The sequence below is a fragment of the Marinomonas arctica genome (assembly GCF_003259225.1).
In the GTDB taxonomy this organism is placed as follows: domain Bacteria; phylum Pseudomonadota; class Gammaproteobacteria; order Pseudomonadales; family Marinomonadaceae; genus Marinomonas; species Marinomonas arctica.
In genome coordinates this window covers 1-101,055 of sequence record NZ_QHJF01000029.1, presented here as the reverse complement: position 1 = coordinate 101,055, position 101,055 = coordinate 1, and the positions used below count along the sequence as shown (strand labels likewise).

The 101,055-nt window shown below is 44.7% G+C and carries 96 protein-coding genes; 63 read left to right on the top strand and 33 right to left on the bottom strand.

Translation table 11 applies throughout. The features are described 5' to 3' along the window. Nucleotides 1-151: 151 nt before the first annotated feature. From DK187_RS16675 to DK187_RS16650, 6 genes are all read right to left on the bottom strand, one after another. Nucleotides 152-1,273 (bottom strand): DNA alkylation repair protein, encoded by a 1,122-nt coding sequence (locus DK187_RS16675; RefSeq protein WP_111608464.1) that lies wholly within the window; start codon nucleotides 1,271-1,273, stop codon nucleotides 152-154. 141 nt (nucleotides 1,274-1,414) lie between these two features. Beyond that, a complete protein-coding gene (locus tag DK187_RS16670; protein ID WP_111608463.1) occupies nucleotides 1,415-2,050 on the bottom strand; it encodes a tetratricopeptide repeat protein in 636 nt (211 codons plus the stop codon). Next, nucleotides 2,047-2,886, bottom strand: a complete 840-nt coding sequence (locus DK187_RS16665; protein ID WP_204355644.1) for an SDR family oxidoreductase — start codon at nucleotides 2,884-2,886, stop codon at nucleotides 2,047-2,049. Before DK187_RS16665 ends, DK187_RS16670 begins: the two co-directional genes overlap by 4 nt. A gap of 7 nt (nucleotides 2,887-2,893) precedes the next feature. Further along, nucleotides 2,894-3,565 carry an iron-containing redox enzyme family protein gene (locus tag DK187_RS16660; RefSeq protein WP_111608461.1) on the bottom strand — a complete coding sequence of 224 codons (672 nt, stop codon included), beginning with the start codon at nucleotides 3,563-3,565 and terminating at the stop codon, nucleotides 2,894-2,896. Then, on the bottom strand, nucleotides 3,562-5,040 hold the full coding sequence (locus DK187_RS16655; RefSeq protein WP_111608460.1) for an AMP-binding protein: 1,479 nt from the start codon (nucleotides 5,038-5,040) through the stop codon (nucleotides 3,562-3,564). The genes DK187_RS16660 and DK187_RS16655 overlap by 4 nt, the downstream gene beginning before the upstream one ends. After that, a complete protein-coding gene (locus tag DK187_RS16650; RefSeq protein WP_111608459.1) occupies nucleotides 5,040-5,723 on the bottom strand; it encodes a thermostable hemolysin in 684 nt (227 codons plus the stop codon). Before DK187_RS16650 ends, DK187_RS16655 begins: the two co-directional genes overlap by 1 nt. A 432-nt stretch (nucleotides 5,724-6,155) precedes the next feature. On the opposite strand from DK187_RS16650, the gene DK187_RS16645 reads away from it, so the two are divergent. Together DK187_RS16645 and DK187_RS16640 are read left to right on the top strand one after the other, a co-directional pair. Then, nucleotides 6,156-7,643 carry an amidase gene (locus DK187_RS16645; protein WP_111608458.1) on the top strand — a complete coding sequence of 496 codons (1,488 nt, stop codon included), beginning with the start codon at nucleotides 6,156-6,158 and terminating at the stop codon, nucleotides 7,641-7,643. Between the two features lie 47 nt (nucleotides 7,644-7,690). After that, on the top strand, nucleotides 7,691-9,013 hold the full coding sequence (locus DK187_RS16640; RefSeq protein ID WP_111608457.1) for a D-serine ammonia-lyase: 1,323 nt from the start codon (nucleotides 7,691-7,693) through the stop codon (nucleotides 9,011-9,013). Nucleotides 9,014-9,067: 54 nt separating this feature from the next. Here DK187_RS16640 and DK187_RS16635 read toward each other — a convergent pair whose 3' ends face one another. Further along, nucleotides 9,068-10,012 carry a LysR family transcriptional regulator gene (locus tag DK187_RS16635; RefSeq protein WP_111608456.1) on the bottom strand — a complete coding sequence of 315 codons (945 nt, stop codon included), beginning with the start codon at nucleotides 10,010-10,012 and terminating at the stop codon, nucleotides 9,068-9,070. Between the two features lie 198 nt (nucleotides 10,013-10,210). On the opposite strand from DK187_RS16635, the gene DK187_RS16630 reads away from it, so the two are divergent. The 9 genes from DK187_RS16630 to DK187_RS16590 all read left to right on the top strand — a co-directional run bounded on the left by DK187_RS16630 (nucleotide 10,211) and on the right by DK187_RS16590 (nucleotide 20,168). Beyond that, nucleotides 10,211-11,785: an ABC transporter substrate-binding protein gene (locus DK187_RS16630; protein WP_204355643.1), complete on the top strand. Its 1,575-nt coding sequence runs from the start codon at nucleotides 10,211-10,213 to the stop codon at nucleotides 11,783-11,785. A gap of 85 nt (nucleotides 11,786-11,870) precedes the next feature. Beyond that, nucleotides 11,871-12,788: an ABC transporter permease gene (locus DK187_RS16625; protein WP_111608455.1), complete on the top strand. Its 918-nt coding sequence runs from the start codon at nucleotides 11,871-11,873 to the stop codon at nucleotides 12,786-12,788. Nucleotides 12,789-12,798: 10 nt separating this feature from the next. Then, complete coding sequence (locus tag DK187_RS16620) at nucleotides 12,799-13,716, top strand: ABC transporter permease (RefSeq protein WP_111608454.1); 918 nt, start codon at nucleotides 12,799-12,801, stop codon at nucleotides 13,714-13,716. A gap of 16 nt (nucleotides 13,717-13,732) precedes the next feature. Continuing rightward, complete coding sequence (locus tag DK187_RS16615) at nucleotides 13,733-14,728, top strand: ABC transporter ATP-binding protein (protein WP_111608453.1); 996 nt, start codon at nucleotides 13,733-13,735, stop codon at nucleotides 14,726-14,728. Further along, entirely contained in the window at nucleotides 14,728-15,561 is an 834-nt protein-coding gene (locus DK187_RS16610; protein ID WP_111608452.1) for an ATP-binding cassette domain-containing protein, read from the top strand. Before DK187_RS16615 ends, DK187_RS16610 begins: the two co-directional genes overlap by 1 nt. A gap of 21 nt (nucleotides 15,562-15,582) precedes the next feature. Next, nucleotides 15,583-16,998 carry a M20 family metallopeptidase gene (locus DK187_RS16605; RefSeq protein ID WP_111608451.1) on the top strand — a complete coding sequence of 472 codons (1,416 nt, stop codon included), beginning with the start codon at nucleotides 15,583-15,585 and terminating at the stop codon, nucleotides 16,996-16,998. Nucleotides 16,999-17,008: 10 nt separating this feature from the next. Then, entirely contained in the window at nucleotides 17,009-18,226 is a 1,218-nt protein-coding gene (locus tag DK187_RS16600; protein WP_111608450.1) for a M20 family metallopeptidase, read from the top strand. 28 nt (nucleotides 18,227-18,254) lie between these two features. Beyond that, nucleotides 18,255-18,662, top strand: coding sequence for a Rid family detoxifying hydrolase (locus DK187_RS16595; RefSeq protein WP_111608449.1), 408 nt, complete (start codon nucleotides 18,255-18,257; stop codon nucleotides 18,660-18,662). A gap of 492 nt (nucleotides 18,663-19,154) precedes the next feature. Continuing rightward, nucleotides 19,155-20,168 (top strand): 1-aminocyclopropane-1-carboxylate deaminase, encoded by a 1,014-nt coding sequence (locus tag DK187_RS16590; RefSeq protein WP_111608448.1) that lies wholly within the window; start codon nucleotides 19,155-19,157, stop codon nucleotides 20,166-20,168. Between the two features lie 118 nt (nucleotides 20,169-20,286). Here the strand turns inward: DK187_RS16590 and DK187_RS16585 are convergent, their stop codons facing one another. Both DK187_RS16585 and DK187_RS16580 read right to left on the bottom strand, forming a co-directional pair. Further along, nucleotides 20,287-21,876, bottom strand: a complete 1,590-nt coding sequence (locus tag DK187_RS16585; protein WP_111608447.1) for a methyl-accepting chemotaxis protein — start codon at nucleotides 21,874-21,876, stop codon at nucleotides 20,287-20,289. Between the two features lie 161 nt (nucleotides 21,877-22,037). After that, nucleotides 22,038-22,490: an Lrp/AsnC family transcriptional regulator gene (locus tag DK187_RS16580; RefSeq protein WP_111608446.1), complete on the bottom strand. Its 453-nt coding sequence runs from the start codon at nucleotides 22,488-22,490 to the stop codon at nucleotides 22,038-22,040. Between the two features lie 689 nt (nucleotides 22,491-23,179). Here DK187_RS16580 and cynS point away from each other — a divergent pair. The 11 genes from cynS to lodB all read left to right on the top strand — a co-directional run bounded on the left by cynS (nucleotide 23,180) and on the right by lodB (nucleotide 37,342). After that, entirely contained in the window at nucleotides 23,180-23,620 is a 441-nt protein-coding gene (cynS, locus tag DK187_RS16570; protein ID WP_111608444.1) for a cyanase, read from the top strand. Between the two features lie 56 nt (nucleotides 23,621-23,676). Next, a complete protein-coding gene (locus tag DK187_RS16565) occupies nucleotides 23,677-24,489 on the top strand; it encodes a formate/nitrite transporter family protein (protein WP_111608443.1) in 813 nt (270 codons plus the stop codon). 64 nt (nucleotides 24,490-24,553) lie between these two features. Beyond that, entirely contained in the window at nucleotides 24,554-26,284 is a 1,731-nt protein-coding gene (locus tag DK187_RS16560; RefSeq protein ID WP_111608442.1) for a bifunctional protein-serine/threonine kinase/phosphatase, read from the top strand. A gap of 92 nt (nucleotides 26,285-26,376) precedes the next feature. Next, nucleotides 26,377-28,857 carry a glycogen/starch/alpha-glucan phosphorylase gene (locus DK187_RS16555; RefSeq protein WP_111608441.1) on the top strand — a complete coding sequence of 827 codons (2,481 nt, stop codon included), beginning with the start codon at nucleotides 26,377-26,379 and terminating at the stop codon, nucleotides 28,855-28,857. 432 nt (nucleotides 28,858-29,289) lie between these two features. Further along, nucleotides 29,290-29,943 (top strand): hypothetical protein, encoded by a 654-nt coding sequence (locus DK187_RS16550; RefSeq protein ID WP_111608440.1) that lies wholly within the window; start codon nucleotides 29,290-29,292, stop codon nucleotides 29,941-29,943. A 267-nt stretch (nucleotides 29,944-30,210) separates the two neighbouring features. Then, on the top strand, nucleotides 30,211-30,642 hold the full coding sequence (locus tag DK187_RS16545) for a VOC family protein (protein ID WP_111608470.1): 432 nt from the start codon (nucleotides 30,211-30,213) through the stop codon (nucleotides 30,640-30,642). A gap of 228 nt (nucleotides 30,643-30,870) precedes the next feature. Further along, complete coding sequence (locus tag DK187_RS16540; RefSeq protein WP_111608439.1) at nucleotides 30,871-31,191, top strand: antibiotic biosynthesis monooxygenase family protein; 321 nt, start codon at nucleotides 30,871-30,873, stop codon at nucleotides 31,189-31,191. A gap of 60 nt (nucleotides 31,192-31,251) precedes the next feature. Further along, complete coding sequence (locus tag DK187_RS16535; RefSeq protein ID WP_111608438.1) at nucleotides 31,252-32,652, top strand: putative bifunctional diguanylate cyclase/phosphodiesterase; 1,401 nt, start codon at nucleotides 31,252-31,254, stop codon at nucleotides 32,650-32,652. A 16-nt stretch (nucleotides 32,653-32,668) separates the two neighbouring features. After that, the gene (locus DK187_RS16530) at nucleotides 32,669-33,898 is read left to right on the top strand and encodes a winged helix-turn-helix domain-containing protein (RefSeq protein WP_111608437.1); all 1,230 of its coding nucleotides are present in this window, start codon (nucleotides 32,669-32,671) and stop codon (nucleotides 33,896-33,898) included. A gap of 139 nt (nucleotides 33,899-34,037) precedes the next feature. Then, nucleotides 34,038-36,221 carry a CTQ-dependent lysine 6-oxidase LodA gene (lodA, locus tag DK187_RS16525; RefSeq protein ID WP_111608436.1) on the top strand — a complete coding sequence of 728 codons (2,184 nt, stop codon included), beginning with the start codon at nucleotides 34,038-34,040 and terminating at the stop codon, nucleotides 36,219-36,221. 2 nt (nucleotides 36,222-36,223) lie between these two features. Beyond that, entirely contained in the window at nucleotides 36,224-37,342 is a 1,119-nt protein-coding gene (gene lodB / locus DK187_RS16520) for a lysine-epsilon-oxidase maturase LodB (RefSeq protein ID WP_111608435.1), read from the top strand. Nucleotides 37,343-37,352: 10 nt separating this feature from the next. On the opposite strand, the gene DK187_RS16515 is transcribed toward lodB, so the two are convergent. From DK187_RS16515 to DK187_RS16485, 7 genes are all read right to left on the bottom strand, one after another. After that, complete coding sequence (locus DK187_RS16515; RefSeq protein WP_111608434.1) at nucleotides 37,353-37,673, bottom strand: helix-turn-helix domain-containing protein; 321 nt, start codon at nucleotides 37,671-37,673, stop codon at nucleotides 37,353-37,355. A gap of 359 nt (nucleotides 37,674-38,032) precedes the next feature. Beyond that, nucleotides 38,033-39,331 (bottom strand): TRAP transporter large permease, encoded by a 1,299-nt coding sequence (locus tag DK187_RS16510; RefSeq protein WP_111608433.1) that lies wholly within the window; start codon nucleotides 39,329-39,331, stop codon nucleotides 38,033-38,035. Nucleotides 39,332-39,333: 2 nt separating this feature from the next. Continuing rightward, a complete protein-coding gene (locus DK187_RS16505; RefSeq protein WP_111608432.1) occupies nucleotides 39,334-39,852 on the bottom strand; it encodes a TRAP transporter small permease in 519 nt (172 codons plus the stop codon). Further along, complete coding sequence (locus tag DK187_RS16500) at nucleotides 39,852-40,838, bottom strand: TRAP transporter substrate-binding protein (protein ID WP_111608431.1); 987 nt, start codon at nucleotides 40,836-40,838, stop codon at nucleotides 39,852-39,854. The genes DK187_RS16505 and DK187_RS16500 overlap by 1 nt, the downstream gene beginning before the upstream one ends. Nucleotides 40,839-40,906: 68 nt before the next feature. Next, nucleotides 40,907-42,025: a beta-galactosidase BglB gene (bglB, locus tag DK187_RS16495; protein WP_111608430.1), complete on the bottom strand. Its 1,119-nt coding sequence runs from the start codon at nucleotides 42,023-42,025 to the stop codon at nucleotides 40,907-40,909. A gap of 202 nt (nucleotides 42,026-42,227) precedes the next feature. Beyond that, complete coding sequence (gene rhaI / locus DK187_RS16490; protein ID WP_111608429.1) at nucleotides 42,228-43,520, bottom strand: L-rhamnose catabolism isomerase; 1,293 nt, start codon at nucleotides 43,518-43,520, stop codon at nucleotides 42,228-42,230. Nucleotides 43,521-43,607: 87 nt separating this feature from the next. Then, nucleotides 43,608-45,698, bottom strand: a complete 2,091-nt coding sequence (locus DK187_RS16485; RefSeq protein WP_111608428.1) for a bifunctional rhamnulose-1-phosphate aldolase/short-chain dehydrogenase — start codon at nucleotides 45,696-45,698, stop codon at nucleotides 43,608-43,610. Between the two features lie 234 nt (nucleotides 45,699-45,932). Here DK187_RS16485 and DK187_RS16480 point away from each other — a divergent pair, with 234 nt between their 5' ends. The 8 genes from DK187_RS16480 (at nucleotide 45,933) to DK187_RS16445 (ending at nucleotide 54,588) form a co-directional block, all read left to right on the top strand. After that, nucleotides 45,933-46,715 (top strand): DeoR/GlpR family DNA-binding transcription regulator, encoded by a 783-nt coding sequence (locus tag DK187_RS16480; RefSeq protein WP_111608427.1) that lies wholly within the window; start codon nucleotides 45,933-45,935, stop codon nucleotides 46,713-46,715. 62 nt (nucleotides 46,716-46,777) lie between these two features. Beyond that, nucleotides 46,778-47,773, top strand: a complete 996-nt coding sequence (gene rhaS / locus DK187_RS16475) for a rhamnose ABC transporter substrate-binding protein (protein ID WP_111608426.1) — start codon at nucleotides 46,778-46,780, stop codon at nucleotides 47,771-47,773. A gap of 154 nt (nucleotides 47,774-47,927) precedes the next feature. Then, complete coding sequence (locus tag DK187_RS16470; protein ID WP_111608425.1) at nucleotides 47,928-49,442, top strand: sugar ABC transporter ATP-binding protein; 1,515 nt, start codon at nucleotides 47,928-47,930, stop codon at nucleotides 49,440-49,442. Further along, nucleotides 49,436-50,443 carry an ABC transporter permease gene (locus tag DK187_RS16465; protein ID WP_111608424.1) on the top strand — a complete coding sequence of 336 codons (1,008 nt, stop codon included), beginning with the start codon at nucleotides 49,436-49,438 and terminating at the stop codon, nucleotides 50,441-50,443. The genes DK187_RS16470 and DK187_RS16465 overlap by 7 nt, the downstream gene beginning before the upstream one ends. A 16-nt stretch (nucleotides 50,444-50,459) precedes the next feature. Further along, nucleotides 50,460-51,473 (top strand): ABC transporter permease, encoded by a 1,014-nt coding sequence (locus DK187_RS16460; RefSeq protein WP_111608423.1) that lies wholly within the window; start codon nucleotides 50,460-50,462, stop codon nucleotides 51,471-51,473. Then, entirely contained in the window at nucleotides 51,470-53,179 is a 1,710-nt protein-coding gene (locus tag DK187_RS16455) for an L-rhamnose mutarotase (RefSeq protein ID WP_111608422.1), read from the top strand. Before DK187_RS16460 ends, DK187_RS16455 begins: the two co-directional genes overlap by 4 nt. A 501-nt stretch (nucleotides 53,180-53,680) precedes the next feature. After that, nucleotides 53,681-54,127 carry an antitoxin Xre/MbcA/ParS toxin-binding domain-containing protein gene (locus DK187_RS16450; RefSeq protein WP_111608421.1) on the top strand — a complete coding sequence of 149 codons (447 nt, stop codon included), beginning with the start codon at nucleotides 53,681-53,683 and terminating at the stop codon, nucleotides 54,125-54,127. After that, entirely contained in the window at nucleotides 54,127-54,588 is a 462-nt protein-coding gene (locus DK187_RS16445) for an RES family NAD+ phosphorylase (protein WP_111608420.1), read from the top strand. The genes DK187_RS16450 and DK187_RS16445 overlap by 1 nt, the downstream gene beginning before the upstream one ends. A 134-nt stretch (nucleotides 54,589-54,722) precedes the next feature. Here DK187_RS16445 and DK187_RS16440 read toward each other — a convergent pair whose 3' ends face one another. Next, nucleotides 54,723-55,745: a LacI family DNA-binding transcriptional regulator gene (locus DK187_RS16440; RefSeq protein WP_111608419.1), complete on the bottom strand. Its 1,023-nt coding sequence runs from the start codon at nucleotides 55,743-55,745 to the stop codon at nucleotides 54,723-54,725. Nucleotides 55,746-55,890: 145 nt separating this feature from the next. Here DK187_RS16440 and DK187_RS16435 point away from each other — a divergent pair, with 145 nt between their 5' ends. The 5 genes from DK187_RS16435 to DK187_RS16415 all read left to right on the top strand — a co-directional run bounded on the left by DK187_RS16435 (nucleotide 55,891) and on the right by DK187_RS16415 (nucleotide 62,264). After that, nucleotides 55,891-58,203, top strand: coding sequence for an alpha-L-rhamnosidase (locus tag DK187_RS16435; protein WP_204355642.1), 2,313 nt, complete (start codon nucleotides 55,891-55,893; stop codon nucleotides 58,201-58,203). 57 nt (nucleotides 58,204-58,260) lie between these two features. Further along, nucleotides 58,261-59,538: an ABC transporter substrate-binding protein gene (locus DK187_RS16430; RefSeq protein WP_111608418.1), complete on the top strand. Its 1,278-nt coding sequence runs from the start codon at nucleotides 58,261-58,263 to the stop codon at nucleotides 59,536-59,538. A gap of 62 nt (nucleotides 59,539-59,600) precedes the next feature. Continuing rightward, nucleotides 59,601-60,461 carry a carbohydrate ABC transporter permease gene (locus DK187_RS16425; RefSeq protein WP_111608417.1) on the top strand — a complete coding sequence of 287 codons (861 nt, stop codon included), beginning with the start codon at nucleotides 59,601-59,603 and terminating at the stop codon, nucleotides 60,459-60,461. Next, nucleotides 60,458-61,282: a carbohydrate ABC transporter permease gene (locus DK187_RS16420; protein WP_111608416.1), complete on the top strand. Its 825-nt coding sequence runs from the start codon at nucleotides 60,458-60,460 to the stop codon at nucleotides 61,280-61,282. Before DK187_RS16425 ends, DK187_RS16420 begins: the two co-directional genes overlap by 4 nt. Before the next feature lie 4 nt (nucleotides 61,283-61,286). Then, nucleotides 61,287-62,264, top strand: coding sequence for an ABC transporter ATP-binding protein (locus DK187_RS16415; protein ID WP_111608415.1), 978 nt, complete (start codon nucleotides 61,287-61,289; stop codon nucleotides 62,262-62,264). A 75-nt stretch (nucleotides 62,265-62,339) separates the two neighbouring features. Here the strand turns inward: DK187_RS16415 and DK187_RS16410 are convergent, their stop codons facing one another. Continuing rightward, nucleotides 62,340-63,488 carry an alpha-hydroxy acid oxidase gene (locus DK187_RS16410; RefSeq protein WP_111608414.1) on the bottom strand — a complete coding sequence of 383 codons (1,149 nt, stop codon included), beginning with the start codon at nucleotides 63,486-63,488 and terminating at the stop codon, nucleotides 62,340-62,342. A 119-nt stretch (nucleotides 63,489-63,607) separates the two neighbouring features. On the opposite strand from DK187_RS16410, the gene DK187_RS16405 reads away from it, so the two are divergent. The 3 genes from DK187_RS16405 to DK187_RS16395 all read left to right on the top strand — a co-directional run bounded on the left by DK187_RS16405 (nucleotide 63,608) and on the right by DK187_RS16395 (nucleotide 65,273). After that, a complete protein-coding gene (locus tag DK187_RS16405) occupies nucleotides 63,608-64,507 on the top strand; it encodes a LysR family transcriptional regulator (protein ID WP_111608413.1) in 900 nt (299 codons plus the stop codon). Nucleotides 64,508-64,511: 4 nt separating this feature from the next. Beyond that, nucleotides 64,512-64,853 (top strand): ribbon-helix-helix domain-containing protein, encoded by a 342-nt coding sequence (locus DK187_RS16400; protein WP_204355641.1) that lies wholly within the window; start codon nucleotides 64,512-64,514, stop codon nucleotides 64,851-64,853. A 177-nt stretch (nucleotides 64,854-65,030) separates the two neighbouring features. Beyond that, complete coding sequence (locus tag DK187_RS16395) at nucleotides 65,031-65,273, top strand: hypothetical protein (RefSeq protein ID WP_111608412.1); 243 nt, start codon at nucleotides 65,031-65,033, stop codon at nucleotides 65,271-65,273. Nucleotides 65,274-65,356: 83 nt separating this feature from the next. Here DK187_RS16395 and DK187_RS16390 read toward each other — a convergent pair whose 3' ends face one another. After that, on the bottom strand, nucleotides 65,357-65,932 hold the full coding sequence (locus DK187_RS16390; protein WP_111608411.1) for a DoxX family protein: 576 nt from the start codon (nucleotides 65,930-65,932) through the stop codon (nucleotides 65,357-65,359). A 230-nt stretch (nucleotides 65,933-66,162) separates the two neighbouring features. Between DK187_RS16390 and DK187_RS16385 the strand changes: the two genes are divergently transcribed. Continuing rightward, nucleotides 66,163-66,579 (top strand): GNAT family acetyltransferase, encoded by a 417-nt coding sequence (locus tag DK187_RS16385; RefSeq protein WP_111608410.1) that lies wholly within the window; start codon nucleotides 66,163-66,165, stop codon nucleotides 66,577-66,579. Between the two features lie 17 nt (nucleotides 66,580-66,596). On the opposite strand, the gene DK187_RS16380 is transcribed toward DK187_RS16385, so the two are convergent. The 3 genes from DK187_RS16380 to DK187_RS16370 all read right to left on the bottom strand — a co-directional run bounded on the left by DK187_RS16380 (nucleotide 66,597) and on the right by DK187_RS16370 (nucleotide 69,724). Beyond that, nucleotides 66,597-67,574, bottom strand: a complete 978-nt coding sequence (locus tag DK187_RS16380) for a 2-hydroxyacid dehydrogenase (RefSeq protein WP_111608409.1) — start codon at nucleotides 67,572-67,574, stop codon at nucleotides 66,597-66,599. Nucleotide 67,575: 1 nt separating this feature from the next. Further along, nucleotides 67,576-68,535, bottom strand: a complete 960-nt coding sequence (locus tag DK187_RS16375) for a sugar kinase (protein ID WP_111608408.1) — start codon at nucleotides 68,533-68,535, stop codon at nucleotides 67,576-67,578. A gap of 172 nt (nucleotides 68,536-68,707) precedes the next feature. Beyond that, on the bottom strand, nucleotides 68,708-69,724 hold the full coding sequence (locus tag DK187_RS16370; protein WP_111608407.1) for a LacI family DNA-binding transcriptional regulator: 1,017 nt from the start codon (nucleotides 69,722-69,724) through the stop codon (nucleotides 68,708-68,710). A gap of 114 nt (nucleotides 69,725-69,838) precedes the next feature. On the opposite strand from DK187_RS16370, the gene DK187_RS16365 reads away from it, so the two are divergent. The 3 genes from DK187_RS16365 to DK187_RS16355 all read left to right on the top strand — a co-directional run bounded on the left by DK187_RS16365 (nucleotide 69,839) and on the right by DK187_RS16355 (nucleotide 72,350). After that, nucleotides 69,839-70,912, top strand: a complete 1,074-nt coding sequence (locus DK187_RS16365; RefSeq protein ID WP_111608406.1) for a zinc-binding metallopeptidase family protein — start codon at nucleotides 69,839-69,841, stop codon at nucleotides 70,910-70,912. Nucleotides 70,913-71,030: 118 nt separating this feature from the next. Beyond that, nucleotides 71,031-71,375: a DUF6172 family protein gene (locus tag DK187_RS16360; RefSeq protein WP_111608405.1), complete on the top strand. Its 345-nt coding sequence runs from the start codon at nucleotides 71,031-71,033 to the stop codon at nucleotides 71,373-71,375. 249 nt (nucleotides 71,376-71,624) lie between these two features. Next, the gene (locus DK187_RS16355; protein ID WP_111608404.1) at nucleotides 71,625-72,350 is read left to right on the top strand and encodes a DUF2076 domain-containing protein; all 726 of its coding nucleotides are present in this window, start codon (nucleotides 71,625-71,627) and stop codon (nucleotides 72,348-72,350) included. Nucleotides 72,351-72,413: 63 nt separating this feature from the next. On the opposite strand, the gene DK187_RS21265 is transcribed toward DK187_RS16355, so the two are convergent. Genes DK187_RS21265 through DK187_RS16345 form a run of 3 tightly spaced genes read right to left on the bottom strand, consistent with a single transcriptional unit; the run spans nucleotide 72,414 to nucleotide 74,671 of the window. Next, a complete protein-coding gene (locus DK187_RS21265) occupies nucleotides 72,414-73,208 on the bottom strand; it encodes a multicopper oxidase family protein (RefSeq protein ID WP_204355640.1) in 795 nt (264 codons plus the stop codon). A gap of 12 nt (nucleotides 73,209-73,220) precedes the next feature. Continuing rightward, complete coding sequence (locus DK187_RS21260; RefSeq protein WP_204355639.1) at nucleotides 73,221-73,769, bottom strand: multicopper oxidase domain-containing protein; 549 nt, start codon at nucleotides 73,767-73,769, stop codon at nucleotides 73,221-73,223. A gap of 29 nt (nucleotides 73,770-73,798) precedes the next feature. Beyond that, on the bottom strand, nucleotides 73,799-74,671 hold the full coding sequence (locus tag DK187_RS16345; protein WP_204355638.1) for a LysR family transcriptional regulator: 873 nt from the start codon (nucleotides 74,669-74,671) through the stop codon (nucleotides 73,799-73,801). A gap of 108 nt (nucleotides 74,672-74,779) precedes the next feature. Here DK187_RS16345 and DK187_RS16340 point away from each other — a divergent pair, with 108 nt between their 5' ends. Continuing rightward, nucleotides 74,780-75,646, top strand: coding sequence for a DMT family transporter (locus tag DK187_RS16340; RefSeq protein ID WP_111608402.1), 867 nt, complete (start codon nucleotides 74,780-74,782; stop codon nucleotides 75,644-75,646). Between the two features lie 3 nt (nucleotides 75,647-75,649). On the opposite strand, the gene DK187_RS16335 is transcribed toward DK187_RS16340, so the two are convergent. Then, nucleotides 75,650-77,485 carry an ABC transporter ATP-binding protein gene (locus tag DK187_RS16335; protein ID WP_111608401.1) on the bottom strand — a complete coding sequence of 612 codons (1,836 nt, stop codon included), beginning with the start codon at nucleotides 77,483-77,485 and terminating at the stop codon, nucleotides 75,650-75,652. A 192-nt stretch (nucleotides 77,486-77,677) separates the two neighbouring features. On the opposite strand from DK187_RS16335, the gene DK187_RS16330 reads away from it, so the two are divergent. From DK187_RS16330 to DK187_RS16310, 5 genes are all read left to right on the top strand, one after another. Then, nucleotides 77,678-78,928, top strand: coding sequence for a cystathionine gamma-synthase family protein (locus DK187_RS16330; RefSeq protein WP_111608400.1), 1,251 nt, complete (start codon nucleotides 77,678-77,680; stop codon nucleotides 78,926-78,928). 140 nt (nucleotides 78,929-79,068) lie between these two features. Then, nucleotides 79,069-79,875, top strand: coding sequence for a transporter substrate-binding domain-containing protein (locus DK187_RS16325; RefSeq protein ID WP_111608399.1), 807 nt, complete (start codon nucleotides 79,069-79,071; stop codon nucleotides 79,873-79,875). A gap of 145 nt (nucleotides 79,876-80,020) precedes the next feature. After that, nucleotides 80,021-80,965, top strand: coding sequence for an amino acid ABC transporter permease (locus DK187_RS16320; protein ID WP_111608398.1), 945 nt, complete (start codon nucleotides 80,021-80,023; stop codon nucleotides 80,963-80,965). Beyond that, nucleotides 80,958-81,704: an amino acid ABC transporter ATP-binding protein gene (locus tag DK187_RS16315; RefSeq protein WP_111608397.1), complete on the top strand. Its 747-nt coding sequence runs from the start codon at nucleotides 80,958-80,960 to the stop codon at nucleotides 81,702-81,704. Before DK187_RS16320 ends, DK187_RS16315 begins: the two co-directional genes overlap by 8 nt. 63 nt (nucleotides 81,705-81,767) lie before the next feature. Then, complete coding sequence (locus DK187_RS16310; RefSeq protein ID WP_111608396.1) at nucleotides 81,768-82,655, top strand: LysR substrate-binding domain-containing protein; 888 nt, start codon at nucleotides 81,768-81,770, stop codon at nucleotides 82,653-82,655. 23 nt (nucleotides 82,656-82,678) lie between these two features. Here DK187_RS16310 and DK187_RS16305 read toward each other — a convergent pair whose 3' ends face one another. Next, entirely contained in the window at nucleotides 82,679-83,104 is a 426-nt protein-coding gene (locus tag DK187_RS16305; protein WP_111608395.1) for a YebG family protein, read from the bottom strand. Between the two features lie 126 nt (nucleotides 83,105-83,230). On the opposite strand from DK187_RS16305, the gene DK187_RS16300 reads away from it, so the two are divergent. The 5 genes from DK187_RS16300 to DK187_RS16280 all read left to right on the top strand — a co-directional run bounded on the left by DK187_RS16300 (nucleotide 83,231) and on the right by DK187_RS16280 (nucleotide 87,275). Then, nucleotides 83,231-84,106, top strand: a complete 876-nt coding sequence (locus DK187_RS16300) for a mechanosensitive ion channel family protein (RefSeq protein WP_111608394.1) — start codon at nucleotides 83,231-83,233, stop codon at nucleotides 84,104-84,106. Then, nucleotides 84,103-84,690, top strand: coding sequence for a DUF1439 domain-containing protein (locus tag DK187_RS16295; protein WP_111608393.1), 588 nt, complete (start codon nucleotides 84,103-84,105; stop codon nucleotides 84,688-84,690). The genes DK187_RS16300 and DK187_RS16295 overlap by 4 nt, the downstream gene beginning before the upstream one ends. 96 nt (nucleotides 84,691-84,786) lie before the next feature. Next, nucleotides 84,787-85,266, top strand: a complete 480-nt coding sequence (locus DK187_RS16290; RefSeq protein ID WP_111608392.1) for an FKBP-type peptidyl-prolyl cis-trans isomerase — start codon at nucleotides 84,787-84,789, stop codon at nucleotides 85,264-85,266. Nucleotides 85,267-85,526: 260 nt separating this feature from the next. After that, nucleotides 85,527-85,895, top strand: coding sequence for a hypothetical protein (locus DK187_RS16285; protein ID WP_111608391.1), 369 nt, complete (start codon nucleotides 85,527-85,529; stop codon nucleotides 85,893-85,895). Nucleotides 85,896-85,898: 3 nt separating this feature from the next. Continuing rightward, a complete protein-coding gene (locus tag DK187_RS16280; protein ID WP_111608390.1) occupies nucleotides 85,899-87,275 on the top strand; it encodes a class II fumarate hydratase in 1,377 nt (458 codons plus the stop codon). 85 nt (nucleotides 87,276-87,360) lie between these two features. On the opposite strand, the gene DK187_RS16275 is transcribed toward DK187_RS16280, so the two are convergent. Beyond that, nucleotides 87,361-88,062, bottom strand: a complete 702-nt coding sequence (locus DK187_RS16275; RefSeq protein WP_111608389.1) for an aspartate/glutamate racemase family protein — start codon at nucleotides 88,060-88,062, stop codon at nucleotides 87,361-87,363. 109 nt (nucleotides 88,063-88,171) lie between these two features. Then, nucleotides 88,172-88,627 carry a GNAT family N-acetyltransferase gene (locus tag DK187_RS16270; RefSeq protein WP_111608388.1) on the bottom strand — a complete coding sequence of 152 codons (456 nt, stop codon included), beginning with the start codon at nucleotides 88,625-88,627 and terminating at the stop codon, nucleotides 88,172-88,174. A gap of 131 nt (nucleotides 88,628-88,758) precedes the next feature. Between DK187_RS16270 and DK187_RS16265 the strand changes: the two genes are divergently transcribed. Continuing rightward, nucleotides 88,759-89,220, top strand: a complete 462-nt coding sequence (locus tag DK187_RS16265; RefSeq protein WP_111608467.1) for a GNAT family N-acetyltransferase — start codon at nucleotides 88,759-88,761, stop codon at nucleotides 89,218-89,220. Here DK187_RS16265 and DK187_RS16260 read toward each other — a convergent pair. Both DK187_RS16260 and DK187_RS16255 read right to left on the bottom strand, forming a co-directional pair. After that, a complete protein-coding gene (locus DK187_RS16260) occupies nucleotides 89,217-89,480 on the bottom strand; it encodes a DUF3820 family protein (protein WP_111608387.1) in 264 nt (87 codons plus the stop codon). The two genes, DK187_RS16265 and DK187_RS16260, sit on opposite strands and share 4 nt — an antisense overlap. Before the next feature lie 80 nt (nucleotides 89,481-89,560). Further along, nucleotides 89,561-90,451 carry a LysR family transcriptional regulator gene (locus DK187_RS16255; protein ID WP_111608386.1) on the bottom strand — a complete coding sequence of 297 codons (891 nt, stop codon included), beginning with the start codon at nucleotides 90,449-90,451 and terminating at the stop codon, nucleotides 89,561-89,563. A 185-nt stretch (nucleotides 90,452-90,636) separates the two neighbouring features. Here DK187_RS16255 and DK187_RS16250 point away from each other — a divergent pair, with 185 nt between their 5' ends. Together DK187_RS16250 and fghA are read left to right on the top strand one after the other, a co-directional pair. After that, nucleotides 90,637-91,752, top strand: a complete 1,116-nt coding sequence (locus DK187_RS16250; protein ID WP_111608466.1) for an S-(hydroxymethyl)glutathione dehydrogenase/class III alcohol dehydrogenase — start codon at nucleotides 90,637-90,639, stop codon at nucleotides 91,750-91,752. A 65-nt stretch (nucleotides 91,753-91,817) separates the two neighbouring features. Then, on the top strand, nucleotides 91,818-92,660 hold the full coding sequence (gene fghA / locus DK187_RS16245; RefSeq protein ID WP_111608385.1) for an S-formylglutathione hydrolase: 843 nt from the start codon (nucleotides 91,818-91,820) through the stop codon (nucleotides 92,658-92,660). Nucleotides 92,661-92,790: 130 nt separating this feature from the next. Here the strand turns inward: fghA and DK187_RS16240 are convergent, their stop codons facing one another. Then, complete coding sequence (locus DK187_RS16240) at nucleotides 92,791-93,669, bottom strand: hypothetical protein (protein ID WP_111608384.1); 879 nt, start codon at nucleotides 93,667-93,669, stop codon at nucleotides 92,791-92,793. Nucleotides 93,670-93,894: 225 nt separating this feature from the next. On the opposite strand from DK187_RS16240, the gene lptM reads away from it, so the two are divergent. From lptM to trxA, 6 genes are all read left to right on the top strand, one after another. Further along, on the top strand, nucleotides 93,895-94,011 hold the full coding sequence (lptM, locus tag DK187_RS21590) for an LPS translocon maturation chaperone LptM (RefSeq protein WP_111608383.1): 117 nt from the start codon (nucleotides 93,895-93,897) through the stop codon (nucleotides 94,009-94,011). A 14-nt stretch (nucleotides 94,012-94,025) separates the two neighbouring features. Next, entirely contained in the window at nucleotides 94,026-95,279 is a 1,254-nt protein-coding gene (gene lysA / locus DK187_RS16230; protein ID WP_111608382.1) for a diaminopimelate decarboxylase, read from the top strand. Between the two features lie 10 nt (nucleotides 95,280-95,289). After that, nucleotides 95,290-96,120: a diaminopimelate epimerase gene (gene dapF, locus DK187_RS16225; protein ID WP_111608381.1), complete on the top strand. Its 831-nt coding sequence runs from the start codon at nucleotides 95,290-95,292 to the stop codon at nucleotides 96,118-96,120. An 8-nt stretch (nucleotides 96,121-96,128) separates the two neighbouring features. Next, nucleotides 96,129-96,794, top strand: a complete 666-nt coding sequence (locus DK187_RS16220; protein ID WP_111608380.1) for a DUF484 family protein — start codon at nucleotides 96,129-96,131, stop codon at nucleotides 96,792-96,794. Beyond that, entirely contained in the window at nucleotides 96,791-97,504 is a 714-nt protein-coding gene (locus tag DK187_RS16215) for an HAD family hydrolase (protein WP_111608379.1), read from the top strand. Before DK187_RS16220 ends, DK187_RS16215 begins: the two co-directional genes overlap by 4 nt. A gap of 104 nt (nucleotides 97,505-97,608) precedes the next feature. Further along, nucleotides 97,609-97,935, top strand: a complete 327-nt coding sequence (gene trxA, locus DK187_RS16210; protein ID WP_111608378.1) for a thioredoxin TrxA — start codon at nucleotides 97,609-97,611, stop codon at nucleotides 97,933-97,935. A 65-nt stretch (nucleotides 97,936-98,000) separates the two neighbouring features. On the opposite strand, the gene DK187_RS16205 is transcribed toward trxA, so the two are convergent. Continuing rightward, nucleotides 98,001-99,488: a peptidoglycan DD-metalloendopeptidase family protein gene (locus tag DK187_RS16205; protein WP_111608465.1), complete on the bottom strand. Its 1,488-nt coding sequence runs from the start codon at nucleotides 99,486-99,488 to the stop codon at nucleotides 98,001-98,003. A 107-nt stretch (nucleotides 99,489-99,595) separates the two neighbouring features. On the opposite strand from DK187_RS16205, the gene tyrS reads away from it, so the two are divergent. Then, complete coding sequence (gene tyrS / locus DK187_RS16200; protein ID WP_111608377.1) at nucleotides 99,596-100,900, top strand: tyrosine--tRNA ligase; 1,305 nt, start codon at nucleotides 99,596-99,598, stop codon at nucleotides 100,898-100,900. The last annotated feature ends 155 nt before the right edge of the window (nucleotides 100,901-101,055 follow it).

The following is a 101,055-nucleotide window of genomic DNA, read 5'->3' as shown; positions in this document are numbered from 1 at the left end:
CCACTTTGAAAATAGACCACATTCCGCATTTTACCATTAGTAGTGGTGTGACCGATTACCAAGACTTCGACGATCAACACCAAATAGTCAAGCGCGCTGATGTGTTGCTCTACGAAGCCAAGGGGGCGGGACGTAATTGTGTGATGGTGGGTTAATCCGTGGATAAAAAGAAATGCTTTTTGGCCATCGGTTGACCATTAATAAGCATGTCTATTGCGTGCTCCCCTTCATAATAGACTCGCGTGGTGATGATCTTAAAGGGGTGCTTTTTGCTCATCGAAAGTGTTTTCTTTGCGGGTAACGTGATTTTTTTCCATTTAAATACCTTGGGTGATGTGGTGCCGTTTTTCTTTTGGTGGTGAATCACGTAGTCGATCATCAAGGTTTGATCTTGGTCGCTGATGGATTGTATTTTGAGTGAAAATTCAAGATTCTCATTTAGCGCAATCTGTTCTTGCTGTATTTCCAGTTCAATCTTGCCTAGCTCTGGTTTTTCATAACCAAACACTTCGAGCACCTTGGGGTGGCCTTGTTTTAATAAGGTACGACAAGCATGACGAATTAACTTTTGCCGATTTGTGTTAGCGCCTTGCATCCATTGTTTGGCGATGTCTGCCACAAGGTCGGGGTGGTCTTTGGCAATGTCATTAAGATTGTTGGCCACCGAGCGACGCACGTAGTCTTCTGGGTCGTCCTTGAGGGCTTCAAGTAACGCAATAACAGGCGCTGGATTTTGTATAAATTGCGGCAATTGCATGGCCCAAGGCAAGCGTGGGCGAGTGCCTTCCGAGATCAAACGACGCACATGTTTGTTGTCGTCTTTGAGCCAGCTTTTGAGGGTATCGAGGGTTTTGTCTTGGGAGGCCAGTAAGAAAAACCGAATGCTAAATTCAGAGGTAAAGCGACGTGTCATGGCATTGAGTAGGGTCATCGAAAGGTCATGATGTGCTAGGCCATGGATGCCCACATAATCGCCCATTGGCATGACGGCCCATCCCGAAATGCCGTCCTGCTCATTTTCCCCTTCTTGTGGTAACTCTGGCGCGAGGCTAGCGAGTAATATTTGTCCAGCGTGGTCAAAATCCTTAGGCAGATACGCTTCCATGGCGCTGGTGATTTGCTGTGAGCGAGCTTTCAGTTCCAGTGCGTCAAGCTGATGCGATGCGGCATCGATAAAACCTTGTTTGTTGAAGTCTTTCCAATGGCGCCAAAAGTGGTCTGCCATGTTGTGGATCACTTTGCTATTGAAGAGGTTCTTAAAGGGTTCTGACATGAGCTGAGTTTCCTAGATGATGGATCGTAGAATAACGCGATCTGTGCTGCTTGTCAGTTCTTGTCAGGATAAAACCTATGTTCATAAAAAAAGGCCGACCATTTTGATCATTGGACGGCCATGACAAGTTGATATCTTTTGCTATAGCTCTTTATTCACCTTTGCCATTAAAGCCTCTATTTCTTTGTGGCGGCCCATATCGGCAATTGGGCGGTCTGGTCTTGGGGCGGCTTTTTTTGCGATGTCTAGATGCTGTTTGGCGCCCTGATAATCACCATCGTCGTATAAAAATTCCGCTAGGAAATAATTGCTATCTATGCCTGTTGGGTTCAGTTTATAGGATTGCACTAGGAGTTCTTTAGCTTTTTTGTCATCACCAAACCCAATCGGCCAACCAGGTACTTTATGGTACAGCACGCCTAAGCTGGTCATGGCAGAACCCGATAACGCTTTGGGGTTGATACTCATGGCGGATTCGAATGATTTTTTTGCGGCTTCTGCTAGGGATAACGCCCCTAATCCGCCTTTTGCGCCTGCGGTGCTGGATTGAATAATGCCAAGCCAAATCAGCTTGTCTGGGTTGTTCGGTTCGGCATTTACTTGTTCTTGCGCCCTGGTCGCCAAGTCGTTAAACGCGGCTTCTTTGGCACTGTCTTGCAGTTGATAATTAATGAACGCCCAACGTTGTTGAATCGTTAACAGGCTCGCGGTATCCGCCGCCCAAGTGGATGAAACTAAGCCGAGAGTGAGTAGGCCAGCGGTGATGAATGATTTCATGATAATACCTCTTGTGTGGTGTGCTCGACGTCTTTTTTAGGACGTAAAAAGCGTTTAATAATAGGCAGTTTTTTAAGCAGTGCTTTGTCTGCGATGTGTGGAAAAGCGCCGTTGATTTTGACAAAGAGCGTTTCAGGAAAGCCGACAAACTGTCTGGCATGACCTTTTTCAAGTTGTTGAATTAAGGCTTGAGCAACGTCTTCTGGTGAATCGACGTGATTGCCCAGTGCATTGTTCATGGCCATGGCCTGATCGCTATTAATGCTTGTGGCGGTGGCCCGTGGCGCAAAGTAGCTCACATGAACATTGGTATCTGCTAATTCACGGTACAAGGCTTCAGTAAAACCGCGTAGACCAAATTTGCTGGCGCAGTAAATCGATTGTCCGGCGAAACCAATGCTGCCAAAGGCTGAGCCAATGTTGACCAAGTACGATGGTATGACTTGTCGTTGATTGGTTTTTTGCAACACAGGCAGTAATGCCTGAGTGAGTAATATCGGTGCCAATAAGTTGGCTTCTAAGGTGTCTACAATGACGGTTTCTTCTGTGTCTTCCAACAAGGAGAATTGCCCAACTCCTGCATTGTTAATCAGCATACTGATGGCGTTCAATTCAGCCATACTGCAGATCTTTTCACGGCCTTGGATTGTGGTGATGTCCGCCACCAGTATCTTATGTTCACCAGGCAGCGACCGACTAAGTGCTTGTAAGCGCGATTCACTTCGACCTTGCAGAATCAAACGCACCCCTTTGTTGGCTAAGGCTTGCGCGATGGCTTGGCCTATGCCGCCCGTCGCGCCCGTTAATAAACAGGTTTGTTGTTGCCACTGCATCATGCTTCTCCTATGCCGCATCGGCTTGCGCCGCCGCATTGTCTAGCTCACGGAAAATATTGGCGTACAATTTGAAAAACATTTTTGCGCTGTGAATGATCTGATCTTGCTCGTGTTTATCGGTGATTTTATTCATCAGATTTTCAAAGAAGACGATGTGTTCTTGATCCAACGAGCCGTGTGAACGCAAGTAACCAAAAGCATTCGCCGGTAGGTCGAGTTTTTTTTTGATCTGTCCTGCGGCGTTGTCCGCCAAAGCAATACTGGTGCCTTCTAGCACGAATACCATACCGAAAAAACGCAATGGATTAATACGATTGACCGCATCATAGGCGTACGCCACCATCAATTCCGTTGCCGACGCCGGTTGGCTTTTGCGAACCGCTTCTTTATCCGCACCGCAGGCAGCGATGTCGTTTAGGATCCATTCTTGATGACCCATTTCTTCTTCAATGTATTCACCAACGGCTTCTCGTAACCATTCTTTTTCTTCCGGTAAACGGCTACCCACAGCCATCAATAATGGCACGGTGTGTTTGACGTGATGATAGGCTTGAGTCAAAAAGTCGACATAGTTTTCTAAAGTGATTTGGCCATGGAAACAGCGCTGAATAATAGGCGAGGTCACCAAGTATTGTCTTTCAGCTAGGGTTTCTTGTTGTAGGCGTTGGTAAAGAGTCATAGTGTTGCTCCTGATGCAGTGCTTAATGGTGAAAAAGTGTCTGTGTAGAGAGATTCAATTTGGTCAGAAAAATGTGCCAAGATTTTGTCTCGAATCGGTTTTCCTGTGGCGGTGACCATGCCCGGAATGCTCCTCAATGGTTGAGCTAACGCAAGCCAAGTGCCAATAGTGGCGTAGTCTGGCAAGTGTTGATTCACCATGGAAATTACCTGTTGAATTTGTTCTTCGGTGATATTCGCAACGGCTGGGCTGAGTAAGGCGCCGCAATGAGGTTTGGCTTCGCCAAACACCAAGGTTTCGCGGAAATACCCCGTTGCCATGATTTCGGCTTCGACCCATTCTGGTGATAAGTTACGACCAAACGAGTTAATGATGATGTTCTTCTGGCGCCCATCAATGCTTAAGAAGCCATTGTTTAAGCTGACTAAATCGCCGGTACGTACTTCTTGTGGATAAAAGCTTTCTGGTTGATTGAGGTAACCAAGGAAAAGGTTGCCAGTGATGACCAATTCGTCTTGTTCAATGTGCAGTTGATTGTGGGGCAAGACGGCACCAGCGGAGGCTTGGTCCTGTTGCGCAGGTGTATTTAATGACACCACAGACGCGCATTCAGACAAGCCGTAACCTTGATAAACTGGTAAACCAAGAGCGTGTGCTTTTTGCACCAAACCTGCTGCGACTTTACCGCCACCAACGGCGATAAATCGCAAAGAGGTCGGCGGTTTCCAGCCTTGCAAGCAAGCGCCCACAAACAGCGAAAGTAACTCTGGAACCAAAATTAAACTGGTCGGTTGCTGCTGGCTGATCAATGTCAGTAACTGCTGTGGCTGAGCCAAACGACTGCCACTAAAACCACGCTCTTCTTGGCTGGCTAGAATGATGGTTCCGCCTACCAAGAGTGGCGAATACACTCCAGCGATGTTCTCAAGCAAGGTCGCCAAAGGCAATAGACATAAATGACGAACCTCTTCTAACGCCACGGTGTCTGCAATCGAGCGGGTGACATTGAGCTGTGCTTCGTTGCTCAAACAAACACCTTTTGGTTGCCCTGTGGTGCCTGAAGTGAAGGTGATTTTATGAGTGCCAATTGGAATCTCTGGCTCGTTTTGTACGACTAAACGAGTGATGAAAACGCCATCAAATGGGCTGTCTGTTGCGTCATGGTTAGCTGGACTGTTGTTGTCTTGTGTCAGCATCAATTCGATGCCGCTTTCATTGAGCAAATGAGCGGTTTGTTGCTGGCTGAAAAAGCTGGGGACTGGCACGCAGCATAGTTCTGCAGCTTGGCAGGCCAAATCAAACAACACCCACTCAATGGTGTTATCCATGGCGATCGCCACACGAGACACTTGCTGTGCTAATAGCCAGTTTTTACGAGCAGATACGGCATTGGCTAGCTCTTGATAGGTTAGCTGTTTGTCCTGTTGTATTAGGGCGATTTTATTGGCCCATTCGGGTGAAGAGAAATACCACATTATGCGTTCCTTAGCTGTAGCAATAAATGTTGAAAGTTGGCTTGGACCAGATCCATTAAGGCTTCCAGTTCTGGCTGTTGCAGGGCAAGGGCGACGGCTTTTTTTACGTCCAAAAACATGACCTTGGGATTGTTGTCGTAATAGCTGCCCCATTGCGTTCCGTCATCTTGTAGTAAGGCTGGGTTGGCATCCGCTAAAAAAGTCAGTGGTAATTTCAGCTTACCAAGCAGTTGACGTACCTTATCTGTGCCAGCAAAGACCAAATAATTTACCTCAGACAGATACAGCCCCATGACCACCGTCATTAACAATGGCAAGGTAAAACGTTGGTTTTGGCTGTACAGATTGCCCAATTCCGCTACATTTGTTCGTTCTGTCCAAATGCCGTGTTTTTGCAGGCTCTCGGTAATCGACATGGGCAAATACTGTTCGACAAACAATGGCTGATTACCACGGCGAACCCCCATAACGGCTCTTAGCCCTTGTGCCCTGATGCCAAGCAGAATGGGCATAAACGTGTTGATATCTGCTTGATATTTTTTCGCAAAACCGTCTTTTACGAAGTTCTCTAAATCACGCCGAGTACCACCGTCCATGCTGGCGGCAACAAATTCATAGGGCATGGTCGGTGTCGCGACTTTGTTCCGCTGAAGGTTGGTATGTACTGAATCTGAAGGCTGCATAATGGGATACCCCTTAATTTATATAGCTTCAGATTAGAGGATTAGCATTAAGGGAACCTTATGACTGATTATTTTTTATGAATTTTCATAAAAAATAATCAGTCTGATTTTAAAAGATAAAAGTCTATTTAAATCATGTGGTTATGTTTTATTTTTTGAGAGTAAGTAAGCTTATTTTGATGTTCAAAAAGCGCGTTTTCTTAAGGTTCCTTAAGAAAACGGCTGCGCTGTTATGGTGGGATTCACTATTTTTTTAATTATTTGGCTCATTGGGTGGAAAAGGCTGGGATACTTTACTTATTTCCATGGCGTGAGCAGCCTTGCCTAAAAGGCATGGATACCTTCGAATTATTCCGCTTTTTCGATGTTTTTTTGAGGCTTAACATCGTTTTATTTTAATGATGATGTGAATAACTCACTAAGAAGGTATGGATGGAAGCGTGTGATTTAAATGCCGCTGAGGCGCGTCGCTTGATGGCACAAAAGTCGTTGTCTGTGATGGAGCTAGCACAAAGCTGTATTACACGAATGAATGCAGTGAATCATGCCGTGAACGCGATCGTTGCTTGTGATCCAGACGATTTAATGGCCCAAGCAAAGCAAGCTCAAAAAGCCATCGAGAAAGGCAAGTCGCTGGGGGCGTTACATGGTTTGCCACTGGGCGTAAAAGACATGGTTGACCTTAAGGGGTTCCCAACAACGTTCGGTAGTACAATTTACAAAGATAACATGGCCACATCGGATGACCCAATGGTCGCACAGTTACGTCAGGCAGGTGCCTTGCCATTAGGCAAAACCAATAATCCAGAATGGAGCGCAGGTGGTAATACGCGCAATGCCGTGTATGGTGCCACCGCGAATCCCTTTGATGTAACACGTTCAGCGGCGGGATCGTCTGGTGGTTCGGCGGTGGCCTTGGCGTGTGGCATGATATCACTCGCCACCGGATCCGATACAGGTGGCAGCTTGCGTAACCCAGCGGCTTTTTGTGGTGTGGTGGGTTTTCGTCCGTCACCGGGCGTGGTGCCGGGACACAGTCGGCCAATTGGCTTAATTCCTATATCAACCAATGGACCAATGGCGCGTTCTGTTGAAGATGTTGGTTTGATGCTATCGCAGATGATTCGACCTGATCGTCGCGATCCTTGGGTGTCAGTGGTGGAAGGTGTTGGGCAACATAACGCCGATGCTTATCGTCATTTGCCAGACTGCGATTTGAGCAGCGCGAAAGTGGCGTTTACTAATGACTTTGGCTTTGCCATGACGGAAAAGCTGATTAAAGAATCTTTCCAAGAAAAGATCGACAAGTTTGGTGCTGTATTCGCCCAATGTGACAATGCTCACCCCAGCTGTGACCATGCCGATCATATTTTTGCTGTGCTAAGAGCGCTTAATTTTTCGGGTCATCACCGTGATTTATCTCACCAATACCCAGATCAAATGGGGCCGAATATTCTGATGAACATTGCAGAGGGGGAGTCTTATAGTGCCTTAGATGTGGTGAGTGCACTGAACAAACAAACCGTCATGTATCGTGCGTGGCAGATGTTTTTCGAAGAATATGACTTTATCCTTGCGCCAACCACCACCATTAGCCCGCGAAATTGGCATGAACTTTACCCTGAGAAGATTGATGGTAAGTCGACACAAAGCTATTATCACTGGCTTTCTATGGCGTATGCCTCGACTTTAACCGGGCATCCGTCTGTGACTTTGCCAGTTGGCCGAGACAAAAATAATATGCCGTTTGGTCTACAGATCATTGGCCGACGTGGTGATGATTTATCCACCTTGGCGTTTGCCAAATCGCTAGAAGCCTTGTTAGACAAAACGCCTGATTTAGCGCGTCCAAGAGTCGATATTGCTCTGTTGTCTCGTTTGCCCGCGTTAAAGCATGCTGAAGGTTTTATGGGGTTTTAACGATTTATTTTTTAGTAAGTTCCAGAGATCTTTAATGGAGTAGGTAAGTGACTGACTATATTTCTAATTCTGTTGTGCAGTCGCTTATTGCGTTGCAGGAAATCACTTGGTTTAATCCGAGAAAAGTGCGCTTTGAGCAGGCGCAATCTAAGCTGTCCCTACAAATGTCAGACATGCTTGATGCGTCGGATCGACTGACTCGTTTTGCGCCTTATCTTGCGCAAGTCTTTCCCGAAACGGCGGTCACTAACGGCATCATTGAATCGGAATTAAAAGCGATTCCTGCTATGCAGATTGCGTTGTCGGATTCGATGAATCTAGAAATCCCCGGCCGTTTAATGATGAAGTGCGACAATCAATTGCCGATTGCGGGCTCTATCAAAGCGCGCGGTGGCATATATGAGGTTTTGTTGCATGCGGAACGTTTGGCACTAGCCAATGGCTTATTAAAAACCAGTGATGATTATCGAACATTTGATTCAGACTTGTTTCGAGGCTTGTTTTCACAACACCAGATTGTAGTTGGCTCAACTGGAAATCTTGGTTTAAGCATCGGCATTATGAGTGCCAAACTGGGCTTTGATGTCACGGTTCATATGTCGTCAGATGCCCGTGAATGGAAAAAAGCCTTGCTGAGACGTAAAGGTGTCAATGTCGTGGAACATACGGCGGATTATGGTGTTGCTGTAGAGCAAGGACGACAAGAAGCCATGCAAAAAGACACCGCGTATTTTATCGATGATGAAGATTCGAAGTCGTTATTTCTAGGTTACAGCGTGGCGGCGTTACGTTTGCAAAAACAGCTAGTCGAGCAGGGTGTCAAAGTTGGTAAAGACCATCCTTTGTTTGTCTATTTGCCTTGCGGTGTTGGTGGTGCGCCAGGTGGCATAACCTTTGGTTTGAAGCAAGTGTTTGGTGATTATGTGCATTGTTTTTTTGCCGAACCGACGCATTCACCTTGCATGGTTTTAGGTATGGAAACAGGTTTGCATAATGGTATTTCGGTACAAGAGCTGGGCATAGATAACCAAACTTGTGCCGATGGGTTGGCGGTTGGTCGGCCCTCCGCTTTCGTTGGTCCAATGATGGATTCTCTGCTCAGTGGGGTTTATACGGTTTCTGATGATAATATGTATCGTCATTTGGCCATGCTGGTGGATGCAGAAGGCATTCCTGTGGAACCGTCTGGCGCCGCAGGTGTAAGCGGTATGCTGCGAGTGTTAACAGAAAGACATGATTACCTAATAGCCCACCAACTGGACGATAAAATGTCGCAAGCCACGCATATTATGTGGGCAACAGGTGGTGACATGGTGCCGGAAGAAGAAAGACAAGCCTATTATCAAAAGGGCCAAGCCTTGCTTTCTTAAAGCGCATTTGTTTTCTTTGGCTGTTCTTTTATTTTAATAGGGGCAGCGGCGCTTTTAAGAAAGCGCTGAATGCCTGTCTTCAATGTTTTCTTCATGCTGCATTTTTTCAATCATGTAATTTAAAAATACTCTTACGGCAGCGGGTAAGGTTCTGCCTGAAAGGGTTTGCACCTCAATGTTGCGTATGTCCATGCCTCTATCCCGAATGGGGATCGCAACCAGTTCGTTAGCAGCCAGTTGATGGCGCATAGAGATTTCCCCCGCAAGATGCACGCCGCCTTCATAAGTCGTAAAGCGATTTAATGTCGCCATGTTGTTGGAGACTAAAACTGGATCGAATAATAGATTCAAACGACTGCAACAGATATCAAACAGTTGTCTTACGGTTGTGTTTTCTTCTGGCAAGGCAATCGGATAGGGCTGCAATTGTGCAAGGGTGACGGTTTTTTTGTTAGCCAGTGGGTGGTTTGGGTGGACAACAGCAACGACGGGTGAGGGTTGTCGATAGGCGACTTGGATGTCTTTGGCGGGAGACAAATTTAAAGTAACACCTATGTCAGCATCGCCATGACTAACACGCCGCGATACTTCCGCAGGTGAGCTGACATTGATGTGAAAATGAATACCTTCGTGTTTTTTTCGAAAATTTGCAATGTTACGTGGTAAGAACTCCATCGCAAAACCTTCCGAACAGGAGATATTTACATGGCCTCTGTTCAATCCCTCCAATGCCGCTATTTCCGACACCACTCTGTCCGATTCTAGTGCGTTCTTACGTGCATACACGGCTAACATTTCACCAGCCGCACTCAATTCCATGCCGCGAGGACGGCGTTCAAACAGGGTTGTGCCAAGAATATCTTCTAGGCTATTTATCTGCCTACTTATTGCGCTGGCTGCCACATTTAGGTGCAAAGATGCTTCACTAATAGAGCCATACCTGGCAACTTCTAAAAAATAGCGTAGAGCGGTGTCTTGTAAGCGTAATGCGGCTTTCATCGTGCTTTTCCTGCATTTTATCGACTATTAGTAGCTTTTGTTGGATTTTATGATTTTTGTTATTTCGCCATAGTCATGCTTTTTTGGCAATGATTCTTTGCATTTTTTTTAATTGTGGCAAGGGTTGTTTTTACATAGTGTGAATGAAAGTTGCATTGCGTGAATATCAAATCAAAAGGGCTTAAAAGGAACGAAACGATGAAAAAATTCAGTCAGAATAAGTTTGCTCTATTACCCGTATTAAACTGCGCTCCACATAAAACTCTGGTCAGTACGCTGGTAGCGTGTTCTTTGCTTGGCTTGGCTGCACCAGCGTTGGCGAATAAAGCGAATGATACCTTGGTGTACGCGGTGGGACTTGAACCAGAAAATGTCAGTCCCTATCACAACAATGTGCGAGAAGGGATCATTTTGTCTCATCTGGCATGGGATACGTTAATTTACCGTGACACTCAGACGGGTGAATACAAGCCATTATTGGCAACCAGTTGGAAATGGGAGGACCCTACACATTTGTTGTTCACGTTACGTCAAGGCGTGACCTTCCAAAATGGCGATGCGTTTAGTGCCGATGACGTGGCTTTCACCTTTAATTATGTGATATCACCTGAGTCTAAAATCGTCACACGTCAAAATGTCGACTGGATTGAGCGCGCTGAAAAGGTCGATGATTTTACAGTACGCTTGGTGTTGAAACAGCCTTTCCCAGCGGCGCTGGAATACTTGTCTGGCCCGACACCGATTTACCCTGAAAAATATTTTAACTCTGTTGGTATTGAAGGCTATGCCAAAGCACCAATTGGTACAGGTCCTTATAAAATTACCGAAGTATTGAGTGGTGAAGGGGCGAATCTAGAGCGTTATGAAGGCTACTTTGAAGGTGGTCCAATTAGCAAACCAGCCATCAGTAAAATTCAATTTAGAGTCATTCCCGATCCTGATGCGCGTCTTGCCCAGTTGATGACGGGTGCGGTGGATTGGACGTGGCGTGTGCCGTCTGACCAAGCGGATGAAATGAAGATGATGCCTAATTTGCAAGTGGTGAGTTCAGAAACCATGCGAGTCGGTTATTTGGCAATGGATACCAGCAGCGAAGCGTTAAAGGATTCGCCATTCAGAAATAAGCTGGTTCGAGAAGCCGTGAATCATGCTATTAACCGTGATGATCTGGCGAACGAGTTGGTACGAGGCGGAAGTCGAGCCATTTATACGCCTTGTTTTCCTTCACAATTTGGTTGCGACGTGTCGGCCGCAAAAAAGTTTGACTATGACCCAGCTAAGGCCAAAGCCTTATTGGCAGAAGCGGGCTATCCAAATGGTTTTGAAACCGATTTTTATGCCTATCGAGACATGGATTTGGCCGAAGCGGTGTTAGGCAATCTTCGCGCCGTCGGTATTACGTCTAAGATGCACATGTTGACCTATGCAGCATTACGTAAAGAGCAGCGTTCAGGAAATGTTCCGTTGGCATTTCAAACATGGGGCTCTTATTCGGTGAACGATGCCTCTGCCATGACCAGTGTGTATTTTAATGGTGGTGCGGATGACATGAATCGTGACGAAGAGGTAATGGCCTTAGTCGACGCAGCAGACACCAATGTGGACCCTGAAGTCCGTAAGAAAAATTACAGCGAAGCGATTAAGAAAATTACCGAAGCGGCTTATTGGGCGCCCATGTTCTCTTATTCAAGTAACTATGCCTTTAGTAAAGAACTGAACTTCACACCTTATCCTGATGAATTACCGCGCTTTGTCGAATCAAGCTGGAAGTAATGCGTAAGACGCTTACTGCACAAGTGCGGTAAGTGTCGCTGGCTTCTTTAGCAACAAAGATTCAAAGACGGTTGTGGAGTTTTTTATGTTGGTATTTATATTTCGTCGGTTGCTGGTGGCATTCAGTGTGGCGATCACCGTTTCGGTTGTGAGCTTTATGTTGTTGCATTTATCAGGTGATTTGGCGATTTCGATTGCTGGCCCTGAGTCAACAGCTGAGCAAGTAGAACAAATTCGCATCGATTTTGGTTTGGATAAGCCCATGGTCTATCAATACTTTGATTGGCTTTGGGGGGCCGTGCAATTGGATTTCGGACGCTCCTATTATTTCCAAGATACCGTAATGTCACTGATCAGTGAACGCTTACCCGTGACGCTAACCTTAGGCGCTTTGGCTTTGGGCTTAGCCACGGTGATTGCAATTCCGTTGGGTGTCATTGCTGCGATCAAACAAGATACTTGGATTGACCGCTTGGCATTAACCATTGCGGTGATTGGTCAAGCCATGCCAAGTTTTTGGTTTGCGCTTACGCTCATTGTGATCTTCGCTGTGAATCTGCAATGGTTGCCTGCTGGCGGTAATGAATCTTGGCAACACTTTGTTTTGCCTGCCATTGCACTGGGTTATTACGCCATGCCTGCCATGATGCGTTTAACGCGTACTGGCATGTTAGAAGTATTGAATTCCGATTACATCCGCACGGCTCGATCCAAAGGTTTGAATGAATCCACTGTGATTTTCAAACACGCATTGCGCAATGCGGTGATCCCTGTGGTGGCTTTAGCGGCGGTTGAATTGGGTTTTATGCTTGGTGGGTCGGTGGTCATCGAATCGGTATTTTCTTTAAAAGGTTTGGGCCAGCTCGCATGGGATGCGATTACCCGTAATGACTATCCTGTGGTGCAAGCCGTGGTGTTGATTATTGCGGTGTTTTATATCCTGTTAACTTTTCTAGCGGATGTGATCAACGCCATGCTTGATCCACGTTTGCGTGTCCGCTGAGGTGTCTACTATGTCTGACGCGACTTCTACTGTTTCAACGGTTTCGAACGCCAATACGTTTTTGCCAGTGGTGCCTGAATGGCGCCGCACGTTGAATCGTTTCCTCGGCCATCGTGGTTTGTTAATGGGGTCGATTATTCTGGGACTGATCGTGGTACTGGCGATTTTAGCGCCTTGGCTGGTGCCCCATGATCCATACTTACAAAATATTTCACAGCGCATGATTCCACCTGTTTGGCACGAAAAAGGCTCGTGGGAGCATGTTTTTGGCACCGATAAATTGGGGCGAGATTATCTCAGTCGCTTGCTTTACGGAGCACGAATCTCTTTGACGATTGGTTTGTCAGCGGCGCTTATTTCTGGGCTGATTGGCACGACATTGGGTGTGCTGGCAGGCTATTTCGGTGGCCGAGTCGATGCGGTGATTAGTTACATTATTACCACGCGTTTGGCCATGCCGGTTGTTCTTGTGGCGTTGGCTATGTCGGCTTTAGTCGGCGGTTCCTTACAAATGGTGATCATCTTATTGGGCTTGTTGTTGTGGGATCGATTCGCAGTGGTGGCGCGCTCCACGACTCAGCAATTGCGGGATGCTGAATTCATAGCTTCGGCAAAAGTATTAGGTGCCTCAACAACTTATATTTTAGTGCGTGAATTATTACCCAATATATTAAGTGCGTTAATTGTGGTGATGACCTTGGAAATGGCCCACGCCATCTTGCTAGAAGCGACCTTGTCCTTTTTAGGCTTAGGCGTTCAACCGCCCATGCCATCTTGGGGACTAATGATCTCCGAAGGTAAAGCCTATATGTTTTTTAAACCCTGGGTGATTGCGATTCCCGGTATTGCGCTGATGGTGTTGGTATTGGCGATTAACTTAGTAGGCGACGGTTTGCGTGATATGAACGCACCAGAAGGCCGGAATTGAGGCCAGAGGAGACATCATGAAACGAATACTCGAGGTAAAAAATTTACAAGTCAGCCTGCCAACCCCGAATGGTGATTTACGAGCAGTACGTGGCATTGATTTGCACGTAAACAAAGGTGAAATGCTCTGCATCGTAGGGGAATCTGGGTGCGGTAAATCCATGACGTCCATGGCGTTGATGGGTTTGTTGCCGAAGCGAGCTGAAGTGATCGCTGAGGCAATGTATTTTGACGGCATGGATTTATTATCTTTATCGAAAAAAGAACGCAATCAAGTGCGCGGCATGCGCATGTCGATGATTTTTCAAGAGCCAATGACTTCGCTGAATCCTTCTTATACCTTGGGTAATCAGCTTTGCGAAGGCATTATCAAACATAAAAAAGTCAGTAAAGACGAAGCCAAAAAGCGCGCAGTGTATTTATTAGAGCGCGCTGGCGTGCCGTATCCCGAGAAGCGTTTAGATCAATATCCGCACCAATTATCAGGCGGTTTACGTCAACGGGTGATGATTGCCATGGCGCTAATGTGCGAGCCAGATTTGATCATCGCCGATGAGCCAACCACAGCACTAGATGTAACGATTCAAGCACAGATATTGCGTTTGATTCGTGAGTTGCAACAGGAATTTGGCACCGCCGTTATCTTTATCACCCATGACCTTGGTGTGGTGGCGCGTATCGCCGATCGTGTGGCGGTGATGTACGCCGGACAAGTGGTGGAAACCGCTTCCGCGAAAGACTTGTTTGCCGATCCTCAGCATCCTTATACCAAGGGCTTGCTTAACTGCATTCCGATCCCAGGTAAAACCTTACCGGGCAGCCATCTAGAGTCTATTCCAGGTGTGGTGCCAAGTTTGATTGGCGAGCTAAAAGGCTGTGCGTTTGAAAACCGTTGCAGCGTCTCGATTGGCGAGTGTTGTTATCGCTCGCCTCGTTTAGAGAACCATCTAGGCTCAGAGGCTCATCAAGTACGTTGTCCTATTGCGACGGCGTCATTTCAGGAGGCGGTGTAATGGCTGAATACGCTTTGGAACTAACGAATCTGTCGCGTCATTTTTATCTCAAAAATGGCGCCTTTAAAGAACCTACATTACTGAAAGCTGTCGACGGCATTTCATTGCGAATTCGCCCCGGTGAAACCTTGGGTTTGGTTGGCGAATCTGGCTGCGGGAAAAGCACCTTGGCGAAAATGATTCTAGGTTTATTAGAACCGACTGATGGTGATGTGTTGATTAATGACAAGATGCGAGGGGCAAGCTCTCGTTTGTCTATGTCTCGTCAGCTACAACCGATCTTTCAGGATCCTTATTCATCTTTGAATCCACGTAAAACCATTGAGCAAATTATCCGCTTGCCACTGCAATTACACAAAATGGGTGACGCTAACAGTCAGCAAAAAGCCGTGAAAGACATCAGTGACTTAGTCGGTTTGCCTGAGCGCTTGTTAACAAATTATCCGGGGCAATTGTCTGGTGGTCAGCGTCAACGGGTTGCTATTGCGCGTGCCTTGATTCTTAAACCCAATATCTTGGTGTGTGATGAGCCAACGTCGGCGCTGGATGTGTCCGTGCAGGCGCAAATTCTTAACCTATTGATGGACCTGAAAAAAGAGCTAGGACTGACGTATTTATTTATCAGTCATAACCTTGGCGTAGTGGAGCATTTGGTGGATCGCGTGGCGGTAATGTATCGCGGCAAAATTGTCGAGCAGGGCACCCGAGAAGACATCTTCCAAAATGCGCAACATCCTTATACCCAAGCCTTGTTGTCTTCTGTTTTAACGCCGGAGCCGGCTTTGGGGTTGCCTGAGGTGTTGGATTCAAGCGCGTGGAATCAAGCTTCGTAAACGTTATTTAAGGAACAAAAAATGAGTCGCCAATCTACTATTCAAGGTGCGGAGTTTTACTTTGACTCCGGTGCTTTTCTTTCGGCGTTAGAACAGCGTGTTAGCGTTCACAGTGAGAGCCAAAATCATGACGCTTTTGATCAGTTACACGCCTATTTGCAAGACATTATTATGCCCGAGCTTGCTTCTTTGGGTTTTCATTCACGCATTGTTGCCAATCCAGCGACCGAAGCAAATCAACCGGGTTCTTGGCCATTTTTGATCGCGGAGCGAATCGAAGATCCCACTCAGCTGACGCTGCTGACTTATGGTCATGGCGATGTGGTGCGCGGTTATGATGATCAATGGAAAGCTGGATTGTCACCATGGAAAGTCGTGGTGGATGGCGACCGTTGGTATGGCCGAGGAACAGCGGACAACAAAGGTCAGCACACCATTAATTTTGCGGCTTTGAAACAGGTTATTGATGCGAAAAAAGGCAAGCTGGGCTTCAACGTTAAAGTGATTTTAGAAATGGGCGAAGAAGCAGGTTCTCCAGGGTTAGCGGAGCTTTGTGAACTGCATAAAGAGGAACTGGCGGCCGATTTGTTTATTGCCTCTGATGGGCCACGATTAAGTGCCGCGCATCCTACGATTTTCCTCGGGTCGCGTGGCGGATTTAATTTCGATATGAAAGTGCTATTGCGTGACGGTGCTCATCATTCTGGTAACTGGGGTGGATTATTGAGCAACGCCGGTACGCGCTTGGCCCATGCTTGGGCGTCTATGGTGGACGCTAAAGGCAAGATTCTTGTCAAAGGTTTGTTGCCTGCGCGCTTGCCCGAATCGGTTCGCCAAGCACTTAAAGATATTCCTGTGGGTGAGGGCGCGAATAGCCCAGCCATTGATCCTAATTGGGGCGAGCCCGATTTAACCCCAGCCGAGCGGGTTTTTGCTTGGAACACCTTGGAGATGTTGGCCTGTAAAACAGGTAACCCTGATATGCCTGTCAACGCAATTCCCGGTTACGCTAGCGCTCATTGTCAGCTGCGTTTTGTGGTCGAAAGCGACAGCCAACACTTTTTAAAACATATCCGTGATCATCTCGATCATCATGGTTTCTCTGATGTGGAAGTCACCGATAGTGGTCATACGATGGAAGCGACACGCCTTGATCCTGAAGATCCTTGGGTTGATTGGGCCTTGGGTTCTCTTACGCAAACAACGGGCAAGAAGCCAGTGCTATTGCCTAATTTAGGCGGCTCGCTGCCCAATGATGTATTTGCCAATATTCTGAATTTACCCACCGTTTGGGTGCCACATTCTTACCCTGCATGCAGCCAACATGCACCAAATGAACATGTTTTAGCGCCAGTATGTCGTGAAGCCTTGCAGATTATGACGGGGCTTTTTTGGGATTTATCCGAACAAGGTCCATCGATTCAGGCAAAACGTTAAGGAGAACGACATGACAATAACGACAGCAAAAAAGCTAAGCAACAGCGTACTTGCGACTTATGCGGATTTACTCTGTGACTGGCTCGCCACTCAAGAAGACGAGATGATTCAGTGTCTACAGGAATTGGTCGATACCGACTCGAACAGCTATGACAAAGAAGGGGTTGATGCGGCAGGACGGCTAATGGCGTCTTGGTTAGAAGCCGATGGTATCGAATGTCGCTGGCATAAATCGGCAAGCTCTGGCGATGTGTTGGAAGCACGTATTGGTTCTGGATTTGATAAAAAAGATTCTCAGCCAGCCATCTTTCTGATGGGACACAGGGACACAGTTTTCCCCAAAGGCACCGTTACAACACGGGGTTTTACGCGTGACGGCATGACGGCCTTTGGACCGGGTGTGGCGGATATGAAATCTGGTTTGGTGCTGAATTGTTTCGTGTTAAGAGGCTTGCAGTATTTATTGAATCACTCTGATATCGATGCATTGCCTCACCCTGTTGTTGGCTTGTTTACTGGCGATGAAGAAATAGGCTCGCCAGAAGGTCGTCATGTTATTCAACACATGGTGAAGGGGGCAAAAGCGGTTTTCAATGCCGAACCCGGTCGCATCAGTGGCAATGTGGTATCGGCTCGAAAAGGCGGTGCGAGCTTTGAGATTATTGTCAAAGGTAAAGCGGCTCACTCAGGGGTAAATCATGCCGATGGTGCCAGCGCTATTGGCGGCTTGGCTTTAATCATTACTGAGCTGCATGCACTGACCGATTATGAAACGGGAGTGACAACCAATGTCGGTTTAATCAATGGTGGTATGTCTTCCAATACGGTTGCGGCTGAGGCCAAAGCGAAATTGGATTTACGCTACATCACGAAAGAACAAATGGTCGATGCGATGGACGCGATTCAGGCCATTGTTGATATGCCTAGGCTGCAAGGTGTAACCGCTTCGGTACGTTTAATATCGGCGTTTCATCCATTTGAATTAAACATGAGTTCTGAGTTATTGGCACATTATCAAGTACAAGCTGAGTCATTGGGGTTTTCCGTTGAAGGCGAATTTACGGGTGGTTGTTCGGATGCGGGTTTTACCTCGTCGATGGGTGTTCCGACCTTATGTGGAACGGGCCCAGTGGGCGCAAAAATGCATACCGAAGGCGAGCTTTGTTTGTTAGATACCTTCGTGCCTCGCACTCAAGCGGTTGCCAAGAGTATTTTGCTTTTGCCGTAAGGATCGAACCTTTTAAAGGAGATAAATCATGCTTCATTCAATTGAAACTGAGTTAGCACCATCCGAATCTGATGTTTGTTCACAAGCGATAAAGTCTGGACATTGGGCGTTTCTGTCTGGGCAAATTCCTCTCATTGCCAAATCTAACACCTTACTGCAAGGTTCGATAGCGGAGCAAACTGCTCAGGTTTTTCATAACTTGAGTGCCGTGGCAATCGCATCTGGTGGATCACTTGAGCATGTGGTGAAGTTAACCATTTATCTTAAAGACATGGCGAGCCTGGTGGAATTCAATGAAGAAATGCTTAAGCACTTTCGCTCGCTACTTCCTGCCAGAGCAGTTGTATCGGTAAACGGTTTGCCAATGGATGCCGAGATGCAAGTGGATGCCATTATGATGATTCCAGATCCTGTTTGGTCGCTTGCTGTTACTTAAAACGCCAACCTGTTGACCTGAGCCACAACCCCGTAGGTCAGATTAGCCGAGGCTCGAGGCGTGATCTGACATCCTTCTTTTGATTCACCTAAAAGACCAGTTAGTTTTGTAGGCCTGATGAGGGAGGCACGACCGTAATCAGGCGTGCCGCTATTCTTTTACAGGTAAGTATCTTCGTTCCTTGATTCAGTCGGCCTACATATTGGGTATGATCGGGCTTTAACGACAGTCTCCTTCGCGGGAATGACGTCTGTACATAACGTAGTGTGAATCCAATAAAACACCGATACCCCGCCCCTTGGATTGGGGTGGTTTATTCGTGAGAAAATATTTCATAATGTTTAATAAAATGAAAAATATTAAAATATTTATCGTTTAAAATTGGTTTTTATTTATCAAAAACAGACGATATTAGAAAGCACCTTTCATTATTATTTCGCTAATCTGGTGGTCGTTAAAACGATACATTTTCATTGAAAAGGAACGACCACTATGAACTTGAAAAAATTTGAACGTTACCCACTTACCTTTGGCCCAACACCAATCGAGAAATTACAACGCCTGTCTGATCACTTAGGCAATATTGAGGTCTATGCGAAACGCGAAGACTGTAACTCTGGTCTTGCTCTTGGCGGTAATAAGCTTCGTAAATTGGAATACATAGTGCCTGATGCTCTTGCCTCTGGTGCGGATACCTTGGTAAGTATTGGTGGTGTGCAATCCAACCACACTCGTTTGGTCACCGCGACAGCCGCCAAGATCGGTATGAAATGTCGTCTGGTACAAGAGAGCTGGGTGCCGTTTGAAGACGCTGTATATGACCGCGTAGGGAATATTTTGATGAGCCGCGTGATGGGGGCAGAAATCGATCTTGTGAACGATGGTTTTGACATTGGTATCCGTGAAAGCTGGAAAAACGCTATTGAAGACGTAAAGGCTAAAGGCGGCATTCCTTATCCTATTCCGGCTGGTGCGTCCGTGCATAAATTTGGTGGCTTAGGTTATGTAGGCTTTGCTGAAGAAGTTCGTGAACAGGAAAAAGAGCTAGGTTTTAAATTTGATTACATTGTAGTTTGTACCGTAACGGGTTCTACTCATGCCGGTATGGCGGTTGGTTTTGCTGCGGATGGTCGCTCACAAAATGTGATTGGGATTGATGCATCAGGAACGCCTCAACAAACACGAGATCAGGTATTAGCGATTGCCAAAAATACTGCTGAGTTGGTTGAGTTAGGGCGTGAAATGACCGCCGACGACATTGTCATTAATGAAGATTACGCCTACCCAGCCTATGGCGTGCCATCGAACGAAACCAATGAGGCGATTCGATTGGTTGCGCGTTTAGAAGGCATGATGACAGACCCTGTTTATGAAGGGAAATCCATGCAAGGCTTGATTGATTTAGCGAAAAAAGGCTTTTTTCCAGAAGGCTCAAAAGTGCTTTACGCCCATCTTGGCGGTGTACCAGCGATTAATGGTTATAGTTATATTTATCGTAATGGCTAGTCGTTAATGAGCTATTAAGTTATCGAAAGTGTTGTGTTTTATCGGTAAAAAAGGCTTCCACTGGGAAGCCTTTTTGTTTATCGCTGTTAGTGTTTTTTGTAGGGCATTTAAAATAAATTTAGATTCGGAAGCTATCGACTAATTTGCTTAACTGCTGAACGTCGCTGCTTAGGCGATTTTTAATATCGATGGCTTTTTGTGTGTATTCCACATTGGATGAAGCCGTATTAGTCACATCATTTACTTGCTCTGCTATCTCGTTTGCCTGTTGGTTTTGTTCTTGAATGGACGTCGATATCTGCTGGTTGGTATGACTTAAGGTGCTGATAGATTCGATAATGGTGGTAAACATTTCAATGGTTTCTTGTGCTTGTGTGGCGACGTTCTCTGTAAGTGTCTGTGACGTTCGCATGACCTGTGCTGCATCGGCAGAGCCTTTTTGAATGCGTTCCACGGCGGTTTCTATTTCGAGTGTGGATTCATGCGTTCTATTGGCTAGGTTACGCACTTCATCGGCAACGACAGCAAAGCCTCGACCGGTTTCTCCTGCACGAGCTGCTTCAATGGCTGCGTTAAGGGCCAATAAGTTGGTTTGTTCCGCTATACCACGAATCACATCCAGTATATTGCCGATGTTTTGTCCATCTGTTTCTAGGGTAGACACTACGGAAGACGCTTTATCCATTTCGTCGACAACGTTGTGTAAGGATTTAAGGGTTTGTGACAGGTTATTTTGCCCCTTGGTGGAGTTAGTATTGGCTTCTATGGCCATGTCACCACACTTATTTGCATCAGCAGACACTTGGCTCAACGAATTGGTCATGACATTCACCGCGTTGGCAATGTCTTTTGTGCCTCGCTGTTGATGTTTGGACATTTTGTCGACTTGTTGCAAAGCATTGTCTATCTGTGTTGCAAAACCTTGGGTTGATGAGACGGTGTTGGCAACTTGCTTAATCACTGAATGCACCAGTTCAATGAACCCATTCAGGTTTCTAGCAACTTCAGCCATTTCGTCTTTGCCAGAAGCATCAAGACGAGTGGTTAAGTTGCCGTCAGCACGATTGAGGTTTTCTAAAACCGTTATCATTTGACGTAAAGGTTGAATAATCAGACGGTTCGCAGCGAAAGCGATAAAAACAGATAGAATCAATACAATGGCTAAGCCGATTGTATTATTGAGCTTTACTGTATTAATAACATTCTCTAAGTTAGCGGCTCTGATTTCGACTTGGCTATCGCCTTCTTCTTCGAGCTTTTCAACGAAGGTTAGTAGCTTTTCGACGTGTTGATCAAATTCTGCAACGGCGCCGGTAGAGATCTCTGTATTATCGGACAGTATTCTGCCTTTCAGGGTTTCTAACGTTGCTAAATAATTGTCCAGAGTGGTTAAGGCTTGTGTTCCCATTAAGCCTGAGTTTTTCATTCTGCCCAGCGCTTCTGCAGTGAAGGCATTTTCTTCTGTGATTTTCTTTTTTGCGTCCTCGAGTGATATCTCATTACTGATGTAGGCATCAAGGGTAATGATTTGGGCTTGTATACCAATCGTTCCCTCCATTGCACCATCGGCGGCATCCCAAGCATTACCGGTAATGTAGCTAATTTCGGAATTGAGTTTATTAATCGATAGTATGCTTAGAACAGCGTTGCTTAAAACTAATGCCACGAATAGGCATATACCAAGATAAATTTTAATCTTTATCGTCATTAATTTTCTCCGAAATAAAAGAGTGATGATTTTTAATTCTAGTAGGAAAAAATTATTTGTTCAGTGTTTTTTTTGTACGGCTTTCGTGAAAGGCATAAGGTGTAGTCGTTTACTTAGTCTAATATCATTTTTATAGTGATAACCTTATCGTGATTAAAAGGCTAAAACGCCAATGGGGCATTGTCTTTGACTTCTTTCATCACAAAAAAAGTGCGTAATTGCCGAACACTTGGCAACGCCAATAATTGATCACTATGTAGTTTATTAAAGTCGGCCATGTCTTTGACTCGCACCTTTAGGAAGTAATCAAAATCTCCCGCGACTAGGTGGCAATCCAAAATGAAAGGCAGCTTAGAAATAGCGTTTTCAAATGTCGCAAAGCTCTCTTGTGTCGACCTATCTAGCACTACTCCTACCAATACTAAGGCACTTCGCTCGACTTTTTCTGGTGCTATGACCGCTCGAACTTCGCTGATGTAACCGTCTTTAAAAAGCTGATGAGTACGGCGATGACAGGTCGCTGGGCTCACGTTGACCTGTTCGGCTAAATCGGCATTGGTTAGACGGCCATCTTGTTGTAATAAGCGTAGAATTTTTTTATCAATTTTGTCCATATACCATGCCTTACTGTTTTAACTGAGTAAACGAAAGATTCTTTCTGAAATTAGCAAAATGTTGAAATAGAAGAAATAGGTAATTGGGTTTTGTGGTAAATCTATCAATAGGTTTGTTTTTTTGTCTTTTAGATCAGTGCTCGGATCTTGCTCCTAATTCAATCAGGATGCTTTTTTCTGGTGCGAGCAACTTTGTCTTAGTCGTGTTTTTTATTTTAAAAAAACGGATTTCGTTGTGGCTGAAAATATTTTTAATAGGTAAATCAATCGTATTATGCGTATTTAGGTAGGTATCACTGGTGCCTTTATTTATTTGGCACCATACTTGCTATTATCTAAGTGTCTCTATGTCGATTTTGTTGATGTAGATAACAAGTTGGTCAACGTCGATCAGTTTGCTTAATGGCATCGTCGCCAGCTGCTGTTGTTTCAGTAGCACTCGGTCATGCTCCTTTAGAAAGGAGATAGCTGATGAGGGTGGCGCGTGCGCTTTTCTTCTCTCTTTTCTTTTTCTTTCTAAAAAAGCCATTCGGTTATCCGTCATTGGCCTTGTCGTAAGCAAAATAACGTTCGAAAAATATTGGTATGTCTTGCTCTATCTGTTGAGTCTGGGCGCACCAAATGACCTGTATTTTGAATAACTCTGTTGTGAAGAGCTCTATTTGAGGGGCTTTATTTGAGGAAAAGAGATGAAAAAAATTGATGTCACAGAAGCCATTTTTGCCATTAAGAAAGAGAAAAATCTGAGCTGGGAGTCTATCGCGAAAGCCACTGGCATGACCGATGTTTGGATCACCTCAGCCTGTTTAGGCATGAACAGTTGTTCAGAAGACGTGGCGGATAAGCTGGTGTCTTTTTTAGGTTTACCCGCCGAAGCCAAATCCGTGCTGATGGAATACCCAACCAAAACTTGGGATCAAGCGATTCCGCAAGATCCCTTAATTTATCGATTGTATGAAGTGGTGGGCGTTTATGGACCCACGCTTAAAGAGGTTATCCAGGAAAAATTTGGCGACGGCATCATGAGTGCGATTGATTTTTCTATGACGGTCGACAAAGAAGAAAACCCTAAGGGTGATCGGGTTATTTTGACGTTAAATGGGAAGTTTTTGCCATATAAATCTTGGTAATTATTTCTTTTCAAAAGTGAATCTTAGGTAATTTTAAAGAATAAGAGGGCGTAAAAATGGCGTACATAGAACCAAGTGAATTTGTCACCAAAATGGTCGACGCAGGTGAGCAAAAGGTCTACATGTCGACGAAGGATACCATCATTCGTGCGTTTATGGCGGGGGCGATTCTTGGCCTAGCGGCGGTGTTTGCCATTACCGTCGCCACACAAACTGGCAGCCCATTGTTGGGCGCTGTGCTGTTTCCTGTGGGCTTTATCATGCTCTATTTGATGAAGTTTGATCTGCTCACTGGGGTGTTTACGCTTGTCCCTTTGGCGTTGTTTGATAAACGTCCAGGCGTGACGCCCGCACAAGTTCTGCGCAACTGGGGCTTGGTGTTTATTGGTAACTTTGCGGGGGCTTTAACCACGGCGTTTTTTATGTCATTTATTTTGACTTACGGTTATGCCACGGATGGCGGCGCGTTGGCCGCGAAAGTAAGCTCCATTGGTGAGTCGCGTACTTTGGGCTATCAGTCACATGGTGTGGGCGGTTGGTTTACCATTTTTATTCGTGGCATGTTGTGTAACTGGATGGTGTCAATGGGTGTGGTGGGTGCGATGATCTCTACCTCTGCTGGTGCCAAAATGGCGGCCATGTGGATGCCGGTGATGTTGTTCTTTTACATGGGCTTTGAGCATTCCATTGTGAATATGTTTTTGTTCCCATTTTCTATGATCATGGGCGGAGAATTTACCGTATCGGATTATTTGATTTGGAACGAGATTCCAACGGTGTTGGGCAATCTTGCCGGAGGTCTTTTATTGGTCGGGCTACCTCTTTATCTGACGCATGTGAGAACGTCTGCGTCGCGTAAATTGGCATAAGACGATGTATTGGAAAACTCTGTGAGTCTGGATGCTTGCAGAGTTTTTGTATTTAGGGGTCTTAATGAAAGCACTGAGCATCAGTATTGGCCGCGCCACCAATAAGGGTAAAAAAGACATCAATCAAGATTTTCTGGGGTGTCGAATACCAACAGAGCCGCTATTATCGACCAGAGGTGTAGTGCTTGCCATCGCCGATGGCATCAGTTCAAGCCCTGTTAGTCAAGTCGCTAGTGAGTTCGCTATTACGCGATTTCTAGAGGATTTTTACCATACCCCGGACGCGTGGTCGGTGAAGATATCTGGCGAAAAAGTGATCAAGTCTATCAATGCCGCTCTCTATTCTCAAACCCAAAATGGCCTAAGCCGATTCGATAAAGACAAAGGTTATGTCTGCACGTTTACCGCCATTGTGATGCGTGCCAATTCGGTGCATATTTTTCATTTGGGCGACAGCCGTGTTTATCGTTTGCTTGGTGGTCGTTTGGTTGATGGTAAAGTCGAGCAACTCACAAAAGATCATCGTCGTATTGTATCGATTAATGAGAGCTATTTAACGCGTGCCTTGGGCATAGAGCCGATTCTAGAATTGGATTATCAAACCGTCCCGATGAGTAAAGACGACATATTTGTGATGGCGACGGATGGTGTGTATGAATTCGTCACCGCTGAGCAAATAGTGACCTGTATTGCCGAGTCAGAGAACTTGGACCAAGCCGCAGAACACATTATTTTACAGGCATTAGAAAATGGCAGTGACGACAACTTGAGCATTCAAATCGCCCGAGTGGATGACGTACCAAGTTATCAGCTGGTAGAGGTGCAACAGCGCATCAGTCAATTGCCTGTGCCACCGCCATTAACAGAAAGAATGTTGTTTGAAGGCTACGAAATCGTGCGCTCTATTTATGTGAGCAGCCGCAGTCATGTGTTTTTAGCCCGTGATATAGACAGCGATGAGCTTGTGGTGATTAAAACACCGTCGGCAGAATTGAGTGATGATGCGGCGTATTTGGAAAGCTTCATGTTAGAAGACTGGATTGCTAAGCGGGTTCAGAACCCTCATGTGGTTAAAGCCATCGAACCACCACGACAACGGCAATGTCTGTATTTGGTAACCGAATACATCGAAGGTCAGTCCCTTGCTCAATGGATGAGAGATAACCCCAAACCAACGCTGGAGAAAACCCGAGACATCATTTCACAAATCGCCAATGGACTGCAGGCTTTCCATCGTAAAAGTATGATTCATCAAGACATTCGTCCGGCCAACATCATGATCGACAAACACGGTACTGTGAAAATCATTGATTTTGGCTCTACTCACATCGCAGGTGTGAGCAACACCAAAGATGAAGACGCCTTACGAGGCACTATGCGTTATTCGGCACCAGAATACTTTCTTGGTCATGCTGGTACTGAGCGCTCCGATATTTATGCTCTCGGCGTCATTGCCTACCAAATGTTATCTGGCAACCAATTCCCTTATAGCCCGAAAATTGCTCAAGCAAAAAGCATCGCCGCTCAACGTCGCCTAACCTACCGTAGTGTGATGACGGAAGACTCTGAATTGCCCGTTTGGATTGACGATGCATTGCATAAAGCCTTAAACATAAATCCGTTAAAACGTTATGAAGAAGTCTCTGAATTTATCTACGACTTACATCATCCGAATCAAACTTTCCTCGACCGCACTCGGCCACCTTTGATACAGCGTAACCCAGTCATGTTCTGGCAAGGCGTGTCTTTCTTCTTGTTTTTGGTGATTGGTTTTTTATTGCTGGTAAAGTTTTAGTTTTTCACATGACGCTTTTTTAAAAGAAAACATTTATTGTCTCAATTCAGGCGCTACACTGATGGTCTAACGTAAATATGAGGTGACAGGCTATGTCTTTAACGACGGATTTAATCCCCGATGGTGCTTTTCATGGTGTTGCTTCGCGTCAAAGTATGAAAGAGAGTATTTTGCACCATTTACGCTATACCTTGGTGCATTTACCTCAGCAGGCTACTCCTAGGGATTGGTGGTTGGCCTTATCCTTAGCCATTCGTGACCGCATTACCGATGACATGTCGATGACGCAAATCGCTCATAATAGCGACAATGTACGCCGTGTTTATTACTTATCGATGGAATATCTGATGGGGCGTATGTTGATCAATAACGCCCATAATATCGGTGTATATGACGCCGCGAAACAAGCCATTGAAGAGCTGGGTTTAGACTGGGAACAGATCTGTGACGAAGAAATGGACATGGGCTTGGGCAACGGCGGACTTGGCCGATTGGCGGCTTGCTTTTTAGACTCGTTAGCGACCCTCGATTTGCCCGCAATTGGTTATGGTATTTATTACGAATTTGGTTTGTTCAAACAAGAATTCTTGCAGGGCAGGCAAGTAGAACACCCAGATACTTGGATTAAATACGGGACGCCATGGGACATTATTCGCCCTGAATATTCCCAGACGATTCAATATTATGGCCGTGTAGAAACGGTGTATGACAGCGCGGGTAACAGTCGTCCTGTATGGGTCGACACCCGTAGTGTGATGGGCGTGCCATTTGATATCCCCGTTGCCGGTTATGATACCAAAACCGTGAATTTCTTACGTTTATGGTCTTCTCATTCCACGGAAGATTTTGATTTAGAAGAATTTAACAAAGGCGATTATGTTGAAGCGGTTCGTTCTAAAGCCATGGGCGAGACGATTTCTAAAGTATTGTATCCCAACGATCAAAATGCTAACGGTAAAGAGCTGCGTTTGGTGCAACAGTACTTTTTTGTGGCGTGTTCTTTGGCCGATATTTTACGCCGCTTTGAAAAAATGAACTCGGATTGGACTAAGTTGCCTGACAAAGCGGTGATTCAATTGAACGATACGCACCCCGCCATCGCCATAGTAGAATTGACTCGAGTACTGTTGGATGACAAACACCTTAGTTGGGACAGCACCTGGGATATTGTCACCCGTACCTTTGCGTATACCAATCACACCTTATTGCCTGAGGCGCTCGAAAAATGGAGCGTTGGGCTATTTGAAAAAGTGCTACCGCGACATCTGCAGCTTATCTATGAGATTAATCATCGTTTTATGGGTGAAGTGGCTCAGCGCTGGCCGGGCCGCGATGATATATGCCGTGCCTTGTCTATCATTGAAGAAGGCGAGCATAAAATGATCCGTATGGCGCATTTAGCGGTGATTGCCAGCCATAAGGTCAATGGTGTGGCGGCGCTGCATTCTCAACTGCTGAAGAGTGAACTTTTCCCGCATTTTGACCAGCTTTATCCGGGAAAATTTACCAACAAAACCAATGGCATCACACCCCGTCGTTGGTTATTAGGTTGCAATCCCGGGTTGGTACAACTTTTCGAACGATATGGCATTGATAGAGATTGGCCAAAGAATTTAGAACACTTGCGTACATTAGAAAGCTTCTTGGATGATAACGCCTTTTTAGACGACTTCATGGCGGTCAAGCATCAAAATAAAGTACATCTTGCGAAGATCATTAAAAAAGAATGCGACATCGATGTGGACCCATTTGCCTTGTTTGATGTGCAGATCAAACGCTTGCATGAATACAAGCGCCAGCATCTAACCCTATTAAATATTCTGACCTTATACCATCGTTTATTAAATCATCCAGAAAGTAACACGGTGCCAAGAGTGTTTATTTTTGGCGCGAAAGCAGCACCGGGTTATGCGTTGGCAAAAGATATTATTTACGCCATTAATAGTGTGGCAAAAGTGATTAATAATGACCCTCGTATTAAGGGGAAATTGAAAGTCGCCTTTTTGTCTAATTACCGTGTTTCCTTGGCGTCACACATTATTCCGGCGGCGGATTTGTCTGAGCAAATATCCACCGCAGGCAAAGAAGCGTCTGGTACTGGCAACATGAAGTTGGCATTAAATGGTGCGATTACCATAGGGACCATGGACGGCGCTAATGTGGAAATACTTGAGGAAGTCGGCCCCGACAATATTTTTATATTTGGTTTAAACGTCGACCAAGTGCGGGCGTTAGATCATAAAGGCTATAACCCTTACCGGTATTATCAGCAAGATGAAGAGCTAAAAGGGGCATTAGACTGGCTCTGCTCGGGCCATTTTTCGCCAAACGACCCTCATGCTTTTGACAGTATTCGAAACAGCCTACTTCAAGGGGGCGATCCTTATAAAGTCATGGCCGATTATCGTGCTTATATGGACTGCCAACAGCAAGTATCAGACGCTTACCAAGATAAACCTCGTTGGGCTCGCATGGCCGTGTTAAACACCGCGCGCATGGGGAAATTCTCATCGGATCGCACCATACAAGAATACGCCGACGAGATTTGGACACTGCCCGCGTACCCAGTGTAAACAGAAATAAGTTGCGCTTTCTGCGACGGTCTTCATCCCTTGTAGGGCTGTATGAGGGAGGAACGACCGTAATCTGCCATTGAAAGCGCCGCTTTCACCTGTAGGTGGCTGCTTTAGCCCAACAACAAATATGCCACACAACCAGCATCACCCTGTGGTTAATCCAAAAATTGTATGGATGCATTGTTGATTTTTACAAGTATCGATTTCTGGAACGGATTGTCTAAAAAATAATTACTATCTAGCGGGATTGTGTTGGCAGTAAGCCAGAAAGTCTTTTAGTATTAATGGATAAAAGACAAAACAGGCATGCTCGATTTTCAGGTATTGGTCTTGTAAATAGATCAATAAAATACTTATTTTTCAATTGGTTGAAAAATATTGAGAGGTTTTTAAAAATCTCTAAACACGTATGCATACCATTAAAGCGTTATGAAAAGGTGGCAAATTATTAAAGAAGAAGATTTCAAAGAACTCGTTAAAGGTATAGATGTAGATCTACCTAGTTGTATCAACAATATTAGATCTATGAGTAAAACAATCGATATTTATGAATATCACAAATCAGAAGCCTATCGACTGATTAAAAAAAATGAGCCTAAATCTAGTCGAGAAGCAATGGAGCTTGTATTTCAACCCTCTGAGGAAATCTACTTCGATAAGCTGTCAATTCAAGCACATATACAATCAGCAATATATAATTCAAGAGCTTTGTATGACATATTTTCTCATCTAATTAATAAGATTTTTTTGAATGGTAAAATACGAGTTAATGACTGTTCAATTGGCAAGGTGAAAGAAAAATTAAAAGATGGTCGCTTTAAGTCGGCTTTATCTTCAATTATTGAAACTGAATCATATTTATATATAAATGCATTTGTAAATACTATAAAACATAGAGATCTGGTCGAGTTAACAGCGAGTATAGATTTCGTAAATAGTAGGTCAGGCATCAAGTTTAATGAATTTCAGTATAATCAAAAAACCTTTGAATCTTTATGGGCTGTAGAAGTTTTGACTCATTCACTAAATGCTAAAAATGACATGATTGATCTTTTTAACGTTTTTAAAAATAACCTAGTATAAGGTTTTGTATAACAAATGTATCAAAGTGACTGCCAACGCGTGGTGATCTCAGTTCAAATCGGCATTTGTGATAATGGCTGTTATTTTGGGTTAAGTGGTTTTGCGTTGCCGCTCTACCTGTAGTGTTTTACACCTGATACGGCATAGGTTGATCTTTGTTGGCAACCGAGCTGGTAAATGAGCGTTAGCCCTTCCTCGCAGCTTACTTTTAGCAATCCAACCGCTATAGTACTCGTTATTACTATTATTGAAACGAGAATGGAAAGCATGAAACAAGACATTGTGCATATTGCTTTAGTGGTTCGAGACTACGATGAAGCCATTGATTTTTATGTTAATAAACTCAAATTTGAGTTGCTTGAAGATACCTATCAGCCTGAGCAAGACAAGCGTTGGGTCGTCGTGTCTCCACCAGGTTCAAAGGGCGTGACCTTATTACTAGCGAAAGCATCTAAACCTGAGCAGTTTGATTTTATCGGTAATCAAACAGGTGGTCGTGTCTTTTTGTTTTTAAACACGGATGATTTCTGGCGAGACTATGAGTGCATGCTTGCTGAAGGCATTCATTTTGTTCGACCACCTACTGAGCAGGAATACGGTACAGTGGCGGTATTTGAAGATCTATACGGTAACTTGTGGGATTTGCTGCAGCTCAATGACAATCATCCAATTTCTAGTCGGTTGAAAGCGTTGCTTTGAGTGACACATCTTTAGTGGCGTGTTAAAGCATACGACACAATCAAATCAGGGTTTAGAGTGAGCACTAAAGTAACCGTCGCGTTGAATAGTTTAAGGTAATTTTAGGCTTACATCATGTCCGAGCTAGGCGAATCTATAATGTAACAATTCGTTAAGATTTGTTATGATTTATAAAGCTACTTTTAAGCATAAACGTTATAGCGATTGTCAGCAATCAGGGAGAAAAGGATGTTTATTGCCGTTTATGAATTTGAAATCAAAGAAGGTACGGAAGCGTCTTTTCGTAACGCATGGCTTGACGTCACAAAAGCAATTTATAAAAGCTGCGGTAGTTTTGGTTCAAGACTTCATACGTCAGATAAACCCAATATTTTGGTGGGTTATGCCCAATGGCCAAGTCGACAGCAATGGGAAAAAATTAGCGATCTTAACGATGAATCCTACCAACGTGCACGTAATGAAATGCGTAACTGCCTAGTTCAATCAAAAACAGTTTATGAGCTTGAAGTCAGTGATGACTATCTGCAAACTTCTCTGGCATTGGATTGATATACGAGGGCTTATAAATAGTAAGTTTTCAATGGTTATTTAATCTAAAAGGATCTTTGTTTGAGAAGTCGATGCAGTAAGCTCTTTCGTCTCGCGAAAGATGACATTTCTAGATGGACGCCTATTGGCCGCCATAATAAAAGAGTGAAGAATCTCACTCTGTTTGGTGGTTTTGCGACAGTCATTTGTAGTATCGTTTGGGGCTTATACTATCTGAATAGAGGGGATTTACCACATTTCTCTATTAACCTTATTTTGGTGATGATCGGTTCCATAATACTCATATTAGCTGTTCTTAATTATCTGCGTTGCGCTGCAATTATTATGTGTCATGCTCTTTTTTTTATGGTAGCCCTTGCCTCTTTAGGCGATATACCTGTGCGTGATATTCCTCGTTCTGTTCATATGAATTTTCTACCAGTTATTGCAGCCAGTTTTCTTGTGTTTCATCGAGAAGGGATTTATCTACGTTTTATATTGCCGTCTATTGGTTTGGTTCTATTTCTCGCTGTCGCTCTTAACGTTATGCCAATTGCCTCATCTGATTTGGCTGCTCCCATTGAGGGACGTTTGGTTGGCGTCTGGGTAAATCATATTACCGGAGTAGTCGGTGCTAGTATTGTTATCGTCATGATGCAGTCGGATATGAAAGCACGTAGTACCTTGGAAAGTGATATGCGTTTGGCAATTGCGCGCGGGGAGTATTATTTTCATTATCAGCCTCAGGTTGATATCACTGGTCGTCTATCCGGTGTAGAGGCCTTGATTCGTTGGCAGCATCCAGTAAAGGGTAGCGTTTCACCATTAGAGTTTATTCCGCTTGCCGAAGAGACAGGACTTATCATTCCTATTGGAGCGTGGGGGTTGCGTACGGCTTGTGCACAGTTGGCGGAATGGGAGCGATCTGAGTTAACAAGTCATTTGACTGTCTCGGTCAATGTTAGTGCCACACAATTCCGTCAGCCAGACTTTGTTCAAGAGGTTAAGACGATTCTATTATTAAGCGGCGCTACGCCATCCAAACTCAAGCTGGAACTGACTGAAACGGCATTGGCTGATGATATGGATGTTGTGATTAAAAAAATGAATGCCTTGAAAAACATTGGCGTGACATGGTCATTAGACGACTTTGGAACGGGTTTTTCTTCGCTAAATTTACTCAAACGTTTGCCTTTAGATCAACTCAAAATTGATAAATCTTTTGTCAGTGACTTGATGTCTGATCAACGCAGTTTGTCTATTGCTAATACGATTATTAGTCTGGGTCGAGATCTAAACTTGGCGGTCATTGCAGAGGGCGTTGAAAACGAAAAGCAGCTAGCGGCGCTGCGTTCGATCGGTTGTCAGTCCTATCAGGGGTTTTTATTCAGTCATCCATTGCCGATCTCTGAGCTTAATGACCTAATTGAAGGCCGAGTGGCGACAGGCTACATTCGTCTACATCCAGATGCATTGATGTAAAGAAGATTTATTAATCATGATCAAACTTAAATCCCCCAAAGATCTAGCTCGTCTTCGTCGCCTTGCTTTGACGTCCCAAGGTTTGTTGCAGGCGAGTCCGTTTGGCAGTGGTTTGGCTGGTGCGCGTAAGGCGGTGAGTCATTTAGGTTACGTGCAGATCGATACTATTTCTGTGGTGGAGCGGGCGCATCATCATGTGCTGCATTCTAGAGTACCCAAGTTTGAACCAGCGATGACCAATCAAATGTTTCTGGATGGGGATATTTTTGAGTATTGGTCACATGCGGCGGCGTTTTTGCCTATAGACGATTTTCGTTTTTCTTTGCCTTACAAACATGCGATTAAAAGCGGCCAAACCCATTGGTACAAAGATCCAGATGAAAAACTAATGGCAGAGCTGTTGGCTCGTGTTACTTCTAACGGACCGTTACGTTCCCGAGATATCGAAACCAAATCCAGTAATAAGGGAGCAGGCTGGTGGGACTGGAAACCTGCGAAAAAGGCCCTTGAGCAGCTTTATATGCAAGGGGATCTCATGGTCTGTAATCGTGAAGGCTTTCAGAAAAGCTATGATCTAACCGAGCGAGTATTGCCTTCTCATATCAATTCAACAGCCCCCACTATGGATGAATTTGCAGCGCATTTGGTTGATCAACAATTGCGTTGTCATGGTCTTGCTTCGCTAAAAGGGCTGACCTATTTGCGCCGTAATACCGGATTACGTCAAGCGGTGAAAAGCCTAGTCGATGAACGCTTGGCGCAAGGCTTGTTAGAGCAAGTCGTGCTAAACAATGGTGAGATATACTTTATTGAACCCGGTGCATTAGAAGCTCGCTTGCCGGGTCTCAACAAGCGTTTATTGATTCTTTCACCTTTTGATAACAGCGTTATCCAGCGTGATCGACTCAAAAGCCTGTTTCACTATGATTATCAGATCGAATGTTATGTACCAGAGCCAAAACGTCAGTATGGTTATTTCTGCCTACCGCTATTGTTTCGTGGAGAGTTCATCGGTCGCATGGATTGCAAAGCCCATCGCAAAGAACGCCGCCTAGAAATCAAATCTCTGTACCTAGAGACACAGATGGAAACACAGCATTTTGATGAAGATCTAGTCATTAACGCCTTTGTGGACGCCATCAAGTCATTTAGCCAATTTCAGCAATGCGACTCTGTTACGCTAACGTCGGTCGAACCTAAGCATTTAAGCCAAGCTTTACAGGATAGAGTAGAGGGTTCCGCTTAATATCTGGTTTTATTCTTTTATCACCTTTGAATCACAACTGACACCAAAGTGACACTGTGGAAAGCATTTTTGCCTGTTTAACTGAAATGGTCTCAACTAAGACATTGACGGATTTCAGTATCAAAACAGGAGTATCAATATGTCACTTTCGATTCACCCTTCGGTTGGTGTTGCTCGCTTAGGCAATGCGGATGGCAATGACTTTGTTTTAAACCCCATTAAAATCGGCGGCTTGCCGTTTGAACATGATGATAATTTGCAGCCAACAACGGACGTTATTCATTTTAAAGATGAAGCAGGGCGTGTTCGTCGTCAGGGCCAAGTGTTTAAAGTGCTCGATGAAGAGGGTAATGAATTAACCTTGGATTCAGGTAATGTCAAAAGCATTGAATGGAGCGTGCATTTAGCCAATAAAAAAGCCGCATGGTATGCGTTTAGTGAGCTAAATGGCAACTTGCTTTACGGCGAAGAAAATAGCTACAAAAACCGCGGAGTTGAGTGGCGAAATGCCACGGTGACAAGTGAATCTGAAAGACAAAAGCTGATTATTGATCTGGGGCCACGCACGGTGGCTGGTTGTTTAGACAGTGCTGAGTTTGATAAAGACAGCATTCCTAGCAACTATACGAAAGCGTCTTACCCAGGCCCTGTACTGCAAGGAGAGAATTTTAAAAGCCTAGGAACATTGCGTACTGATAATAAAGGTCGATTAGTTGTGCTGGGTGGTTATGGCCGTGCCGGTGGTAATACCGATCTTGAAGGTTATGGTGGTGGTGACGAATGGTTTGATGATATTTCAGATGGCCCTGTTACTTGTGTTGTGACCTATAAAGATGGTTCGGCAGCGAAAACCATAAAAGCTTGGGTGGTGGTGGGCTCGCCTGATTTTGCGCCTGAAATTGTGAATATTTCTACGCTTAATGACACGTTTTTTGATGTAGGTGTTCGTCATTTTGATCTAGTTCCAAAAATGTATACCCATGGGGAATTCAACGATGATTTTGTCGCCAATTTTGAACGTGATATTCAACCTATTATTCATCGTATTAGCCAGTATCAATGGGTTGCGAATGTCCAATCGATGAGTGGCTTCTTTTCTTATCAGTTTGATTATCGTGACAACAGTGATGCGAATAAATCGAATAGAATGAAGTACTACCATTACTTCCGTCAGTTAGATAATAAAACCATTGGTGATTACGATCAGCCACAACAGACTCTTATGAGTTCTTCAGAAGAGGGCAAAATACTACCAATGATGCCGATGAATTCAGGCAGCAATTCCGTTAAAAGTGCCAATGCCTATGATCTGACAAACAATGTGGTTGAGAAGTTTCTTGCTTTAGATGCCACACAAATGTTTTTGTTGAAGCAATGGGCAGAAGGTAAATTTGCCCTTGGCACCGCTGACACTTTATATGTGAATGAAATGGATGCGGCAAGTATTGGTAATTGTGTTGGTTTGCCAATGTGTCCTGGGATTGAAGTGACTTGGAGCTTACAAAATTCCAAATTGTATGAAATGGCGTATCAGGTCAAACATCATAAGGCAGACTATTCTCAACAAGGTTTATCGCCCAGCCGAGACGAATGTGAAGGCGGTGGTTGTGAACCAGGGGATTTAACAAAACGTATGGCGTGTCCTTGGCAAGCTGACTTTTTCAATTGCACGGTACAAGTGGTTAATTTCAGCGAGCCTAAGGTGAATAAGGCGACTCAGGTAGACACCACTTTGTCGCTAACAAACTATGTTTGGAAGGATTTGCCAGATGGCGTGAAAGTACCTGAACAATACCAAGTATTAGCGACACAAGATGTTGAAGAGAAAACCCCTCTTCCGCCAGCGTATTACAGCTACTGGTGGCCGCCTCAAAGCCCTTGGGATGTATTAACAGGGGAATTGGATGTCACAGGCCAACTGAATAGTCACCTTCCTGCTGGTCAACAGATCAATTACGCTCGGGGTATTAATAGTTATGGGCAAATGGTTGAACACTGGTCTGCTTTGGCGTTTATTCGCGATCGTAATGCTAAAAGCGAAGGCTTCCCTTACTTTACAGAATCGGAAAGAAACCATGAGTTGTTTGATTTTAAGGAAGTGGGTGTCGGGCAAATTAGTGGTAACTCAGAAGATAACGATACCACCATCCCCGTGTTTTTTATCAATACGACTAAAGTATCGCTGGATAAGCTAAAAGGTGAAACGGATAAGAAAGAAACGAAAAAAGGCAAATTAATGGCACAGTATTTTGAGGAACGAGCGTTTAAACCTGTTCGTACTAAAAATACTCTTCATCGCTCAGGCACTAGGATGAGAGGGTAGTTATGGATAAATACGATGTCATTGTGATAGGAGGTGGCCCCGCTGGGGCCACTTGTGCGCTCTCCCTTATGTTACATCACCATAAAACAGTGTTGTTGCTAGAACGTGGCGATTTCACTCAGCAGAGAATTGGTGAGCAGGTATCTCATAGTGTTTTCGATTTCTTGGAGTACCTTGACCTTTCTCGTGATGAGTTCGGAGAAGGCTGTTTTGTGCCGAATTACGGTAAAATCAGTTATTGGGGAAGCGATATTGCCAGTCACCATCACAGTCTGTTTACGGCGCAGGGGCAAACTTACCAATTAGACCGTGCCATGTTTGACGAAACCTTGTTGATGACCATGGTGGCGCGTGGAGGCACTATTATTCCCCGTTGTAAACAAATTAAGGTGGCGCAGCAAGGTAGTGTTTGGCAGGTGCAATTGTCTCACCCGGAACAAGGCGAGTTACATTATCAAAGTGACTATTTGATCGATGCATCTGGCAGACAAAGCAAAATTGGGGATGCGTTAGGGATTGAGCGCACAGTGACCGATCAATTGGTTGGTGTTGGTGCCTTTATCCATCATCCTAAGCGGGTGTTTGAGCAACAACAAAGAATCGAGAGCTGTGAATATGGCTGGTGGTATATGGCTGGGCTGTCTAAAGATCTTGCGGTAGTGACTTGTTTTACTGATGTGGATCTAATGAAAGAGAGGAAGCTTAACCGCCCTGCAATATGGAACAGCCATCTTGCCAAGACAAAAGCCATTGCACCCTATCTACAAGGCAGTCATGCAACACAAGCTAGACTTTGGGTGAAACAGGCCAATAGTCAGTTTTATTCTTCCGCTTTTCCGGATAAATTTGTGGCCGTTGGTGACGCTGTGGCGTCTTTTGATCCTGTATCTTCTATGGGTATTGGATTTGCTATGAGCAGCGCTTGTCATGGTGTTCAAGCGTTAATGAATCCAGAAACAAAGGCTATTCAGTACTATCACCGTGATATCAAGCGGATTTTTGATGAATACACGGCAACTCAAAGTCGTATTTACCAAAAAGAACAACGCTGGATGAACAACTCTTTTTGGCAGCGACGTGGTTTTCTTGTTAGTCAGGGAAAACCTATGATGAATGCGTAATAAAAATATTTTATGAGTTTAGAGTTGTATTTCCGTCATTCACACTCTTGCTTATTGTTGGGGAGTGCTCGTCAGAGTGGTTTGAAGAGTCATTTTTAGTGTCATCGATTAAGAGTGCCTCAACTGGGATATCGTAAAATTTAGCAATGTGTGCTGCCGTTCGATAAAGTACATTCATGCCCAATTCCGCACGCTTAATCGAAGACATAGAAACCAACAGCCCTTGTTTCAGGCATTGTTCTGCAAATTTTTCTTGGCTTAAGCCGCAGCGTTTTCTTTGTTCTTTGAGTATTGTGGCATTCAATGGAATTCGCCCATCCTTGTTGCTCATATGTCGTCCTTGTTGCTGATAATAGTTTTTTTAAAGGCGTTAAAAGAAGTGACCGTGGTAGAAGTTAAAATATAGTCACCTATTGCTAGGTTGATAATATGCTCTTTAGGTTAAAAAATGACAAGCTGTCTACTCATGTCTGATGGAGGACGCTGAAAGATTAAAATTGAATCTACAGGGTTTGTAGACCGGAAATGTTCAGAAAGGTACTCAATGATGATCAAGAAAATTGGCAATATTTAGTTAGTAAGCTGAGCTAATTTACAGCTATCAAAAAAAACAGCATAAAAGTTTAAGCACTTCTATGCCGTTTTTTTTTGACTAACAATATCTAGATTTCAAAACCTTAAGCTATCCATTCAAAGCCCAAATAATGATGGCAGGTACAAGGTGATGATTGGCACGTAGGAAATAACGGCAAGCAAGCTGAAGAGCACGAGATAGAAGGGCGCGAGGGCGACGATGACTTTTTCCACTTTCACTTTGGCTACGGTAGCGCCGACGAATAAGCCGGTCCCGACAGGTGGTGTAATAGTGCCGATGGCGAGGTTGAAGATCATAACGACGCCAAAGTGCACAGGATCGTAGCCCACTTTCATGGCAATCGGTAATAAGATTGGGGTAAAGATCAGGATCGCCGGTCCAATGTCCATAAAGCAGCCAACAACCAACAATAAAATATTGATGATCAACATGACCATGATAGGGTCATTGGATATACCCAGAATCAAGGCAGAAATGGCGGCTGGAATACCAGTAAAGGCCATGGCGAAAGACAAGGTGGCTGATGCCGCCAACAGTAGCATGATGGTGCCGGTAATGTGCGATGTTTCGATTAGGAACTTAGGCAGCGCGCGAAGTGGTGTGGTTTTATGGATAAAGAACGCCAATATCATGGTGTAAATCACCGCAATCCCAGAGGCTTCCACCGGTGTTACCACGCCCATAACAATGCCGCCAATAATAAAGACAATTAAGAACAAGCTAGGAATGGCATCCAGCGTGATTTTAACTGCATCTTTAAATGCTACTCGATTCGACAAAGGGTATTTGCGTTTTTTGGCAATAATAACGGTGACCAGTACCAAGCCTAATGCCCAAATAATACCCGCGACGGCACCCCCTAAAAACAAAGCCGCTACTGATGTACCACCAGACACCAAGGAGTAAATGATAAAGGCCGTCGTCGGTGGCACCAACATGCCCGTTGGTGCAGAGGCAATGTTAACCGCTGCAGCAAAAGCTCGGTCGTAACCTTCTTTGGCTTGAATCGGCACCATCACACTACCAATGGAGGTCGATGCAGCAATCGCAGAACCCGAAATACAACCAAACAACACATTACCGGCGATGTTGGTTTGCGCTAAGGAACCAGGAATGCGTCCTGCCAGTAGCTTAGCGAAATTCACCAAACGAATAGCGATACCACCGGAGTTCATAATCACTCCAGAGAGAATAAAAAATGGTACGGCTAATAAGGAAAAACTGTCCAAGCTGGCGACCATTTTTTGTGCTGATGTGAAGAGCGCCATATCGACGGGCACCATCATGGTAACAGCGGCTAAAGACGATGCCACCAGTGCAATCGCTAAAGGCAATCCTAAAAGAGACAGGATCGAAAAGGTAATAATCAGCACTAAGCTTGCTTCACCTGCCATGTCTATTCTCCCATACTGAGTGATTTTTTGATGTCGTCTACAGGTGCTTCATCGGCAGGTGTTTTGATGACATCAATCAAATTTAAAATGGCGTACAAAATCAACAACACACCGCACACGGGCAGCGCGGCATAAAAACTCGACATTGGCAGTTGTAATACCGCTGTGAGCTGTTTGGACGAGATCTGCATACTATGTAAGCCACCCATGATCAGCACATAGACGCTGAAAATAATAAAACTGATTGGAACCAACAGCTTAAGAAATTTGCGAAACCTACCACGCGCAATATCGCGCAGTAGATCAATGGCCATGTGGGAACCACGGCCAGCAGAATAAGCGGCTCCTAACAGAGACAACCAGACCAATCCCAGTCGCAACAATTCTTCGGTATAGGTTGAAGGATCGTTAAATACGTAGCGACTGATCACCTGCCAGCACAGCACACCGACCATGCTGAGCAGTAAGAGTGAGCAGCTTGTCCCTAAAAATATATCTAGGAAACGTCTTATGGTTGGCATTACTTTGGCTCCGCTTGCTGGCGAATTGCTTCGTAGACCTTATATTTTTCAGGCTCAGATTTGAGCTCGTCGTACATAGGCTGTACGGCGGCTTGGAATTCGCTGATATCTGGGTAATAAAAGGTCACACCAAATTGCTTTTCACTGGTCTCTTTGGCGTCATTGACCGCTTGCGCCCACACTTGCTTATGGAATTCTGTGGATTCTTTTGCGGCTTCTCGCACCGCCGTTTGTTGGTCTGGATTCAAACGCTGCATGGTCGCGTTAGATATCAATAGTACATCTGGTACCCTTGAGTGTAGGTCATAGGAAAAATGTTTAGCGACCTCGGCGTGGCGAGCAATGGTCAAGGCAAATTCGTTGTTTTCTGCGCCATCTAATACCCCCTGTTGAATAGACGAATAGACGTCAGCTTGCCCCATAGCGATAGGCGAGCCTCCCAGCATTTTGACCATTTTAATAGAGGTTGGACTTTGCATGACGCGTATTTTTAGACCCTTAAGGTCGTCCACGCTGCGGATGATTTTTTCGGACGTATAAAAGCTGCGTGCGCCGCTGTCGTAGTAGGTTAGCCCTAAAATGCCTTGGTCTTTTGAAGACTCATAAATTGGTGTAGTGATGTCTGGATTGTCCATGACTTTGTAAAAATGCGCTTGGCTGTCAAATAGATAAGGCATAGAGAAAACGCCATAAACCGGGGCAAAACTTTCCATGAGGCCACCACTGACTTTGGTCATATCCAATAAGCCTGCTTGTAGTAGTTCGACCATTTCCCGCTCGCCACCCAGTTGGCTGTCAGGGAAAAAGGTGACGGTAACATCGCCTTGGGTTTTTTGATCGACCAATTCAGCAAATTTTTTCATTGCTTCAACGGTTGGAGTGGCGTTGCTGGCATAACCGAAGCGCAAATTTTCCGCGTAGGCTGATGCAGACGTTATTCCCAAGCCAATAAGGGTTAATGCGGTACTAAGTCGTTTAAGTTTCATTTTCTTATCCTTTTTATCTTTATTGTCGTTTTAAGAAATAGAGGGTTCGTTTTTTCCCTAGCGGATTGCTAGATATAGCGACGTAAATATTCGCTAAGACACAAAATCGCCATGGCTTGCCCATAAGGCATGGCGGTGATTTTGATGTTTTTGTAATACTCTAGATCGTTCCCCATGGCGGTACCAAACGAGGTATTTTGCAGTTCGCCTTGCTCGTTTATGTTGCTACAAACGGCTTTGATGGCTTTTTCAGCCATAGGCAAATAATCCTTAGATAGGTAGCGTTTACGTACCGCTTTTAAGATGCCATACGCAAATCCAGCCGATGCGGAAGCTTCTAGGTAAGTGCTGTTATCGTCTAACAAGGTGTGCCAAAGACCATCGCTGTGTTGCAGCTCGCTCAGGGCTTTCACTTGTCGTTCCAGCGTCGATAGCAAGAAGCGACGAATTGGGTCACTTTCGGCCAAATCTAATAATTCGATGAATTCTGGAATGACGATGGTGATCCAGCTATTACCACGAGCCCATAGGGCCTTGGCAAAGTTGTGGTTGCCTTCAAACGTCCAGCCGTGAAACCACAGGCCGCTTTTCGTGTCCATTAGGTATTGAATATGGGTTAAAAACTGGTATTTCGCTTCTTCGACATACTCGGGCTTATTAAGCAATGTACCGATTTTAGCGAGAGGTAAAACACTCATCATTAAGGTGTCGTCCCACATTTGATTGTGGTTCACGCTGTTGTAAACGATGTGCTGCAAACCGCCTTCTTGTACGCGTGGCATGTCGTACATTACCCATTCAGCCCATTCTTCTAGATACGGAATCCAAGATTCTTTTGGTGTCCGTTCATGCAAACACGCCAAGGTTAAAAAGGGGGCCACCGTGTTGATGTTTTTGGTTGGTGTGCCTTCGCTTAGACGTTGCTCGAACCAATCGTGAATGATGTTTAATGTTTTGTGATCATTGGTGGTTTGCCAGTATTTGAACAAGCCATATAAACCTATTCCATGAGTCCACTCCCAGCCAGCCCAGCCTTTGGTATCGATGACACGACCATCTTCAAGGCGCAGCAAAAAATCGCCAGTAGTATCTTCAATGTTGATAAGATTGTCGGTGAGTCGCTCGATCAGTTCTATGGTACGTGCCTTTGGCATGACATAGGTTGGTTGACTTAATAATGTGTGCATTTTCAATCCTTTTATTATTCTGGATTTTCTTGTCTTGGTTAAATATAGGTCATAATAATTTCGTTTAAAACTATGATTTTAATTTTTATTTATAAAAATATATTTTTATTAAAACATCGTTTCTAAAATTAATTTTGCCAAAAAAATATAGCCTCATTTGAGCGCTATATTTTGGGGGCGATCAGAGTCTTGTTTATTGTTTTTACACAATTCCTGAGCCCGTTTTATTCGGATCTGCAGGACGAGCCTTGGCGACGGCGGCGCGATAGCCGCTAGCACGGTAACAGCTTACTGGATCGATGGCGCCTCCGGCCTGGAGGCGTGCCATTTGCAATATGGGCTCAACATCTAGGTTATAAGCTTGTTTTAAGCTGGCCTGTGCCATCATGGCGTCGTTTGCTTCTTGATATTGTGTTAAGGCGTTGCGATCGACTAATAAGCTTTTCACAAAGGCGCGTTGCACTTCCGCAGCGCTGTACATCAAGCTTTCCACTGGGTCGGTGACGTTGTGTGATTGATCCAACATATAGAATGGACTGTAAGACGGGTCTTGTACGCGAATGTCGGTCAATTCGTTGAAGATCAAGAACAGTTGGTAAGGGTTGATAGAGCCGCTGTCCAAATCATCGTCGCCGTATTTACTGTCGTTGAAATGGAACCCGCCCAGCTTGCCGAATTGCGCAAGACGGCTGACGATCATTTCGATGTTGACGTTCGGCGCATGGTGGCCCAAATCCACGAGAGACAAACAGCGCTCGCCGGTTTCTTTTGCGGCAAGGTAGCTGCTACCCCAGTCTTGAATCACAGTTGAGTAGAAAGCGGGTTCAAAGATTTTGTGTTCCAGCAGCATGTTCCAATCGTCTGGCAGGCTGTTGTAAACGGCTTTGATGCTGTCTAAATAATGCGTGAAGCTGTTTTTAAAGTGTTGTTGGCCGGGGAAGTTAGAACCATCGCCTACCCAAACAGTCAGGGCTTTTGATCCGAGCTTTTGGCCTAGTTCCACCACGTCAATGTTGTGAGCAATGGCTTGTTCGCGCACGGCTTTGTTGGTGTGTGTCAAACTACCAAATTTGTACGATTCTTCTTGGCCAATTTGATCTTGAAAGGTGTTGGAGTTCATTGCGTCAAAATGCAAACCATATTGCTCAGCGTATTGGCGTAGTTCGCTTGGATCTTTTGGTCTGTCCCAAGGAATGTGCAGGGACACGGCTGGCGTGGCTTGTGATAGCAGTTGAATAACCGAGCAATCGTCAAGTTTTTCGAAGATATTGCGTGGTTCGCCTTTGCCTGGAAAACGGGCGAAGCGCGTACCACCTGTGCCCACTCCCCAAGAGGGAACGGCGACGGTAAATTGCTTAGCTTGTTCCAAAATAGTATCGATTTTAATACCTGAACGTTCCAGTTTTTCTGCTAGCGCATTGTAATCACTGATAACCGCGGCTTCTTGCTTAGCGTTATGTTCTTGCAGCCAGTTTTGATCAATTAATTGTTTCATGGTGATTCCTTTTTATTGTTCTTTTAATCGAGACCTTTGCGACGATGATAGCGCGTGCAAAGGTCTTTGAGTAAATATCTACCGTCGTTAGCGAGTAAAAGACGGCGCGTGACCCGCATCGACATTCAGAATATTCCCCGTCGATTTAGAGGATGCCTCTGACGCAAAGAAGTAAATGGCTTCCGCAATGTCTTCAGGGAATACATTTAGCTTCAGCATGCTGCGTTGGCGGTAGTGTTCTTCCAAATCATCGGTTGAGAGTTTGTAAGCACTGGCTCTTTCTTCTTTCCATTTGCCAGTCCAGATTTTTGAACCGCGTAAAACCGCATCTGGGTTAACCACGTTTGAACGAATGCCAAGCGGTGCGCCTTCTAGGGCAACGCAGCGAGCAAGCTGGATTTCAGCGGCTTTTGCGACGCAATAGGCGCTGGCATTGGCACTGGCAACCAAACCGTTTTTACTGGCGATAAACACCATGTTGCCACCCATATTCTGTTGTTTTAGCAGACTAAAGGCTTCACGAGCAACCAAGAAGTAACCTGTCGATAAGATGCTTTGGTTTTTATTCCACAGAGCAAGAGTGGTTTCTTCTAAGGGCGCGGAAGAGGCTATACCGGCGTTGGAAACAACAATATCTAAACCGCCAAAGGCTACTGCGCAATGCTTCACCGCGCGGATGACATCGTCTTCATTGGTCACATCCATCTTGATGCTAGAGGCGCAATCTTTGCCAAACTCGCTGTTCATATTCGCCTGGGCGGTTTGCAGAGCGTCTTCGTCTATGTCCATCAATACGATGTTGGCGCCTTCTTTGGCGAGACGTTTTGCTGTCGCCAGGCCAATACCGCCAGCCGCACCAGTCACCAAGGCGATATGACCCGCTAAGGATTTGGGTTTTGGCATACGTTGCAGCTTGGCTTCTTCTAATAGCCAGTATTCAATGTCGAAGGCTTCTTGTTCTGGTAGGCCGACGTATTCGCTGACGCTGTCTGCACCGCGCATGACATTGATGGCGTTTACGTAGAATTCCCCCGCGATACGAGCGGTGGCTTTGTCTTTGGCAAAAGACAGCATACCCACCCCTGGGATCAAGTAAATGACGGGATTTGGATCGCGCATGGCTGGGCTGTTATCGCGTTTGCAGCGGTTGTAGTAACCGGCGTAATCTTCACGGTATTCTGCAAGGCTTTGGTCCAATGATTCGATTACTTCATCAAGGTTGTCAGTTTCTGGATTGTAATTGACCACAAAAGGACGAATCTTAGTGCGCAAGAAATGGTCAGGGCAGGAGGTCCCCAGCTTTGCAAGACGATCTAGATCTTTAGAGTTAACGAACTGCAATACTTCGTCGGACGCATTGAAGTGACCAATTTGACGTTGTTTCTCGCTGGTTTTACCACGAATCAGTGGCATTAAGCTTGAAACCACTTGTTGGCGTTTGTCGTCTGGTAATGTGTTAAATCGCTCACCACCAAAGGCGGCTTTGCCAGCACTTTGTTCTTCTAGCCAAGTTTGTGCTTTGTTAATAATATTCAGTGAGTTGAGGTAGCAGTCTTTGTTGTCATTAGCCCAGGTAAAAAGACCATGGCTTTCCAGTACGACGCCTTTTAAATGCGGATTTTCGGTGGCGATTTTATGCAAATCCATGCCTAACTGAAAACCTGGTCGACGCCATGGAAGCCAGCCAATGTCACCGTTAAAAATGTCTTCTGTAAGTTGCTTGCTGTTTTTGCTTGCTGCGATCGCAATCACGGCGTCAGGGTGAAGATGATCGACGTGAAGATAAGGTAAATAAGCATGAAGTGGCGTATCAATGCTGGCGGCGCGGGCGTTTAGGTTGTAAGTACAATGCGGAAGGTAAGCGACCATCTCATCTTCAAACTCAAGTCCGCGATACAGTGGTAAAAGCTGATTCAATTTGTCCATATAAAGAGTGGAAAAGCCATCCAATCCCATTGAACCAATATCGCCACCAGAACCTTTTACCCATAATACGGTGGTTTTTTCACCCGTGAGAGGGTCCTTCATTTGCAGCTTTGCTGAGGTATTGCCGCCGCCGTAGTTGGTTACGCGCATGTCAGAACCAAGCAAGTTTGATCGATATTGCAATAATTCAGCTTCACTTAGAAGAGACGCATCCGCGTCATTCCAAAGAATAGGGAGTAAGTTAGTAGACATCGTTTAACCTCAAGTATTGCCTATTTAATAGCGTAAAACTTTGTTTCATGGCTATTTAATAAAGACTTAAATTTATTTTTGTTATGCACAACCAGCGGGTTAGAATGATCGATAACCTTCATACTAAAACAAAAACAATCATTTTCAAGCATTTTTTATCTTTTTTGATAATATATGATTAATAGTGCTTGATAATGATTGAAAATTAATTATATTGAATATCGAGGATGATCGATGCACGAAATTGAAAGGCACAGAGTGATCCTATCAGAAGTCGAGACTCGACCTATTGTCACGGTAGCGCATTTAGTAGATGTATTAGGTGCGTCTGAAGCCACAATACGAAGAGACATTGGTTTTTTGGACAAAGAGGGAAAACTGCGTCGTGTACGGGGTGGGGCGGAAGCCATCAATCCACCGTCTGATGCCAGTTTGTTGGGGCGACCTTACTCCGTCAATCAGACGATTAATACGGATGTAAAGCGGGGTATAGCGAAAGCCGCAGTGGATTTATTGTCAGACAATATGTCGATCATGATCAGCGGTGGCACAACCACATCGGCTATGTCTGAGTACATGCGTAGCTTAAAGCTACAAGTCCTGACTAACTCCTTCTCTATTGCCGATCAATTGATCAAAAAGAGCAAGTGCAGTGTGACCGTGCCGAGCGGCAAAATTCATCGGGAGCAGAACATTATATTGAGTCCGTTCCCGAATGATATTGCTAATCACACTTACGCTGACATTCTTTTTATTGGTGCATACGGGGTGAATTCTCACGGTGTGATGGAGACAGATCCACAGATTGTACAAGCGGTAATGAAACTGATAAATCGAGCCGATCAGCGGGTGCTTTTGGTTGATAGTACAAAGTTTCAAAACCGATCAAGTATGATCATTTGTCCTTTGTCACAGATAGACATCGTCATTACGGACGATGGAATAGATAACAAGAGTAAAGAAGTGATTAAGTCGGCAGGGTGTCGTTTGATCATAGTGGAAAAACAAAAACAATAAACCGCGTCTCGGATAAGACAACATCTCGTTGTGTGATGATGAGCGCGCTCTTGGAGATAATTATGAAAAATAAACTCATCACAGCTTGTGTGTTGGCGTCTGCTACTTTGTTTGCTTCTGGTGCCTATGCCGCGGAGCAGGTTCGAGTCGCGTTATTGGTGAAGGCTTTGGGCATTGGTTTTTTTGAAGCGGCGTATCGTGGTGCAGAAGAAGCCAAAAAAGAGCTCGGTGACGTAGAGATTATTTACACAGGTCCTACGTCAACCACTGCGGAAGGTCAGATTGAAATCATCAATTCACTGATCGCGCAGCGTGTCGATGCGATTGCCGTATCGGCCAATGATGCAGATGCCTTGGTTCCTGCTTTAAAAAAAGCGCAACAGCGCGGCATTAAAGTGATTTCTTGGGACTCTGGTGTTGGCAAAGAAGGCCGCCAAATCCACTTAAACCCTTCTAGTAATAGCCTGATTGGCGAAATGAACGTACAGCTCGCTGCGGATGCGATTAAAGCCAAAGGTAAAACCTCCGGTACGTTTGCCATCCTGAGCGCAACACCAACCTCGACCAACCAAAATATTTGGATTGGTGAGATGAAAAACTCCCTTAGCCAATTCCCTAATCTAAAACTTGTCGATACTGTCTATGGTGATGACCTTGCGGATAAGAGCTTCCGTGAAGCGACCGCTTTGATCAAAAATCATCCTGATCTAGATGTGATCGTGGCACCTACCACGGTTGGTATTTTGGCGGCTGCACAAGCCGTAAGTGATTTGGGCTTAACGGGCAAAGTTTATGTGACCGGTTTGGGTCTTCCTTCTGAATTAGCGGGTCATGTGCACAGCGGTGCGATTCATAGCTTTGCTATCTGGAACCCAATAGACCTTGGTTACTCAGCGACCATGCTGGCTTATAACCTTGTTAAAGGCAAAGGCACGAAAACCGAGATTCCAATGGGCCGTATGGGAACATTGCAAGTTGACGAAAATGGTGACGGCGCGATGGCGAAGCCGTTTGTTTATGATGAGTCCAACGTCGACGAATTCTCTTCCATTTTTTAGTTGCTATTAACCCTCTCCCAACCTCCCCCTTCGCTGGGGGAGGAGTTAAGAGCTTATATTCCCTCCCCTTGTATCTTTTGAAGGGGAGGGCTAGGGTGGGGTTTTGCTCGCTCAATAATTTCATAATGAATCAATAACAATAAGAGCTACCGTTATGAACAAGGCAATTTTCAGTTTAAAAAAGGTAAGCAAGGTATTTCCCGGTGTCAAAGCGCTGGACGGTGTCGATTTGCATCTATATCCGGGCCAAGTGACGGCGTTACTTGGTGAAAATGGCGCAGGCAAATCTACTCTAGTTAAAACCATGACTGGCATTTATCAACCGGATGGTGGAGACATTATTTTTAACGGCAAACCTGTGCAGTTTCATTCGCCTCATGATTCCCATGCCTTAGGTATCACTGCGATTCATCAGGAAACCGTGTTATTTGATGATCTGACGGTGGCGGAAAATATTTTTTTGGGCAACTATCCAATGAAAAAGGGCCCGATGACCAAGTATTTTTCTATAGATTGGTCGGCTATGGTGACGCGTTCTCAAGACATTTTGTCATCCATTAACGCGCACATGGACCCTAATCAAATTTTACGTGAATTAAGTATCGGTCAAAAACACATGGTTGGCATTGCGCGAGCTTTGTCCGTTGACGCGAAAGTGGTGATTTTAGACGAGCCTACAGCCGCTCTGTCTCACCATGAAATTCATGAACTCTACGAACTCGTTAATACACTCAAGCAACAAGGCAAAGCGATTCTCTTTATTACCCATAAGTTCGATGAAATTTTTGCCTTGGCGGATCGTTACACCGTATTCCGTGATGGTTGTTATGTGGGGGAAGGCTTTATCAAAGACACTAATGAAGGTCAGCTGGTGGAAATGATGGTGGCGCGAAGCATAGCCGCCACGTATCCCAAAAAAGACGTGGAAATTGGTGAGACATTATTAGAAGTCAGTAACCTATGTCACACAACGGAGTTCGCTAACATCAGTTTTAGTTTGAAAAAAGGTGAGATCCTTGGCGTTTATGGTCTGGTGGGTTCAGGCAGAACGGAGGTGATGCAGGCTTTGTTTGGCACCACGGACCACGTGACTGGCACGGTAAAAATGAATGGCAAAGAGGTGATCATTCACTCACCAAAAGACGCGATAGAGAACGGCATTGTCTATGTACCGGAGGAACGTCAGAAGCAAGGGATTGTGTTGGAGTTGCCCATTTATCAAAACATCAGTTTGCCGCAAATGGACCGTTTAGCAAAACACGGTAATCTGGATCAAGAAAGTGAGATGTCCCTAGCGCGCCAATATTGTGAGCGTTTACAAGTGAAAGCCTCTTGCTGGGAAGAAAAAGTCATGAATCTATCCGGTGGCAATCAGCAAAAAGTGGTGATTGCTAAATGGCTCGCGACCAACCCCAAAGTCATTATCTTGGACGAGCCAACAAAGGGCATTGATATTGGATCAAAAGCCGCAGTACATGAGTTTATGTCTGAATTGGTGGATTCTGGTTTGGCTGTCATCATGGTGTCATCGGAATTGCCTGAAATTATGGGAATGTCTGATCGAATCTTAGTGATGAACGAAGGCTTGATTGTCAGTGAGTTGTCACGGGCTGATGCGACACCTGAAAAAGTGGTTTCTCTGGCGACCGGAGGACATGTGACATGTTGAGACGCTTTATTTATTCTCGCGAAGGCATTTTGAGCATGATTGTGCTGGCGATGTTTTTGGCGGTGGGCACGATCAGTCCAGATTTCATTAGTGTGTCTAACAGCATCAGTATTTTTAACGATACGTCGATCTTGATCATGTTGGCATTGGGGCAGATGTTGGTGATTTTAACCCGTTGTATTGATCTTTCTGTGGCGGCCAATGTGGCTTTTACCGGCATGGTCGTTGCCATGGTGAATCAATATTTTCCGACCTTGAATATGTTTGTTTTGATGTTACTCGCGTTGGGGATTGGGGCGTTTTTAGGGGCGATTAATGGCTTGTTTGTTTGGTTATTAAAAGTGCCTTCTATTGTAATTACCCTGGGCACTATGAGTATTTATCGCGGTGCGACCTTTTTGTTGTCAGACGGCGCATGGGTGAATTCTCACCAAATGAGTGAGGCCTTCATTGGCTTGCCGCGATATGAAATTCTGTCTATTCCGGTATTAGCTTGGATGGCGATTATCACCATTCTTTTGGCCTTTTGGACGATGAAATTCAGTGTATGGGGGCGCAATTTTTATTCCGCAGGCGGCAATCCGATGGCAGCTTTTTATTCTGGTGTGAATGTTGGCAAGGTGCAGTTTTATGCTTTTTTGGTATCAGGCACATTGGCAGGGTTGTGCGGTTATTTGTGGGTGTCGCGTTTTGCTGTGGCTTACGTGGATGTCGCCAATGGCTTTGAGCTACAAGTGATCGCGGCGTGTGTGATTGGCGGTGTTAGTATCGTTGGTGGTTTGGGAACCGTGGTGGGTTGTGTGATTGGCGCCTTGTTTATTGGCGTGGTGAATAACGCTTTGCCCATTATTGGCGTATCGCCTTTTTGGCAAATGGCTATCTCTGGACTGGTGATTATTATCGCTGTGGTGGCGAACGCCTCGTCCGACAAAGACAAAGCACGCATTATTCTTCGCAAGCCAGAGGCATCTGTTGGCTCCGCTCCGTCGCAATCACATTAAGAGAAAGAGGCTTTTTATGGACACAATAATAAAAAAATCAGCCACACCAGATGCGTTGTCAACCAGTAAACTACCAGTGTTTTTCCGGTGGGAAAGCTTACTAATATTGATCATTGTTTTAGTGTGTGTAATGAATTCCTATTTATCACCTTATTTTTTAGACCCTTGGAATTTATCGGATGCGACTTTTAACTTTACCGAAAAGGCTCTTATTGCTTTGCCGATGGCGATGCTGATTATCGCCAAAGAAATTGATATTTCTGTGGCGGCGATAATTTCGCTTTCCAGTACGTTGATGGGGCTAGTGGCGCAAATGGGCGCACCCGTGTATATGGTGGCGTGCGTTGGTGTTTTGGTTGGTGCAGGCTGTGGTTTGTTTAATGGTGCTTTGGTAACAGGGTTTAAAATTCCCTCTATTGTGGTGACAATCGGTACCATGAGTTTATTTCGCGGTATCAGCTATGTCTTATTGGGCGATCAGGTGGTGCGTGATTATCCCGCTGGTTTTGAGTTTTTCGGTCAGGGCTACGTTTATTGGGTGTTTTCGTTTGAGTTGGTGTTGTTTGTCTTTTTTGCCTTGGTGTTTTATTGGCTATTGCATCGCACTAAATTTGGTCGTTATACCTATGCGATAGGCAATAACCCCACAGCGTCTTATTACTCAGGTATTAAAGTTAACAAACATCGTTTGATTTTGTTTACCCTAGTTGGCGTGATGTCTGGTATTGCCTCAGTGTTGCTTACGTCACGTTTGGGCAGCACTCGTCCAAGTATTGCTACGGGTTGGGAGCTAAGTATCATCACCATGGTGGTGTTAGGTGGCGTGAGTATTCTTGGTGGCAGCGGCACCATTGGTGGTGTGGTGTTGGCGGTGATTCTAATGGGCTTGGTGACCTTTGGTATGGGCTTACTGAATATTCCTGGCATCGTTATGACGATTATCGTTGGTGTGATGTTAATCACGGTCGTGAGTGTACCCGTGCTGATCACTTTCTATAAAAATAAAAGCAACAAGGCAAAAGCGCTATGAGATACGCCTCAGTCATGTACCTATATAAAGGTCGTGAAGACGAATATAAAAAGCGTCATGATGAACTCTGGCCAGAGCTTGCTGAGCACCTTAAGCAACATGGCATCCGCAATTATTATATTCACTTGGATGCTAATGAGAGTGATCCAAACGCAAACCGACTGTATGCCACCTTTGACGCAGACGATCTGGATGCGAAAGCCTTAGCCGCTCATCCTGTCATGCAGCGCTGGTGGGAATATATGGCGGACATCATGGAAACCAAAACGCCATCGTTTGAACCTGTCGCCGATGCTTTGGAAGAGGTGTTTCGCTTTAATGTGTTGCAGCCTGATAAAACGCGTGTGGTAGCGGTGTTAGACATTGGTAAAACTAACATTAAAATTTGCCTGATGGACGGGCAAACCGGTGCCTTATTGCATATCGCCAAACGTGTTAATGGTGTCGTGGATGCGCCGCCATATCCTCATGTGGCTATGGACTCTATTTGGCACTGGATTAAAGACACGCTGGCCGATTTAGCCCAGCGCTATTTTATTGCCAGCATTGCGATTACCACACATGGGGCGACTATTGCCTGCATGAAGGGCGACGAACTTGCCTTGCCGATTTTGGATTACGAATACGATGGCGTATCAGAGTGTAAAGACGAATACGATGCAGTACGACCAGATTTTAGTGAGTCTTTTAGCCCACGATTGCCGCAAGGCTTGAACTTGGGTGCGCAATTGTTCTGGCAGCAAAAACACTTTTCAGGTGAGTTTTCAGGAGTCGACTCGTTACTTTTGTATCCGCAATATTGGGGCTATAAACTGAGTGGTAACAAAGCCGCCGAAGTGACCTCGTTAGGTTGCCATACCGATCTTTGGAACCCGACTAACTGCCAATTTTCGTCTTTGTGTGAACAGCAAAAATGGTCAGAATTATTTCCTGAGGTGATGGAAACTGGCGCGAAGCTGGGTACCATCTTGCCCGAATTAGCGAATGAACTTGGTTTGCCAGCAAGTTGCGTTATTTTCAATGGCATACACGATTCCAACGCTTCGCTGGTACCTTATATCGGGCAGCCGATGGAAAAACTCACTGTGGTGTCTAGCGGCACTTGGACTGTCATTGCCACCATCAATGGTAAACTGGATTCATTGCAAGAAGACAAAGACATGCTCGCCAATGTGGACGCCCTTGGCCGTGCCACACCGACAATTCGCTTTATGGGCGGACGTGAATGGGAGCAACTGCGCAGCGACAGCAAAGCCACCTTGAGTGACGTGAGCTTCATCCTCGAACACGGCATTTTAGCGATGCCTGCCTTTGCCAAAGGCGGCGGACCCTTTGCCCGCTGCGAAGGGCGTATTATTAACCGTGGTTTGGAATTAATGCCCGCTCAGCAGTCAGCTTTGGCGGATGTGTATGTGGCCTTGATGACAGATTATTGTTTGGATCTGATGGACAGCAGTGACACCGTAATCGTCGAAGGCGCATTCAGTAATAACATTAACTTCCTCACCTTATTGGCTTGTATGCGCAGCCAAAACGAAATCTACGCTTCTCGCGATGTCACCGGCACCTCCGGCGGCGCGGCCTTGCTGTCTAACAAAAGCTTAAAGTTAAAAGGCCGCCTCAGTCTAGCTTGGTGCGACGCACAGATAAAACCATTGCTGAATCTTTATCGTCAACAGTGGCGAGACTTGGTTGGAGAGTTGTAGCTTTTGCTAAAATTAATTTATTCGGGTTTAATTCCTCGTCGCTTGCGGCGTAAATAACTAAAACTCAGCCTTGTCATTCCCGCTCGGAAGGTTGTCACTAAACGACTTTCGTCGATCTTGTAGGTCGTGCCTTTAGGCCGACAAAAAAGCTTGTGACGACAAATTTCGTCTTGTCGGGCTGAAGCCGCGACCTACAAAACGTATCCAACTTTCACTCGCTATTTTTTACGGTACCCTGCTTTGAGGGAATGGCGTATGAACAAAATTTAGCATTGTTTGAATGATGCACCGATACCTCGCCCTTGGGGTGGGGGCATTAGCAATCTCAGTTCTATCGTTTTGTTGATGGAAAAGTCACACCAAACGAATTTTGAGTTTTTTTACCCAGAGCGGAAAATTGCAATTTGATCAGATTGGATAATCAGAGAAAAGTATAGTTTTGTGCATTTTGAGGCGAGTGCTACAATAAATGTTGCAGTGGCATCGGAATTTGGAGGTAGTATGGTAATTCGAGCGTTTAAACCCAGCAAGAAAGAAAAAGTAGGGCTTTTATCTGCATTGGCGCTATCTAATGATCCAGTGAGTGCGTCAAGTCAATTGGCAGAAGGATTTGACTTTGCTGTTATTGGACGCATTGTTAAACAAGCTCAGATTAAGCAAGCCACAGTGATTAAAATGGCAGGAATTGACCGAGGGACGTTAAGCCGTCACACAAGAGCACGTACAAAATGGACGGGTGCTTCGGCGATAAAAGTATATAACGCCGCTCGAATCATTGATGCCGCACTAAATTTGTTTGATCAAGATAAACAAAAGGCAGAAAATTGGCTAAATACACCAGCAATTGCCCTCGGTGGCATAAGCCCTGCTGATTACGCCAAATATCCTCTAGGACAAGAAGCGGTGATAGATCTTATAGGTCGAATTAAGTATGGGGTTGTCATCTAATGATGCTCTATCGTTTGTGCAAAATGGAGTTTGCTGATACTGCGTTTGATGGTTATGGTGCAAGAACTTATGGTGGTCGCTGGAATCCAAAAGGTGTGGATTGTGTTTATTTAGGTGAATCAAAGTCTGTTTGTCTACTTGAAACGATTGCACATTTGACTGATGCAAAAGCCTTAGATCAGTACGCGATGTTATCTATCGATATTCCAGAAGAGCTGATTATGGTGTTTCAAGAGCGTGATCTCCCTGAAAATTGGAGAGATTATCCCGCACCGCAAGAGTTAGCTGACATGGGGGCGGAATGGCTTGAGAATGCTGAAAGTCTTGTTTTATTAGTGCCCAGCGTTATATCTGGTGACTTTTGTGCGTTACTAAATCCTAAACACCCTCGATGCCGAGAATTTATAGCCATCGCTCAACGAGTCGCGTTCTCTATCGATCCAAGATTAGCTCCACGGTAGCAGTCGCAGAGCAAATCTATTAATCAATATATTCGAAGACTAAGACCGAAATCGAAAGCTATCTCTTGTCTGTTGGTGTATTGATATTTTTCTAATGAGTTTCTTATCCCATTCGAGTTCGGCTTTCATGAGTCCTAATGCGATTTTCGGGATATTAATGATGGTTCAACCAGAAGGTGCTTGGCCGTATTTCGGCCTTTTATGCGTTCTAATAGTGCATTAGCGGCCAGTTCGCCTTGTTGTTCTGCTTGTTGATCGATACTGGAAAGGTTGACCATGGCATAGGATGCTAATGGCGTATTATCGTAACCAATAATAAACACGTCTTTTTGCGGTGTGAGTTGACGTTTTATACATTCATCTAGTAGCGGAATGGCATGAATGTCACTCCAGCAAAAAATAGCACATGGCAGTGTTTGCTCATCTAAAAAAAGAGCGAGTTCTTTTTTCAGCTCGTCTTCGTTGTTGGAGACTCGGAAAATACGGTCTTCGGCTACATCGTTATGGTTTGCTTTCGTCAGGGTATGTAAAAAACCACGCTCACGTTCTTGGTTCAAATCGACTTTATTAAACTCTCTTAGCGGTTGACTGATCATTTTTATGTTTTTTATGCCCGTCTCGACGAGGGCTTGAGTGGCTAATTCTGCTCCTAAGAAATCATCGCCATTGATGGTGTCAAAGCTTGTTGCTGTGTTTTCAATATGGCCAACCACTGCCATAGGTATTTGTTTTGCGTATTTTTCTAATGCGGAATCTGAAAGACGAGGGGCAATTAAAATCAAGCCGTCTACATTGCTATCCATCATGGATTCTATGAGTGAAGACTCAATAGACAGCTCGCTTTGCCCTAAGCCAATCAGCATTTTATAACCTGATATTGAAAGGGTTGCGTTTATTTTTTCTAGTAGCTTTGGCAAATAAGCATTGCCCAAATTGACAATCAGCACGCCTACCGTAAAGGTTCTGCCTCGCATCCCCCTTGCTGAGGTGTTTGGTCTATAACCTAGCTTTTTAATTGATTTTTCTACTTTTTCTTTTAGTGATGGGCTAACGCCATAGGCACTTCGGATTACCTTTGAGACGGCAGCTACAGATACCTCAGCGTCTTTAGCTACATCCTTAATGGTGACTTTTTTCATTGTTTTTTCAATTTGCATGTAAGGCCATTTACTTAGGGAAATACTATTTTTTTAAAATTTTATAGAAAGTACTTGAAATGAAGTTTTGTTTCTACTTATTATTTGTATAACGTTCTACACTTTTACAAGTCATTATAAAAATAAGCAGAAAGGACTACTTAATATGCGTAATAAAGTTTTATCCCATAGTTTAGCGGTCACTTGGGAAGCCGATATGATTTCGCCATTGTGTGATGGCGGTGTTGGTTCTCGTTCGAGTTTTGTTTGTTCCGAGTTTGTATTGCCTACAATCAAAAGTGCTGTGCAGTTAAGTATCTCAGCGCTAGGGCTGTACCAAGTATTCTTGAATGGTCGTAAAGTGGGAGATGATTATCTCACGCCAGGCCTGACGTGTTATGACGACCGTCTTTCTTTTCAAACCTATGAAGTAAAGGAATACCTACAACCTGGTATTAATAAAATCGAAATCTGGCTCGCGGATGGCTGGTATCGATCACAGATAATGTGGGAAGACTGCAAAATCTTAAATTGCTGGGGTGACACGCTTGGCGTAATTGCACAGCTTGAAGCAGACGATGACATAGTGTGTAAGACCGATAAAAGTTGGCGTTCCGGTGTTACCCCAGTTTTGCAATCTGGTATCTACTTTGGCGAAGACTATGATGCTCGTGAAGATACGCTTGTAGCGTCTCATGGCGTGAAAGAAATCGAGTTTGATAAAGTTTTGTTGGTTAAGCATGAAACCAATGGGGTGAAAGCATTATCTGCGGTAAACCCCCTGAAAACCTGGCAAGAAAACGATAATCTGATTGTCGACTTTGGGCAGAATTGCAGCGGTGTTATTCGTCTTAAAGTTGAAGGGGAAAGAGGGGCAAAACTGTATATTGATTTTGCGGAAGTATTAGACGCTGAGGGGCGTTTTGATCGTCGAAATTACCGTGCAGCGCGTGTGGCAAATCAATATACATTAAGTGGAAATGGCATTGAATCGTATGAACCTCGTTTTACATTTATGGGATTTCGCTATGCAAGAGTGAAAATAACAGGCGATGCTAAATTGCATGCCATTCAACAGATTCCTTTAACCTCGGTTCCGCAAGTCATGGCTGGATTTGAGTGTGATGTCCCCGCTGTTAATCGACTTGTGCAAAACACACTGTGGTCACAACGTTCCAACTTTATTGAAATACCAACCGATTGTCCGCAACGCGATGAGCGTTTAGGTTGGACGGGGGATGCGCAAGTGTTCGCAGGGACCGCTTGTTGGTTGGCCGACTGTGAGTCCTTTTTTATTAAATATTTACGTGATGTGATGCACGACCAACGTCCTAATGGTGCCATTTCGCATTTCTCTCCCGATCCGACTCTACTCTATCCCGATAAGTTTTTCGGTGATTGGGCGGGGTCTACAGGCTGGGGGGATGTGATTACGGTCATGCCTTGGCAGATGTATTTGCATTATGGCAACGTGGATGTGCTTAAAGAATGTTTTCCTGCCATGCAACGTTGGGTGGATTACCTTTGGTCTATTTCTGACGGCCCGATCATAAAGCCGAACTTAAAATGGGGCGCTCATGGCTTTACCTTTGGTGATTGGTTACAGCCTGTTGGCGATAATCGTAAACCTCGACCCACTATTGCGGATGATTGTGCGGCGACTCTTTATCACTATATCTCCACAGATATAGCGGCAAAAGTAGCGAACCTTCTTGCTCTGACGGATGCTTCTACTGCACTAGAACAACGTGCTGCGCGTATAAAAACCGCTTTCGCCGATGAGTATTTTAGCAACACGGGTCGTCTTGCGCACAATGATCAAACCTCTTATGCACTGGCATTTTTGTACGATTTGGTACCAGAACAATATTATCGGTCAGCCAAACAATATTTTCACGATGTGATCGTAGACGCTGATTATCTTATAGGTACAGGATTCATTGGTACGCCTGCCTTGTTACCAGCGTTAAGCAAGCTTGGTATGACGGATTTGGCTGAAAAGGTGTTTTTAAACAACAAGGTGCCAGGATGGTTATATCAAGTTGAGCGTGGCGCAACGACCATTTGGGAGCGCTGGGATGCGATTGGCGAAGACGGCACTATTTATGATCCAGATATGAACAGCTATAACCATTATGCATATGGTGCGGTTTGTCAGTGGTTGTTCGAGTCCGTTGCAGGCGTAAGTCCTGTTGCACATGCGCCAGGTTATCAAGAAGTATCGATCGATCCAACTTTCTTACCCGCCTTAGGCCAGGTGTCTATGTGGCATGATTGCCGTTTAGGTCGGATAGAGGTTAGGTGGAAATTGGAGGGAAATAAAGCCAGTTATGCACTGTCTTTACCGGATGGCTGCACGGGGATTTTGCTTCTTGATGAACATAAAAAAGTGGCGCAAGTAAATGGTCAATCAGTCGGTAATTTATCCAGTAACAGAATGCGTTTGACTGGGAAGAATGAGCTTGTCTTTAGTCTTTAACCTTTGGTCCATAATAGTATTTTTTACCCAACAATAAATTTAAAAAAGGGGTGTAATATGAAAAACAGAGCGAACAAACTGATTATCTCAACTTTCGTTGTATTGGGTGCGTCCATATCAAATGCGACTGAGTTAAGCATACTTGTCGATAACAGCCCAGATACTGTGGCTTTAACGCAAGCCCTGACATCTGCTTACAGCAAACTTAACCCTGATATAACGTTTGAGATCGAGTTAAGACCTGGAGGAGGTGAAGGGGATAATATTGTCAAAACGCGCCTTGCAACAGGTGAAATGGCGGATGTTTTTCTCTATAACTCAGGGTCGTTATTGCAAGCTTTGCGACCCTCAAGAACACTTGAGCCTATTAATGATCTGGCTAATTTCTCCAATATTTTGTCGAGTTTCACCAGTACGGTGAGTGACGACAAGGGAAATGTTTATGCTGTGCCGATACAAACTGCGATGGGAGGAGGCATATTTTATAACAAGCGTGTTTATGAAGAGTTAGGACTTAAGGTGCCAAAAACGTGGCAAGAGTTTATGGAAAACTGCGCGATTATCGCCGAAAAATCAAAATCTGCGCCCATTGCGCAAACCTATAGAGATACATGGACCTCACAATTACTTGTCCTTTCTGATTTTTTTAATGTGCAAGCAGAAAAACCAAATTTTGCGACAGACTATACGAATAACAAGGCTAATTTTGCTACTACGCCTGCGGCATTGAGAGGCTTTGAAAAGCTTCAGCAGGTGTCTGAGGCTGGCTATTTTAATGATTATTATGGGGCTGCGACTTATAACGATGGCTTAAACATGGTTGCCACTGGTAAAGCGGCTCACTACCCTATGCTGACGTTTGCTATTCCCTCTATTAAGCTGAATACGCCAGATTATATTGAGGATGTTGGGTTCTTCGCTCAACCTGGAGATGACGCGGATAAAAATGGCTTAACGGTTTGGATGCCGGCCGGTTATTACATTCCAAAAGAAAGTGATCAAAAAGAAGAGGCTAAAGCTTTCCTAAACTACATCGCAACAGTCGACGCTTGTGATGCCATTACTAAAGCCATTGGTGCCAATGGCCCTTATCTAATAAAAGGCTGTACTCTACCGGATAATGTTTACCCTGCGGTGAAAGACATGTTGCCTTATTTTCAAGAAGAAGGCCGCACAGCTCCCGCTTTAGAGTTCCTTTCGCCAATAAAAGGTCCAATGCTTGAACAACTTACCGTTGAGGTGGGATCGGGTATTAGAAATGCACAATCAGCGGCTGAGCTTTATGACCAAGATGTTGCGAAGCAGGCCAGACAGCTGAATCTACCAAATTGGTAAGGGCTTTATCTCCTTGTTAGCGCTGTAAAAAGGCGACTAATAAGGAGGTGATTGGAGGATTTATGAAAAGTAGTCGATCTTACCCATATTGGTTTATTTTACCGGGAGGGCTGGTGTATCTGGTGCTATTTCTAGTGCCAACGGTTGCCGCTTTTTGGTTTAGTTTGACCCATTGGGATTTATTTGAAACCCGTTTTATTGGTTTGGAAAATTATTATCAGTTTTTGAGGGAGCCTTTTCTAATCACTGGGGTTGTGAATACGGTGATTTTTGGTGTGCTTACATCTATAGCCAAGTCTGTTTTGGGATTGTTACTGGCTGTTTTATTGACATCAGGCTTACTGGGACAAAGCTTTCTAAGAACCTTGATTTTCTTCCCTGTTTTGGTCTCTACCATAGGTGTCGGCATTGCCTTCGCGGAAATCATGCACCCAGCAAGAGGGATGTTAAACATAGGGCTAAGTTATTTTGGTATTCAAGGTCCTGCTTGGCTGATTGATCCTAATTTGGCGCTTTTCTCTGTTGCCTTAGTGGATATTTGGAAAGGGGTTGGGCTGGCCACACTGATTTATATTGCAGGTCTTGCGACCATAAGTTCTGATTATTATGAAGCTGCACGCATTGACGGTGCTACTAAGTTGCAAATGTTTTTCCGCATAACGGTTCCCCTGGTTCGTCCGGCTACAGTGACAGTGGTAACGCTTTCTTTGATTGGTGGCTTACGTTCATTCGATATCATTTGGGCGATGACAAAAGGCGGCCCTGGATTTTCTTCTGATGTATTAGCTTCGGTTATCTATAAACAGTATCAGGCTGGTTTCTATGGGCTTTCGACAGCAGGTAACATTATTTTGTTTGCGCTGGTGGCTTTTATTGTGATTCCTCTAACGTATTGGTTCAACCGTAGAGAGGTGGACTTATGAAACGTCAGCAAATTATCAATGGTGTTATAGCTCTGGTTATTGGCGTTTTAATCTTTGTTACGCCTTTTATTTTTATTGGCCTCACGGCGGTAAAATCGGCGGCAGAGGCTTCTCAACTAGGGCTATCATGGCCTTCTGAATGGTTATTTTGGGATAACTTAGTGGCAGTAATTCAAGCCAGAAACTATATGTTGCTGCTTGCCTATTTTAATTCAACCGTGATTACCGTTGGTGCTATTTCATTGTTAGTTATTTCTGCGGCTATGATTGGTTATGTTATACAAAGAAGACCATCTAAATGGAATGGTTTTATTTACGCTTTGATACTGGCCGGATTGATGATTCCGCCTGCCGTTGTACCAACGATTTGGCTGCTTAAAGAACTGCATTTATTTAAAACCTTACACGGTATGATTTTGATACAGGTGGCCTACGGTCTTTCTTTCTCGGTACTGCTGTTTCGCTCTTTTATTGCCAGTATTCCAAGAGATCTTGATGAAGCCGCCATCATTGACGGTGCTAAACCTTGGCAGGTATTTTTTAAAGTTATATTGCCCCTGTTAAAACCAGTAACGGTAACGGTTATCTTGGTTCAATCTGTGACCATATTTAATGACTTTACCAACCCACTGTATTACTTGCCGGGCAAAGATAACGTGACCGTACAATTGACTCTGTATAACTTTCAAAGTCAGTTTTCTTCCCAGATGAATTTGCTTTTTATGAACATTCTTCTCGTCACCATACCGCCTCTTATTATGTTTATTTTCTTTAATAAGCAAATTGTAAAAGGTATGACCGCTGGCGCAGTAAAAGGATAAAACGATGGCTACCGTAAGATTAAAAAATATACACAAAGAATTTAATGGCGTTAAAATTCTGAAAGGCATTGATTTAGACGTGAATGATGGCGAGTTTTGTGTGTTTGTCGGACCTTCCGGCTGCGGAAAATCCACCTTGTTACGTATTATCTCAGGTTTGGAAGACGCAACCAGCGGTACCATTGAGATCGGAGAAAAGGATGTCACTAAATCCGATCCAATTGATCGTGGCATTGCTATGGTATTTCAAAGTTATGCTCTATATCCGCACCTGACTGTCAGAGATAATATTGGCTTTGGTCTTAGTTTAGCTAAGCGCCCTAAAAGCGAAATTAAAGAAAGGGTTAATGCCGCCGCTGAAATGTTGCAGCTTGAATCTCTTCTGGATCGCAAACCCAAAGATCTGTCTGGTGGACAGCGTCAGCGTGTGGCGATTGGTCGGGCCATCGTACGAGAGCCAGAAGTGTTTTTGTTTGATGAACCGCTTTCTAATCTGGATGCGGCGTTACGTTCTAAAATGCGCATCGAATTGACGGAGCTGCATGCCACTTTGAATGCCACCATGATCTATGTTACCCACGATCAAATTGAAGCCATGACAATGGCTGACAAGATTGTGGTACTCAATGCAGGTCATATTGAGCAGGTTGGCACGCCTATGGAGCTATATCATCATCCCCAGACGCCTTTTGTAGCCGGTTTCATTGGTAGTCCAAAAATGAACTTGTTTGAAGGGGCTATTGCCAAGGAACATAACGCTGATCTTTACGGAATACGTCCTGAGCATTTGACTTTATCGCCGAAAGAAGGGAAATGGAAAGGCGTTGTTAAGCACATTGAACAATTAGGTGCGGATGCCATTGTCCATATTCACGTTGAGTCATTGGGAATGCTGGTGGCCCGTGCGGATGGGGACTTCTCTATTACGGCTGGAAGTACTATATACGCCACACCACAAGAGGGAAAAGAACATCTTTTCTAGGGGGCGACACGATCAGTAAAAAGAGGGACTCTATTTCTTCCCTCTTTTTATTTAGCAGTCTAATACAGTCGAAGACTAAGACCGAAACCGCAGGTTATCTCTCGTCAGTTGATCAATTGATGTTTTGCCCATGAGCTTCATGTCGCGTTCGAGTTCGGCTTTCATGAGTCCGAGTGCGCGCTCGACGCCGGGTTGTCCTGCGGCGGCGAGTGGGTATAAGTACATGCGGCCGATGCCGACGGCTTTTGCGCCGAGGGATAAGGCTTTGAGTACGTGGGTGCCGCGCTGTACGCCACTGTCGAAGATGACGTCGATTTCATCGCCCACTTCATCGACGATTTCTGCGAGCTGATCGAATGAGCTGCGGGAACCATCAAGCTGACGACCGCCGTGGTTGGAAATGATGATACCCGTGCAGCCAATTTCCACTGCTTTACGAGCGTCTTCTCGACTCATAATGCCTTTTAAGCAGAACTGTCCGTCCCAGAATTTCACCATCTCTGCCACGTCGTCCCAGTTCATTGATGGATCGAGCATGTTGGTAAAGTAGTCGCCAATTGAGGTGGCACCAGAGCCCATGTCGACGTGTTCTTCCAGTTGCGGTAAGCGAAATTTCTCGTGAGTCACGTAGTTAATGCCCCACATAGGTTTCAGAATAAATTGCAGCATGCCTTTTAGATTTAATTTAAAAGGAATGGCGAAGCCTGTGCGAAGGTCGCGTTCGCGGTTGCCGCCAGTAATGGAGTCAACGGTGAGCATCATTACTTGTATGCCTGAATCTTTGGCGCGTTGCATCATGGCACGGTTGAGCTCTCGGTCTTTATGAAAGTAAAACTGGTAGACCTGAGGGGTGGTGGTTTGCTTGGCGATTTCTTCCATGCTCACGGTGCCAAGGGAGGAAACGCCAAACATGGTGCCGTATTTTTCGGCGGCATTGGCGACGGCTCTTTCGCCATCATGATGGAATAAGCGTTGTAGTGCGGTGGGTGAGCAATAGATGGGCAGTGCGAGTTTTTGCCCCATGACGGTGACAGATAAGTCCACGTTTTTTACGCCAGTCAGGACGCTGGGCACAAGATCGCAGGTTTCAAAGGCGGCGGTGTTGCGGCGGTAGGTGGTTTCATCGTCTGCGCCGCCATCAATGTAATTAAAAATGGGGCTTGGTAGACGTTTTTTGGCTAGGGTGCGAAAGTCTTGGAAATTGTGGCAATCTTTGAGACGCATGGATTTTGCTCCTTTTATTTTATTCCTTAACTATAGTCCTAGTTTTATTTGTGATAAATACGACATAAAGTAATAAACTGTTTCTTAAAACGTCTTAATGGAAAAAGGGATAATCGATTGTGAACGCTGCAGACTTAACGCTTTTTGTGAATGTCGCCGATGCGGGTTCGTTTAATAAAGCCGCAGAGCAAGCAGGCTTGTCAACGCCAGCGCTGAGCAAACGCATTAGTAAACTGGAACAAGATCTCGGTGCGCAGTTGATTCATCGCACCACAAGACGACTCAGTCTGACCGAAGCGGGCGAGAGTTTATACGTTCACGCCAAAAATATTGAAGGCCAAGTAAACGATGCGATTGCCTCAGTGTCGGCCTTTAGCCAAGGCTTAACAGGCACCATAAAGATGTCTGTACCGACGATTTCGGGGGAGTTATTACTGGCCGAAGCCATTGCCGAGTTTTGTCAGAAATATCCCAATATCAGCGTGGATATGCGCCTAGAAAATGACTTTGTGGATTTGGTGGGCGAAGGACTGGATCTGGCGATTCGTACAGGCAAGCTGGAAGACTCTAGTTTGATCGCCAAGCCGTTAATTCAATCCAACTGGATTGTCTGTTGCTCGCCCAGTTACGTGGAGCGTCATGGCGAAGTCAGAGATTTAGAGGCTTTGAAAGACCATAACTGTCTAGCTTATACCTACCAAGCCCAAGGCTCGTTCGATTGGCGCTTTACCCGAAACGGTATCGAAGAGAGTGTGCGAATTAGCGGTAGCTTTGCCACGAATAATGCCCAAGCATTACGCAAGGCCGCCTTGGCAGGTTTTGGAATTGTCTATGTGCCGCGTTGCAGTGTGTATGAAGATTTGCAGCAAGGTAAGCTGGTCGCTATCTTGACGGATTATCAACCACGCCGACTGGGGGTCTACGCTATTTATCCTTTTACTAAATACCTGCCGGAAAAACTGAGGTTATTGATCGAGCATATCAAGCAGGCGTATCAGAATAAGAAAGAATATTTTTGATAGGATGGTGAAAGAAAGTCTAGATGAGCGTTTATTTTCTAGTTATGATGCTGAGTTACATCATAACTGCATCATGGAGTGTATTGAGATGACCAGAGCCAGTATTTCCATTACAGAGCCTAATGCCGAATGGCTTCAGTCTCAAATTGACAGCAAAGAGTTTTCCAGTCGTAGTGATGTCATTAACGATCTCATTCGTAAAGCACGTCAAAAAGAAAATGAAAATAGTATCGAGGAGCTTCGTTCTGCATTGATTGCTGGCGAAAAAAGTGGCTTAAGCCTGAAAACACCAGAGGAGATTATCCAAACCGTGATGGATAAGCACCGAGAAAATGACAGCTTATAAACTACTCAGGGTATAAATACGGAACTTTAAAGAAACGAAGCGGCAAGCAAAAATACAACCGACTTACTTAAGCTCAACAGTAATACTTTTAGCCAACCACCTAGGTGAGAGGCTTTCCATTTATCTGTTTTGTCCTTATTCTTAACTTTTTAACCCTTTATTTCGATGGGAACATTTATGTCTGGTCAAGGTTCTGGTGGCAATGTACTGGCTGCGTTATGTAGCGTTTTTATTCCTGGATTAGGTCAATTAGTCCAAGGACGCATCTTTATGGCGTTGTTCTTTTTTGTAACAACCGCTGTGAGTTATGCCTTGGGCGCGACTGTTATCCTGTTTTTCATGTGGCTGGTCGGAGCGGTTTTTCACCTATGGTCTATCATTGACGCCGCGCGTTTTTCTCGAATTCGTTCGGTTTTATGATGTGGGTTTGATGGCGGAAAAATGTATTGTATAAAAAGGAGCCAAGTTGAAATCGGCTCCTTTTTTATATTCTGCGTACGGCTTTAGAATTGCTTTTTAAGCAGGCGATCTAGGGAAAAATAACCGCCACCAAATGCGGCAATTAACAACGCGCCAGCCGTCCAGAAAATAGAGGCAAGTTCTGCTTTTAATTGTACTGAAGCAAGAAAGGTCCCGCCGCCATCGGCTAAGCGTTTTATGCCATTGGCAGTGAAAAACTCACTGCCAGAGTTCAGTGCCTCTATGCCTGCTTGGGTTAATAACGCATCGCCATAAGGATGAGCGAAATGGAACCATAATGTGATGGCTAACATGACCGTATTGGCTAGTGCGATGGGGCGCGTTAGCAAACCTGCCGCAATAAACATACCACCAAAAAACTGCATGCCAGCTAGCATAGGAGACCAAAGCCAGCCGGGATAAAAGCCTAGGTTTTCGACAAAACTGACTTGGGCAAATGGCGCGACTATTTTAGGCCAGCCTTCAATCACCAACATGCCGCCAATAATAATGCGAAACAATGCCCAGCCAAACGGTTGAGCAAACACATTGTAGAAATTGCTCATAAATGGCAGGTATAGATGGTTTTTTTCGTTCTTAAAGACAGGTAAATTGGACATGTTTTCCCTCTCGACGTTGGTCGTTTCCATAGGTGGTTTTGATAAGCAAGAGAATAGCATTAGGTATTTTTATAGTGCTGATTTGGATCAAGCCATCGCTATTAATATAAGGTAAAATTGAGAATGAATGCTATTTGGCTAAATAGTCCTTTTTAGTCTAAAAACGTTTCTATGGTGAAAATCAGCAATAAAATAGTCTTTTTCCATTATAAAGTAGGCAGATATTGAGCATGAAAATTAGAGTGTTTGATAATAAAGACCAAGATCAGGTGGTTGCTCTATGGCATGCCTGTGGCCTTGTGGTTCCGCAAAATGATCCGATCAAAGACATCGACAGGAAGCTTAACGTCGATCCTGATTTATTTTTGGTGGGTCATGTAGGAGATGAAATCATTGCTACTGTGATGGGCGGTTACGAAGGCCATCGTGGTTGGATTAATTATTTAGCGGTAAAACCGTCGCACCAAAGAAAGGACTTTGGTCAAGCGATAATGCAAGCTGTGGAGGCCCTGATAAAAGCCAAAGGCTGCCCAAAAATCAATTTACAAGTTCGTTCTTCTAACGAAGCGGTTATTCGGTTTTATCAATCTTTAGGTTATGGCGTAGAACCTGTGATTGGCATGGGTAAGCGCCTAGAAATAGATTAAGACAGATAGCCAATAGGCTATCTGTTCAACAAATGCTGATTGGCGCAGTTCTGCGAGATGTCGCCATTAAGCGCATTGATTAGGTTGTCCACTGCACAGGTAATCATCGCCAAGCGAGTTTCAGCGGTTGCAGATCCTATGTGAGGAAACAAGACTGCGTTGTCGAGTTTGCAAAGCGGCGAATCGCCAGATAAAGGTTCGACTTCAAAGACGTCTAAACCCGCCGCGCGAATAGTGCCATTGCCTAGGGCGTCGATAAGCGCCGCTTCGTCGATGACTTTGCCGCGAGAACCATTAATAAAAATGGCGCTTGGTTTCATCATAGCAAATTCTTTTGCGCCGATTAATCGTTCCGTTTCGGCGGTTAATGGTGTCATCACACAGACAAAGTCGGATGTTTTCAGCAGTTCTTCCATTTCCATATAGGTGGCATTTAAGTCTTGTTCGGCGTCCAGTTTGCGACTCCGGTTGCTGTATTGAATCTTCATATCAAAACCAAAATGCCCTCGTTTGGCGATGGCATATCCAATACGACCCATACCAATAATGCCAAGGGTTTTACCGTGCACATCGGTGCCGTAAAGTGCTTCCCCTATGTTGCTGGTCCAGCGACCTTCACGCACCATGTTAGATAGCTCAATCGCGCGTCGTGCTGTGCACATTATTAGAGTAAACATGGTGTCGGCAGTGGTTTCATTCAGCACACCAGGTGTGTGCATTAATGGTATGCCACGCTCGGTGAGGTAATTCAAGTCGTATAGATCTGTACCAACGGAAATCGTTGATGCGGCTTTAAGCTTAGGAGCAAGGCTCAATAGTTCTGCACTCATCTTCGTACTGGTGCCTATTAAGCCTTCTGCGTCGGCAAGGGCCGCTTTAAAAGCCTCTTTGTTGTCTTCATGGATGCCATTGAAGAAAGTGACATTAAACTGCTCGTCAAGTCGCTGGCGCTCTTCTACTGGAATGTCTCGGTATAAAATGACTTTTTTCTTCATTTCATGACTCCTTTTCTAACTGGTTAAGTGCGGCTCTAGTTGGCAAGCCTTCGCTGTCGCCACGCACTTGCACCGTTAAAGAGCCTAGCAGATTGCCGCGGCGAGCAGCTTGTTCCATTGTTTTCCCTTCAAGCAACGCCGATATCACGCCAACGGCAAAGCTATCACCAGCCCCCACCGTATCGACCACTTTTGCTACAGGAAAGCCAGCGACGGTGCCAGATTCTCCACTACTGGTTTTGAAGTACGCGTCTTTGCTACCAAGCTTGACGATAACCGTTTTGACGCCATGTTGCAGATAAAAGTCTGCAATCACTTCTGGTTGGTCACTGCCTGCGAGAATTTTGCCTTCTTCTATGCCCGGCAAAACAATGTCGCTGGCAAAGGCAAATTCATTAATGGTTGCCACCATGGTCGCTTGATCTGGCCACAAAGTAGGGCGCAAATTGGTATCAAAAGACACGCTACAACCTTGTTCTTTGGCTAGGTTTAAGGCGTGCTTTGTTGCTTCACGCATTGTGCTAGATACTGCTATCGAGATGCCCGTTAGATGCAAATGGGTACCCGCTTTGAATAAATTTTCGTCTATGTCTGTCGTGCTTAACGTGGAAGCGGCCGAATTTTTGCGGAAGTACTCGACCTTAGGATCGCTGCCATCGGTGACATTGGATTTCAGCATAAAACCAGTAGGGTGACTGGTACTTGTAGAAATCCAATCCGTACGAATGTTTTCTTTACGGATCGCTTGGCAAATAAATTGACCAAAACTGTCTTTACCGACTTTACTAATGTAGCAAGCTTCAAAACCTAAACGTGCCATACCGATAGCAACGTTGACTTCTGCCCCAGCCAAAGAACGATGGAACTCTTCAATGTCCGCAAGCGGCCCCGGTGTTTTCGCCACAAACATGGCCATGGTTTCACCAAGCGTGACAAAAGAGGGTGTTTGTTTACTTTGCATGTAGATTGCCCCTGAGGTTTATTTTATGCGTTTATGGAGGTCAAAAAGTATTCGATGAAAGTATCATGGAATCGATTCCATGAATAGGCTTTGTCATCGTCTTTTAGGTATTTTGTGTTTGTTTTTTGATCAGCTTGGTTTTATCTAAATGTTTTTTGTAAAGGTGCTAGCACTAGGTGGAATGACGGATAACGAGTTCGGCTTTGAGTTTGATATGTTGTGCGGGTTCGTTGTTGCCTTGAACTCTGGCGAGTAATCGTTCACAGGCAGTTTGGCCGATGAGTTGTGTTGGCTGACGCATGACGGTGATGCCGCCTTCAAACAGTTGCGCCCATTCAGGGTCGTCTATGCTGATTAAGCCTATTTGTGTACCGATGCGCATGTCTAGTTGTTTCAAAGCTTTCGCGGTACTCATCATGGCGACACCATTGGTGGTGAAGAGGGCTTTTTTACGATTTGGGTGAGCGGCGATAAAGTCTGTAATGACCTTGACTAATAAGCTGACGCTCATCTTTTCGATTTCAATGACATCGCACGTTATGTTGTCGTTTGCTTTGGCGAAGGTTTGAATGGCGTCGACCCTTGCTTGGCGAGGATCAATGGCGATGGATTCGGTCACCACTAAAATAGAGTCATAAGCTTGGCGTTTTAAGTGTTCGCAGGCGGTTTTTGCGGCGGCTTCATTGTCTAGCCCGACGGTATCGAAACCGAGGGAGGTGTTGATCCGATCAACCAGCACCAAGGGGCAAGAAAGGCGCTTTAAACTGCTGACTTGTTTTTGTTCCATACCAGCTGTATTGACGATGATACCGTCGACGCGGTGGGCTTCCAATAAAGACAAATAGCGGTCTTGCAGTTCGTTTTGATTATCCGTGTTGCAGACCATCAGCATGTAGCCTTCGCGACGGCAGATATGTTCTATCCCTTGTAGCACATCAATGGAATAGGGGTTGGTGACATCCGCCAGTAATAATCCGATGAGTTTTGAATGCCCCGCTCTGAGCATGCGGGCGGAATGGTTTGGACGAAAATCCAGATGAGCAATGGCCTGCGCGATTTTTTCTCGCAGCTCGTCTGATAATTTGTCTTGTTCCCCATTAAGGTAACGTGAAACACTGGTCTTACCCACTTTGGCGTGTTTTGCCACGTCTGAAATAGTGGTGAAGTTTTTCTTGTTTTTCTTCAACAATGTGTCGTCTCAATCGTTGTATTTTATGAGTATAAGAGTAGGTGATTTGCCGTACTGTAAACTATGATCCTAGCAGGGCGCAATTATTGACCGTTTTTTGATAGCAGGAGCGTTATGAAAATTTTCAGTTGTCAGCAATGTGGGCAGACGGTGTTATTTGAAAACACGCACTGTGAGCAATGTTCATCGTCGTTGGGGTTTTTGCCAGATCAATTAGTGATCAGCGCACTAAAATCAGTTGATAATGCTTGGTATGCGATGGCGGATAAATCCATTCCTGCAAAGCGTTGGTACTACTGTGAAAACCATCAACATCAAGTGTGTAATTGGATGGTGGAAGAAGGTGGCAGTACGTTTTGTGTTGCGTGTGAATTGAATCGCCATATTCCCAATTTAGGAAAAATAGAAGAGCGTCAGGCGTGGCAGCAGTTAGAGTTTGCTAAGCACCGGTTGGTGTATTCTATCTTGCGTCTTGGTTTGCCATTAATCAGCAAGAAAGCAGAGCCGGAAGACGGTCTGTCATTTGATTTTATTTCCGAAAATAATCAGGTCCCAGAAGATGCCAGTGCGATGACAGGGCATGCTTCTGGACAAGTCACGATCAATGCGGCCGAGGGAAATTCAGTTGATCGTGAACAAATGCGCGAAGACATGAATGAATCCTATCGAACCGTGATTGGCCATTTTCGTCATGAAATTGGGCATTATTATTGGGATCAGCTAATTGCAGAAGATGAACAGTGTTTGGCCGATTTTAGGGTTCTTTTTGGTGATGATCGAGAAAGTTACGCCGATGCATTAGAAGCGCATTACAATGCACCAAATCCAGATTGGCAGCAGTCTTTTGTGAGTGTGTATGCGTCTTCACACCCTTGGGAAGATTGGGCTGAAACCTGGGCGCATTATCTGCACATCGTCGACACCTTGGAAATGGCCAGTGACCTTGGTTTGAGTTTGCAGCCTATGGGATCGAATCGACAAACGCTTGCCGTGATGGTCAATATTGATCCTTTTCGACATGACAACTTCGATGATATTTTAGCGCAATATGTGCCGTTAACCTTTGCGGTGAATAATCTTAATCGTGGCATGGGGCAACCGGATTTGTATCCTTTTGTGTTGGTTCCCGCGGTGCGTGAGAAGTTGGCATTTATTCATCGTTTGTTGCGATCTTATACAGCGGAATAATTGGTGAGACAGGGATTTTATCGACTTTTCATGGCGACAAATAAGGCGATCCGTTATCATGCTCGGCAATGGGAGCATGATAACCTCATCTCCTGACCTTTAATCCTTTAGGATCCCAATGAAAAAGACCTTTAAGTTATCTCATCCCACCATCAAATACCCACGTTTAGTTGAAGCAACGAAAAACGAAGTCAAAAAATATTTAAAAAGAGAGCGCAATAAAAAATTGCCAGAATACGCTGACTTTTGGGGGTTCGATTGTCGCTTTGGTCAAACCGAAGCGCAGGCTGAAGAGATTCATGTCGCGCAAATCAATGAAAAAATCAGCTTTGCTGAAAGCCAAGAGTGGACTGAGTTTTATCTTGAAATTCTAGCGGTGCCAGCACAACGGATGAAACGAGATGATGCTGATGAGCAAGAAGATGAAGATCTAGAAAGCGAAGTGCATGACGAAGATCGATAAGCATTGCGATTAGATCACAAACATAAAAAAACGCCAGATCAGGATATTTTGATCTGGCGTTTTTGTTTTCAACCTAGTGCGTTGTTTATTGTTCGCAACTAAGTAAAAATCTTAACTCATTTCAAGATCTTGTTTCCTTTTTCCTGACTCTTTAATCACTTGTTCGCGTGCTGCGTGGCCTTATTATTGGAGGATCGCAGGCTGATTTTTTAAGATGTCTGCTGACTATTGTGTAGTGGAGGCAAGGGCATGAATAACGAAGCGAGTGTTTTGATTGATAGTTTGTTTGAGCGTATTGGGACGGCAGAAAAAAACACCGGAGAGCGAGATAAAGAAGCAGAAGCACAGATTAACAAACACCTAGTGGCAAATCCTGCCGCACCATATTACATGGCGCAAACTATTATCATGCAAGAAGCCGCGTTAAAGCAGCTAAATGCTCGGGTAGAAGAATTAGAACGCAATGCTTCTGCCAAGCCGAGTTCTGGCGGCTTTTTATCTGGGTTGTTTGGTGGTGATCAGCAAACATCACAAAGCAATGCTCAACAATCGGCTTATCAAAGCTCGGCGCAACCTCGTTCTGGTTGGGGAAGTGGCAACGGCTCTCATCAAACGGCTAACCAGTCGCCCAATAATCAAGCGTATAGCCAGCCACAAAGTAATGGTCGTGGTAGTAGTTTTTTAGGGGGCGCTTTGCAAACGGCCGCTGGTGTGGCTGGTGGCATGGTGGTGGGGAATATGTTGATGAATATGTTTAGCCATCATTCTGAAGCAGACATGGCCAATGTTATTAATGAAACGCCAGCTAGCTCTGACCTTGGTGCAGCGACAGAGGCAGACCAAGGTGGCTTTGGTCAGGCAGGGTTTGATCAAGCTAATATGAATCAAAGTGATTTGGACTCTGGTGGTTTTGATCAAGGAGGTTTTGACGATATGGGCGGCTTTGACGATTTTGGCAGTGACGACTTCATTTAGTTTTTCGTTTAAAACAAAGCCAGATCTACATGGTGTGATCTGGCTTTGATTGATTCGCCATTCTTATGTGACTTCAACAAAACTCATAAAACCGGTTTTTAGATGCTCTATGATATGACAGTGATACATCCAACGCCCTGGATTATCGGCCACGATCGCAGCTAGGACGGTTTCGTTCTGACCCAGTAAAACTGTATCCGTATGAAATGGTGTGATGTCTTTTTTATTCGATTTTAAAACCGTGAAAGTATGACCATGTATGTGAATCGGATGGTGATATTGGGTTAAATTCGACAGCTCGAAAATGTAGGTTTTGCCTCGCTCTAATGTGGCAAGAGGGTCAGGAATGTGGCCTTTTGACATGCCTTCCCACGAGCGGCGATTCATGGTCCAAAAATTATAACTCACCTTGCCGTCTTTTTCGATTGGCGTGATGTTAGCGTTCCACTCGAAAGCAAATTTAATGGTTTCTGCGTTCTCTAAATCGGGTGCAGGAATTGGGTTGAGTGGCAGATTAGGTAAACGGCGATCTTTAAGTTGGCTCGCCACGGCTTTGATGGTCACCATGGGTTTACCCTTGTGTTTAAAGGTGACGGTTTCTCCCACTTTGCTAGGCGCGATTACACCAAGGTCAAGGCGCATGCCAGGCGCTGTCATATGCTGGGTTAAGGCTACGGGTTCGGCGATTGGGTTACCGTCAATGGCGATGATTTGCGCATCTGGATCGGTTGAGTTTATTTGATACATCACTGTGTTATCGACGTTTAAGAAACGTACTCGAATCGCTCCACCAGCGGGCACGTTATAGGTTGGGTGTATCTCACCGTTGATCGTCATCACCCGACTAGGCGTGCCCATACGAAAGGCATTTTATGGTGTTGTCAACGCGGTAAAAGAGCCATCGTCTTTGATGTGCCAGTTCTTCATACAAAGCACCAGATCTTCATCAAAGTCCGGCTTCTCGGCTTCGTCCACAATCAATGCGCCAACCAAGCCTTTGCCCAGTTGTTCGACACTGTTCATATGCGGGTGATACCAAAAAGAACCCGCATCGGGTGGCGTAAACTCGTAATCGAAGGTTTCGTCTGGCATGATGGGTGGTTGGCTTAAAAACGGCACGCCATCCATCTCAATCGGGATTCTCATGCCGTGCCAATGAATCGTGGTGGGTTCGTTTAATTTGTTGATCACACGAATACGAACTGGCTGATGTTGTTTGGCACGAATCACAGGCGCAGGATAACCGCCATTAAAGCAAAGTGCAGGCGTGCTGCCGCCAGATACAATGTTCACATCGGCTGGCGCAACGATTAATTCATAGTCGAAACCCGCAGACGGTGTAGCAGCAAGAACGACTCTAGGCAGGGTACTTGTCATAGCGACTAAAAGGCTGGATTTTATAAAATGACGTCGGTTCAAAACGGTCTTTCCTATGAATGGTTTGATGCTTATCTGCAATGGTTATATTGCTGAATCATCTTAGTAAACGCGTCTAAAGCGGGAAAATGGCCACCATCATTGCGCCAAATAAAGTGGTTTTCAATGGTTTCTAGTTCTTCGAATTCATATCCGACTAATCCCATGCCCGATTGATATTGTTCGTAGATGCCTTTTGGAACCAGTGATATGCCGCTTCCCGCGCTGACACAGCCAATAATGGTACCGTAGCTGGCGATACTGGTGATGGGCGCTTTTACCTTGTTTTGGCTTAGCCACGTTGCTAGTGCCGCTCTATATGGACAAGGTTCTGGCCACATGAAGAGGGTTTTTCCTTCTATATCCTTCGCGGACTTGATGGGATCGGCAGAGGCGGAGGAAATAAGCACTAGCGCTTCATTGAAGAAAGTGGTGCTGTCTAAAAAAGGGCGATCAATATCAATGGCGACAATGGCGCCATCCAGTCTGTGATGCTGTATGTCGTCTACAAGTTGTGACCAAGTCCCTGTTTTAAATTGCAGCTCAACGTTTGGGTATTGCGCGTGAAACTTTGTCAACACCGGTGGTAAACGACTGGTTGCTGAGGATTCAATGGCACCAATGCGCAGTAGGCCAGAGGGTTCAGATGTTGGATCAACGGCTCGTTTGGCTTCTTCTGTTAGCGCTAAAATCTTCTCGGCATAAGTGAGAAACACTTCACCTGCTGGCGTAATGCGCAGCCCGCGCCCTTGTCGGTAAAACAGCGATACCTTTAACTCAGCTTCAAGTGCTTTAATTCTCGCGGTCACATTAGAGGGAACACAGTGTAATGCTACAGACGCTTGTGCCACGCTGCCAAGATTGGCGACGGTTTTAAACATTCGGATTTGAGCGAGTTCCATCATTCATTCCAAGTGAATACTGATCTCAGTATTCGTTAATTGTTGTATCGAGCCTTTCTCTTAATACTAACCCCTTCTTTGATGGCGAGTGAACGCAAAATAGGGTGATGTATGAAAAAAGTGAAAGGAAAGGTGGCCATTGCGGCGATGTTTGTGGTGCTGTGTTGGGCGTATTCCCCCATTGGTATTCACATCGGCCTTGCATCATATTCGCCCGGTCAGTTAGCGTTATTACGCTTTATCATCGCCTCGATTTTTATGGGAATAGTGGCGATGTATCAGGGTGTGCAAGTGCCTAAATTTAAGGATATTCCCTTATTGTTTGTGCTTGGTTTTTTTGCCGTGGCCTTGCATCACATTGCGCTAAATTTTGGTCAGCGCGGTGTGAGTGCGGGGGCGGCGAGTGTGTTAGCGCAATCGACGCCGATTTTTACCGTAATTATTTCGCGCTGTGTTTTAAAGGAGCGGATTAATGCATGGCGTTGGTGCTGTGTATTCGGCGGCATGGTAGGCGCGCTGATGGTAGTGATTGGCGACAAAGGCCTCGGCAATATCAGCCTGAATGGTTTACTGATTCTGGTGGCAGCGTGTTCCTGGAGTGTGTATTTCATTCTGCAAAAACGTTATTCGCAGCGTTACAGCACTTTAACCATGGTGTGTTATACGGTGTGGACTGGTACGGCGGTTTTACTGGTATTTTCCCCCGGATTATTGACCTCGATGCAGGCTTCGAGTATTCAGGTGAATTTTGCCGTGTTGATGTTGGGTGTCTTTCCGAGCGCCTTAGCGTATGTGGCTTGGGCTTATGTATTGTCGCATTCAGAAGTCAGCAAAGTATCTATTGTACTGTATTTGATTCCGCCGACCGCCATGCTGATGGCGGCGTTTATGTTGGGTGAGTTGCCTTCTGCTTTGGTGCTGCTAGGTGGCGCCATTGTTATTTTGAGTGTGCTGGCAATGAGTTTAGCAAAGCGTTAAGCGCTATTTATAACCTTGCGCTTGTAAGGTAAACAAATGCGCGTATTGGCCTTGTTGAGCCAGTAGTGACTCGTGGGTGCCGCGCTCTTTGATTTGTCCATGTTCCATGACAATGATCTCGTGAGCCAGACGTACCGTGGAAAAGCGGTGAGAAATCAGAATCGCCATTTTGTCCTTGGTGTGTTCTTGAAAGTGCTGGAATATATTGGCTTCGGCCTGAGCATCCATGGCCGCCGTCGGCTCGTCTAACACCAAAATATCCGCCTCTTCGCGCATGAAAGCACGCGCTAAGGCGATTTTTTGCCATTGTCCTCCAGATAATTCTTGTCCACCGCGGAACCAGCGCCCTAGTTGGGTTTGGTAGCCTTGTTCCAGCTCATCAATAAAGTCGGTGGCCTTGCCAAGCTCGGCGGCCTTTTTCCAACCGGTTTGATCGTTAAATCGGTCGTTGTCGCCCGCGCCGATGTTTTCACCCACAATAAATTGATAACGTACAAAGTCTTGAAATATCACGCCAACACGTTTTAGCAGCGCGCTTTCTTCCCATTCCAGTAAATCTAAACCGTCTAGTAAGATTCGCCCTTGAGTGGGGTTATAAAGACGAGTCAGCAGTTTGATGAGCGTGGTTTTACCTGAGCCATTTTCACCGACAATTGCAAGGCTGTGGCCAGGACGAATGCGGAGATTGATGTTGGCAAGGGCCGGTTTATCGTTACCTGGGTATTGGAAAGAGACGTTTTCAAAACGAATGCCATCGTTTGGTATGGGTCCAACTACTTGCCCTGATGTTGCAAGTGGGGTTTCTTGCTCTAGGTATTCGTATAGATTGGATAAATACAAATTGTCTTCGTACATACCGCTGATGGCGGTAAGTGACGCGGAAACCGAGCTTTGACCTTGTTTGAATAACAGCAAATACATGGTCATTTGACCCAAGGTGATCGCACCAATGATGGTGTCGCTGACGATCCAACCATAGGCACCATAAAACACCAAGGTACTTATCACACCGAGGGCGAAGCCCCAGCTTTCGCGACGTAAAATCAGCCGCTTACTTTCTTTGAATAGTTTGATGAATATTTCTGTGTAACGCTGTAAAAAGCGGTCGCCCAATTGGTAGAGTCGAACTTCTTTGATGTTGTCTTCCCGAGCCAACAAGGTTTCTAGATAGTTTTGCTGGCGCACTTCTGGCGAGCGCCAACGAAACATCAAAAAGGCATCGCCAGAAAACTTGGCCTCAGCGATAAAGGAAGGCAAGGCGCCACAGACCAATAACGCCAATGCCCAAGGAGAAAAGTGCCACAGCAAGACCGCAAAGCTGGATAAGGAAATCGCATTTTGCAGTAGGGCAAAGGTTTTATTAACCAGAGCAAGCGGGCGGCTGGAGGCCTCGCGACGGGCGCGAACCAGCTTGTCGTAAAATTCAGAATCTTCAAAATGAGATAGGGTGAGACTTTGGGCTTTTTCTAAGATCAGCAAGTTTACCTTTTGCCCTAACAAGCCTTGTAAAATGGCTTGTTGCGCGGTTAAAGCGCGTTGCGCGGCGGCAATCACCAGCACCAAGATTCCTTCTAATACCACATAGTTGAGCGCGGTTTGATAATGCAGAACTTGGTCTTGTTTGTAGCTTTCCATGGCGGCAACAACCGCATCGACGATCAACTGCCCAACATACGCCATGGCCGCCGGAGTGACACCGGCAATCAGAGTCGCTAATGCCAAACCTATGGTTAATGCAGGCGAGGTTTTCCACACTAAATCGATGGCACGACGGCTATAACGAAACACGCCGAGCATGTTTTTATCGACGGTATTTTGAGGGGAATCAGCGGGTTTCATTAAAGATCCTAGGCGTCAGGAAATAGATACGAAAGAAAGGGTAGTATAAGTCATTATGCAATGGTTTTATCCATTAAAAAAATCGCCCCTTAGTGCTTGATAAGATGATTTCTCGCGTTTATCTCGTTTGGCTATAGTGAAAGCCAATGAAATTTTATTGGCTGTTCAGTCGTTAAATGTGAGAAATGTATAATGAGTAATAAATTGGTGAAGTCTGCCCTTGATCAAGCGGGAAGTGGAACACGGTCTGTATGGAGCGGCGAGCAGGTAAAGCACCCTTACCGTGCCACGCAAACGCCGATTGTCGCGAGTGCGGCATATGGCTACCAAGATATCGATGAATGGTACGATGTTGCGTTGGGTGCAGCCCCCGGTTTTATTTATAGCCGTATGAGCAATCCTACCGTAGAAATCTTAGAAGCGAAAATTTGTGGCTTAGAAAACGCTGAGTCCGCTGTTGCATTCAGCACGGGCATGGCGGCGATTAGCAGTGTGCTGTATACCTTTTTGTCTCATGGGTGCCGTGTGGTATCGACGAAAGACAGTTATGGCGGCACCAATAAAGTCTTTGAAGAATTTTTACCGCGCATGGGCGTGAGCGTGACGCTTTGTGAAACCCATAGTCACGAGCAAATTGAAGCCGAAATCGCCAAAGGCTGTGATGTTTTGTATTTGGAAACACCAACCAATCCGACCTTGAAAATTGTCGATGTAAAACGTCTTGTCGCGGCCGCTAAAAAAGTTGGCGCCTTGGTGATGGCGGACAACACCTTTGCAACACCACTGAATCAAAGTCCTTTGGCCTTGGGAGTGGACATTGTTATACATAGTGCGACTAAGTTTTTGAGTGGGCATGCGGATGCTATGGGCGGTTTGGTGTGTGGCTCTGAAGATTTGATGGCAAAGGTTCGTCATTATCGAGAGATTAATGGCGCGTCATTGGATCCGTTTTCGGCCTATTTGATTATTCGCGGTATGAAAACCTTGGCGCTACGTATTCGTCAGCAACAAAGCAGTGCACAAGCCATTGCGCAATATTTATTGACGGAACCTTTGGTTGAAGCGGTGAACTATCCAGGTCTGCCAAGTCATCCGAATCATGCGATTGCCTGTGAACAGATGCGAGGTTTTGGGGCGATGGTGAGTTTTGTTTTAGCGGGTGGTATGGATACGGTAAAAATCTTATTGCCGCAACTACAGTATGCCCATTGCGCGGGTAACTTGGGCGCGGTCGAAACCATTTATGGACCTGCTAGAACCACCAGTCATGTGGAAAATACCTTAGAAGAGCGTTTGGCTCTGGGCATTTCTGAAGGTTTAGTGCGGATATCTGTGGGGATTGAAGACACTGACGATTTGATCGCGGATCTACAACAAGCGTTTAAACGAGTTAGGACGCTTTCTCGTGAAAACACTGACTCGCTTTCATGTTGTACAAAATGAAAAAAACGTGGGAGCACATTAGTGTTTCACTAGGGACTGTTAGTGGCAACTCCTGTATTATGCGCCGCTATGAAATGGCATTAAGATCAGATACGTAAATAACTTAGGGTTCGTTTTTACATAAACTGGGGACATAAAATATGAAAAAATTAGTGATCGCTGCGGTGGCTTTGTGCGGCGCAACATTGGCATCAGCGTCGGATAATGCGTTGTGGGAAAAATCCACCCTGAATGAAATTTTAAACCGTGGCGAGCTTCAAGTTTGTGCTGAAGCGGGTTACATGCCGTTTGATATGCGAGATAAAAGTGGCAATATTGTTGGCTTTGATGTGGACATTGCCAAGTCTATGGCAAAGGCCATGGGCGTCAAAATTGACATTCGTAACACGGCTTGGGATGGCATCATTCCGGCGTTATTAACAGCCAAGTGCGATATCATTATTTCAGGTATGACGATTACGCCAGAGCGTAACTTGAAAGTGAACTTTACCGATCCCTATATTGTGGTCGGTCAAACGATTTTGTTGAGTCCTAAGTTGCAAGGAAAAGTTAACAGCTACAGAGATCTCAATGATGCCAAATATACTATTGCAACAAAGTTAGGCGCGACGTCTGACTATGCCGTAAAAAGATACATGAGCAAAGCCAAGTTGAATCTGTTTGAAACGGAATCTGAAGCCGCATTAGAAGTGGTAAATGGCAATGCCGATGCGTTTGTGTATGACTTGCCATACAACGCGATTTACGCCGCGCAAAGTAAGGGTAAGGTATTACATTTAGACGAATCCTTCACTTTTGAACCGCTGGGTTTTGCGATTCGTAAGGGCGATCCAGATTTTATGAATTTCTTGAATAACTACCTTGCTCAGATCAAAGGTGATGGTACTTATGACAAGATTTATCAAAAATGGTTTGAAGGTGATGCTTGGTTGAGCACCATTCAGTAACATGGAAAACACACTTAAAGTGGCGCAATATAGCGCCACTTTTTGCACCTTCTTACTTGAGACAATCTTTTCATTACAACTGCACTCATGACATTGTGAACAGGTTTTTTTGAGTTAAAAAAATACGACGGGGAACTTCTCATTGATGGAAAAACAATCTCATCTGCTTTTGTGGAAAGCGGTCTTTGTTCTAATCATCATAGGACTAGGCTTTGGCATTTATGCTGGCAGCAAAAGTATTGACTACACTTGGCGCTGGGAGCGTATTCCGCAGTACATCATTAACACCGAAGCGACAACGGTTCGATCGCCTTTTGATGGTTCTGCAACGATTGAAAAGGGAAAGTTGATTGTTACTTCCGATTACGGTGATGATCCATTAGTGATCAAAAAGTTTGATAACTTACTGGTGAGTAATGGCGACTTGGTGTTTGAAGGTGACCCACTTGCCGAAGTAGAAAACTGGAATATTGGCCCGCTCACGTGGGGGCTGGTGATGACATTGCAGTTGTCTGTGGTGTCTTTAGTATTTGCTGTGGTGATTGGCCTCTTCGCAGGACTGGCCCGAATTTCGTCTAACCCCGCGTTGCGTTATTTGTCCATTACTTATATTGAACTGATTCGTGGTACGCCCTTATTAGTACAGATTTTCATCTTTTATTTTTTTATCGGCACGGTATTGGATTTAGACCGCTTTACCGCCGGTGTGGCGGCGTTATCGGTGTTTACTGGCGCTTATATCGCTGAAATCGTGCGTTCTGGTATTCAATCTATTAGTCCTGGGCAAATGGAAGCCGCGCGAAGTCTAGGGATGAATTACGTTCAGGCGATGGTCAATGTTATTTTGCCGCAGGCGTTCAAACGAACTTTACCGCCGATGGCTGGGCAATTTATTAACCTGATCAAAGACTCGTCTTTGGTGTCGGTTATTTCCATTACCGATTTAACCAAGGCTGGTCGCGAAGTTGTGAGTTCCACGTTTGCGCCATTTGAAGTGTGGTTTGCCGTGGCGCTGATGTATTTAGTGTTAACTGGCGCCTTGTCTTGGGCCATTCAGCGTCTTGAAAAGAGGTTATCTGCCAGTGACTAATAGGACCGATAAGAGCATCATTCAAGCTCGTAATATTGAAAAGATTTACCCAAATGGCTGCCATGCCTTAAAAAACGTTTCTCTCGATATTAATCGGGGTGAAGTCGTAGTGATTATTGGGCCAAGTGGCTCGGGGAAGTCGACATTCTTGCGCACCTTGAATCAGTTGGAAACCATTTCTGATGGCACGATTCATATTGACGACGTGAGCCTGACAGACAGAAAAACCAACATTAATAAGGTGCGCGAAGAAGTGGGTATGGTGTTCCAGTCCTTTAATCTTTTTCCACATAAAACAGCGTTGGGTAACGTGGCATTGTCGCCCATCAAGGTGAAGAAAAAGCCCCGTGCTGTCGCGGAGCAGGAAGGCCGTGAGCTACTCAAAAAAGTAGGTCTAGCGGAACGCATGAATAATTACCCGTCGCATTTGTCTGGTGGTCAGCAGCAACGTGTTGCCATAGCGAGAGCCTTGGCTATGCATCCGAAGATTATGTTGTTTGATGAGCCGACCAGCGCGCTTGATCCAGAAATGGTTGGGGAAGTGCTGGACGTGATGAAAAGTCTCGCTCGTGATGGTATGACCATGGTGGTGGTGACCCATGAAATGGGCTTTGCCCGTGAAGTAGCGGATCGTGTGGTGTTCATGGAAGAAGGTGAGTTAGTGTTTGAAGAAAGCCCTGAGCGCTTTTTTAGTTCTGACAATCCGCGTCTACAGCGTTTTCTTGGTCAAGTGCTTTAGTTTTGATGACAAATCTTGGCCATAATCACTGGCCAAGATGCTTTCCTTTATTGGGCATTTATCATGAATAAAAAATCCCTTCCTCCATTAAATTGGCTGCATACCTTTGAAGTATCGGCGCGATGTCTTAATTTCACTCATGCGGCGGAAGAATTATGTTTAACCCAAGGGGCGGTGAGTCAGCAAATTCGTTTGCTGGAAAGTCATTTGGGGGTGTCGTTATTTAAACGTCTACCGCGCGGCTTGAGTTTAACGGAAGAAGGGCGCTCTTACTTTCCCGTAGTCAAAGACGCGATTTCTCGTTTGACGGTTGGTACGAATGAGATTTTTACCCAACAGGATAAGCAACTCATCAAAGTCTGCGGCAGTTTGTCGTTTTTCTCCCACTGGTTGGCACCTAAGCTTGCCAGTTTCAGTGTCGCTTATCCTCACTATGACATTCGTTATGTGAGCAATATTTGGGTGCAAGCCTTAGACGATGAAGAGGATATGGAGATTCGCTGGGGGCATGGTGAATGGCCTGGGTTGATCTCTCAACGGCTTACTTGGGACAATCTTGTGCCGGTGTGTTCTCCTGAGTTGATGGCGCGATTGCCTTTGCGAGAACCTACGGATTTGGCGAATCATTCACTATTGCACGTGATTGGTTACGAAGAAGGTTGGGGTTACTGGCTGAACATCATGGGCGTGGATAACGTTGACTCGTCAATGGGGATGCAGTTCGATACGTTAGTGTCGACATTGCGCATGGCGGAACTTGGCCAAGGTGTGGCTTTAGGCCGTTCTTCTATGGTGCAAGAGATGCTGAGCGAAGGTAAATTGGTCGCACCATTTGGGCAAACGGTCGAAGCTAGCGAATCCTTTTACTTAGTACGACGGTCTGGCGCACAACTGCATCATGCTGCGAATGTTTTTTTTGATTGGCTTGTGAAACAGGCGCATAAGTCTTAGCTAAGAAGCATTAAGATGCCGCATTATGCGGCATCACTTTCCGTAAAATCGACGATGTCATCGTGATCAAACACAACGTTACTGTCCTCTTCCTCGTACAGCGCGTCTTCGTCAGGTTCGATGACCAGATCTTCCAGCGTTTTTTTAGGTACCGACTCTTTCAGATCAAGTTGAGCGCTAGCTTCTTTGCGGTTGGTTTTTTTCGGTTTCGCTGTGCTTTTCTTTTTGTTGCCTAAAATATCCAATAGCAGGTCTTTTTGCTCGGCTAAATACATGGATAAGGCTTCTTTCTTATCATGATCTCCGGCTAGTTGGCTTTGATCTAAAACCTCGTACAGAGCTTCGGCGGTATCCAACAATTTATCATAGGCATCGGCTTCGGCTCTTGAAGTAAAAGTCATTTTTTCTATTCCATCGCGTTCTACAACATATTTGATAATGACAGGCATGATCCACCTCGTGAAAAATAATACTGTACAAATGTACAGTATTATTTGTTTCTTTGTCTAGTGCTTTTGTTTGTTGATTTAGGCAATGATTGTTAAAGTTGCGTTCTTGCTAAAGGAAACACTTTTATGGCTGTTGATTTTTCTCAGATAGACTTCTCCATTTTAATGGATCACGTTGAGTTTGTTTTGACGTTTGCTTGGATTTTATTGTCCTACATCGTTCGACGTTATACGAAACGTGCGATTCGCCTCCACCAAAAACTTGAACATGATAAGAAGCGTCAACGGATTAATACGGTTGATAACATATTCAACCTGTTGTTAGTGGTTGGTTTGGTGCTTATCTGGTCATCTGAGTTACAAAATATTGCCATTTCCATTGCGGCCTTTATGGTGGCGTTGGTGATAGCCACGAAAGAGTTTATTGCCTGTATTGTAGGCGCATTTTATCGAGCCAGTACGCGACCGTATCAAGTTGGAGACTGGATACGTATTGCAAACTATGAGGGCGAAGTGACGGACAGTGACTGGTTGTCGACCACATTGTTTGAAGTTGACCTGAAAGGGGGGAGTTACACCTATACAGGGCGTACGACCGTGGTTCCGAATAGTGTTTTATTATTGAATACGGTTCAGAATTTGAACTATATGCGACGTTATGTGACGCATACTTTTTCGATTTCTAGGCATTCTGATGATGTCAATTTGTTCACCATTAAAGAGCAAATTTTGGATAAAATTCGTCAGTATAGTGAGCATTTTCATGAGGTTGCGATTCGTTATAACAGTCTTATCGAGAAACGTTTAGACATTAAAATATCTGGCCCTGAGCCAAGGGTTCGTATCACGACAACCGCAGAAGGCTACAACGTTTTTAGTATTTCATTATTTTGTCCAACCGATGAAGCGGTTGAAATTGAGCAAAAAGTAACAGAGGATTTTATGAATTTTTGGTATGAAAGGCGCCATGCAAATGCGGCGACCATGGAGAAAGAAGAATGAAAGTAATTCGTAGATTGGCGATTGTTGCTTTGTGCTCCACGTCTTTGTTTTTAGTCGGTTGTAACAGCTTGAGTATTAGTGAAGTCGATATGAACAAAGAAGTGGCAAAACAGTTAGCGGAACAGCAAGAAAATCATATTACGCTTCTTTTGAATGGCAATGCATTGAATTTAGATTTACTGGTGACAGGGGCAGACATTGATTTCACCGAACGCGATGGTGGTTTAGTTTTGGTGGATATGACCAGTAACATGACTGGCACATTAAAAGCGTTTGGCCAGACATTTTCTGTTACCACAAAAGTGAACCCATCGTTTGAATCTGGGGTACGTATTGAGGAGGATCGTCTGTATCTGGTGGCGCCAAAAATCACCCAAATTGACGTTGAGGGATCTAGCTTTAATGAAAAAATGTTGCGTTCTACGTTGGGATCTTTGCACGCAGACTTTGAAAAGTCCCTTGTAGAGTATTTCGATCAGCATCCTGTGTATGTGCTAAATCATTCACCCTCTGAAAAAACCGCTGCGGCCTTAGTTAAAAATATCATTATTACAGAGGATTCATTAGAGCTTTCTATCTTTTAGTGAATAACCGTCTGGTGAAGGGTCTAGGTAAGTTGCCTTGTTGCCCTTATAATGCCGCCATAAATTAATGCTCGAATTTTAGAATGAGGAAACAGCATGTCAATTGCAGACAATCAAGTCGTTCAATTTCACTATACTTTGCGTCATGGCGAAGAGTTGCTCGAAACCTCTGCGGGTAAAGAGCCAGCGGCGTATTTACATGGCCATGGTAATGTTATTCCAGGACTTGAAAAAGCGATGGAAGGCAAAGAAGTTGGTGATGAATTTGAAGTAACGGTTGCTTGTGCCGATGCTTATGGTGAGCGCCATGAAGATCGTCAGCAACAAGTGCCAGTCAAACATTTACAAGGCGCGAAACGCTGGAAAGCGGGAATGGTTGCCATGGTTCAAACGGATAAAGGCATGCGTCAAGTGACGGTTGTGAAAGTTGGATTGAAACACGCTACAGTCGATTTGAATCACCCATTGTCTGGCAAAGACCTGACTTTTAATATTCAAATTGTAGCTTCTCGTGAAGCGACCAATGATGAAATTGCTCATGGTCATGCCCACGGTGTAGGCGGTCATCACCACTAAGAGTGAAGCGCTCTAAGTATTGAACGAATGATGATAAATAGCCCCTGTTACGCATAACGTAGCAGGGGCTTTTGTTTTTTTACGCCTTTGTATTTTTTGGATGAGCCTGAGAATGATTGATTTTAATCAAGTAATCGCAACAAATAGTAAAATTTAATAAGAATCGTTATCAACAGCTTGACAGATCTTGTCTTCATGCACATTATTGATAATAGTTGTCATTTATATTGTTTGTTGTGTCATTTTCAGAGGGCGAAGTGATGAGTCATTATTTAGTGCCATTTTCAGTACTCGAGCAAACCATTCAGGGTGGCCAGTGTGCAGATTCCCCAGAAGTGCTCTATCATTATTTAAACCTAACAGAAGAATATGCGGAACGGTTAAACATCACTGATGCCACCTTGTTATATCAGAGAGTGTTCAATGTGTTGCTCGATACCGTTTGCAATACCAGTGTAGCGCCGCATTGGCGTCAAACTTGTCTAGATAAGGTGTATTTGCCCTTATCACATCTCAAGCATTTAATTGTCACCTATCAAGATGCCAAGAATTACTTCAAGATGGAGCATAATTTACGAATTTTGAGCCATTACTTTCTTTCTTCTTTTGAACAACAAGGACAACATTAAAGAATGAGTATGCGCATTGAAAAAGACAGCATGGGGGAATTAGAGGTCCCAGAGAAGGCTCTCTATGGCGCTCAAACACAGCGAGCGATTAATAACTTTCCTATCAGCGGTGAGCCATTACCTGAGGCGTTTATTCGTTCTCTTATCTTAATTAAGGCGGCTGCGGCAAGGGCAAACGAATCTCTTGAATGTCTGACGCCGGAGATGTCTAAAGCGATTCAACAGGCCTGCGATGAGTTGTTAAATGCCGATGATTTAATGCAGCATTTTCCGGTTGACGTTTTTCAAACGGGATCAGGCACCAGCTCGAACATGAATGCCAACGAAGTGATTGCTACATTAGCGAGTGCGTACCATGGTTCGGCTGTTAATCCTAATGATCATGTGAACTATGGTCAGAGTAGCAACGACGTAATCCCTAGTGCGATTCATGTGAGCGCTACGTTGGAATTGACGGGGCATTTGTTGCCTGCGTTGGAACATTTAAAAAATGCCATTCTTGAAAAAGGCGATTCGCTTGCTGGCTACACAAAAACGGGACGCACTCATTTGATGGATGCGATGCCAGTGCGATTGGATCAAACTTTCCACGCGTGGGCGGCGCAGTTGCAAGACAACATCGACAACTTAACCTACTTAGAAAATAAAACCACCCAACTTGCTCAGGGCGGAACCGCCGTTGGTACTGGCATAAATGCTCATCCAGAGTTTGCCATTACTTTTGCTAAAGAGCTGTCTGATCTAACCAAGGTGACGTTTGTACCTGGGAAAAACTTTTTTGCCCTGATAGGCTCTCAGGACACGGCGGTGGCTTTGTCTGGTCAATTAAAGGCTGTGGCAGTCACTTATATGAAAATTGCCAATGATCTTCGTTGGATGAACTCTGGGCCATTGGCAGGGTTAGGTGAAATTACATTACAAGCCTTGCAGCCAGGTTCGTCTATTATGCCGGGTAAGGTGAATCCGGTGATACCAGAAGCCACGGCCATGGTAGCCGCACAAGTGATTGGTAACGACGCGGCGATTACTATCGGCGGACAATCGGGGAATTTTGAATTAAACGTCATGTTGCCCATGATTGCTAAGAACCTGCTAAACAGTATTAAACTACTGGCAAACAGCGGACAGCTTTTAGCCGACAACGCCATTGCAACGCTCAGTGTGAATGAAGATAAATTGAACCAAGCACTGCATCGTAACCCCATTTTAGTCACGGCTCTTAATCCCATCATTGGTTATGCCAAAGCCGCTGAAATCGCCAAAAAAGCCTATAAAGAAGGTCGTCCAGTGGTGGATGTGGCCGAAGAAGCAACGGATTTAAGTCGAGATGAATTATTGGCTCTGCTTGATCCGGCTAAGTTAACTCATGGTGGCGTCTAGGACAGAATAAAAAGATTTCTTTATTTGGTTGTTTCCCTTTCCAAATAATGAAAAACAGCCAGCGTCCGCGCTGGCTTTTTTTTATTCAAAATAGAGTCTTTAACGCTTCATCCACAGCGGCTTTAGCGTGAATATAAGTGGTATCAAACAAAGGCACGGTAACATGCTTTTGCTTGAGCAGTAGGGTGATTTCTGTGCAGCCTTCGATGACGGCTTCTGCTCCGGCTGCTTGAAGTTGATTAACGATGTCGATATAGATTTCTCTGGATTCAGGAAGAATTTTCCCCAGGCATAATTCTTCGTAAATAATTCTATGTATGTCGTCCCTGTCTTGCTCTGATGGCGTGATTACCTCTAAACCATATTGCTCTTCTAATCGCTTAATATAAAAGTCTTCTTCCATCGAATAGCGAGTTCCGATAAAGCCAACTTTTTGATGTTTTTGTTTAACGAGTTCCTTAGCGGTGGCATCGGCAATATGCAATAAAGGAATTTTCACCGCATTTTGAACAACATCAGCGACCTTGTGCATGGTGTTAGTCGCAATAAGAATGAAATCAACCTGAGCTTGTTCCAAGCGTTTGGCTTCTGCCGCGAGTATTTCTCCTAACTGCAGCCAATCGCCTTGATGTTGCAAACGCTCAATTTCAGCAAAATCGACACTCGATAAAACAATCTTAGCGGAATGCAGGCCGCCGAGTTTTTGTTTGGTCAACTCGTTGATGTTTTTGTAATACAGAGCCGACGACTCCCAACTCATTCCGCCAATAATGCCGATTGTTTTCATTCTGTGTCCTTTAGTTTTTATCTTGAATCCATAAAGTCTAACGCTGTTATTTATCAGTCGTAATGCACAGTTGGGCAAAATAAACGTTGGAACTGTGTTGGCTTATTTTTTAAAGTTCTCTGCTCATAAACACACTATGAGGATCAAGTTTGTAGTCGGAAAAGGGGCCGCATTCCGTAAAATCATGTTTCGCATAGAGCTTTCTTGCTGGTGCGAAGAAGTCTTGCGAGCCGGTTTCTAGGCTGATTGTATTGAGTCCTCTTTGTTTGGCGGTATCAAGAATATGGCGGAGCAGAGTCGAAGCAACGCCTTTATTGCGGGCGGCGCCCGTGGTGCGCATGGATTTAATTTCGCCGTGTGTTTTGTCCAGAATTTTTAGGGCGCCACAGCCAAGTAATTGGCGGTCTTCCCAAACCGTCCAAAAGGTAATGTTTGGTTTTTTTAATCCGTCTAAATCTAATGCAAAAACGCATTCAGGCGGTGATGCGGTGAACATGTCTTTAAGATGTTCGGTGAGTATTTGTTTGACTTCTGGGCCGGATAAGTCATCGATTCTGATGTCCATTGGGTGTATATCCTTTGTTTTTAAGTTCAAAAATAAAGCAATTTTTGTACCTTAATCGAGTGTGTTTGGATCGTTAAACAACCGTGTATACTGCGTGTTTAAATAGGCACTAGATGAGCGAAAGGTTTGAAATGACAGATTCATTAAGTTTACGACCTGTTGAGATGGCCGATGCCGATCTTTTGTTGCTGTGGCGTAATGATCCAGACACCCGCCAAGCCTCTCATAATACCGATGAAGTGACGCTTGCATCGCATCTTGTTTGGCTTGAGTCTTCGTTAAGTGACCTGTCAAAAAGGCGCTTGTGGATAGCCGAAGTCAATGGTGTCGCGGTGGGCACTTGTCGAGCAGATCGAATGGCAGGTGTTTGGGAATTGTCTTGGACGGTTGCACCAGAAGCGCGCGGAAAAGGCGTTGCTCACCGCATGCTGTCCAAATTGGTGCTGTACTTTAAGGAGCCGCTGGTGGCGCAAGTGAAAATTGGTAATATGGCATCGATAAAAGTCGCTGAACGCGCTGGATTTGTCTTAGATAAACAAGAACAGGGAGTGCTGTTCTATGTTTATCCTAATGCCTCTTTTAGGGCAGACTAGTCATCAAAGCGAATACGAACTTTCGGTTCGTTTGGCTTTTCCTCGGTTGGTTTACGCAGTGGGTCGACCAACTTTTCTAGGCCATTGATTTTAATTTCTAGCGCTAATTGTAACCATTGCCCTAGATTACCATTCGGCCAACCTTCGTGAGCAAACCAGAGTAAATAGGCTTCAGGTAGATCGATTAAAACTCGACCTTGGTATTTGCCAAATGGCATGGTCTGACGAGCAACTTGGACGAGATCTTGTTGTGAAAACATGGGCTTCGCTTAATGATGTTTGATGGTGCGTTTCCTTGGTATTTAAACATAGCAAGCAGGCAGATTGAAACCTCACTGATCTATTTGGCAAAGGGCGGATCTTGTTTAAAACGTTCAATCAAATAATCGCAAATACTTTGCAGCTTTGGTGAGGGTTGACGTACCTTGGGATAAACCAGCCAAACGCCGCTATACGGATATTGGTATTGGGTTAATAAGGGGACAAGCTTACCTGTGGCGAGATCGTCGACGACGTAATAGTCTGGTAATTGTGCGATCCCCAAGCCTTTACGTACGGCATCCAGTAAAGCGGGGCCAGAGTTACTGCGCCATTGGCTGGCGACCTTCATTTCTTTACGTTGCCCATCTTGTTGAAATAGCCAATGACTTTTGGAGCCAATTAAGCAGCTGTGTTTGTTTAATTCCGCTAATGTATGTGGCATGCCGTGTTGGTCGATGTATTCTCTTGATGCACAAAGGTATTCCTCTCTGTCACATAATCGCCGTGATAAATGGCTGGAATCTTTCATGGCGCCCATGCGAATCGCCAGATCATAACCTTCTTCTATTAAATCTACTGAGCGGTTAGTGAGATGAAAATCCAGCTCTATCTTTGGGTGATGCAATAAAAAATCGTTCATCAAAGGCGCTATGTAGCGTTCACCAAAGGTGGTGGCGCAGGTCATTTTAAAAGAACCTATTGGTGCTTGATTTAAGGTTGAAATCATTTCTTCAGCGCTGCTTAACGCTTCGGGTAAACCACGACAGTGTTGATAATACAGTTCACCCGCGTCGCTTAAACGGATGCGTCTTGTGGTGCGAAATAGCAATGTCGTGCCTAGCTCCGCTTCAAGTTGCGTGATCAAGCGACTGATGTGTGACGTCGATACACTCAGTTTCGTCGCCGCGGCGGAAAAGCTACCTTGCCGAACTACTTCAATAAAGGCCTCCATGGCTTCCCAATTTTTCATAATTTGCCCCTTGAGATGGAAAAATCCTCTGCTTATTTTGTTACATTATAACTTAAAAAGACTATTTTGAAATGATTGTTGCTGTATGGCAAGAATCATTTTCCAAATCGAGCATTATCCTTGTAATCATTTGCGTCTACACTGGTGGTATCGAAAATGAATCTAAACACACTTTGGAGTGCGCTATGAAATGTAAAGCTGCTGTTGCTTGGGGCCCAGGCCAACCACTGAAAATTGAAGAAGTGGACGTTCAAGATCCGCAAAAAGGCGAAGTGCTTGTGCGCATGGTGGCAACGGGCGTGTGTCACACTGACGCGTTCACTTTGTCGGGTGAAGATCCGGAAGGTATTTTTCCTGCCATTCTTGGTCACGAAGGGGCGGGTGTGGTTGAAGCCGTAGGCGAAGGGGTTACCACGCTTAAAGTGGGCGATCACGTTATTCCACTCTACACAGCTGAATGTGGCGAGTGTAAGTTCTGTAAGTCTGGCAAGACTAACCTTTGTCAAGCGGTTCGTGTGACTCAAGGAAAAGGCCTAATGCCAGATGGCACTAGCCGTTTCAGCATCAATGGTGAGCCAATTTATCACTATATGGGTACCTCTACTTTCTCTGAGTACAGTGTGGTTCCTGAAATTTCGTTGGCGAAAATCCACGTTGATGCACCGTTAGAAAAAGTCTGCTTGTTAGGTTGTGGTATCACGACCGGTATCGGCGCTGTACTAAACACGGCGAAAGTGGAAGAGGGCGCCACGGTGGCTGTTTTTGGTTTAGGCGGCATTGGTTTGTCGGTTATCCAAGGCGCTCGCATGGCAGGCGCGTCGCGCATTATCGCGATCGATATTAATGAGTCTAAATTCGAAATGGCGAAACAATTCGGTGCGACCGATTGTATCAATCCGAAAACATTCGATGCGCCCATTCAGCAAGTGATCGTTGATATGACCGACGGCGGTGTAGATTACTCGTTCGAGTGTATCGGTAACGTACAAGTGATGCGTCAAGCGCTTGAGTGCTGTCATAAAGGTTGGGGTGAATCCATCATCATCGGTGTGGCCGGTGCTGGTCAAGAAATCTCCACGCGCCCATTCCAGTTGGTCACTGGTCGAGTCTGGAAGGGTTCTGCTTTTGGTGGCGTAAAAGGTCGCAGTCAATTGCCAGGTTACGTAGAAGACTACATGAATGGCAAGATCGAAATTGACCCATTCGTGACGCACACCATGCCGCTTGAGCGTATCAACGAAGCGTTTGATTTGATGCATAAAGGCGAAAGTATTCGTACTGTCATTCTTTTTGATAAGTAACCGTGAGCACACCGTTTTGATAAGCCCGCTAAGCGGGCTTTTTTAACACAGCAAAGGAGACAGCGATGGAATTGTTATCCAGTACCAAAAGCTTTGGTGGTTGGCTAAAGCGTTATAAACATGAAAGCTTATCCGTAAAAGGCGACATGACGTTTGCTATTTACCTGCCACCACAAGCTGAAACGCAAAACGTCCCTGTTTTGTATTGGTTATCCGGCCTGACGTGCACCGACGAAAACTTCATCCAAAAAGCGGGCGCTTTTCGTAAAGCGGCTGAGTTAGGTTTAGCGATTGTTTGTCCAGACACTAGCCCACGCGGCACAGACTATCCGAATGAACATGAAAGCTACGACTTCGGTTCGGGGGCGGGCTTTTATGTCAACGCCACGATGGAACCTTATTCGAACACCTATCACATGTACGATTACGTAGTGCAAGAACTGCCGCATTTGATAGAAACGAACTTTCCAGTCACAGATAAGCGTTCTATTTCTGGTCACTCAATGGGCGGGCATGGCGCCTTGATTTGTGCATTGAAGAACCCAGGTAAGTATCAATCTGTCTCGGCCTTTGCGCCCATTGTTAACCCAACCAAGTGTCCTTGGGGGCAAAAAGCCTTTACCGGATACTTGGGGGAAGACAAAGACGCTTGGAACGAATGGGATGCCACTTACCTAATAGAAAGCCAAGTCGGGAAGGCAAGTGAACGCTTACCTTTGTTTATCGATCAAGGTGAAGCGGATAACTTCTTAGTGGAACAACTCAAACCAGAAGCCCTAGAAGCGGCCTGTGAAAAAGTGGGGTACCCAATTACCCTACGCCGTCAACCGGGTTATGACCACAGCTACTTTTTCATCGCCAGCTTCATTGATGAGCATCTAGAGCATCATTCCAACGCGTTGAGTTAGTTGTTTAATCAAAAAACCTTGGTTGCTATTGACTATTTAGTTGGCCAAGGTTTTTTAATTTCTAGGATGGGTCTTGTTATCAAAAGAGGCTTGTTCGCCTTTAAGGAAAACGTTAATTGGTTGCCTACGCTTATTTCATGGCTTGATCTATATTGAAGGGGGAGTCAGGACCAAGCAACTCGTTGGTGAGTATCTTGGGTGAAATGTTTAGTTCAAAATGAAACAGTTTCGAGTCTATGCCACAACCATCAAAAACAATGGCCCATCCTTCTGTGCTGCCTTCTTTCGGTAGTCGCCAGCATACGCCTTTTATGTTGGCATAACGCGTCCCATCGGCATCCTCTGTGATTGGGTAGTCAACTTCTTTAGTTAAGCCTTTCAGGTACTCTTTTTGTGCTTTTTTAGATTCTGCTATTTTGTCTCTGAGCTCTTCAGAAAAAATCTTCGTTAAGGTTTCGTCCTTTATATTGGAGGGTAAAGATATGTTTGATAAGTCAAGAAGCGCTGGTCTATCAGATCCTAATGAGGAAGCATCGAGAGGCGTAGAACTTAGATCATTGCTGCGCTGAGTGTTTTCTGAAAGCGCTTGTGTTTGATCAATGTCGCTGACGATCTCTTCGGGATCAAATGAGTGATTCTTTTCGCTGAGCGCTTTTCCACTTATTGCTTCTGCCGTAACAGTTGCCAGAGGCGGTGTTTTTTCTGTGGATTCTATCTTTTTTACCGATTCCGTCAGTGCTGTAGTCTCTGGTTGTAATACTTTTTCTGATGGTTTTGGTTCAACAGTCATAGGTAAATCTTGTTCGTTTGAACTCATGACATCGGATGGTGTTGTAACGGACGGCGTCTCAAGAGGAGGTGCTTGTGTTGGCAGTAGCTGTAGCTCTAGTGTCAATGGTTGGGCGTTTGTTTTGAACCAGTCCTGACTATTTGATAGTTCAATGACCAGTACGTGTATTGCGATAGCACTAATCAGTGCCGCCGCCCATGGCGCAAATTTTTGTTTCATTAGACTTCTTAAAAGGTGCTTCTTACTATGATTGACGATAATTGAGTCCATGGAATGTCGACATCTATGTAGCTTGTGCTAAAAATATAGCAAATTCAACCACAAGGTCATTACCATTTGTAAAAATATTGAGAAAAGAATATCCATGTAATTGGCTTACTGGGGTTGGGAAACGAACTGGCTGCAAGGTATACTGTGATAATCGAAAATAGAAGAGATAAGACGATGTTTAAGTTGCTTTCTGTATGTGTTTTGGCTGTTTTTCTTACGGCTTGTGGAAATAAGGGTGCGCTTTATTTGCCGAATGACATGACTGATGCAAAACAAGAGTCGTCTTTGTAACTGAGGATTCCCCATTGGATTTTTTTAATTATTCAGGTCAGACTCTGCATGCAGAGAATGTTGCGTTGTCAGATATTGCTAGTCAGTATGGTACACCTTGTTACGTGTATTCTCGTGCCACGTTTGAGCGTCATTATAAAGCGTATGCTGATGCCTTTGCGTCACATCCGACTTTGATTTGCTATGCCGTAAAAGCCTGTTCAAATATTGCGATTTTGAATGTATTGGCTCGTTTAGGGTCTGGCTTTGATATTGTTTCTATCGGTGAACTTGAGCGTGTGTTAAAAGCGGGCGGTGAGCCTTCGAAAATCATGTTTTCTGGCTTAGGTAAACAAGCGGTTGAAATGCGTAGAGCTCTAGAAGTTGGTATTCATTGCTTCAATGTTGAGTCCGAGGCGGAGCTATACCGATTAGATCAAGTCGCTGGTGAAATGGGGAAAGTGGCACCTGTCTCTTTGCGCGTTAACCCAGACGTGGATGCGAAAACACACCCTTATATTTCAACAGGCTTGAAAGAAAATAAGTTCGGTATCGATATCAAAGACGCGGTGCGTATCTATAAAATTGCTCATCAATTACCCCATTTAAATGTGATGGGGGTTGATTGTCACATTGGTTCTCAATTGACAGAACTCAAACCTTTTCTGGATACATTTGATCGTTTAATTGGTTTGGTGGATGAATTGGCGGACGCTGGTATTACTATTAAACATCTCGATCTAGGGGGAGGATTAGGCGTTCGTTATCGTGATGAAGTGCCGCCAGAGCCTGCTGATTATGCGAAGCTGCTACTTGAAAAAGTAAAAGGTAAAAATTTTGAACTGGCGTTTGAGCCTGGCCGTTCTATTGCCGCCAATGCAGGTGTTTTATTAACGCAAGTTGAGTTTTTAAAATGCACGCCGCACAAAAATTTTGCCATTATTGATGGTGCAATGAACGATTTGATTCGTCCATCTCTATACGGTGCTTGGATGAATATCGTCCCTGTCTCTTTATTGCCGACGCCTGAAGGTAAGCGCAGTTATGATCTTGTTGGCCCTATTTGTGAGACTGGCGATTTTTTAGGTAAGGATCGTGAACTTGATATTCAAGCGGGTGATCTTTTGGCGGTTCGTTCAGCTGGGGCTTATGGCTTTACCATGGCATCAAACTACAATAGCCGTAATCGTGCTGCGGAAGTGATGGTAGATGGCGATAAAACCTATTTGATTCGTGCTCGTGAAACGATTGAACATCAGTTAGCTGGTGAGCAAATTTTGCCAGACTAAGGAGTCCGTCATGTTGTTAAAATTTACCAAAATGCACGGACTAGGAAACGATTTTGTGGTCGTTGATGCAGTGTCTCGTAAGGTGTTTTTTAATAAACAGCAAATCGAGAAATTGAGTGACCGTAACTGGGGGATTGGTTTTGATCAGCTTTTGGTCGTCGAGCCGCCAACCAATCCTGATATGGATTTTCGTTACCGCATTTATAATTCGGATGGCAGTGAAGTTGAGCATTGTGGCAACGGTGCTCGCTGTTTTGCTAAATTTGTTTTGGACAGAGAGCTAACGAATAAACGTATTATCAACGTCGAAACAAAACGCGGCGCAATTCAATTGCGTGTTTTGGACGGAGGCTTGGTCACAGTCGATATGGGGGCGCCAAGTTTTGATCCAAATGACTTGCCATTTACTGCGGAGCCTTCTGATGCGCTTTATAGCATTATGGCTGGAGACGTTGAGTATTTTATGACGCCAGTGTCTGTTGGTAACCCTCATGCCGTCATTAAGGTCGACCAGTTGATTGATGATGAAGTGGCGACGGTTGGGGCCCTGATTGAGTGTCATGAGCGTTTTCCCAGAAAGGTGAACGTGGGGTTTATGCAGGTTATTAGCCCTGACGAAATTAAGCTACGAGTTTATGAGCGTGGTGTCGGTGAGACTCAAGCTTGTGGTACAGGAGCTTGTGCAGCGGTTGTTGCGGGTATTAAGCAAGGATGGCTGTCACCTAAAGTGACTGCGCATTTGCGAGGTGGTGATTTGCATATTGAATGGCAAGGTGACGGTTCGCCTATTCTTATGACAGGTCCTGCTGAAAAAGTATTTGAAGGTCAAATATACCTATAAGAGGGGTTATGAGCGAAGAAGAGGTTATTCAATATCTGTCAAACACACCGGAGTTCTTTATCCGGAATGCTGATTTGTTGGAGAGCCTAACGCTTCCTCATCCAGTGAATGGCAAGGTGATTTCTTTATTAGAATATCAGGTCAATTTACTGCGTAAGTCAACGGCTGATTATCGCGCTCAATTTGAACGTTTGGTTGAAGTGGCTCGTGAAAACGAATCAACTATGCAAAAAAGTCGTCGCCTAGTATTAGCTGGTCTCACATGCAGTTCTTTGGATGATCTTGCTGTCATTATTGATGATATGGTGAGAGAAGATTTTGACGTGTCTCATCATGCCTTAATTTTGTATGGTGCGTTTCCTGATAATGCGGTTCGGTCTTATAAACTGGAAGAAGGTGAGGTGTCTTTGTCTCACACTTCCGGTTTCACTGAGTGTTTCTGTGGTACGTTGCCAGATAACGAGATGAGCCTTCTTTTTCCGGATGGCGCTACATCAATTCGCTCAGTAGCCGTTTTGCCTTTGCTATCACGAGAAAGTGGTGCGATAAAAAAATGTGGTGTCCTTGTGTTGGGAGCAGAAAGTAAATCTGCTTTTGATAAAGATAAGGGGGCTTTGTTTCTTCAATACGTTGCTGACTTATTGAGTGCCATTTTGTTAAGGCTGTTGCCGTGAGTGTGTTGATTACTTTTGATCTCGACAATACTCTTTGGGACGTCGCGCCCGTCATAATGCGAGCGGAATATGCCATGGAATCTTGGTTTGAAGAGCGTTTCCCTGGTTTTTCTCAGCAATATTCTGTTGCTGCGCGAGAAGCGTTAAAAAATAACGTTTTATCTCTAAAGCCAGAGATAGCCTTTAATTTGACGGCTGTACGATTGGCAGTCTATAAGCTTGCGTTAAAACAATTTGGGCTGCCATCAGAGGAAGCTGAGTCGGTTGCTGGTGCAGCGCTGGCGCATTTTTGTGAATGGCGTCAAAAAGTGGATCTCTACCCCCATGTTGTCGACGTGTTGGAGGCATTGGGTCAAGATTATGCGTTGGCCGTTATTACCAATGGTAATGCAGATGTATTCCATCCTTACGTTGGTTTGGGACAGTATTTTAGTTTTGCGGTGAGGGCTGATGAAGTTGGTGTTGCTAAGCCTGACGCCAATGTTTTTCTGATTGCGGCTAAGAAAGCTGGGGTCGATGTGTCTGAGATTATTCATGTTGGGGACCATCCAACAGATGATGTTTTTGGTGCGTCAAATGCTGGAGCAAGAAGTGTTTGGTTCAATCGACATGGTGCGCAGCGTTGGTCTGACGAGTGGGGAGCGCGTTCGCACGCGGAAATACATTCGTTGCTTGAGCTGCCAACCGTTATTCGGTCTTTATTATTATAGTATTTTTCTATTGCTATAATTGATGAGAACTCGTTTTTACCCCCATCATTTAGTGATACACTAGCTTTATTCAATGGTTAAAAATAGAATTTTAAGGAATTATTATGAGTGAAAATACAATCCAAATCACTGATGCTCAGTTTGCAGAAGAAGTGCTTAATTCTGATATCCCAGTTATCGTTGATTTTTGGGCACCATGGTGTGGTCCTTGTAAAATGATTGCGCCAGTTTTGGAAGATGTTGCGGCTGAATACGCTGGTAAAGTTAAGGTTGTAAAACTTAACGTTGATGAAAACCAAGAAACAGCACCTAAATACAATGTACGTGGTATCCCTACGTTGCTTGTTATTAAAGGTGGTGAAGTGGTTGCAACTAAAGTGGGTGCGGTCTCTAAATCTCAATTGATTGAATTCGTTAATGGCGCTATCTAATAGCACTGTTTTGTAAGAAAAAAGCAGCCATTTGGCTGCTTTTTTTGTTTTACTGTTTGGGTTGCTTAATTTTTATTGAGTGATGCAAGCTTTTGCGCAAATTCAGGAGAGTGAGAATTTGCGAGTGTTGCCACTACTTGCTTCGCATAAGGCAAAAAATTCTTCAGGTCGTTTTTGGGCATTGGCTCGTCATTAGGCAATTTAACGGTAATCGGATTTTTGTGAGTGCCGTTAATTCTAAATTCATAATGCAAATGGGGGCCTGTTGCCCAGCCAGTTTGTCCGACGTAAGCGATAACTTTTCCTTGTTGTACTCTGGCGCCACGCTTAGTGCCTTTAGCGAATCCTCTTAGGTGTGCGTACAGAGTTTGGTATCCTCTACCATGATCAATAATCACAACGTTACCATAACCATTTTGTTTACCTGCGAAGGATATTTTTCCATCGCCAGCCGCTTTTACTGGGGTGCCGCTGGCCGCAGCGTAGTCTACGCCTCTGTGAGGCATTGTGGTTTTGAATACTGGGTGTAATCTGTTTGGGTTAAATTTCGAAGAGATCCTCGTAAAGTCAACAGGCGTTCGGATGAAAGCTTTTCGCATTGCAAGCCCATCAGGAGAGTAGTAGCTTGAACCTTTTTCGGTTGAGTATCGGATAGCTTGATAAGTGCGGCCATTGTTAATGAATTGAGCGGCAATAATGTTACCATTTCCGATTTTTTCACCATCTAATAGCTGTTCTTCGTATAAAACACTGAGGCTGTCGCCTTTGCGGATATCTAAGGCAAAATCGATATCCCAACCAAATATGTTGGCTAGCTCTATAAGAAGTGATTGGTCTATTCCTGACTTCAGTCCATCAACGAATAGAGAGTCGTTTATTTCAGCTTCTTTATATGCCTGAGTTACTTCTGGCGTGCGTGATGTTTCTTTTCTGTTAAATTCATCACCAACGCGGTCAAACGTAACACTATCTAAGCGATTGAGTACGATTGTTAAGCTTGATAGCTCTCCGGAAGCGTTGTTGGTTGTAAATTGGAGGGTTTGGCCTGGCCTCATTTGAAGTAATGTTTTTTGTTTTGTATCTGCCACGGATACTTTATGGATATCTTGTGCCGAGATGCCTTTAGCTGATAATAACTTTGATAGCGAGTCGCCTGGCTTTACTTCGACTGTTTGTTCTTTAAAGGTAGGAGGGGCGCTTTTTTGAACTAAGGCTTTTGGTGCTGGTATATCGTGTATGGTTGTCGTCGTTACTGCTGTTACTGGTACTGCTTTATCTGTATTTATATCAGTTGTATCTTTATAAGCTTTATCTACATTTATATCATTAGTAGAGAATAAAGCATTTTGCGCCGCGGTGTTTGCTGTAGGCGCAAGCTGTCGTAAGTCCTGCAGCATAAGCTGTGACTGATCTATCACTTCAAAGTTTGCTTCAAGTGATATGCTGTTTTTATCTTCACTATCACCATCAGGAAGTGCGACTAACACTACGGCTAGAAAGGCACTTACCATAGCGATTGAGAGTAAATGTTTTGCTGGTAATAATTTTGTCAAAATGTGCACCCAAAAAATCTTCAATAAGCCCTTATAATCCTACCAACATTACTTTTATAATTGAATGCTTAAATTAAGATAAACTCACTAAGATATGGATCAAAATAATGACTGTAAGCAGTAAAGACCTCTTAAATGACTTGCAAGCTCGTGGGCTTATTGCCCAAATGACGGCAGAAGATGAGTTAAAAAAACATCTTGATGGCGAAAGTCGTACTCTTTATTGTGGTTTTGATCCAACGGCAGATAGTCTGCATCTGGGGCATCTTGTGCCACTCTTGGTATTGAAACGCTTTCAAGACGCTGGCCATAACCCTATAGCATTAGTTGGTGGTGCCACAGGCCTCATTGGTGACCCCAGTTTTAAAGCCGCTGAACGCCAATTAAATACGGCAGATGTCGTTGCTGGCTGGGCTGAAAAAATTCGTGGTCAGGTTAGTCAGTTCATAAAGTTTGACAACGTATCGAATCCCGCGCGCGTGGTAAATAATCTCGACTGGGCTGGCGAGATGAGTGTGTTGGACTTTCTGCGCGATATAGGCAAACACTTTTCAGTCAATGCCATGATCAATAAAGAGTCAGTACAGCAACGCTTAAATAGAGAAGGCGCTGGGATTTCTTTTACAGAGTTTTCCTATGCTCTATTGCAAGGGATGGATTTTGCGGAGCTAAATCGAGTTTATGGCTGTACTCTTCAGATTGGTGGAAGCGATCAGTGGGGAAACATTGTTGGTGGTATTGATTTATCTCGTCGTCAAAATCAATCGCAAACCTTTGGTTTGACGGTTCCTTTGGTAACAAAATCTGATGGTACAAAGTTTGGTAAAACAGAATCTGGCGCGGTGTGGTTAGATGCATCCAAAACCAGTCAGTATGCTTTTTATCAGTTTTGGCTAAACACAGCCGATGCGGATGTGTATAAATTTTTAAAGTTTTTCACATTTTTAAGTCTTGAAGAAATTGCAGCAATCGAAAAAACGGATCAAGAGAGTGCAGGGAAACCACAAGGTCAATTGATTTTAGCTCGTGAAGCGACTCGCCTAGTACACGGTGAAGATGGATTGCAAGCTGCTGAGCGTATTACTAATGCTTTATTCAGCGGTGAGGCGGATCAGTTAAGTGAAAAAGATCTAGAGCAAATTCAGCTTGATGGTCTGCCAAGCAGCTCGTTAGCAGGAATCAACCTTTCTGAAACGCCACTTACTAGTTTGATGGCGGATGCCGGGTTAGCTGCGACTGGGAAGCAAGTGAAAGATGCACTTCAGCGTGACTCTGTTTTTGTTAATGGTGTTGCAAAAGGATTAAACGACAACATGGCTGCAGCAGATATCTTTACAGCCACAAATGGTTACTTTGGAAAATACTTCCTTGTGAAGCTGGGCAAGAAAAAACACCACTTGTTCGTACTGTAATGACGGTATGATACAGCAATTAAAGAAGAAGGCGCTCAGGCGCCTTCTTCTTTAATTAGGTATTGGTTAATTTTTTTAAAATATCTTTAAAAAAAGGTTGCACAAAATCTGTAGATCCTTAATATACGCCCTCGCTGACACGGACAAGGCTTCAG

What these genes read in the sequence shown, in the direction of transcription:
- DK187_RS16675 (WP_111608464.1), bottom strand. Translation starts at nt 1,273, where the DNA reads ATGTCAGAACCCTTTAAGAACCTCTTCAATAGCAAAGTGATCCACAAC.
- DK187_RS16670 (WP_111608463.1), bottom strand. Translation starts at nt 2,050, where the DNA reads ATGAAATCATTCATCACCGCTGGCCTACTCACTCTCGGCTTAGTTTCA.
- DK187_RS16665 (WP_204355644.1), bottom strand. Translation starts at nt 2,886, where the DNA reads ATGATGCAGTGGCAACAACAAACCTGTTTATTAACGGGCGCGACGGGC.
- DK187_RS16660 (WP_111608461.1), bottom strand. Translation starts at nt 3,565, where the DNA reads ATGACTCTTTACCAACGCCTACAACAAGAAACCCTAGCTGAAAGACAA.
- DK187_RS16655 (WP_111608460.1), bottom strand. Translation starts at nt 5,040, where the DNA reads ATGTGGTATTTCTCTTCACCCGAATGGGCCAATAAAATCGCCCTAATA.
- DK187_RS16650 (WP_111608459.1), bottom strand. Translation starts at nt 5,723, where the DNA reads ATGCAGCCTTCAGATTCAGTACATACCAACCTTCAGCGGAACAAAGTC.
- DK187_RS16645 (WP_111608458.1), top strand. Translation starts at nt 6,156, where the DNA reads ATGGAAGCGTGTGATTTAAATGCCGCTGAGGCGCGTCGCTTGATGGCA.
- DK187_RS16635 (WP_111608456.1), bottom strand. Translation starts at nt 10,012, where the DNA reads ATGAAAGCCGCATTACGCTTACAAGACACCGCTCTACGCTATTTTTTA.
- DK187_RS16630 (WP_204355643.1), top strand. Translation starts at nt 10,211, where the DNA reads ATGAAAAAATTCAGTCAGAATAAGTTTGCTCTATTACCCGTATTAAAC.
- DK187_RS16625 (WP_111608455.1), top strand. Translation starts at nt 11,871, where the DNA reads ATGTTGGTATTTATATTTCGTCGGTTGCTGGTGGCATTCAGTGTGGCG.
- DK187_RS16620 (WP_111608454.1), top strand. Translation starts at nt 12,799, where the DNA reads ATGTCTGACGCGACTTCTACTGTTTCAACGGTTTCGAACGCCAATACG.
- DK187_RS16615 (WP_111608453.1), top strand. Translation starts at nt 13,733, where the DNA reads ATGAAACGAATACTCGAGGTAAAAAATTTACAAGTCAGCCTGCCAACC.
- DK187_RS16610 (WP_111608452.1), top strand. Translation starts at nt 14,728, where the DNA reads ATGGCTGAATACGCTTTGGAACTAACGAATCTGTCGCGTCATTTTTAT.
- DK187_RS16605 (WP_111608451.1), top strand. Translation starts at nt 15,583, where the DNA reads ATGAGTCGCCAATCTACTATTCAAGGTGCGGAGTTTTACTTTGACTCC.
- DK187_RS16600 (WP_111608450.1), top strand. Translation starts at nt 17,009, where the DNA reads ATGACAATAACGACAGCAAAAAAGCTAAGCAACAGCGTACTTGCGACT.
- DK187_RS16595 (WP_111608449.1), top strand. Translation starts at nt 18,255, where the DNA reads ATGCTTCATTCAATTGAAACTGAGTTAGCACCATCCGAATCTGATGTT.
- DK187_RS16590 (WP_111608448.1), top strand. Translation starts at nt 19,155, where the DNA reads ATGAACTTGAAAAAATTTGAACGTTACCCACTTACCTTTGGCCCAACA.
- DK187_RS16585 (WP_111608447.1), bottom strand. Translation starts at nt 21,876, where the DNA reads ATGACGATAAAGATTAAAATTTATCTTGGTATATGCCTATTCGTGGCA.
- DK187_RS16580 (WP_111608446.1), bottom strand. Translation starts at nt 22,490, where the DNA reads ATGGACAAAATTGATAAAAAAATTCTACGCTTATTACAACAAGATGGC.
- cynS (WP_111608444.1), top strand. Translation starts at nt 23,180, where the DNA reads ATGAAAAAAATTGATGTCACAGAAGCCATTTTTGCCATTAAGAAAGAG.
- DK187_RS16565 (WP_111608443.1), top strand. Translation starts at nt 23,677, where the DNA reads ATGGCGTACATAGAACCAAGTGAATTTGTCACCAAAATGGTCGACGCA.
- DK187_RS16560 (WP_111608442.1), top strand. Translation starts at nt 24,554, where the DNA reads ATGAAAGCACTGAGCATCAGTATTGGCCGCGCCACCAATAAGGGTAAA.
- DK187_RS16555 (WP_111608441.1), top strand. Translation starts at nt 26,377, where the DNA reads ATGTCTTTAACGACGGATTTAATCCCCGATGGTGCTTTTCATGGTGTT.
- DK187_RS16550 (WP_111608440.1), top strand. Translation starts at nt 29,290, where the DNA reads ATGAAAAGGTGGCAAATTATTAAAGAAGAAGATTTCAAAGAACTCGTT.
- DK187_RS16545 (WP_111608470.1), top strand. Translation starts at nt 30,211, where the DNA reads ATGAAACAAGACATTGTGCATATTGCTTTAGTGGTTCGAGACTACGAT.
- DK187_RS16540 (WP_111608439.1), top strand. Translation starts at nt 30,871, where the DNA reads ATGTTTATTGCCGTTTATGAATTTGAAATCAAAGAAGGTACGGAAGCG.
- DK187_RS16530 (WP_111608437.1), top strand. Translation starts at nt 32,669, where the DNA reads ATGATCAAACTTAAATCCCCCAAAGATCTAGCTCGTCTTCGTCGCCTT.
- lodA (WP_111608436.1), top strand. Translation starts at nt 34,038, where the DNA reads ATGTCACTTTCGATTCACCCTTCGGTTGGTGTTGCTCGCTTAGGCAAT.
- lodB (WP_111608435.1), top strand. Translation starts at nt 36,224, where the DNA reads ATGGATAAATACGATGTCATTGTGATAGGAGGTGGCCCCGCTGGGGCC.
- DK187_RS16515 (WP_111608434.1), bottom strand. Translation starts at nt 37,673, where the DNA reads ATGAGCAACAAGGATGGGCGAATTCCATTGAATGCCACAATACTCAAA.
- DK187_RS16510 (WP_111608433.1), bottom strand. Translation starts at nt 39,331, where the DNA reads ATGGCAGGTGAAGCAAGCTTAGTGCTGATTATTACCTTTTCGATCCTG.
- DK187_RS16505 (WP_111608432.1), bottom strand. Translation starts at nt 39,852, where the DNA reads ATGCCAACCATAAGACGTTTCCTAGATATATTTTTAGGGACAAGCTGC.
- DK187_RS16500 (WP_111608431.1), bottom strand. Translation starts at nt 40,838, where the DNA reads ATGAAACTTAAACGACTTAGTACCGCATTAACCCTTATTGGCTTGGGA.
- bglB (WP_111608430.1), bottom strand. Translation starts at nt 42,025, where the DNA reads ATGCACACATTATTAAGTCAACCAACCTATGTCATGCCAAAGGCACGT.
- rhaI (WP_111608429.1), bottom strand. Translation starts at nt 43,520, where the DNA reads ATGAAACAATTAATTGATCAAAACTGGCTGCAAGAACATAACGCTAAG.
- DK187_RS16485 (WP_111608428.1), bottom strand. Translation starts at nt 45,698, where the DNA reads ATGTCTACTAACTTACTCCCTATTCTTTGGAATGACGCGGATGCGTCT.
- DK187_RS16480 (WP_111608427.1), top strand. Translation starts at nt 45,933, where the DNA reads ATGCACGAAATTGAAAGGCACAGAGTGATCCTATCAGAAGTCGAGACT.
- rhaS (WP_111608426.1), top strand. Translation starts at nt 46,778, where the DNA reads ATGAAAAATAAACTCATCACAGCTTGTGTGTTGGCGTCTGCTACTTTG.
- DK187_RS16470 (WP_111608425.1), top strand. Translation starts at nt 47,928, where the DNA reads ATGAACAAGGCAATTTTCAGTTTAAAAAAGGTAAGCAAGGTATTTCCC.
- DK187_RS16465 (WP_111608424.1), top strand. Translation starts at nt 49,436, where the DNA reads ATGTTGAGACGCTTTATTTATTCTCGCGAAGGCATTTTGAGCATGATT.
- DK187_RS16460 (WP_111608423.1), top strand. Translation starts at nt 50,460, where the DNA reads ATGGACACAATAATAAAAAAATCAGCCACACCAGATGCGTTGTCAACC.
- DK187_RS16455 (WP_111608422.1), top strand. Translation starts at nt 51,470, where the DNA reads ATGAGATACGCCTCAGTCATGTACCTATATAAAGGTCGTGAAGACGAA.
- DK187_RS16450 (WP_111608421.1), top strand. Translation starts at nt 53,681, where the DNA reads ATGGTAATTCGAGCGTTTAAACCCAGCAAGAAAGAAAAAGTAGGGCTT.
- DK187_RS16445 (WP_111608420.1), top strand. Translation starts at nt 54,127, where the DNA reads ATGATGCTCTATCGTTTGTGCAAAATGGAGTTTGCTGATACTGCGTTT.
- DK187_RS16440 (WP_111608419.1), bottom strand. Translation starts at nt 55,745, where the DNA reads ATGCAAATTGAAAAAACAATGAAAAAAGTCACCATTAAGGATGTAGCT.
- DK187_RS16435 (WP_204355642.1), top strand. Translation starts at nt 55,891, where the DNA reads ATGCGTAATAAAGTTTTATCCCATAGTTTAGCGGTCACTTGGGAAGCC.
- DK187_RS16430 (WP_111608418.1), top strand. Translation starts at nt 58,261, where the DNA reads ATGAAAAACAGAGCGAACAAACTGATTATCTCAACTTTCGTTGTATTG.
- DK187_RS16425 (WP_111608417.1), top strand. Translation starts at nt 59,601, where the DNA reads ATGAAAAGTAGTCGATCTTACCCATATTGGTTTATTTTACCGGGAGGG.
- DK187_RS16420 (WP_111608416.1), top strand. Translation starts at nt 60,458, where the DNA reads ATGAAACGTCAGCAAATTATCAATGGTGTTATAGCTCTGGTTATTGGC.
- DK187_RS16415 (WP_111608415.1), top strand. Translation starts at nt 61,287, where the DNA reads ATGGCTACCGTAAGATTAAAAAATATACACAAAGAATTTAATGGCGTT.
- DK187_RS16410 (WP_111608414.1), bottom strand. Translation starts at nt 63,488, where the DNA reads ATGCGTCTCAAAGATTGCCACAATTTCCAAGACTTTCGCACCCTAGCC.
- DK187_RS16400 (WP_204355641.1), top strand. Translation starts at nt 64,512, where the DNA reads ATGGTGAAAGAAAGTCTAGATGAGCGTTTATTTTCTAGTTATGATGCT.
- DK187_RS16395 (WP_111608412.1), top strand. Translation starts at nt 65,031, where the DNA reads ATGTCTGGTCAAGGTTCTGGTGGCAATGTACTGGCTGCGTTATGTAGC.
- DK187_RS16390 (WP_111608411.1), bottom strand. Translation starts at nt 65,932, where the DNA reads ATGTCCAATTTACCTGTCTTTAAGAACGAAAAAAACCATCTATACCTG.
- DK187_RS16385 (WP_111608410.1), top strand. Translation starts at nt 66,163, where the DNA reads ATGAAAATTAGAGTGTTTGATAATAAAGACCAAGATCAGGTGGTTGCT.
- DK187_RS16380 (WP_111608409.1), bottom strand. Translation starts at nt 67,574, where the DNA reads ATGAAGAAAAAAGTCATTTTATACCGAGACATTCCAGTAGAAGAGCGC.
- DK187_RS16375 (WP_111608408.1), bottom strand. Translation starts at nt 68,535, where the DNA reads ATGCAAAGTAAACAAACACCCTCTTTTGTCACGCTTGGTGAAACCATG.
- DK187_RS16365 (WP_111608406.1), top strand. Translation starts at nt 69,839, where the DNA reads ATGAAAATTTTCAGTTGTCAGCAATGTGGGCAGACGGTGTTATTTGAA.
- DK187_RS16360 (WP_111608405.1), top strand. Translation starts at nt 71,031, where the DNA reads ATGAAAAAGACCTTTAAGTTATCTCATCCCACCATCAAATACCCACGT.
- DK187_RS16355 (WP_111608404.1), top strand. Translation starts at nt 71,625, where the DNA reads ATGAATAACGAAGCGAGTGTTTTGATTGATAGTTTGTTTGAGCGTATT.
- DK187_RS21265 (WP_204355640.1), bottom strand. Translation starts at nt 73,208, where the DNA reads ATGGGCACGCCTAGTCGGGTGATGACGATCAACGGTGAGATACACCCA.
- DK187_RS16345 (WP_204355638.1), bottom strand. Translation starts at nt 74,671, where the DNA reads ATGATGGAACTCGCTCAAATCCGAATGTTTAAAACCGTCGCCAATCTT.
- DK187_RS16340 (WP_111608402.1), top strand. Translation starts at nt 74,780, where the DNA reads ATGAAAAAAGTGAAAGGAAAGGTGGCCATTGCGGCGATGTTTGTGGTG.
- DK187_RS16335 (WP_111608401.1), bottom strand. Translation starts at nt 77,485, where the DNA reads ATGAAACCCGCTGATTCCCCTCAAAATACCGTCGATAAAAACATGCTC.
- DK187_RS16330 (WP_111608400.1), top strand. Translation starts at nt 77,678, where the DNA reads ATGAGTAATAAATTGGTGAAGTCTGCCCTTGATCAAGCGGGAAGTGGA.
- DK187_RS16325 (WP_111608399.1), top strand. Translation starts at nt 79,069, where the DNA reads ATGAAAAAATTAGTGATCGCTGCGGTGGCTTTGTGCGGCGCAACATTG.
- DK187_RS16320 (WP_111608398.1), top strand. Translation starts at nt 80,021, where the DNA reads ATGGAAAAACAATCTCATCTGCTTTTGTGGAAAGCGGTCTTTGTTCTA.
- DK187_RS16310 (WP_111608396.1), top strand. Translation starts at nt 81,768, where the DNA reads ATGAATAAAAAATCCCTTCCTCCATTAAATTGGCTGCATACCTTTGAA.
- DK187_RS16305 (WP_111608395.1), bottom strand. Translation starts at nt 83,104, where the DNA reads ATGCCTGTCATTATCAAATATGTTGTAGAACGCGATGGAATAGAAAAA.
- DK187_RS16300 (WP_111608394.1), top strand. Translation starts at nt 83,231, where the DNA reads ATGGCTGTTGATTTTTCTCAGATAGACTTCTCCATTTTAATGGATCAC.
- DK187_RS16295 (WP_111608393.1), top strand. Translation starts at nt 84,103, where the DNA reads ATGAAAGTAATTCGTAGATTGGCGATTGTTGCTTTGTGCTCCACGTCT.
- DK187_RS16290 (WP_111608392.1), top strand. Translation starts at nt 84,787, where the DNA reads ATGTCAATTGCAGACAATCAAGTCGTTCAATTTCACTATACTTTGCGT.
- DK187_RS16285 (WP_111608391.1), top strand. Translation starts at nt 85,527, where the DNA reads ATGAGTCATTATTTAGTGCCATTTTCAGTACTCGAGCAAACCATTCAG.
- DK187_RS16280 (WP_111608390.1), top strand. Translation starts at nt 85,899, where the DNA reads ATGAGTATGCGCATTGAAAAAGACAGCATGGGGGAATTAGAGGTCCCA.
- DK187_RS16275 (WP_111608389.1), bottom strand. Translation starts at nt 88,062, where the DNA reads ATGAAAACAATCGGCATTATTGGCGGAATGAGTTGGGAGTCGTCGGCT.
- DK187_RS16270 (WP_111608388.1), bottom strand. Translation starts at nt 88,627, where the DNA reads ATGGACATCAGAATCGATGACTTATCCGGCCCAGAAGTCAAACAAATA.
- DK187_RS16265 (WP_111608467.1), top strand. Translation starts at nt 88,759, where the DNA reads ATGACAGATTCATTAAGTTTACGACCTGTTGAGATGGCCGATGCCGAT.
- DK187_RS16260 (WP_111608387.1), bottom strand. Translation starts at nt 89,480, where the DNA reads ATGTTTTCACAACAAGATCTCGTCCAAGTTGCTCGTCAGACCATGCCA.
- DK187_RS16255 (WP_111608386.1), bottom strand. Translation starts at nt 90,451, where the DNA reads ATGAAAAATTGGGAAGCCATGGAGGCCTTTATTGAAGTAGTTCGGCAA.
- DK187_RS16250 (WP_111608466.1), top strand. Translation starts at nt 90,637, where the DNA reads ATGAAATGTAAAGCTGCTGTTGCTTGGGGCCCAGGCCAACCACTGAAA.
- fghA (WP_111608385.1), top strand. Translation starts at nt 91,818, where the DNA reads ATGGAATTGTTATCCAGTACCAAAAGCTTTGGTGGTTGGCTAAAGCGT.
- DK187_RS16240 (WP_111608384.1), bottom strand. Translation starts at nt 93,669, where the DNA reads ATGAAACAAAAATTTGCGCCATGGGCGGCGGCACTGATTAGTGCTATC.
- lptM (WP_111608383.1), top strand. Translation starts at nt 93,895, where the DNA reads ATGTTTAAGTTGCTTTCTGTATGTGTTTTGGCTGTTTTTCTTACGGCT.
- dapF (WP_111608381.1), top strand. Translation starts at nt 95,290, where the DNA reads ATGTTGTTAAAATTTACCAAAATGCACGGACTAGGAAACGATTTTGTG.
- DK187_RS16220 (WP_111608380.1), top strand. Translation starts at nt 96,129, where the DNA reads ATGAGCGAAGAAGAGGTTATTCAATATCTGTCAAACACACCGGAGTTC.
- trxA (WP_111608378.1), top strand. Translation starts at nt 97,609, where the DNA reads ATGAGTGAAAATACAATCCAAATCACTGATGCTCAGTTTGCAGAAGAA.
- tyrS (WP_111608377.1), top strand. Translation starts at nt 99,596, where the DNA reads ATGACTGTAAGCAGTAAAGACCTCTTAAATGACTTGCAAGCTCGTGGG.